The organism is Methanolobus vulcani (assembly GCF_900100715.1).
GTDB classification, from domain to species: Archaea; Halobacteriota; Methanosarcinia; order Methanosarcinales; family Methanosarcinaceae; genus Methanolobus; species Methanolobus vulcani.
Genome location: NZ_FNCA01000002.1, coordinates 282,943 through 398,285 on the forward strand (window position 1 = coordinate 282,943; position 115,343 = coordinate 398,285).

The 115,343-nt window shown below is 41.3% G+C and carries 115 protein-coding genes and 1 tRNA gene (2 of these 116 only partly in view); 62 read left to right on the plus strand and 54 right to left on the minus strand.

Features of this window, described 5'->3' with window-relative positions; translation table 11 throughout:
* The 3 genes from mtrE to BLP52_RS04030 all read right to left on the minus strand — a co-directional run.
* Positions 1-888: the 5' portion of a tetrahydromethanopterin S-methyltransferase subunit E gene (gene mtrE, locus BLP52_RS04020; protein WP_091708909.1), read on the minus strand. It extends 27 nt beyond the left edge of the window; 888 of the gene's 915 nt are visible here — the first part of the coding sequence; it begins with the start codon at positions 886-888; its stop codon lies off the left edge, out of view.
* Positions 889-1,142: 254 nt separating this feature from the next.
* The gene (locus tag BLP52_RS04025; RefSeq protein WP_091708911.1) at positions 1,143-1,529 is read right to left on the minus strand and encodes a DUF5402 family protein; all 387 of its coding nucleotides are present in this window, start codon (positions 1,527-1,529) and stop codon (positions 1,143-1,145) included.
* Positions 1,529-2,560, minus strand: a complete 1,032-nt coding sequence (locus BLP52_RS04030) for a peptidase U32 family protein (protein ID WP_091708913.1) — start codon at positions 2,558-2,560, stop codon at positions 1,529-1,531. The genes BLP52_RS04025 and BLP52_RS04030 overlap by 1 nt, the downstream gene beginning before the upstream one ends.
* A 90-nt stretch (positions 2,561-2,650) precedes the next feature.
* Here BLP52_RS04030 and BLP52_RS04035 point away from each other — a divergent pair, with 90 nt between their 5' ends.
* On the plus strand, positions 2,651-3,472 hold the full coding sequence (locus BLP52_RS04035) for a sugar phosphate isomerase/epimerase family protein (RefSeq protein ID WP_091708915.1): 822 nt from the start codon (positions 2,651-2,653) through the stop codon (positions 3,470-3,472).
* Between the two features lie 47 nt (positions 3,473-3,519).
* On the opposite strand, the gene BLP52_RS04040 is transcribed toward BLP52_RS04035, so the two are convergent.
* Entirely contained in the window at positions 3,520-3,930 is a 411-nt protein-coding gene (locus tag BLP52_RS04040; protein ID WP_091708916.1) for a universal stress protein, read from the minus strand.
* Between the two features lie 116 nt (positions 3,931-4,046).
* Here BLP52_RS04040 and BLP52_RS04045 point away from each other — a divergent pair, with 116 nt between their 5' ends.
* Positions 4,047-4,517, plus strand: coding sequence for a DUF5806 family protein (locus BLP52_RS04045; RefSeq protein WP_091708918.1), 471 nt, complete (start codon positions 4,047-4,049; stop codon positions 4,515-4,517).
* Between the two features lie 38 nt (positions 4,518-4,555).
* On the opposite strand, the gene BLP52_RS04050 is transcribed toward BLP52_RS04045, so the two are convergent.
* The gene (locus BLP52_RS04050; protein ID WP_091708920.1) at positions 4,556-4,828 is read right to left on the minus strand and encodes a hypothetical protein; all 273 of its coding nucleotides are present in this window, start codon (positions 4,826-4,828) and stop codon (positions 4,556-4,558) included.
* A 186-nt stretch (positions 4,829-5,014) separates the two neighbouring features.
* Between BLP52_RS04050 and BLP52_RS04055 the strand changes: the two genes are divergently transcribed.
* Entirely contained in the window at positions 5,015-5,335 is a 321-nt protein-coding gene (locus BLP52_RS04055) for a DUF6951 family protein (protein ID WP_091708922.1), read from the plus strand.
* A 133-nt stretch (positions 5,336-5,468) separates the two neighbouring features.
* On the opposite strand, the gene BLP52_RS04060 is transcribed toward BLP52_RS04055, so the two are convergent.
* A complete protein-coding gene (locus BLP52_RS04060; RefSeq protein ID WP_091708924.1) occupies positions 5,469-5,735 on the minus strand; it encodes a DUF2769 domain-containing protein in 267 nt (88 codons plus the stop codon).
* 245 nt (positions 5,736-5,980) lie between these two features.
* Here BLP52_RS04060 and BLP52_RS04065 point away from each other — a divergent pair, with 245 nt between their 5' ends.
* Complete coding sequence (locus BLP52_RS04065; protein WP_091709192.1) at positions 5,981-6,265, plus strand: signal recognition particle protein Srp19; 285 nt, start codon at positions 5,981-5,983, stop codon at positions 6,263-6,265.
* Positions 6,266-6,345: 80 nt separating this feature from the next.
* On the opposite strand, the gene BLP52_RS04070 is transcribed toward BLP52_RS04065, so the two are convergent.
* The 3 genes from BLP52_RS04070 to BLP52_RS04080 form a co-directional block, all read right to left on the minus strand.
* Positions 6,346-6,528 carry a preprotein translocase subunit Sec61beta gene (locus BLP52_RS04070; RefSeq protein ID WP_091708926.1) on the minus strand — a complete coding sequence of 61 codons (183 nt, stop codon included), beginning with the start codon at positions 6,526-6,528 and terminating at the stop codon, positions 6,346-6,348.
* Between the two features lie 126 nt (positions 6,529-6,654).
* Positions 6,655-7,674 carry an S-methyl-5-thioribose-1-phosphate isomerase gene (locus BLP52_RS04075; protein WP_091708927.1) on the minus strand — a complete coding sequence of 340 codons (1,020 nt, stop codon included), beginning with the start codon at positions 7,672-7,674 and terminating at the stop codon, positions 6,655-6,657.
* A 66-nt stretch (positions 7,675-7,740) separates the two neighbouring features.
* Positions 7,741-8,595, minus strand: a complete 855-nt coding sequence (locus BLP52_RS04080; RefSeq protein WP_238380711.1) for a TIGR02391 family protein — start codon at positions 8,593-8,595, stop codon at positions 7,741-7,743.
* Between the two features lie 89 nt (positions 8,596-8,684).
* On the opposite strand from BLP52_RS04080, the gene BLP52_RS04085 reads away from it, so the two are divergent.
* Both BLP52_RS04085 and BLP52_RS04090 read left to right on the plus strand, forming a co-directional pair.
* Positions 8,685-10,529 (plus strand): HD domain-containing protein, encoded by a 1,845-nt coding sequence (locus BLP52_RS04085; protein WP_091708929.1) that lies wholly within the window; start codon positions 8,685-8,687, stop codon positions 10,527-10,529.
* Complete coding sequence (locus BLP52_RS04090) at positions 10,529-11,281, plus strand: tRNA (adenine-N1)-methyltransferase (RefSeq protein WP_091708931.1); 753 nt, start codon at positions 10,529-10,531, stop codon at positions 11,279-11,281. The genes BLP52_RS04085 and BLP52_RS04090 overlap by 1 nt, the downstream gene beginning before the upstream one ends.
* A gap of 61 nt (positions 11,282-11,342) precedes the next feature.
* Here the strand turns inward: BLP52_RS04090 and radB are convergent, their stop codons facing one another.
* On the minus strand, positions 11,343-12,008 hold the full coding sequence (gene radB / locus BLP52_RS04095; protein ID WP_091708933.1) for a DNA repair and recombination protein RadB: 666 nt from the start codon (positions 12,006-12,008) through the stop codon (positions 11,343-11,345).
* 425 nt (positions 12,009-12,433) lie between these two features.
* Between radB and BLP52_RS04100 the strand changes: the two genes are divergently transcribed.
* The 6 genes from BLP52_RS04100 (at position 12,434) to BLP52_RS04125 (ending at position 21,756) form a co-directional block, all read left to right on the plus strand.
* A complete protein-coding gene (locus BLP52_RS04100; protein ID WP_091709195.1) occupies positions 12,434-12,685 on the plus strand; it encodes a glutaredoxin family protein in 252 nt (83 codons plus the stop codon).
* Between the two features lie 26 nt (positions 12,686-12,711).
* Positions 12,712-15,111, plus strand: coding sequence for an anaerobic ribonucleoside-triphosphate reductase (gene nrdD / locus BLP52_RS04105; RefSeq protein ID WP_091708935.1), 2,400 nt, complete (start codon positions 12,712-12,714; stop codon positions 15,109-15,111).
* An 8-nt stretch (positions 15,112-15,119) separates the two neighbouring features.
* On the plus strand, positions 15,120-15,908 hold the full coding sequence (locus BLP52_RS04110) for an anaerobic ribonucleoside-triphosphate reductase activating protein (protein ID WP_091708936.1): 789 nt from the start codon (positions 15,120-15,122) through the stop codon (positions 15,906-15,908).
* Between the two features lie 66 nt (positions 15,909-15,974).
* A complete protein-coding gene (locus tag BLP52_RS04115; RefSeq protein WP_091708938.1) occupies positions 15,975-16,838 on the plus strand; it encodes a DUF4349 domain-containing protein in 864 nt (287 codons plus the stop codon).
* A 137-nt stretch (positions 16,839-16,975) separates the two neighbouring features.
* The gene (gene thiL, locus BLP52_RS04120) at positions 16,976-17,968 is read left to right on the plus strand and encodes a thiamine-phosphate kinase (RefSeq protein ID WP_091708940.1); all 993 of its coding nucleotides are present in this window, start codon (positions 16,976-16,978) and stop codon (positions 17,966-17,968) included.
* Between the two features lie 167 nt (positions 17,969-18,135).
* Positions 18,136-21,756, plus strand: coding sequence for an S-layer protein domain-containing protein (locus BLP52_RS04125; protein WP_238380712.1), 3,621 nt, complete (start codon positions 18,136-18,138; stop codon positions 21,754-21,756).
* 52 nt (positions 21,757-21,808) lie between these two features.
* On the opposite strand, the gene BLP52_RS04130 is transcribed toward BLP52_RS04125, so the two are convergent.
* Complete coding sequence (locus BLP52_RS04130; RefSeq protein ID WP_091708943.1) at positions 21,809-22,330, minus strand: helix-turn-helix domain-containing protein; 522 nt, start codon at positions 22,328-22,330, stop codon at positions 21,809-21,811.
* 149 nt (positions 22,331-22,479) lie between these two features.
* On the opposite strand from BLP52_RS04130, the gene BLP52_RS04135 reads away from it, so the two are divergent.
* From BLP52_RS04135 to BLP52_RS04145, 3 genes are all read left to right on the plus strand, one after another.
* Complete coding sequence (locus BLP52_RS04135; RefSeq protein WP_238380713.1) at positions 22,480-23,508, plus strand: ABC transporter substrate-binding protein; 1,029 nt, start codon at positions 22,480-22,482, stop codon at positions 23,506-23,508.
* Between the two features lie 94 nt (positions 23,509-23,602).
* Entirely contained in the window at positions 23,603-24,430 is an 828-nt protein-coding gene (locus BLP52_RS04140; protein WP_091708944.1) for an ABC transporter permease, read from the plus strand.
* Complete coding sequence (locus BLP52_RS04145; RefSeq protein ID WP_091708946.1) at positions 24,431-25,189, plus strand: ABC transporter ATP-binding protein; 759 nt, start codon at positions 24,431-24,433, stop codon at positions 25,187-25,189.
* 8 nt (positions 25,190-25,197) lie between these two features.
* Here the strand turns inward: BLP52_RS04145 and BLP52_RS04150 are convergent, their stop codons facing one another.
* A complete protein-coding gene (locus BLP52_RS04150) occupies positions 25,198-25,629 on the minus strand; it encodes a bactofilin family protein (RefSeq protein WP_091708948.1) in 432 nt (143 codons plus the stop codon).
* 292 nt (positions 25,630-25,921) lie between these two features.
* On the opposite strand from BLP52_RS04150, the gene BLP52_RS04155 reads away from it, so the two are divergent.
* On the plus strand, positions 25,922-27,919 hold the full coding sequence (locus BLP52_RS04155) for a PAS domain-containing sensor histidine kinase (protein ID WP_091708949.1): 1,998 nt from the start codon (positions 25,922-25,924) through the stop codon (positions 27,917-27,919).
* On the opposite strand, the gene BLP52_RS04160 is transcribed toward BLP52_RS04155, so the two are convergent.
* From BLP52_RS04160 to BLP52_RS04180, 5 genes are all read right to left on the minus strand, one after another.
* Positions 27,920-28,624 (minus strand): prenyltransferase/squalene oxidase repeat-containing protein, encoded by a 705-nt coding sequence (locus tag BLP52_RS04160; protein WP_091708951.1) that lies wholly within the window; start codon positions 28,622-28,624, stop codon positions 27,920-27,922.
* 23 nt (positions 28,625-28,647) lie between these two features.
* Positions 28,648-30,462 (minus strand): anaerobic ribonucleoside-triphosphate reductase, encoded by a 1,815-nt coding sequence (gene nrdD / locus BLP52_RS04165; RefSeq protein WP_091708953.1) that lies wholly within the window; start codon positions 30,460-30,462, stop codon positions 28,648-28,650.
* A gap of 105 nt (positions 30,463-30,567) precedes the next feature.
* Positions 30,568-31,401, minus strand: coding sequence for an Mrp/NBP35 family ATP-binding protein (locus BLP52_RS04170; RefSeq protein WP_091708955.1), 834 nt, complete (start codon positions 31,399-31,401; stop codon positions 30,568-30,570).
* Positions 31,402-31,459: 58 nt separating this feature from the next.
* Entirely contained in the window at positions 31,460-31,765 is a 306-nt protein-coding gene (locus BLP52_RS04175) for a DUF134 domain-containing protein (protein ID WP_091708956.1), read from the minus strand.
* Positions 31,766-31,854: 89 nt separating this feature from the next.
* Positions 31,855-32,655 carry an undecaprenyl-diphosphate phosphatase gene (locus BLP52_RS04180; protein ID WP_091708958.1) on the minus strand — a complete coding sequence of 267 codons (801 nt, stop codon included), beginning with the start codon at positions 32,653-32,655 and terminating at the stop codon, positions 31,855-31,857.
* A gap of 182 nt (positions 32,656-32,837) precedes the next feature.
* On the opposite strand from BLP52_RS04180, the gene BLP52_RS04185 reads away from it, so the two are divergent.
* Genes BLP52_RS04185 through BLP52_RS04200 form a run of 4 tightly spaced genes read left to right on the plus strand, consistent with a single transcriptional unit; the run spans position 32,838 to position 35,460 of the window.
* Positions 32,838-33,200: a NifB/NifX family molybdenum-iron cluster-binding protein gene (locus BLP52_RS04185; RefSeq protein WP_091708959.1), complete on the plus strand. Its 363-nt coding sequence runs from the start codon at positions 32,838-32,840 to the stop codon at positions 33,198-33,200.
* Positions 33,201-33,255: 55 nt separating this feature from the next.
* Positions 33,256-33,648, plus strand: coding sequence for a NifB/NifX family molybdenum-iron cluster-binding protein (locus BLP52_RS04190; protein WP_338011365.1), 393 nt, complete (start codon positions 33,256-33,258; stop codon positions 33,646-33,648).
* 22 nt (positions 33,649-33,670) lie between these two features.
* Complete coding sequence (locus BLP52_RS04195) at positions 33,671-34,555, plus strand: ATP-binding protein (protein WP_091708961.1); 885 nt, start codon at positions 33,671-33,673, stop codon at positions 34,553-34,555.
* The gene (locus BLP52_RS04200) at positions 34,549-35,460 is read left to right on the plus strand and encodes an ATP-binding protein (RefSeq protein WP_338011366.1); all 912 of its coding nucleotides are present in this window, start codon (positions 34,549-34,551) and stop codon (positions 35,458-35,460) included. Before BLP52_RS04195 ends, BLP52_RS04200 begins: the two co-directional genes overlap by 7 nt.
* A gap of 68 nt (positions 35,461-35,528) precedes the next feature.
* On the opposite strand, the gene BLP52_RS04205 is transcribed toward BLP52_RS04200, so the two are convergent.
* Together BLP52_RS04205 and BLP52_RS04210 are read right to left on the minus strand one after the other, a co-directional pair.
* Entirely contained in the window at positions 35,529-36,977 is a 1,449-nt protein-coding gene (locus BLP52_RS04205) for a PGF-pre-PGF domain-containing protein (RefSeq protein WP_091708962.1), read from the minus strand.
* Positions 36,977-43,006: an Ig-like domain-containing protein gene (locus tag BLP52_RS04210; RefSeq protein ID WP_091708964.1), complete on the minus strand. Its 6,030-nt coding sequence runs from the start codon at positions 43,004-43,006 to the stop codon at positions 36,977-36,979. Before BLP52_RS04210 ends, BLP52_RS04205 begins: the two co-directional genes overlap by 1 nt.
* Before the next feature lie 263 nt (positions 43,007-43,269).
* On the opposite strand from BLP52_RS04210, the gene BLP52_RS04215 reads away from it, so the two are divergent.
* Entirely contained in the window at positions 43,270-43,455 is a 186-nt protein-coding gene (locus BLP52_RS04215; protein WP_091708966.1) for a hypothetical protein, read from the plus strand.
* 36 nt (positions 43,456-43,491) lie between these two features.
* Here the strand turns inward: BLP52_RS04215 and BLP52_RS04220 are convergent, their stop codons facing one another.
* Positions 43,492-44,901 carry an MBL fold metallo-hydrolase gene (locus BLP52_RS04220; protein WP_091708968.1) on the minus strand — a complete coding sequence of 470 codons (1,410 nt, stop codon included), beginning with the start codon at positions 44,899-44,901 and terminating at the stop codon, positions 43,492-43,494.
* A 180-nt stretch (positions 44,902-45,081) separates the two neighbouring features.
* Here BLP52_RS04220 and BLP52_RS04225 point away from each other — a divergent pair, with 180 nt between their 5' ends.
* The 4 genes from BLP52_RS04225 to BLP52_RS04240 all read left to right on the plus strand — a co-directional run bounded on the left by BLP52_RS04225 (position 45,082) and on the right by BLP52_RS04240 (position 48,196).
* Entirely contained in the window at positions 45,082-45,504 is a 423-nt protein-coding gene (locus BLP52_RS04225; RefSeq protein WP_091708969.1) for a metal-dependent transcriptional regulator, read from the plus strand.
* Positions 45,505-45,639: 135 nt separating this feature from the next.
* Positions 45,640-46,620: a metal ABC transporter solute-binding protein, Zn/Mn family gene (locus BLP52_RS04230; RefSeq protein ID WP_091708971.1), complete on the plus strand. Its 981-nt coding sequence runs from the start codon at positions 45,640-45,642 to the stop codon at positions 46,618-46,620.
* Positions 46,621-47,370 (plus strand): metal ABC transporter ATP-binding protein, encoded by a 750-nt coding sequence (locus tag BLP52_RS04235; RefSeq protein WP_091708972.1) that lies wholly within the window; start codon positions 46,621-46,623, stop codon positions 47,368-47,370.
* Positions 47,371-47,380: 10 nt separating this feature from the next.
* Positions 47,381-48,196: a metal ABC transporter permease gene (locus BLP52_RS04240; RefSeq protein WP_091708974.1), complete on the plus strand. Its 816-nt coding sequence runs from the start codon at positions 47,381-47,383 to the stop codon at positions 48,194-48,196.
* A 7-nt stretch (positions 48,197-48,203) separates the two neighbouring features.
* Here BLP52_RS04240 and BLP52_RS04245 read toward each other — a convergent pair whose 3' ends face one another.
* Together BLP52_RS04245 and BLP52_RS04250 are read right to left on the minus strand one after the other, a co-directional pair.
* The gene (locus BLP52_RS04245; protein ID WP_091709202.1) at positions 48,204-48,866 is read right to left on the minus strand and encodes a TfuA-related McrA-glycine thioamidation protein; all 663 of its coding nucleotides are present in this window, start codon (positions 48,864-48,866) and stop codon (positions 48,204-48,206) included.
* Positions 48,863-50,140, minus strand: a complete 1,278-nt coding sequence (locus BLP52_RS04250; protein WP_091708976.1) for a YcaO-related McrA-glycine thioamidation protein — start codon at positions 50,138-50,140, stop codon at positions 48,863-48,865. The genes BLP52_RS04245 and BLP52_RS04250 overlap by 4 nt, the downstream gene beginning before the upstream one ends.
* A gap of 329 nt (positions 50,141-50,469) precedes the next feature.
* Here BLP52_RS04250 and BLP52_RS14300 point away from each other — a divergent pair, with 329 nt between their 5' ends.
* From BLP52_RS14300 to BLP52_RS04260, 3 genes are all read left to right on the plus strand, one after another.
* Positions 50,470-50,610 carry a hypothetical protein gene (locus BLP52_RS14300; protein ID WP_154717787.1) on the plus strand — a complete coding sequence of 47 codons (141 nt, stop codon included), beginning with the start codon at positions 50,470-50,472 and terminating at the stop codon, positions 50,608-50,610.
* A gap of 40 nt (positions 50,611-50,650) precedes the next feature.
* On the plus strand, positions 50,651-51,829 hold the full coding sequence (locus BLP52_RS04255; RefSeq protein WP_091708977.1) for a cysteine desulfurase: 1,179 nt from the start codon (positions 50,651-50,653) through the stop codon (positions 51,827-51,829).
* A 259-nt stretch (positions 51,830-52,088) separates the two neighbouring features.
* Positions 52,089-53,201: an ORC1-type DNA replication protein gene (locus tag BLP52_RS04260; protein ID WP_202905721.1), complete on the plus strand. Its 1,113-nt coding sequence runs from the start codon at positions 52,089-52,091 to the stop codon at positions 53,199-53,201.
* A gap of 6 nt (positions 53,202-53,207) precedes the next feature.
* On the opposite strand, the gene BLP52_RS04265 is transcribed toward BLP52_RS04260, so the two are convergent.
* The 3 genes from BLP52_RS04265 to BLP52_RS14505 all read right to left on the minus strand — a co-directional run bounded on the left by BLP52_RS04265 (position 53,208) and on the right by BLP52_RS14505 (position 55,978).
* A complete protein-coding gene (locus tag BLP52_RS04265; protein ID WP_091708979.1) occupies positions 53,208-53,738 on the minus strand; it encodes a hypothetical protein in 531 nt (176 codons plus the stop codon).
* A 229-nt stretch (positions 53,739-53,967) separates the two neighbouring features.
* A complete protein-coding gene (gene thsA / locus BLP52_RS04270; protein ID WP_202905722.1) occupies positions 53,968-55,611 on the minus strand; it encodes a thermosome subunit alpha in 1,644 nt (547 codons plus the stop codon).
* Positions 55,612-55,804: 193 nt separating this feature from the next.
* Positions 55,805-55,978: a DUF5350 domain-containing protein gene (locus tag BLP52_RS14505; protein ID WP_162272934.1), complete on the minus strand. Its 174-nt coding sequence runs from the start codon at positions 55,976-55,978 to the stop codon at positions 55,805-55,807.
* Between the two features lie 199 nt (positions 55,979-56,177).
* Here BLP52_RS14505 and BLP52_RS04275 point away from each other — a divergent pair, with 199 nt between their 5' ends.
* Positions 56,178-56,888 carry a YkgJ family cysteine cluster protein gene (locus tag BLP52_RS04275; protein WP_091708980.1) on the plus strand — a complete coding sequence of 237 codons (711 nt, stop codon included), beginning with the start codon at positions 56,178-56,180 and terminating at the stop codon, positions 56,886-56,888.
* Between the two features lie 14 nt (positions 56,889-56,902).
* Here BLP52_RS04275 and BLP52_RS04280 read toward each other — a convergent pair whose 3' ends face one another.
* The 6 genes from BLP52_RS04280 to BLP52_RS04305 all read right to left on the minus strand — a co-directional run bounded on the left by BLP52_RS04280 (position 56,903) and on the right by BLP52_RS04305 (position 62,745).
* Positions 56,903-58,009, minus strand: a complete 1,107-nt coding sequence (locus tag BLP52_RS04280) for a TIGR04013 family B12-binding domain/radical SAM domain-containing protein (RefSeq protein WP_091708982.1) — start codon at positions 58,007-58,009, stop codon at positions 56,903-56,905.
* Between the two features lie 20 nt (positions 58,010-58,029).
* The gene (locus BLP52_RS04285) at positions 58,030-58,443 is read right to left on the minus strand and encodes a phosphomevalonate dehydratase small subunit (protein ID WP_091708983.1); all 414 of its coding nucleotides are present in this window, start codon (positions 58,441-58,443) and stop codon (positions 58,030-58,032) included.
* A complete protein-coding gene (locus BLP52_RS04290; protein WP_091708985.1) occupies positions 58,424-59,608 on the minus strand; it encodes a phosphomevalonate dehydratase large subunit in 1,185 nt (394 codons plus the stop codon). The genes BLP52_RS04285 and BLP52_RS04290 overlap by 20 nt, the downstream gene beginning before the upstream one ends.
* 30 nt (positions 59,609-59,638) lie before the next feature.
* Positions 59,639-60,898 carry an anhydromevalonate phosphate decarboxylase gene (locus BLP52_RS04295; RefSeq protein ID WP_091708987.1) on the minus strand — a complete coding sequence of 420 codons (1,260 nt, stop codon included), beginning with the start codon at positions 60,896-60,898 and terminating at the stop codon, positions 59,639-59,641.
* A gap of 127 nt (positions 60,899-61,025) precedes the next feature.
* Positions 61,026-61,484, minus strand: coding sequence for a CPCC family cysteine-rich protein (locus BLP52_RS04300; RefSeq protein ID WP_091709206.1), 459 nt, complete (start codon positions 61,482-61,484; stop codon positions 61,026-61,028).
* Positions 61,485-61,881: 397 nt separating this feature from the next.
* Positions 61,882-62,745, minus strand: a complete 864-nt coding sequence (locus tag BLP52_RS04305) for an ABC transporter ATP-binding protein (RefSeq protein ID WP_238380714.1) — start codon at positions 62,743-62,745, stop codon at positions 61,882-61,884.
* Positions 62,746-62,900: 155 nt separating this feature from the next.
* On the opposite strand from BLP52_RS04305, the gene BLP52_RS04310 reads away from it, so the two are divergent.
* Both BLP52_RS04310 and BLP52_RS04315 read left to right on the plus strand, forming a co-directional pair.
* Entirely contained in the window at positions 62,901-63,872 is a 972-nt protein-coding gene (locus BLP52_RS04310; protein WP_091708989.1) for a sensor histidine kinase, read from the plus strand.
* Between the two features lie 144 nt (positions 63,873-64,016).
* Complete coding sequence (locus BLP52_RS04315; RefSeq protein WP_091708991.1) at positions 64,017-64,487, plus strand: hypothetical protein; 471 nt, start codon at positions 64,017-64,019, stop codon at positions 64,485-64,487.
* A gap of 62 nt (positions 64,488-64,549) precedes the next feature.
* On the opposite strand, the gene ygiD is transcribed toward BLP52_RS04315, so the two are convergent.
* Both ygiD and BLP52_RS04325 read right to left on the minus strand, forming a co-directional pair.
* On the minus strand, positions 64,550-65,365 hold the full coding sequence (gene ygiD, locus BLP52_RS04320) for a 4,5-DOPA-extradiol-dioxygenase (RefSeq protein WP_202905723.1): 816 nt from the start codon (positions 65,363-65,365) through the stop codon (positions 64,550-64,552).
* A gap of 70 nt (positions 65,366-65,435) precedes the next feature.
* Positions 65,436-65,831, minus strand: a complete 396-nt coding sequence (locus BLP52_RS04325; RefSeq protein WP_091709212.1) for a cupredoxin domain-containing protein — start codon at positions 65,829-65,831, stop codon at positions 65,436-65,438.
* A 308-nt stretch (positions 65,832-66,139) separates the two neighbouring features.
* On the opposite strand from BLP52_RS04325, the gene BLP52_RS04330 reads away from it, so the two are divergent.
* The 3 genes from BLP52_RS04330 to BLP52_RS04340 all read left to right on the plus strand — a co-directional run bounded on the left by BLP52_RS04330 (position 66,140) and on the right by BLP52_RS04340 (position 67,768).
* Positions 66,140-66,952 carry a Rossmann-fold NAD(P)-binding domain-containing protein gene (locus tag BLP52_RS04330; protein ID WP_091708993.1) on the plus strand — a complete coding sequence of 271 codons (813 nt, stop codon included), beginning with the start codon at positions 66,140-66,142 and terminating at the stop codon, positions 66,950-66,952.
* 277 nt (positions 66,953-67,229) lie between these two features.
* Positions 67,230-67,427 carry a CxxC-x17-CxxC domain-containing protein gene (locus BLP52_RS04335; RefSeq protein WP_091708994.1) on the plus strand — a complete coding sequence of 66 codons (198 nt, stop codon included), beginning with the start codon at positions 67,230-67,232 and terminating at the stop codon, positions 67,425-67,427.
* A 143-nt stretch (positions 67,428-67,570) separates the two neighbouring features.
* Positions 67,571-67,768 carry a hypothetical protein gene (locus tag BLP52_RS04340; protein WP_091708996.1) on the plus strand — a complete coding sequence of 66 codons (198 nt, stop codon included), beginning with the start codon at positions 67,571-67,573 and terminating at the stop codon, positions 67,766-67,768.
* Between the two features lie 26 nt (positions 67,769-67,794).
* On the opposite strand, the gene BLP52_RS04345 is transcribed toward BLP52_RS04340, so the two are convergent.
* From BLP52_RS04345 to BLP52_RS04355, 3 genes are all read right to left on the minus strand, one after another.
* Positions 67,795-67,998: a YwbE family protein gene (locus BLP52_RS04345; RefSeq protein ID WP_091708997.1), complete on the minus strand. Its 204-nt coding sequence runs from the start codon at positions 67,996-67,998 to the stop codon at positions 67,795-67,797.
* 84 nt (positions 67,999-68,082) lie between these two features.
* Entirely contained in the window at positions 68,083-68,391 is a 309-nt protein-coding gene (locus tag BLP52_RS04350) for a nucleotidyltransferase family protein (RefSeq protein ID WP_091709000.1), read from the minus strand.
* Positions 68,375-68,749, minus strand: a complete 375-nt coding sequence (locus BLP52_RS04355) for a DUF3795 domain-containing protein (protein ID WP_238380715.1) — start codon at positions 68,747-68,749, stop codon at positions 68,375-68,377. Before BLP52_RS04355 ends, BLP52_RS04350 begins: the two co-directional genes overlap by 17 nt.
* A gap of 86 nt (positions 68,750-68,835) precedes the next feature.
* Between BLP52_RS04355 and BLP52_RS04360 the strand changes: the two genes are divergently transcribed.
* Positions 68,836-69,618 (plus strand): DNA-3-methyladenine glycosylase I, encoded by a 783-nt coding sequence (locus BLP52_RS04360; RefSeq protein ID WP_091709002.1) that lies wholly within the window; start codon positions 68,836-68,838, stop codon positions 69,616-69,618.
* A gap of 10 nt (positions 69,619-69,628) precedes the next feature.
* On the opposite strand, the gene BLP52_RS04365 is transcribed toward BLP52_RS04360, so the two are convergent.
* Both BLP52_RS04365 and BLP52_RS04370 read right to left on the minus strand, forming a co-directional pair.
* Entirely contained in the window at positions 69,629-69,811 is a 183-nt protein-coding gene (locus BLP52_RS04365) for a hypothetical protein (protein ID WP_091709004.1), read from the minus strand.
* 109 nt (positions 69,812-69,920) lie between these two features.
* Positions 69,921-69,994: transfer RNA gene (locus BLP52_RS04370), tRNA-Thr, on the minus strand.
* Between the two features lie 99 nt (positions 69,995-70,093).
* Between BLP52_RS04370 and BLP52_RS04375 the strand changes: the two genes are divergently transcribed.
* The 9 genes from BLP52_RS04375 to hisC all read left to right on the plus strand — a co-directional run bounded on the left by BLP52_RS04375 (position 70,094) and on the right by hisC (position 78,090).
* Positions 70,094-70,654, plus strand: a complete 561-nt coding sequence (locus BLP52_RS04375; protein WP_091709006.1) for an aldolase — start codon at positions 70,094-70,096, stop codon at positions 70,652-70,654.
* Positions 70,655-70,755: 101 nt separating this feature from the next.
* On the plus strand, positions 70,756-71,367 hold the full coding sequence (gene pgsA, locus BLP52_RS04380) for an archaetidylinositol phosphate synthase (protein WP_091709008.1): 612 nt from the start codon (positions 70,756-70,758) through the stop codon (positions 71,365-71,367).
* Between the two features lie 69 nt (positions 71,368-71,436).
* Positions 71,437-71,886 (plus strand): archease, encoded by a 450-nt coding sequence (locus tag BLP52_RS04385; protein WP_238380716.1) that lies wholly within the window; start codon positions 71,437-71,439, stop codon positions 71,884-71,886.
* 129 nt (positions 71,887-72,015) lie between these two features.
* A complete protein-coding gene (locus BLP52_RS04390; RefSeq protein WP_091709010.1) occupies positions 72,016-73,482 on the plus strand; it encodes an RtcB family protein in 1,467 nt (488 codons plus the stop codon).
* A gap of 389 nt (positions 73,483-73,871) precedes the next feature.
* Positions 73,872-74,345, plus strand: coding sequence for a PUA domain-containing protein (locus tag BLP52_RS04395; RefSeq protein WP_091709012.1), 474 nt, complete (start codon positions 73,872-73,874; stop codon positions 74,343-74,345).
* A 141-nt stretch (positions 74,346-74,486) separates the two neighbouring features.
* A complete protein-coding gene (locus BLP52_RS04400; protein WP_091709013.1) occupies positions 74,487-75,317 on the plus strand; it encodes an acyltransferase in 831 nt (276 codons plus the stop codon).
* A gap of 44 nt (positions 75,318-75,361) precedes the next feature.
* Positions 75,362-75,703 (plus strand): hypothetical protein, encoded by a 342-nt coding sequence (locus BLP52_RS04405; protein ID WP_091709015.1) that lies wholly within the window; start codon positions 75,362-75,364, stop codon positions 75,701-75,703.
* Positions 75,704-75,893: 190 nt separating this feature from the next.
* On the plus strand, positions 75,894-77,000 hold the full coding sequence (locus tag BLP52_RS04410; protein ID WP_091709217.1) for an acetylornithine transaminase: 1,107 nt from the start codon (positions 75,894-75,896) through the stop codon (positions 76,998-77,000).
* Complete coding sequence (hisC, locus tag BLP52_RS04415; protein WP_091709017.1) at positions 76,987-78,090, plus strand: histidinol-phosphate transaminase; 1,104 nt, start codon at positions 76,987-76,989, stop codon at positions 78,088-78,090. Before BLP52_RS04410 ends, hisC begins: the two co-directional genes overlap by 14 nt.
* Positions 78,091-78,100: 10 nt before the next feature.
* Here hisC and BLP52_RS04420 read toward each other — a convergent pair whose 3' ends face one another.
* From BLP52_RS04420 to BLP52_RS04440, 5 genes are all read right to left on the minus strand, one after another.
* On the minus strand, positions 78,101-78,460 hold the full coding sequence (locus BLP52_RS04420; protein WP_091709019.1) for a dihydroneopterin aldolase family protein: 360 nt from the start codon (positions 78,458-78,460) through the stop codon (positions 78,101-78,103).
* Entirely contained in the window at positions 78,435-79,142 is a 708-nt protein-coding gene (locus BLP52_RS04425) for an archaetidylserine synthase (RefSeq protein ID WP_162272935.1), read from the minus strand. Before BLP52_RS04425 ends, BLP52_RS04420 begins: the two co-directional genes overlap by 26 nt.
* Positions 79,143-79,147: 5 nt before the next feature.
* Complete coding sequence (locus tag BLP52_RS04430) at positions 79,148-79,756, minus strand: phosphatidylserine decarboxylase (RefSeq protein ID WP_091709022.1); 609 nt, start codon at positions 79,754-79,756, stop codon at positions 79,148-79,150.
* Positions 79,757-80,572 carry an archaeosortase A gene (gene artA, locus BLP52_RS04435; RefSeq protein ID WP_091709023.1) on the minus strand — a complete coding sequence of 272 codons (816 nt, stop codon included), beginning with the start codon at positions 80,570-80,572 and terminating at the stop codon, positions 79,757-79,759.
* A gap of 115 nt (positions 80,573-80,687) precedes the next feature.
* A complete protein-coding gene (locus BLP52_RS04440; protein WP_091709025.1) occupies positions 80,688-82,931 on the minus strand; it encodes an amino acid permease in 2,244 nt (747 codons plus the stop codon).
* A 159-nt stretch (positions 82,932-83,090) separates the two neighbouring features.
* On the opposite strand from BLP52_RS04440, the gene BLP52_RS04445 reads away from it, so the two are divergent.
* The 4 genes from BLP52_RS04445 (at position 83,091) to priL (ending at position 85,704) form a co-directional block, all read left to right on the plus strand.
* The gene (locus tag BLP52_RS04445) at positions 83,091-83,507 is read left to right on the plus strand and encodes an NUDIX domain-containing protein (RefSeq protein ID WP_091709218.1); all 417 of its coding nucleotides are present in this window, start codon (positions 83,091-83,093) and stop codon (positions 83,505-83,507) included.
* Positions 83,485-83,796 carry a transcription factor S gene (locus BLP52_RS04450; RefSeq protein ID WP_091709027.1) on the plus strand — a complete coding sequence of 104 codons (312 nt, stop codon included), beginning with the start codon at positions 83,485-83,487 and terminating at the stop codon, positions 83,794-83,796. Before BLP52_RS04445 ends, BLP52_RS04450 begins: the two co-directional genes overlap by 23 nt.
* A gap of 102 nt (positions 83,797-83,898) precedes the next feature.
* A complete protein-coding gene (locus tag BLP52_RS04455) occupies positions 83,899-84,636 on the plus strand; it encodes a DNA polymerase sliding clamp (RefSeq protein WP_091709028.1) in 738 nt (245 codons plus the stop codon).
* A gap of 3 nt (positions 84,637-84,639) precedes the next feature.
* On the plus strand, positions 84,640-85,704 hold the full coding sequence (gene priL / locus BLP52_RS04460; protein ID WP_091709030.1) for a DNA primase regulatory subunit PriL: 1,065 nt from the start codon (positions 84,640-84,642) through the stop codon (positions 85,702-85,704).
* 67 nt (positions 85,705-85,771) lie between these two features.
* Here the strand turns inward: priL and BLP52_RS14670 are convergent, their stop codons facing one another.
* The 3 genes from BLP52_RS14670 to BLP52_RS04475 all read right to left on the minus strand — a co-directional run bounded on the left by BLP52_RS14670 (position 85,772) and on the right by BLP52_RS04475 (position 89,109).
* Positions 85,772-86,347 carry a PEF-CTERM sorting domain-containing protein gene (locus BLP52_RS14670; RefSeq protein ID WP_091709032.1) on the minus strand — a complete coding sequence of 192 codons (576 nt, stop codon included), beginning with the start codon at positions 86,345-86,347 and terminating at the stop codon, positions 85,772-85,774.
* 202 nt (positions 86,348-86,549) lie between these two features.
* A complete protein-coding gene (locus tag BLP52_RS04470) occupies positions 86,550-87,521 on the minus strand; it encodes a PEF-CTERM sorting domain-containing protein (protein ID WP_091709033.1) in 972 nt (323 codons plus the stop codon).
* A 271-nt stretch (positions 87,522-87,792) separates the two neighbouring features.
* Entirely contained in the window at positions 87,793-89,109 is a 1,317-nt protein-coding gene (locus BLP52_RS04475; protein ID WP_091709035.1) for a cobyrinic acid a,c-diamide synthase CobB, read from the minus strand.
* 89 nt (positions 89,110-89,198) lie between these two features.
* On the opposite strand from BLP52_RS04475, the gene moaA reads away from it, so the two are divergent.
* Positions 89,199-90,113: a GTP 3',8-cyclase MoaA gene (gene moaA, locus BLP52_RS04480; protein WP_091709037.1), complete on the plus strand. Its 915-nt coding sequence runs from the start codon at positions 89,199-89,201 to the stop codon at positions 90,111-90,113.
* Between the two features lie 13 nt (positions 90,114-90,126).
* The gene (locus tag BLP52_RS14565; RefSeq protein WP_202905724.1) at positions 90,127-90,276 is read left to right on the plus strand and encodes a hypothetical protein; all 150 of its coding nucleotides are present in this window, start codon (positions 90,127-90,129) and stop codon (positions 90,274-90,276) included.
* A 72-nt stretch (positions 90,277-90,348) separates the two neighbouring features.
* Here BLP52_RS14565 and surE read toward each other — a convergent pair whose 3' ends face one another.
* The 3 genes from surE to BLP52_RS04495 form a co-directional block, all read right to left on the minus strand.
* Complete coding sequence (gene surE, locus BLP52_RS04485) at positions 90,349-91,137, minus strand: 5'/3'-nucleotidase SurE (protein WP_394328625.1); 789 nt, start codon at positions 91,135-91,137, stop codon at positions 90,349-90,351.
* Positions 91,138-91,302: 165 nt separating this feature from the next.
* Positions 91,303-91,779 (minus strand): hypothetical protein, encoded by a 477-nt coding sequence (locus BLP52_RS04490; RefSeq protein ID WP_238380717.1) that lies wholly within the window; start codon positions 91,777-91,779, stop codon positions 91,303-91,305.
* A gap of 34 nt (positions 91,780-91,813) precedes the next feature.
* The gene (locus BLP52_RS04495) at positions 91,814-92,089 is read right to left on the minus strand and encodes a hypothetical protein (protein ID WP_238380718.1); all 276 of its coding nucleotides are present in this window, start codon (positions 92,087-92,089) and stop codon (positions 91,814-91,816) included.
* Between the two features lie 310 nt (positions 92,090-92,399).
* Between BLP52_RS04495 and alaS the strand changes: the two genes are divergently transcribed.
* The 4 genes from alaS (at position 92,400) to BLP52_RS04515 (ending at position 98,140) form a co-directional block, all read left to right on the plus strand.
* Positions 92,400-95,174, plus strand: coding sequence for an alanine--tRNA ligase (gene alaS, locus BLP52_RS04500; protein WP_091709040.1), 2,775 nt, complete (start codon positions 92,400-92,402; stop codon positions 95,172-95,174).
* Between the two features lie 36 nt (positions 95,175-95,210).
* Positions 95,211-96,551 carry a gas vesicle protein GvpD P-loop domain-containing protein gene (gene gvpD / locus BLP52_RS04505; protein ID WP_091709042.1) on the plus strand — a complete coding sequence of 447 codons (1,341 nt, stop codon included), beginning with the start codon at positions 95,211-95,213 and terminating at the stop codon, positions 96,549-96,551.
* Between the two features lie 95 nt (positions 96,552-96,646).
* The gene (locus tag BLP52_RS04510; RefSeq protein ID WP_091709044.1) at positions 96,647-97,702 is read left to right on the plus strand and encodes a response regulator; all 1,056 of its coding nucleotides are present in this window, start codon (positions 96,647-96,649) and stop codon (positions 97,700-97,702) included.
* A 63-nt stretch (positions 97,703-97,765) separates the two neighbouring features.
* Positions 97,766-98,140 (plus strand): response regulator transcription factor, encoded by a 375-nt coding sequence (locus BLP52_RS04515; RefSeq protein WP_091709046.1) that lies wholly within the window; start codon positions 97,766-97,768, stop codon positions 98,138-98,140.
* Here BLP52_RS04515 and BLP52_RS04520 read toward each other — a convergent pair.
* Entirely contained in the window at positions 98,134-99,156 is a 1,023-nt protein-coding gene (locus BLP52_RS04520; RefSeq protein WP_091709047.1) for a methyltransferase domain-containing protein, read from the minus strand. The genes BLP52_RS04515 and BLP52_RS04520 overlap by 7 nt on opposite strands.
* Positions 99,157-99,310: 154 nt before the next feature.
* Here BLP52_RS04520 and BLP52_RS04525 point away from each other — a divergent pair, with 154 nt between their 5' ends.
* From BLP52_RS04525 to flaJ, 6 genes are all read left to right on the plus strand, one after another.
* Positions 99,311-100,669, plus strand: a complete 1,359-nt coding sequence (locus tag BLP52_RS04525; protein ID WP_091709049.1) for a FlaD/FlaE family flagellar protein — start codon at positions 99,311-99,313, stop codon at positions 100,667-100,669.
* Positions 100,659-101,090: an archaellum stator protein ArlF gene (locus BLP52_RS04530; RefSeq protein WP_091709050.1), complete on the plus strand. Its 432-nt coding sequence runs from the start codon at positions 100,659-100,661 to the stop codon at positions 101,088-101,090. Before BLP52_RS04525 ends, BLP52_RS04530 begins: the two co-directional genes overlap by 11 nt.
* 76 nt (positions 101,091-101,166) lie before the next feature.
* Positions 101,167-101,673, plus strand: coding sequence for a flagellar protein G (locus BLP52_RS04535; RefSeq protein WP_091709052.1), 507 nt, complete (start codon positions 101,167-101,169; stop codon positions 101,671-101,673).
* A gap of 13 nt (positions 101,674-101,686) precedes the next feature.
* Entirely contained in the window at positions 101,687-102,382 is a 696-nt protein-coding gene (locus BLP52_RS04540; RefSeq protein WP_091709054.1) for an archaellum protein ArlH, read from the plus strand.
* Positions 102,383-102,401: 19 nt separating this feature from the next.
* Positions 102,402-105,920: a type II/IV secretion system ATPase subunit gene (locus tag BLP52_RS14675; protein WP_238380719.1), complete on the plus strand. Its 3,519-nt coding sequence runs from the start codon at positions 102,402-102,404 to the stop codon at positions 105,918-105,920.
* 9 nt (positions 105,921-105,929) lie between these two features.
* Positions 105,930-107,585 (plus strand): archaellar assembly protein FlaJ, encoded by a 1,656-nt coding sequence (flaJ, locus tag BLP52_RS04555; protein ID WP_091709056.1) that lies wholly within the window; start codon positions 105,930-105,932, stop codon positions 107,583-107,585.
* 55 nt (positions 107,586-107,640) lie between these two features.
* Here flaJ and BLP52_RS04560 read toward each other — a convergent pair whose 3' ends face one another.
* The 4 genes from BLP52_RS04560 to BLP52_RS04575 all read right to left on the minus strand — a co-directional run bounded on the left by BLP52_RS04560 (position 107,641) and on the right by BLP52_RS04575 (position 112,595).
* The gene (locus tag BLP52_RS04560) at positions 107,641-108,639 is read right to left on the minus strand and encodes an isocitrate/isopropylmalate family dehydrogenase (protein ID WP_091709058.1); all 999 of its coding nucleotides are present in this window, start codon (positions 108,637-108,639) and stop codon (positions 107,641-107,643) included.
* 33 nt (positions 108,640-108,672) lie between these two features.
* On the minus strand, positions 108,673-109,533 hold the full coding sequence (locus tag BLP52_RS04565) for a DUF7714 family protein (protein ID WP_091709060.1): 861 nt from the start codon (positions 109,531-109,533) through the stop codon (positions 108,673-108,675).
* A gap of 8 nt (positions 109,534-109,541) precedes the next feature.
* Positions 109,542-110,033 carry a LeuD/DmdB family oxidoreductase small subunit gene (locus BLP52_RS04570; protein ID WP_202905729.1) on the minus strand — a complete coding sequence of 164 codons (492 nt, stop codon included), beginning with the start codon at positions 110,031-110,033 and terminating at the stop codon, positions 109,542-109,544.
* 90 nt (positions 110,034-110,123) lie between these two features.
* Positions 110,124-112,595, minus strand: a complete 2,472-nt coding sequence (locus BLP52_RS04575) for an oligosaccharyl transferase, archaeosortase A system-associated (protein ID WP_091709064.1) — start codon at positions 112,593-112,595, stop codon at positions 110,124-110,126.
* A gap of 177 nt (positions 112,596-112,772) precedes the next feature.
* Between BLP52_RS04575 and asnB the strand changes: the two genes are divergently transcribed.
* Both asnB and BLP52_RS04585 read left to right on the plus strand, forming a co-directional pair.
* Entirely contained in the window at positions 112,773-114,659 is a 1,887-nt protein-coding gene (asnB, locus tag BLP52_RS04580) for an asparagine synthase (glutamine-hydrolyzing) (RefSeq protein WP_091709065.1), read from the plus strand.
* Positions 114,660-114,690: 31 nt separating this feature from the next.
* A protein-coding gene (locus tag BLP52_RS04585) for an oligosaccharide flippase family protein (RefSeq protein WP_091709067.1) crosses the window boundary here: on the plus strand, positions 114,691-115,343 show its start. It continues 796 nt past the right edge of the window; only the first 653 of its 1,449 coding nucleotides appear in the window; its start codon is at positions 114,691-114,693; the stop codon falls past the right edge of the window.

Below are 115,343 nucleotides of genomic sequence, written 5' to 3' on the forward strand. Positions count from 1 at the left end.
GTCTTCCTTGTATGTTCCAAATGCAGCGCGAGCAGCAACTTCCATGTTCCTGTTCCACAATATAAGAATAAGTACAATAATTACACCTGCAAGGACTGAAACCCAGCCGATTGCATCTCCTCTGCTTGGGTCAAAAACAGCTGTGACCCAACCACTGAGGAATACGGTCATTCCAAAAGCAAGACCTGTTACAGGTCCACCGAACTTTGCACAGAACCATGAGTTGTCGATACCGTTTCTAAGACCGGACTCTGCTTTTCTCACGATGTTACCGGAGTTTGCAGCGTTAAGGCCTGATCCAAACTCGACAGCCTGGAATTCACGCTCTGCACCGTAGTGTACATCACCAGTTGATGAGCCGATAGCACCGACAGTGATTCCCCAAATGAATGCCAGAAGTGGCAGTGGGAATGGGTGTGCCAATACAGCTACCATAAGATATGATACCACAAGGATACAGAATGTTGTGATAAATGAATATCCCATGATTACGGGTGTGTGGCTTCTAATTATATCTAAATAAATTGGTTGTTTAAAACGTTTCTGACTTGCTGATCTACCTAAATATGATGTTACTGAATATGTACCATGTATTGCTGCAGCGACAATTGCTCCAATAGCCAATGCCAGAGCAGCAGATGCACCAGTGGTCATCAATACGGATGCGGTGGTTCCACCGATTGCACACATAAGTGCGTTTGATGGTGGTTCACCAGAAACAGCTTTGTTATAGATCCTGTGTGGATACATCATCTGGGGCGCAAGTTGCACTTGAGAGTTTGGGTTACTCTGTGACCCTACATCTGATTCAAGGTCTTCAGAGGCACCTGCAATAGTTGCGGCTGCTCCCATAAGTGCCAGTACGCCCATACCTGTGAGCGGTTCCATTCACATTTCCTCCTTTTTGTGTTGTATAATTAAGCGTAAATCGTGCCAAAATTACAATATTCCAACTTCGAATATTTTATCATAATTAATATGGCGTAGACTAACGTCAGGTGGTTTGCATTATATTAAATACTTCTTAAACCTTTCGAATGGAACAAGCCAGAATACGGGTCGTTCATTTTTGGAGCTCAAAAAATACCGCTAGCAACCAACGGTATAAATATATATTTCAAAAAATATTGAAAAACAGGATTTTATTCCCTGCGTGAGAAGTTAAGTATATATATATCTGGTCTCGGCTGTTTGCCGGTACCTCGTGCGAAGTCCAGATAGCATCTGTTGCAAAGCACTCTACTGTTAAGTGATGCCACCTCTGCCGTACCAGGCACAAGTCTTGCAAAAAGGAATGAAGGTTCTACTTCAAGATTCTCGGAAGTTATTCTCAGATATTCATTAATATGTTCCTCAAATATCTCCAGATCATCAAACTGCAGTCCTCTGCTATTGATAGTTAACCCTTTGCATCCGCATGGAAGGGCAAAAGCATCCATCTCTATAAGGAAGACAGGCTTTGCAAGCATGTTCCTTAATTTATTCTCAAGTTCACCACGGTTCTTTGCCAGTGTATCTATAATAGTCATTATTGCCCACCTTTGCTCTTAAGGGGTTTTAGTATATTCTCGCATCCCTCTGCGGTATATACTTTGATTATCTTCTCTGCCAGTTTTTTACAGTATCCGCATTTGTTGCAAACTTTACTGCACTGCTTCCACTGGTTAATGGCACCATCGAGTTCCTTGTTTGGTATGTAGAAAAGGTCACGTATATCTCTTGGACAATCAAGCAGGTCCATAAGATTCCCATCATAGGATTCATTTGCATAGGCCTGGACATTGTTCAGTATCCAGTTAGGGAAGTGTGTCCTTCCTCCAATCTTGAAAATGTCTGTAATGTGCTTGTACTCTTTCAGGTCTTCAGGTCTTATCCAGGGGGACTTGATAAGTTGCTGAGGGTCACTGATCCTGAGTGATAGGCACTTGTAGTAATAATAGTCATCCAGAACATTCAGTTTTGGTCCCGGACCATTGGCATGTGAAAAGAAATTGAAGTGTGCATACCTGAAAGGACATTGGTAAAGGCATCCTTCATTTACAAGAAGTTTCAGGTCACAGGACACTGCATCTCTTATTGCTTCAAGCTTTTCAAAATCCCGGTTAATGACAGGATCTATTACTATAGTGTCCGCACCAAGTTGTTCATAGAACTCAGCCTTTTGCGGTGAATCCACAAAGGAAAGGACTGAGACAACAACTTCCATGCCGTAATCTTTTGACAGCATCTCTATAAAATAAGGCTCAGCAACAGTTACTGCATCTACGCCAATGTTATGAAGCTGTGTGAAATACCAGTTTACCCTATTATATCCTTCAGGGGTTAGGTGCTGGCCGCCCATACATGAACTGTTCAGAACCACTTCCATCTTCACATTTTCTTCATGGACACGCGCTGTCTGCTCAGCAATTTCTTCAAGTCCTGGTGAACTGAGATTAGTTCTCCCGGTGCCTACATAGTCAGGTGTACCTGCCATGTAGATACCATATATATCTTTAGAACCAGTAAGCAGCTCCTCAAGCGCTTCAAGGTGTCCTACGTGTGGCGCATACAGTTTCATTGCTTTGCTGGTACTCTTTAATTTAGATAAGCATTTTGGTTCCCTGTAAAAAGCAAAAACCTTATCAATTACTAAAATGACCAATAATCCATGATCCTTGGTGCCTCATCGTTTGCAGGAAGTTTTTCCGATATTGCTTCTGAATTGCAGTCAGTTGAACTGTACATGCCCAAACTTGGTGTGTATAAAGATTCTATTTTACAGAGAGATATTCTTGAATCATTGCTCGATGAGCTTTCAACAGTTGATCTGGATACCTCAATTCACGCACCTTATTTTGCAGATGTCCCAACTTATCCAAAGGATGTGGTGGTTGATGTTGCATCAATGGGCGAAAAGGAATTCCGTCTGATACGTGAATCCATTGAACTGGCATCCCGGCTGGGATCACGCGCAATAGTATTACATCCGGGGAGGTTTGAATGTGGGGATGACCACGAGTCATGTTTCAGTAAGATGGTGGCCAATCTGAAAATTCTGGCATCAGATGCTGAAGATTCAGGAGTGGTGCTCGGTCTTGAGAATAAGGAAGGAACTTCTACTGGCAATATGTGTTGTGATGCCACAGAACTTGTGCGCGCAGTCAAGGCTGTAAATTCTGAAAATCTTGGTGCTACTTTTGATATCGGTCATGCAAACCTTACCTGTGGCGGTGACAGCAACAAGCTGAGACAGTTTGCAAAAATCATGGCTCCATATGTGATTCATGTACATGTGCACGACAATGGAGGAGTCTGGACCGATGAATATGATGGTGACCAACATCTTGCTCCAGGAGCAGGTACTATAGATTATACTGTCCTGAAGGAATTGAAGAACAGGAATTATAAGGGAATATTCAATATGGAGGTTTTCTCCATGGACGATGTGCGCACTGGAAAGGCAACAATAAGAAAAGCCCTAAATGATTAACTTCCCCGTACAACTAATGAAAATATGAATCTTCTGAAATCACAGGCTTATGCAGTATAATTAGGCGGCACCACAAGTACAAGCACATCAGATATCTGAAGCACCTTTTCAGTAACTGATCCTACTATCTTTTTAAGACCATTCTTTCCCTGCGTACCGATGACTATACGGTCTACACCTTCATTTCTGGCGATCTCAACTATTTTTTCAGGAGCACTGCCGTCCTCTATTATAGTATCGATCCTATCTTCGTCACATCCGGCTTCTGTGAGGATGTCTGTGATGGTGGAAATTACACTGTCCGCTCCTTTCTTCTGCCATGTCTTTCTGGAAAAACCCTTGTCTGGAACCACATGAAGAACTATAAGTCTGTAATCATGATTCTGGGCTATCTTTGCAGCTACCTTTGCGGCATTTGATGAATACATCGAGCCATCGGTTGGGATAAGTAATTTCATTCAAAAGCTGAATTGTGCAGGTTATAATTAAATATGTTGGAACCATTTTGTAATACAGTGGCTGCAATACTTTCTATTTGTAGGCTTCAGCTATATTCTGGCATGGGTGAATGACGATGAACAAGTATCAGAAATTCAAAAAAATGGATAACAAAAGTTATTCCGATGTAACTCGTTTTTTAAAAGAAACTACTCATCTGACAGCACGTGAATGGGTGATCTCCAGGATGTGCGCAGACTTCAAGAATCTCTCCAATCACTCGGAAATGACATGGATAGGTGAAAACCTCCCTGAACTTGTTCCATTCATGGATGAACAGTATTCCAGGCAGGAAGTCTCAAACGCACGTGCCTCATTCAAGAAAAAAGTCCAGCGCAGTGGCACAACATTCTTTTACGCATATTATGCCGGTCTCATAACTCAGGAAGAAATGCTGCAGATCATCCATCAGATGGTAAAAGATATCAAAAAACTAATGGATACTGAAGGCAGTGAAGTCCCGGAGGAGCATGCAACTGAGGTTCAGATGCTTGTTGCCGAGGTACTGAGAAATATTAACGAATCTCTGGATGAAGATTATTACTGAGAAAAATCAAAAATGTCAGGGCTAATAACTATAAGGTATCAGGGTTCGATACCATTTCTGTCACAGTAGTTGAGATATCCCAGAAGCATTCTCATTTCGACCTGTCTGATGTATCTTGCCTGTACCTTGGATACATGCAGGGTATTTTCTCCCATTTTTAATTTTATGTCAGAGTCCTTTGGCATGCTCATATCAGCAGGAACGATGGCTGGTCCTCCACAGGTGGTACAAAGTCTGTAGTCTTTCTTTGATTTGCGGATAAAATCCTCAACTTCGTTCTCAACTTTTATTTCTCTTGGTACATCTATCATGGATACAAGGCAGTATTTAGTATACTTAAGTCTATCCACTATTTCAATGCAATATTGATTTTGAACTATTATCGGTCCGTTCATTATTTCATTAAGTGGTAGCATATTTTGCTTCTGAACTTTCCGGAAGTTGAAATTCTATATTTTATTATCGAATGAAAGGTTCAATTATAAAATGGTGATAAATTGGCTGAATTTACTGTAAAATCCACAATTTGTGATTTTGTTCATAAAGTAAGTGGAGTCAAAGATGGAAAAATGATTATTGTTGATATTGATACTCCCTGTGAGAAAATCAAAAAGCTCTCTCATATGGAAGTTCCTATGATGGAAATTCTGGACATAAAAAACAATTATGTTATTGATCAGGCACATGAAGCAGGATGCTCTGCCAATTGTCTTGTTCCCTGCGCTGTCATCAATCTCTGCAGAATGGAAGCAGGCTTCCTTGCAAAATCCCTGGTTAAAAAATCAGGCGGTATAAGCATTGAATTTAATGAGGTTTGAATAACCTGACTTGTTTCATACAGTGGAATTAGTAGGAAGAACATCTTACTATTGAATAATTTTGTATGATTGTGGCAAAAGATGAGTTATTCTAGGTTAGCTGCTTTCAGGATTTCCGTATATTTAAGTATGTCTAAAAACAGAAATACATCTTATTAAGCCCGTTCTCCTTGTATACTTCACAATCCTGGCATATGCAGCCTTTCTGTTCTTCAATACATTTACTTTTTCCAAAAGCACAGAATAATCCTTCCATATGTTCTGCTTTAGCTATGTCTCCTTTTAATATATTCATAGCACTTTCAGGTATTGCTTTCACTTTACATGCAAATGAATAACTCGGACATTTAATACATATGCACTTGCTTAAATTATCTTTATTTTTCTCCACATTCCCCATATTTGTCACCTCTTAATTGATTCTTGATTCATCTGCAGCATTTTCTATAATAACTCTATCTTCACTTCAGAATCTAGTCAGGTTCCCATTTCTCCACATTAAAAATCTGTATTTTTCGTACTTAACATTATTGCTTTTTTGAGTTAATTCTCTATTCAAATCTCCCTGCTTAATTTTGGCTTAACTGAACTCTCATTTTCAGGTCAAATTTAAATCGAATGAGTTGTATTGTAAAATCCATGATGATGAAAGACAGGGGTAAACTGGTCATCTGGCCTGCATACATCGATAAGACCAAATCAAGAAAGGATGGTCGTATCGTTTCCAGAAAGACCTCTGTACAATCCCCTACAATTACTGAGATTAATCAGGCAGCATCAAAGCTTGGGCTGAATCCTGAAGTTGAAGCAGACAAAGCCTATCCTCGTAGCTGGTGGGAAAATAAAGGCAGGGTACTTATCGATAATACTGCACCAAAAACTCATCACTGCAGAATGATATGCGCAGCTATCAAGGAAATGCGTTCCTGATAGTACCCACTATCTTTTCTTTATTTTTATTTGTAAAAAAAAGGATGTTAGTGTGGCAGTTGCGTTAGCAACATGCAGATTTATGGTAGTATTGGCCACATTCCAAAGTTTGCATCAAGTATAAGAATAGCAAGACCAATGACCACGCCAACGGCGACAACTGTTTTTGGGTCTACATGTATTGCTTTTTTGTCGGCTTCGTAGTATCTCATAAGACCGGCAGATGACATCAAGCCATTACCACTGGATTTCTTTTTTGCCATAATATCTCCATTTAGTATTAGTGATTTTTAGTGAGTAATATATAAACTTTATATTAACCATTTATGGTGGTTATTATTAATTTACCTGACCCTTTCATGTCATTAATGATTTAAAAGATTGTGCATTCATGCCAGAATTTCATCCAGCAGAAATGGTGGGTAGAATACTCCTCTCTCTGTGACCACTGCAGTCACATTTTCCATAGGTGTAGCATCAAAAGCAGGATTGTAAACTTTGACATCCGCAGGTGCGATCTGTACGTCTTTGAAGAAGCGAAGTTCGTTTGGATCCCTTTGCTCGATAGTGACCGTGTCCTCCCAGTTGTTCGGGTCAAATGTTGATATTGGTGCTGCAACAAAGAATGGAACTTCATGTTCTCTTGCAAGGACCGAGTGTGTATAGGTTCCTATCTTGTTGAACACTGCATCGCCTGTGATCCTGTCAGCCCCAACAATCACTTTGTCCACCATGCCTTTGCTCATGACATGGCCGGACATTGAATCAGAAATGAGTGTCACATCAATATTATCCTGCATGAGTTCCCATGTTGTGATCCTGCCACCCTGGTTAAGCGGTCTTGTCTCACAGGCGATAACCTTGATATCCTTGCCAGCTTCAACAGCAGAGCGAATAACTCCCAGTGCGGTTCCCCAATCAACACATGCCATCTTTCCGGCATTGCAGTGTGTCATGACCGTGTCGCCGTCCTCCAGTAGTTTTGCTCCATGCTTTCCGAGTTTCTTGTTAGTCGCAACATCCTCATCAGCGATATTCTTAGCTTCAGCCAGCACTACATCCTTGATTCCGTTAAGGTCATATGCGTCTGAGATTGCACTCATGGTCTTTTCAACACCCCATGCAAGGTTTACTGCTGTTGGTCTTGTTGCTATGATGGTTTTTGCAGCTACATTCAGGTCTCTTATGAGTGCATCCATATCATTTGCACTGCTCAGAGTTGCGGCAAGTGCGATACCATAGGCACCGGCAGCTCCAAGTGCCGGAGCTCCCCGCACACGCAGGGACTTTATTGCTTCACAAAGGGATGCAAGCGTTTTGCATTCAATTACCTTGTACTCCATCGGAAGAAGTGTCTGGTCTATCATTACAATTGAATTAGAGTCATTATTCCAGTCTATGGTTCTCATGGTATCTGCCTCTCTTAATGTCTGAACCGGGATAAAAATGTGAAGGTCGATATTTGTATTTTGATCTCAGTTTTTATCATAATTAGTTGGGACACAGTTGTCTAATTTTCGATGTAATAGAGAAATTAAGGAAAGGTAGTCAGCTGCATCATCTTCTCCATCCCAAAGAATCTTTGGTTCATGGGCCAATGGGTTTCTGATAGCTCCGAAACAACCTTTTAAAAGCATGGCAAAACCTTTGTGTTCAGATTTTTCCGTTTCTGTTCTTAGAGAATTTATTGCTAAGATTGGTCTTTCAATAGCAAACACTTTGTCAACAAGTGCTGCACCATCCAATTCTATACCTGACATGTCACGAATTCTTTGAGCTAATCCTTTGGTTGCTTCAAAAACAGCATGGAAATAGTTCTCTTGCAATAGCTCTGCCTTGCAATATTTTACAACCTCTGGATGTATCTTCCTTCCTTCAAACTTGCTTCGGATTGTTCTCAGTCTTTTTTCGGCTTCAGTTAATGTACGTGCATTTTTACATTTCCTGAAATTACCGTCTTCTCCATACTCAAAGCCTGAAAAAATTAGTATATTATTTACTTTCTCTCTATTTTCTTCGAATTCTTCTTTGCGACCAACAAATCTAACAGGATTCATTAATGATTTAATAAATCGAAATATATGATTTGCACATTTGTATTGTTTCTGTGATTCTGTAAATGCCCAGTAAAGGCGCTTCCACTTAGTACTTTTTTGTGGATTATCTTCAAAGTTTAATTCTTCAAGAATTCTGGTAATGTCGCTCCCTTTGCCACATTCTCCAAGTGATTTTGCAAGTGCTTCCAAATGGCTTTCAGAAAAAGGTGGAATTTGTTCCATTTTATCAGTTCTTTGTTTAAGTGTAGCGCTATTCAACTTTTTGAAGTCCACTATATAATTATTCCTAATTTAGTTTTAGTTAAATCGCAGTTAATTGTTTTGCCTTTCATTTATATACTCTCTCTTCATATTATCTGCCAATGCAAAAACCTATGATTATTCACGACCCGGTACACAAGACCATCATACTTGATGAGTTCGAGCAGATGGTTCTAAACACAAAACATGTTCAGAGACTGAGAAATATCCAGCAGCTCGGACTTGTTGATCATGTCTACCCTGGTGCCAATCATACTCGTTTTGAGCACAGTATCGGTACTATGCATATGGCATCTATTATAGGTCGTTCACTCTCACTTGAGGATGAGGATATTCGCAAAATTAGGCTTGCAGGACTTCTGCATGACGTGGGTCATTCTGCATTCTCGCATGCTGTGGAGAATGTACTCAAACGTAATCCTCAGTTGCAACCGGTGATTGAAGGAAAGAAATTCATAAAACACGAAGCTTTTTCCAGGGATATAATTTCCCGGATTCTACCTCAGGATAATTATATTGCAGGACACGTTGAATCTGAGTTTGGAATGGATGCATTCGACTTTTTTGCTGAAATATCTAAAATAGCAACCGGAGATTCACGTTCCATATCAAAACCATATCTTGCACAGGTCATTGCAGGTGATGTGGACGCAGACAGAATAGATTTCCTGCTGCGTGATTCGTATCATACAGGTGTGTCATTCGGACTTATTGATGTCGATCAGATTATCAGCAGTCTAATAATTAAGGACGAAAATATCGTTCTGGGAAGTACGGATGGTTCCAGCTATGGAAATGACATGGCCTTAACAGCTGCGGAATCAATGCTGATATCCCGGGCTCATCACTACACAGCAATCATACATAATCCAAAAACACAGGCTGCCAGAGTGATGTTGCTATATGCACTTGAAGATGCTCTTGACCAATTTAAAGACAAGTCGGGAACAGATGCGGCAAAAGATGAAATTGTCCGTTTTTTTACAGAATACAATGACAATGATCTGCTTAACTTCATAAGGTCGAATACATCTGAAAAATCATTGTCTTTGCTTGGCAATCTTCGTGAAGGCAGGTTGTATGAACCTGTTGCACGGCTCAGTCAGAAGATACTCAGGCCATCCACCAGGATGTCACTTTCAACAATTGCCCGGCATGGTGTGGCTACTAAGAGACTTGAAACAAGGCTTGCAAAGGAACTTGGCGACGTACTTGTTGATCTTACAGTAGCATCAGGTGTTCCAAAAAGCATGCGTGTTGCAATGGATGATGAAGATGGATTCTTCTATGATGAATCTGCATTAGCTAACGGTCTAGTGCGTGCAATATCACGCCAGCTCTCACTAACAGCATTTTCACATCCTGATGTTGTCCTGGATAAAGACTCATCTTCTGTGATTTCTGAACTTCGCAGGGTTGTTGATGACCTCTCACCAAGACTTCTTCATTATACCAGAGAGGACCAGTATCTTCCAATTGAGGGTATAATCCTGTTATTCTATGCGGTTCACAGCATTTTCGTTGATGAAAAACCGGGATTTGTTTCAATTCCCAGGCTAAGACATATAACATGGCTATATCGTACTATTCGTGAACTTGGTACTTTCCCAAAGCTTAAGAACCTCTTTGATTACTCATTCCACGAACGGTATGGTTTTCCATATTCTGAAAAGGTCTTTGAGGATATTCAGGTTCTGGTTGCTATGGGTATAGTTGATGAGGACCTTCGTTATTATGAAAAAGATGGAAGGTTCCGGCAGAGTTATGAATATGTTCTGACATGGGAAGGGGTTGAATATGCAGGGACACTTGCAGATGCATATCGTCCTGAATTTGAAGAAATGATGTCTCATCTTTCAATGGTCAAGCATTCTATCAAAAGGGATATAGTTACTATCCCGTCAAACAGGTATGTAGCTAAAAAACGATCCATAGGTGTAAAATAATGTTAACAGGCGAGTTGGTTTTGCTGAAGACGTCCCACAGGGACAGGGTCAAGGAATTCATTGCGAAAGTTTCCGATGATCAGTTGCACACGAATTTTGGGATCATAGATTTATCCTCACTTTCAGATAAGGAACCTGGTGATATTGTAGTCTCTCATATGGGTCATGAATTCACAATCCAGCGTCCTAAGATGCCAGATTTCTTCAGGCATGCAAAAAGAACTGGTGCTCCCATGATGCCAAAGGACATTGGCATGATAATTGCTTACACCGGTCTTAACAAAAATGATATTGTCCTTGATGCAGGTACAGGTTCCGGAATTCTTACAATGTACCTCGGTTCCATTGCAAAAAGAGTTGTCACTTATGAAGTGAATGAGGAATTCATGAAGGTAGCAGCTAAGAATGTGCAGAGTGCTGGCCTTGATAATGTGGAACTTCGCTGTGGTGACATTGTTGATGAGATTAAGTGCATCGATGAAAAGTTCGATGTCATAACTCTCGATACTCAAAACACTAAAGATGTCATTCCAAATGTCAGGAAAGTACTTTATCCGGGTGGCTTCATTGCAACGTATTCTCCTTTCTTTGAGCAGACAAAAGAAATACGTGATGCACTTGATGCTGAAGGTTTTGATGAGGTTATGACGATGGAATTCACTGAACGTGAGATCTCATTTTCTTCAAGGGGAACTCGTCCTTCTACGTCAAAAGTAGGGCACACAGGCTTTATAACAATAGCAAGAGCCTGAATTTTTATTTTTAAAATCTTTCTTTGTTTATCTATTCTGGCTCAGTTTTTGGAGTTTAAAATTATCTGACGCCTTCATTGGTGATGGTAAATTCACAGGTACCGCCTTCAGGAAGTGAGCGGTGTTTCCAGAGCTTTGCACGTCTTTTGCCATCTCCGGTCTTTTCAAGCTGGATTATGGTCTTTGATATGTGCTCGATCCCGCTGCCGCCTATTGGTCTAACGCCGCCTGCCATGTCGTTGTAGACCTGGTTTGTCATGACAGCAACTATTCTGTATTTGCGTGCAATGGCATGTACCAGTCCTATCTGGTTTGCAAGTTCTCTTCTTGTCCTTATGCCGGATTCTTCCTGGTCAAGTTCGAATCTGTAAAAAGCGGTTGCAGAGTCAATCAGTATCAGTCCGACTTTGTCTGATATGAGCTTCTCGATCTCTTTTACTGCTGCATATTGTTCTTCAAAATTATGAGGTTCAAAGATAATTATCTGCTGAGCTATCTCTTTAGCATTTTCTCCGGCAATCTGCCTGAACCTGTCAGGTGAGATGGCTTCGGTATCTATGTAGATAGCTTTTTTTCCTTTTTTGACACATTCCACTGCAAGCTGGAGACACAGATTTGTCTTTCCACTTCCCGGTTCTCCAAATATTTGTGTGACTACGCCTGCTTCAAATCCTCCTCCTAAAAGATCATCAATAGGCTTGCAGCCGGAACTTAGTTGTTCAGTTATCTTTACACCTCTTTGCCAGAATTATCTGCTATAATAGGGTTTATAATATACATCTTTTGGCACTGGTAGTGTGTTTTTCTTTTATCTTTTTTTCTTTTTTATTTTTCTGGTCTTCTTGTCATTTCCTCTTTGCTCTGAAAAAAATATAAGCTATCATATCAGTTTCATTGTTGTTATCATGTTAGTTTAATTTATGTTTCATATTTGATAACAAATATGGTGTGCTATACTCCACTGTATATTCAAACGCAGTTTGAAAAACCATTATTAAGCTAAAAACCATTTGTATAATTTACCTTCTGGAAACAGAGGTTTCAATAACTACAATGTCATTTGAATGCGTTTTTCAATTTGGCATTGTTGTTCCTCTCCAGAATAGGACTAATATAATAATTCATTTATATACAATCGAGGGACGCGAGAATATGGTTGAAGTGGTTATATATACAACACAGACTTGCCCGAAATGCGAGCAATTAAAAAAGGTACTTGAATCAAAAGGAGTTGCATTTGCAACAGCAGATATGTCTACTCCTGAAGCTTTGACCGAACTAAAATTTAATGGTGTTTTCACCATGACTGCTCCTGTACTCCAGATCGGCGATGAGTTTTTAACTCATAAGGAACTGTTCAGTGGTCCTGACGTGAACCTGGAAGCATTGGGCAGTATATTCTAAGTGCAATCAAACTAAAGGTGGGAATGATGGACGTATGTGCTACTAATATTAAGGACAAGGTCGAACTTGAAAATGCAGATTTGGGAACTGACATGCAGGTTCGCGCAGAGGAAGACGAGAGGACAGATACCAGTATGACAACACTCGCAAAACAACATGCTATACAGAAGACGCTCGATGGTCATGATATATCCATAATGCCAAAGGTACGTACCACCGCTGGCCATATGGTGGACTGGGATCGCAGTATAATTGTGAACCAGTTGTTAAAGGAAACAAAGCTTGCTGAGAGATTCCACGGCAAGCCCGGCATCGAAAAGGATGAGGCACTTGAAATTGCAAAGGATGTAGAGCGCCGTATCAGAAGCCTTGATCTTAAGTTCCTTTCAGGTCCGCTTATCAGAGAAATTGTCAACATGGAACTTCTTCAGAGGGGTCATGTTGAATGGAGAAACATCTCTACCAGAATAGGTACTCCTGTATACGATGCATGTGAGATCGATCTTGGAAGCGGGTTTGAGGCAAATGATAATGCAAACCTTCAGGAAAATGCTGAAACATCTCACAAGAAGAAGGCAGACAAGATATCAAAGGAACAGTATCTGCTACTGTTGCCTCCAAAGCTTGCTGATTTGCACCTTAATGGTGACCTTCACATTCATGATCTTGAATATCTTGGAACCCGTGCTTTCTGTCAGGACTGGGATCTGAGGTATTTCTTCTACTATGGTCTTATGCCAGATGGTTCAGGTGCCAAAGCAAGTGTAGCCGGCCCTGCAATGAAAGCTGAGGTTGCCATCCTCCATGCAGTGAAGGCTCTGGGAAGTGCCCAGACAAACTTTGCAGGTGGTCAGGGATTCTATAACTTCCTTACATTCCTTGCTCCATACCTTGAGGGCAAGAGTTACAGTGATATTAAGCAGCTCATGCAGATGTTCGTGTATGAGATGACCCAGATGATGGTAGCCCGTGGTGGACAGGTAGTATTCTCTTCAGTCCAGCTTTCTCCAGGTGTACCAAAGCTCTGGAAGGACAAGCCTGCTGTCTATAAGGGACGTGTCCACAATGGTGAGAATGGAACCCAGACACGTACCTATGACGAGTTTGAGCGTGAGGTCCGTCTTGCATTCAAGGCTCTTATGGACGTAATGATCGAAGGTGACAACTGGGGTAAGCCGTTCAACTTCCCAAAGCCTGAGATCTCAATTGAGCCTGACTTTATGGAAGAGGATGAATTCTTCAACAAGGCACATCCTGATCTTCCAGGTTATGAGGAACTTTATGACATGACATTCGAACTTGCAGCAAAGTTCGGAACTCCATATTTCGATAATCAGTTACCAGAATACAGAGGTGCAGGTGAGGGTATATCCTGTTATCAGTGCTGTGCATACCAGTTCTCAGCAAATGCTGATGCAGATGACAGTTTTGAGGACAAGCTTTTGTTCAAAGATGGAAAACATTTCTCAATGGGTTCCTGGCAGGTTGTCTCTCTAAACTGCCCAAGAGCGGCATACAGGGCGAATGGGGATGATTCTGCTCTGTTTGCCGACCTCAAACAACTGATGGATCAGTGTATACAGCTCTTCAAGACAAAGCGCAACTGGATGGAGAACATCATTGATAACAACAGGATGCCATTTGCAACACAGAGACCAAAGGACCCTGTTACAGGTGAGAAAGGATGCATTGCAGTGGATATAGATTCACTTGTATGCACCATCGGTGTTGTAGGTATCAATGAAATGGTTCAGTACCACACCGGTTCACAGTTGCATGAATCAAGAGATGCATTCAAGTTTGCTATCAGGGTAATGACCGAAATGGAAATGTATGCACACGAGCTCAGTCAGAAGCATGGTCTTGAGATCGCTCTTGCACGCACACCTGCTGAGACAACAGGTCAGAGATTCTCAGTATCTGATATGCTCCATGATGAGTACAGGGACTGTGTCCTTGAAGTTGTCAAGGGCGACAAGGAAGCTGCTCTTGCAAATCTCAGAAAGACCACAGATCTGCCTGTCTATTACACCAACGGTACACACGTACCACCGGGTGCCAACATCTCACTTATTGACAGGATAAACATCGAGCATGTGTTCTTCCCTATCGTTGATGGTGGAAATATCTGTCACATCTGGATGGGTGAAGGTTCACCAGATGCAAAGGGACTCAAAGAGTTTGCAATGAACATTGCAAGAAACACTCAGATAGGTTACTTCGCTTTTACCAAGGACATGACTGTATGTCTCAATGACTTCCATATGATGTCAGGTCTTAAGTGCACATGTGAGAACTGTGGTTCCACCAATGTAGAGCAGATGTCCAGGGTAACCGGATATGTCCAGGCAGTAGGTGGCTGGAACAATGGTAAGAGGCAGGAACTTGCAGACAGAATGCGCTACAGTTCCTCAGACATGATCTGAAGCTAAGTATGAGAGTAAATTATGGGAATACCATTCCCATATCAACTGTAGATTGGCACGGAAAGGTGTCGATCGTCTTCTTTTTACGAGGATGTCCTTACAGGTGTCCTTATTGCCAGAACCATGAGCTCGTTTTTGAAAGCAACATGGTGGAAGCTTCCGTACTTGAAGCAGAGATGAAGAAGTCCCGACCCTTTGTAAGCAGTGTGGTTTTCTCAGGTGGCGAACCCTTGATGCAGAAGGATGCTGTTATGCATCTTGCAGGGTATGCAAAGAAAATCGGCCTGCTTGTGGGTGTTCATACTAATGGCTATTATCCTCACGTAATGGCCGAACTTATAGAGAAAGGGCTTGTGGACAAATTCTTCATCGATGTCAAGGCTCCGCTGAATAAGACGGAAAAGTATGCAAAGGCAATTGGGTGTCTTGATTATACTGATATTCATATTGATCCGCAAAAAGTGGTTGAAAAAGTTTGTGAATCTATTAATCTGGTTCTTAAAAATGACATTGAACTTGAAATGAGAACTACTATTATCAGGGATTTTATGGGAAGTTTCGATGAAGTCTCAGAAATTGCAAGATCCATTAATGAACTTACTGGCAGTCGTGAACCAGTTTATGTTCTTCAGCAGGGCTTTGGAGAAAATGCGATGATGGAATCTCTCAGGGATATAAAGCCGTTAAGCAGGAATGAACTTGCTGAGCTTGCGGATGTTGCTCATGAGTTCCTTGACAATATCTATGTCAGGACAAAAGAGAAAGGCAACGAGAAGCTTAACTTCGAATCAATTTGAAGTTTAAACAATTTTTTAATACTTTCCTATCAATCATTTAATTATACTTTAAAAGGGTGTGATTAAATGAAAGCAAAATTCAGTAGCGTTGCGATACTAATTATTCTACTGGCAGCTACTTTTGTATCTGGCTGTGCGAGTAGCTACCAAGAATCCTCAACACAGTCATCAGATTACATGGCAGTTGAAGAATACGATAACTCATATGCAAGAAATGTAGTTATGGATGAGTCCGGATATGCTGATTATGGCGGGGCTTCAACTGCTTCTGTGGACCGCAAGACTATAACTACTGTTGATATGACCATACAGGTTAGCAATGCTGCAGAGGGCATTGACAAGATCTCAAAAATGGCAGTTGCCTCAGGTGGATATGTTTCCAGTTCTTCGATTTATGATTCTTATTATGGTTCCGACGAAAGTAAGGAAGGATATGTTATTGTCAGGGTTCCTGAGTCAGAATATTCATCTTTCCTTGAGGATGTGGGTGAACTTGGTGAAGTGACAAGTAAAAGTGTAAGTGCCCAGGATGTAACTGAAGAATATATTGATGTAAGTGCACGTCTGGACAATCTTGAAAGGCAGGAGTCCCGCCTTCAGGATATTCTGAATATGACTGAAACTGTTGAGGATGTCCTGGCAGTTGAAAAGGAACTGGAAAGAGTTCGTGGTGAGATCGAAAGCCTCACAGGAAGGTTGAATTATCTTGATGACAGAATCGAGTTTTCAACTATCAGTATCCGTGTAACAGAACCAAGGCCAATAACCCGTTCATGGGGCATCAGGGATGCAATATCTGAGTCTGTTAACGGTTTCATATCAATGATCAATGCATTGATAATCCTTATTGGTTATCTCCTGCCACTTGTGATCGTTCTGATATTCTTTGGCGGAGCTGGTCTGTTCATCAGAAGAAGGATTAGGAGATAGGTCTTTTAGCCGAACTTTTGTTTTAAGCTGGCATCCAACTGCCAGCAAATAATTCTTTTAAGTTTTAAGTATTAAGCTTTAGTAACAATGGTCCATGTCAAGTAATTATATATAGCACATTAAAATAGCAGATAACTATGAATGACCCTATTTCCGTATCCGAGCTTGGTGAACGTCCTCTCATAAGTCGTCTGTCAGGTATTTTCAGTTCAGTATATAACCCTGATGTTGCATTAGGTGCAGGACCCGATGACTGTGCTGTTGTTGATATTTCTGAAAATGAGTATATGGTAATAACAACGGACATGTTACACCGAAAGACTGATTTTCCTCTTTGCATGACTCCGTGGCAGATAGGCTGGATGTCTGCTGCAGTTAATTTCAGTGACGTTGCGTCAATGGGCGCCAGGCCAATAGGTTTTCTCTCAGCCATGGGTTTTTCTAAGGATACTGAGCTCTCATTTATTGATGAGATTTCAAGGGGAATGAACGATTGTGCCAAATTCTGTGGGACCTCTGTCATAGGTGGCGATATTGACACCCATGATGAGCTAACGATCACTGGCACAGCTCTTGGGAAAGTAAGTAAATCAGAACTTCTGACCAGAAGAGGTGCAAAGCCTGGTGATCTTATCTGCGTTACTGGTTTTGCAGGTTCTGCCGGAGCTGCACTACATGCCCTTGAAAATGATATTGATATTCCGGAGAGTCTTATGAATATGCTACTTGAACCTGTTCCACGGGTAAATGAAGCTCAGGAACTTGCCCGTACGGGTGCTGTAACAAGTATGATGGATACCAGTGACGGACTGGCAATGTCACTTCATGATCTTGGAGATCTTAATAAGGTAGGTTTTAGAATTGATGAGGGATCTCTTCCCATACAACAGGAAATTGTAGATTTTATAAGCGCAGAACGTTCCATTCTTTCTGATTTCGCACTTTATACAGGTGGTGATTTCGAACTGCTTTTCACAGTTTCCCCGGATATGCTGGAAGCAGCTCAAAGCGCATGTTATTTAAATGTTATAGGAGAAGTAGTTGACCGGGAAGTTGGTACTACACTTAGGTGCCATAGCGGAGAAAACCTGACGATTTTTCGAAAAGGTTATCTACAATTGGGGAATTAAGATTAGGCAGGATTAGTTTACGATATTTAATTATATATTTAATTTAAGGAAGGTTTAGAATGCGAAATAAATTCAAATTCATTTTATTCGGATTAACTTTACTAACATTATTATGTTATACGGCGACAGCTGCGCCGTCAATCACACCTACGCCGGCGGCAGCTACATTGGATACATTGACCGATAATCTGCCGCAAGCTTTTAGTGTTACTGTTTCTGAGAGTTCAGATATCGTATGGTATCTTGATGAGTCCCCTGTTCAATCCTCGGCTTTGAATCAGACCAGTGATTTATATTCAGCCAATCCCGGCTCCGCAGGTATTTACAACGTAACTGTCATTGCAACCAATTCAACAACATTGGCATCAAATCAGTACACATGGACCTGGAACCTGAATCAATCGCTTTCAATCGATTCATCAAGTCCCGGAAGCAATCCCGGAACTAATGTAGGTGACTCTCAAGCCTTCTCAGTTGATCTGAATCAGGTTGCGGACGTTAACTGGTACATAGATAATGTTCTTATGCAGACCAATTCTTCTGTCACGTCAGCAAGCTATACTAATAATACAGCTCCTGCAGATTCATACACTGTGAAAGCTACAGCATCCAATGTAAATGGAAGCAAAACAGAAACATGGACCTGGAAGGTCTCAACAGTACCGTCACCTACGATAACACTTTCAGACCCTTCTTCTTCTACTCCGTCTGATAATACAGGCGTTTCAAGAACTTTCACTGCCAATGTAGATCAGACTGTAAATCTGACATGGATCTTCAATGATGTTGCTCTGGGGCCTGTAAATAATTCGGTTACAACTTCTTCCTATACATTCAGTTCCGCACCCGAGGGTACTCACAACCTAACAGTGCTTGTGGAAAATGCTAATGGTGTTGACCAGAAGCAGTGGGATTGGACAGTAAGTAATGCCTCTCTAAGCATCACAGGCAGCAATCCTGGTTCTGATCCAGAAACAACTGTGGATACTACTCAGTTGTTCAATGTTACTACCAATCAGGCATGTGATGTTCAGTGGCTGGTGAATGGTACGGTTGTTCAGACCAATAGTTCCGTTACAACAGCTGATCTGTCAATTTTCAAATCCACTGCGGCTTCATATAATGTGACTGTTGTGGCTACAAATGTCAATGGTGTCGAGCAGAAAACATGGATATGGGATGTCCGCTCAAAAACCTACTTCTCAGGCGACAGAATATGGGATGCAGATGCAGGGCAGTCCACCACATATACATGGGATGCAAAGAGTTTCTCAGGATTCTTCTATGATCTTGAATCCGGTCTCAGTTCCGAGACAATGACAATAACCGGAATTAGCAGGACAATAGGAGATGAAAAACTTGTATATGAAACCAGGCCCGTTGAAACAGACTTCGAGCACAGTGGCTGGGGTAAATATCAGGTCATCGGTTTCATGGCTGAGAAATACTTTGCAGGATACACTTCGAATACAAGCATTACCGATGTTGACACTGTAAGTATGATGTCCAATGGTCAGCTTTCCAAGGTTCTTATGGACACTGATGATAAGGAAACTGTATATTCAGGCTCCTCCCTCGATTTGGAGGATGGTTACAAGCTCAACGTGGTTGAAGTCGACACGAATGGTGACAGGGTACTTCTGACTCTCACAAAAGATGGTGATGAGCTGGACAGCGATGTTGTATCGTCCAATGATGACTATGTATATAAGAAGGATCTTGGTGACAGTGACAATGTAGTTCTGATCGCTGTTCACTTTGCTGATATATTCAGCGGAACCGAATCAAATGCTGTGTTCGTTCAGGGTATATTCCAGGTATCAGATGCATACGATTCCGTCGAAAACGGGGACAACTATGGTAAGATGCAGGTCACAGCCATCAGTGATAACTTGATACAGATGAAGAATGATGGTTCTGTCTCACTTTCAGCAGGAAAGACCATAGATATCATGGGCAAGATCAAGTTCGAGGTCGCAGATGATAGTACTCTCAGGTTCGCTCCTTTCGTTGATATGACTGATCCGGGAACTTACGAACTCCGCGGTACTGTTGCAGAAGGCAATGAGCTTATTACATGGACCCCTCTTAACTTCGAAGGATTCTATTATGACATTGATGAAGGTATTCAGACAGAAACACTCCAGTTAACAAGTATTTCCGGCAGGACCATCCCAAGCGATGCACTAGTCTATACCAGTACGCCGGCAGCTGTGACCTTTTCACACAGTGCCTGGGGCAAATTCAATGTCATGGGATTTATGGCGGAGAAATACTTTGCAGGTTATCCTTCAGGAACATTCGGTTCAAGCAGTGCGGTTGATCTCTTGTCTTCAGGTCAGCTTTCTAAAGTTCTTATAGATAGTGATGACAAAACCTCAGTATACTCCGGTCAATCTCTCACACTTGAGAATGGTTACACCCTGGACATAGTAGAAGTCGACAGTGATGGTAACAAGGTCCTTGTACAATTGAACAAGGACGGAGATGAAGTTGACAGTGGCATTGCATCTGCAAACGACAACTACATCTATGAAATGGACCTGGGAGATTCAGACAATGTACCTGTCATTGTTGTGCATTTCAATGAGATCTTCAGAGGCTCTGAAAGCAATGCTGTGTTCATCCAGGGTATATTCCAGATATCAGATGATTACACAACCATTGAAGATGGAGATACCAATGATAAGATGGAGGTCACAAGTGTTGGCAGCAGTATTGTCATGAAGAACAGCAATTCAATATCACTTTCCCGGGGAAAAGAAATCTCACTGATGGGTGATGTAGTTATCAGAGTCGCTGACTCTGGCACAGTAAGGTATTATCCTGCTGTTGATGTGACAACATCTGCCAACGAAGCACTTTCTCTCAGTCTGAGTGATTCTACTATTACTGAAGGTGAAAGTATCAGCATCACTGTAACTTCACGTGGTGCATCGATCAGTGATGCGACTGTAAAAGTTGACGGTAGCAGTATTGGTAATACTGGTGATGACGGTACCCTTGATTATACTCCTTCAAGCACAGGAACACTTGATATAACCACTGAAAAGGATGGATATACATCAGGATCAACACAGCTTGAGGTAATATCAAAGGACGATGAGACCAGAAAGATGAGCATCGAGGTTTCACCTTCTGAAGTCTATGAAGGAAACACGATGACAATATACGTTCTGAAGGCTATCGGCGGCGATGCTATTTCAGGAGCAGAGATTACACTTGACGGCAAGTCTATTGGTACTACCGGCAGTGATGGTACAATATCTTATACTGCAACTGAACCCGGAGCACACAAACTCGTAGCCACCAAGTCCGGTATGAGTGATGCTGAACTTGATCTTAAGGTCAATGAACTTGCAGCTAAATTTGAGTTCAGCAATCTGGCAATAACTCCTCTTGAAATAAAACAAGGTCAGGATGCAACCATCAGTGTTGATGTTGCTAATACGGGCACTGCTGCAGGTGACTATACCGTGGACCTCAAGATCAATGATGTTGTTGTTGATTCACAACTTGTCAGTCTCTCTGTAGGTAATTCAACAACAATTCAGTTCAAGCACAAAGAGGACGAAATCGGAACCTACACTGTTAAGGTCGGTGGTCTTACAACAACATATGAGGTCTTTGAGAAATCAGGAACCATTCTTTATGTTCTGGGTGCAATTGGTCTTGCAGCCATTGGTGGAATCGCATATCTGTTCACAGCAGGTGGATGGACGGTAGAAATAGCACAGGCAAAAGCTGCAGAAGCAATAGAAACAATCAGAGAGTTGATCGGGAAATAACCGATAAACTCTTTTTACCTTTTTTTATTCAAAATCAAATCTTACTTAAAAATCAACTTATTTTCTTGGCCACAAGCTCTATCGCTTCAAACAGGCTATTTTTTGGCATAATTGTTGCAACAGGTATTCTAAGTATCTTTTCCACCGTGGGGCTGACTATGGGTGCACATACAAGGGCTTTCGCTCCATCTCTTTCGGCGCGCACAGCAGCAATAATGGCTTCTTCCATAGAAGTTGCAGAATACTCTCTGATAGTACAAAGGTTTCCGCATATCTTCCTTTTAGTTTCGCTGATATTATCCAGTACTGGTCTTGCAGCGATTACCGCAATGAATTCTCCTTTTTCAGAACCTTCCAGTCTTTTTACCGTTTTAATGATCTGCCTCAGTGTCTTGACATTAGGTTCTCTTTTTCCTGACATGATCTTATAGAGGGTACTGGCAGGTACCCCTGCCTGCTCGGCAAACTCTGCCATATTCATGTTCAGGTCTTCCTTTATAGTAGTAGAAAGGATTCTTCTGAAATCTTCATCAGATTCAAAAACAGCATCTATTATTTTTTCTACAGTGCTCATCTCCACACACCTATGTCATTAATATCCTATTAAGGTAAATACGTATTTCAGATTAATCTTTTTAGGATATAGTGCTTGCGAATTGTAGAAATATATATAATATATAGGCTCGTGCAAACAAATTATCTAACATAATTAAAGGTGGTAATGTGAATCACACAAAGACAATCAAATTAGCTTCTACTTTGTTTTTTGTATTGGCACTTGTCCTTGCTGTATTCGTATCAGGATGCACAGAGGACACTGCACAACAGAATGAAGAACAGGCAAATAATATTACTGAACTTACTTTTGGTTATCAGCCAAGTACACATCAGATAGCATACATGACTGCCAAAGAAAAAGGATGGTGGCTTGAAGACCTTAAACCTTATGGAATAGTAACTATTAACGACAATCTGTTCCCAACAGGTGCACCTGAAATGCAGTCCATGATAGGTGGAAAAATTGATGTGGCTTATGTAGGTGCAGCACCAGTAATTACCGCTCTTGCAAATAATGGTCTTGATGCAAAGATCGTAGCTGCTGTCCAGATCCAGGGTTCAGACCTTGTTCTTAGAACTGATCTTCCATATGAGAGTCCGGAAGATCTCAGGGGACTTAAGATCGCAACATTCCCTGCAGGAACCATTCAGGATACTTTGTTAAGGAACTGGCTGAAAGAAAATGGAATTGATCCTGAGAACGATGTGGAAATCTTGGGTATGGGTCCTGGAGATGCAATGACGGCTATCTCAGCAGGTCAGGTAGATGCAGTATTCCTTCCTCATCCATCACCAACCATGATAGAAAGTGAAGGTGTCGGCAGATCAGTAGTCTCATCAGGTGAAATGCTTCAGGATCATGCTTGCTGTGTGGTTGCTGTAAGTGGTGATCTGATAAGGAATCACCCTGATATTGTTAAGCAGATAGTTGAAACACATATACGTGCAACAGAATACAATGTTGAGCACCCTGATGAAGCAGCACAGATATTTGCTGATGACCAGGACTGGGACGTTGAGCTTGTAAAGAAGTCACTGACCGAGTGGGATGGTTCCTGGGTGGCAGATCCACACCTTATAGTCAACTCAACAGTGGATTATGCACAGGTCCAGTATGAACTTGGATACATAAGCAAACCTTTGACACAGGATGATATATTTGATATGAGCTTCTATGATGCTCTGAATCAATAATCATCTTTTTTTCTTTTTTGATACTAACTTAAATAATAAGTAGACATTTTTATCTTTGTCCGGAGCCTTATTATCTCCAAATATCGGAGGATCCATGGTAAAAAAACACATCCAAGCGTTAAAAGAGAAAAGTGTAGAGATTGTATCTATATTCTCTGCAATAGTTCTCTGGCAGATAATAGCCGTTTATGTTGTAGGAAATAAGTTCTATCTGCCAAGTTTCACGGATGTGGCCGGGGCATTGGTTGAAATTATTTCCAGGGATTCAAGTCTGGCCATAATGGGTCTGAACTTGCAGCTTCCAATGTTAGTGGTTGATTTTCTGTACAGCATGATGCATTTTAGTATAGGTCTTATTGCGGCTCTTGTTATAGGAATTCCAATAGGTATGATCATGGGTTGGTTCCGTACAATAGATCGTATTGCTGATCCTATTGTAGAGATTATACGTCCTATTCCACCTCTTGCATGGATTCCTTTTGCGATCATATGGATCGGTCTTAATCCATTTGCAGCAGGTTTTCTGATATTCATTGGTGCAGTTTTCCCTATCATGATCAATACTTTCACAGGTTTTAAAAGCGTATCAAGGGTGTATGTGGAAGCAGCAAAAGTACTGGGTTGTAACACCAACCGTGAACTAATACGTTACGTAGCCCTTCCTTCAGCTCTGCCTTCCATTGCAGCAGGTATCAGAATAGCAATGGGTGTAGGATGGATGTGTCTTGTTGCTGCTGAAATGTTTGGAGTAAGCAGGAACGGCCTTGGTTATCAGATGTGGCATTTTTACGATCTTCATAGAATGGAATTTGTGCTTGTTTATATGCTTATCCTGGGTTTTCTGGGACTTTTCATTGACAGGCTGCTAAGGTACTATATTGACGGCAAACTCCTTAAATGGCGCAAAGGTGTGGTGATCTGAATGGGCAGTGTAAAAGTAACGAATGTATCCCGTAAGTTCACAAAGGATGAAGACAAATCAACACTGGCGCTGGATAACGTAAGCCTTGAAGTTGATGACAAGGATTTTGTCTGTTTTATCGGTCCGTCAGGATGTGGTAAGACTACACTTTTGAGGATAATCTCAGGCCTCGATAAGCCTGATATTGGTGAGGTTTATCTGGATGGTACAAAGATCGATTCTCCAGGTCCTGACAGAGGCATGGTTTTTCAGGAATACTCACTTTTCCCGTGGAAAACGGTTATTGACAATATACTATTTGGTCCCCAGATGAGTGGTGTAAAAAAGAAAGATGCCATTGTCAGAGGAGAGAAATATCTTGAGCTTGTCGGGCTTCAGCAATTCAGGGACAGCTACCCATACGAACTATCAGGTGGTATGAAACAGAGGGTTGCTATTGCAAGGGCCCTTGCAAACGAACCATCGGTTCTGTTAATGGATGAGCCTTTTGGTGCACTGGATGCCCAGACACGTAACATACTCCAGCAGGAATTGCTTGAAATATGGCAGAAAAAGAGCATTACTATCCTTTTTGTAACACACAGTGTTGACGAAGCGGTTTTTCTTGCAGATAAGATTGTGATGATGAGTGCCCGTCCGGGAAAGATCAAGGAAATAATCAATGTGGATCTTCCAAGACCAAGGGACAGGACAAGTCCGGAAGCAAACAAGCTTCGTGACCATATACTGAAATCTCTTCTGAAAGAACAAGGGCATTAAGGATGCGTTCACTCAGAACGCACAATCACTTTTGTTCCTGACTCTATTTCTTTAATGCTGACCTTACCTATGAGTTCTATTGTGCTGCTGGCTTTTGCAAATCCTATCTTTGATCCGGGGCGTACATGCATATCATCCCCAGCGATTGCTGATCCCTCAATTTTCACAGAATCAAATATCTTAAGATCGCCATCCACTTCAACGTTCCCGTTTATCTCAGACCTGGCACCTATAATAGCTTCATCTGCTCTTACATTGCCTTTTACAAAAGTACCTTTTCCAAGTTTCAGCACACCTTTTACATTTATGTTTTTCCAGAAATTGGAACCCTGTCCGACTATAAGGTTCCCGTCTATGTTGATGTCCTTTTCAAAATAGCTGTTTTTTCGGGTAATGTAAGTGTTAGAGTCCTCATGATATTTTATTGGATTTTCACTCATCTAAGGTCACCATGTGTACTTCAATAGTTTTTTCTGATTATAAATGCTACTCTGGGTATAGGTTTTATTTGCATCTTTTCTGGGTTTTTCTTTTATCCCTTATATTTTATCCGATACCAGTAAATGTATGTGTGAATATGTGCAAAATAAGTTTCTCATTTTTATTAGGATTTATATACTTAAAGTTACAGATACTAACTATTATATATTATATATCTGATATAATTACTTACTATCTGAGACCAGCTGATGTAGTTTCCACAGTTTGTTTGTCGGATACAAAGGTGTATAGATGGTCGTAAACAAAGAAATGCTTGGTTTTGAGAATGACAACAATGGTCATTCATCCGACATAGACACATCCTTGTCATTATTGGTAAATGAAATCTCTTTTTCAGATATTGAGAATTCCCAGGCATTCTATGATATGGTCGACCAGCTTATGCTGATAGTTGGCGATGACAACTGCGTTATAATGGCCAACAAAAAGGCAAAGGACTACTTTGGCTTTGAAACATGTCCTTTAAATGAAGATTTCATCGAACTTTGTATCCCTGAACAGGAAAAGGAGTTTGCTACATCTTTCATCTCTTCTTTTTTCCAGGAAAGTCCAGAAGAAGCAGCATCGACATGTTCTACTGAGCTTTTGTTCAAAGATCCAGGTGGTTCAATATCAACTTTTCTTATCAACGTCAGTCTTTTAAAAGACAGGGATTCATCCAAAAAAGCAGTGATCATCTCGTGTGTGAATATCCAGGACAAGAACAATTTTGAGAATGAAATGCTAAGTGATATTGAAAAATTATTCAAACATCTTGATTCAGTTCCATATGCACTGGTCTTTTCTGATTACACCGGGAAGATCACATTCTGGAATCGTAATGCAACCAAACTTTTTGGTTTTACTAAAGATGAAATAATCGGGGAGTGCATCACTAAGATAATGCCAAAAAGGTATCGTAAGGCGCATGAAGGTTGGGATGAGATAATTTCCATTGGCAAATCCCCAATCGTCGGTAAGATCATTGAAGTTACCGGCCTGCGCAAAGATGATACCGAATTCCCTATAGAAATGGCAATTACAACTACCAGATATAAAGGCGATATTTTCCACGGCGCTATCATCAACGATATCTCGCAGAGGAAGATGAAAGAGAGGCTTACAAGCATTGCAAAGAACAAATATCGCATGATGTTCGAGAAATCCCCTCTCGGTATTTTCCACTTCGATGAGAATGGAGTTATAACTCAATGTAATGAGATCCTTGTAAGAATTCTTGGAGTTCCAGAGGAACAGGTCATCTCACAGATCATAGGATTTAACATAATCGATTCTTTCAGTGATGACCACAATCTCAAGAAAGCAATCAGGCATGTTCTTGCAGGTATCCCTGCAAAGTATGAGGATGATTTCCAATCTCCCTTCTCTGATAAGATCATTCCCATCAAAGCAGAGTTTAGTCCGGTGGTATCCGATGAAGGTAAATTCATGGGCGGTGTCTGCGTTGTAGAGGACTTCACAGAGCGCAAAGCAGCAGAAAGGGAGCTGAACCAATATGCTGAAGATCTTGCAAAGGCAAATGAAGAATTGAAATCCCTTGATCGCATGAAAGATGAGTTTATTTCTAATCTCAGGCACGAGTTAAAAACACCACTTATTCCTATCAAAGGGTACAGTGAACTCATGTATGAAGGAGCTATGGGGGAACTAACTCAGAAACAGAAAGATGCTGTTGAAAAAATGATGTTCAGTTCTGAAAGGCTCAGGAGATTGATCGATTCTTTACTATATGTCAGTATTACCGAAAGTGGCAATTTAGAATACACATTCTTACCTTTGAGGATAAGCGAGGTCATTGATTCTGCTTTGCATGACAGGGACCCTGAGATTAAACGTAAGAAGCATGTTGTGGAAAAGACTATTCCCAGTGACATTCCTTTGATAAATGGTGATCTGGATTATCTGGAAGAAGTTTTCATTAACATAATAGATAATTCTATCAAATTCATGCATGATGACGGTAAGATCACAATAACAGGTGTACTTCAGGAAGATAACAAGATACACATCAAGATGGCTGATGAGGGAATAGGTATTTCCGAAGAGAATCTGCCTAATATCTTCAACAGGTTCTATCAGGTTGACGGCTCATCAACACGTAAATATGGTGGTAACGGTCTTGGTCTGTACATCTGCAAAAAGATCATAGAAGCCCACAGTGGTTCTATATGGGCTGAAAGCAAGGAAGGTTCAGGCACAACGATCCATATACTTCTCCCGGCTAAGTGATCACTGGCTGCTCATATATTCATGCAGAGTGATAAGCGACAGGGAAGTGGTGTTGATATCTCCTCCATCTTTTCCCCATGAACCATTATCATTCATCTGGCCAAGAATCCATTCTACGGATTCGTTGACTTCATCCTTATGATCTGCAAGTATCAGCGACTGAATAACAAGGTTACTGGTTGCAGGTGTTTTCCAGGAATTGTTCTTTTCTTTTCGTGAGATTATCCATCTGGCTTTCTCTTCAATGAACTCGTCATAATCGTTTGTATTTCCAGTTTTTCCCTGTTTAATCAGGGCTGTGATTATAAGTGATGTTGTTCCGGGATGTTCCCATTTTTCCCCGTAATTTTCAATAAGCCACCTGCATCCTCCGCAGTTAAAGGATCCCAGGTCAGCGAGTGCTGCAAGAGCGTATGTACTGTCATACACATCCTCATTCCAGGAACCATTTTTTTCTTTTTCAAGAACCCATCTACCGGTTTCAGTAAACACAGTCCCGGTTAGCGCAAGAACCGATGCAGCACGTGAAGTATCTCTCAGGTCATTATTCCATGAGTCTCCTGTACGCAGGCCGATAAGTTGTTCTATGAACTTATTTTCCTCATTCCAGAGATAACTTGCCTGTGTCACGCGTGCAAGGTCCTTTACTTTCGTAATCTCCTGTGAATAAAGCCACTTGAACGATGCTTCACTCTTAAAAATCATAATGTTCCAGACGGCCTGCGGATTTATTTATCTTTCTGCATGCACTGCATCCTGTACCTGCGACGTTCCCTGTATTCCATGACTTTTCCGGGATTCCAGTTGTTTACATGTCCGTAGTAACCGGTGACTCTGGATATATGATCAACTATCTCTGCATGGCAATATGGACACTTTTCCTGTAGTCCTCTGGAGTTGTGACCATTTTCACATATGGAAAAATCCGGTGAGAAACAGAAGTATGCAAGTTCTGTCTCTGTTAGCCGGTTAATGAAATCAGAAAGCCCTTCAGGGTCAGGGAAACTTTCTCCCATCCAGATGTGGCAGATTGTACCGCCTGTAAAATATGGATGAAACTCTGCTTCCGTTGCTATGCGGTTGACAAGAGATGTCTCAGTTTTGTAAGGCACATGTGTAGAATTGGTGTAATATGGAATGTCATTGCTTCCCTGTAAGTTTGCTCTTTCCCCGTACTGCTCTTTATCCATCAATGCAAAACGGTAGGCAGTGCTCTCAGCAGGTGTCTGTTCAAGAGTGTACTTAATGTTGTCATCAATAGAAAACTCCTGTATCCTGTCTGCAATGTAGCGAATTATTTCGATACCTTCTTTCTTTCTCTCAAGGATTCCCTCGCCTGTAAGATTCATGAGACATTCGTTCAGTCCGACAACACCAAATGTCAGGTGTCTTTTCTCAAATTCATAGTAAGGCATTCCGTCATCAGTTGATTTCAGAAGCCATGGAAGTATTTTCCATTCATGGAGGGATTTTCTGATAATCTCATTTCCTTCAACAAGTGCCTGCCTGCTTATTTCCAGGACTTTGTCCAGTTCTGTAAAGAAACCATCTGTCCCTTTAGCCTTAAGGGCGACACCGGGGAGGTTCATTGAAACAACTTTATTGGAACCATTTCCCATTCCTCCGGCACTCCATATCCCTCCGGTATGTCTGGCAAAGAGCCGGCAGCACATTGCTTGTACGGTCTCGTCGGAAAGGTAGTCCGCTCTCAGATTCAGGAAATACGGGGCTCCGGTTGAGGCAGTTGCCTGCATTGTAAGTTTCCAGAGAGGATCATCAAGATCAAGGTCTTTGGTGATCGCAGTTGTCAGCAACGGGAATGTAAATGGGAATCCCTGGCCGTCACCTTCTGCGGCAATCTCCATAAAGGCTCTGTAAATCGTCCTTGCTTCTTCCTCGAATGAGGAATATGTATCATCAAGTTCCTTTCCGTCGAAGATTACTTTCTGGTCTGCAATGAGCGGCGGGCATGTGATCCTCAGTCCTACGTTGGTGAAAGCACTCTGGGCTCCGGGTCTGTTGGACTGGTTCATCTGGAACATGAATCCCTGTATCATCTGTCTGAGCTGTTCATCGGTGATGTCATCGTAATGGAGATGAGGTGCAAGCATCCAGTTCAGCATGTCTATCGCCTGCGCTCCAGCGAAGAATTGCTGTGAGTGCAGCATAAAGGACATTGAATGATAGAGTGCAGACTGAAAACGCTTTGCAGGAAGGCTGGTGGTGTCCGGGAACCTCAGTCCGTTCTTCAGGAATATCCTTGCATCGATTCCATTACAATATGGCTTGAAAGGATCATGCAGGTCATGGATGTGGATTAGTCCTTCTTTGTGTGCCCGGGCAATTTCAGGAGAATAAAGTTTTTCCAGAGCATATTGTTTCTTTATCTGGGATGCAATGTGCAGGTCAACAACAGACGGACTCAGGCGCGTGTTTGAGTTTTCCTTTAGCAGCCAGCTTCTGTCCAGCAGGACATCTTCTACAAGTTCTGTTGGGTTTATGAAGTCAAGTCTGTCGATATTCCCATGGCTCCCGGTTCCCATAGAGAAAAGTCTGTGTTTTTAGTATAAATAGTGAATGAGATGCTAATATTATGAATATAATCAAATAAAAAAAGGATTAGAGGAAGAATAAATCTTCCTGTAGTTTTATTTCTTGAAGTTCTCGACAGAATCAACAATAGAAGCGAATTCCTTGCCCCATAGCATTTCTTCGTTGATGTCGCTGTAGACTTTTCCGCTGTCCTCGATCTCTGCGATCTTTGGGTCCATTGGGAGTTCACCAAGAATAGGCACATTGAAATCTGTAGCCGCTTTCTCAACTCCGCCTCTGCCGAAGATATCTATCTTTTCGTCACAGTGTGGGCAGATGATTCCAGCCATGTTCTCAACGATTCCGATTACAGGGACTTTCAGGATCTCTGCAAATTTGATGGATTTCCTGACACTTACAAGAGCAACGTCCTGTGGTGTTGTTACAACAACTGCACCTTCCATCTTTTCGATGAGCTGTGCGATGCTCAGTGGTTCGTCACCGGTTCCTGGTGGCAGGTCAACGATAAGATAGTCAAGTTTACCCCATGAGACATCCTCAAGGAACTGTTTGATAGCTGCCATCTTTGCAGGTCCTCTCCATATGACGGGTGCATCCTTATCTTCTAGAAGAAGTGCCACAGACATCACAACAAGATTCTCAGTGACGCTGATAGGTACGATCCCGTTCTCATCGACCTCTGGCCTTGTATCCTCGATACCGAACATCTTAGGGATGCTTGGTCCGTGGATGTCCGCATCAAGGAGCCCGACCCGGTGTCCGCGCTCAGCAAGCCTTGCAGCCAGATTTGCAGCAACTGTACTTTTTCCAACTCCGCCTTTGCCGCTCATGACCATTATCTTCTTTTTAATGGCTCTCATGTTCCTGACAAGCTTTGGCTCCTCTGGCTTCTTTAAAAGGTCATCTGTACTCTGGATATTCTGTGTCATATGATCTCCTTTTTGATTTTGATATGAATTATACGGACAACAAATAACTACGTGGCAATTATTCCGTGTCCTGGGAAACTTTGCCAATTATCTCAATGGCTTTGCCTTCGATAAGTGCAGAAGCCACTTTTCTCCTTGCATTCTGAAGATCCTGCCAGAAAGCTCTCCTTGAAATGCCCATGCTTATGGCTGCATCTTCCTGTTGTAATCCTTCAAGGTCTGCAAGGCGCAGGGCTTCCAGCTCTTCAATGGCAAGGGATACGGTTTCAAGTTCTTTTAATGGCACTCCACGTGGCTTGAAATACAATACATCCGGGGAGCAGCCTATCCTTCTTGGTGATTTTGGTCTTCCTCTGCAAGTCATTGTTATGCACTCAATAATTGATTTCTTATTTATATCTTGTCAGAAAAAGATATATATTTAATCTCTTTTGTGAGATATTCTTATTCATCTTATCCGATAAAATATGCCAGAATGCTGAGAAGTCCCAGGGCAATACAGAACTTTGAGAAATCGATTTTCTTTGCCGCTTTTATGAAGAGATCAATAGTAAGTATTCCGGTAACAAACGCAAAGATCAAAGCAACTATTGAATTTGCGGTGATATCCAGCAGTCCCATGGCTTCCATTCCAACATTTGCAGCTAGGACCGCAGGTATGCTCATAAGGAAACTAAGTCTCAGTGCCTGTGCAGGTTCAATGTTTCGCAGAATCAGGGTTGAAACTGTGATTCCTGAACGGCTGACACCCGGCAGAGCTGAGAATCCCTGTGTTATACCAACAATTACTGAATCGACGATACCTGTCGTTTCCCTATGGATAGTTCTCTTTGAGGCAGACATCTGGAGCAGGCCGGTGAATATAAGCAATCCTCCAATGATCGCAGTTGCCAGCCTGCCGGAAAAATCATTGGCGTCCGTGGCAAAGAGTATTAATGGAAGTCCTATAATTCCTGTTATTGCAGTTGTTATCAATAAGAATGTGATGATGCTGCTTTTTTTCTCTTCGATATCCCTGCTTTTAACATAATGCGGGACATCTGAGATTATTTCGAGGATATCTTTCCTGAAATACACGATTGCAGAGAGCAGTGTCCCTGTGTGCAACCATATGGCTATGGGGAGTGCATCTGCAAGGGTCTTACCAAAAAAATTTAGCATCACAAGAGTGGTCATACCTTCACTGCTGATAGGTAGCCATTCCGCTAATCCTTGTACAATTCCAAGTACAATTGCTTCTAAAAATGTTAACATTCAGTGCCATTTAGCTTTATTTGTATATATAAGGGGTGGTCATATTGTGTCTGTCTTCTTCTTCTCTTTTTCTTCAACCTATCTCTCATTTGAGATTAAATATATAATGTTTGTCCGAAATCTATTTATATTTTATCTCTTATGTGTGTATTAGTCATTTATTTGTTTTCAGGAGTTCATCAATGAAAATATGTGTTACAGCAAAAGGTTCTGATCTGGATGCCTCTGTTGATCCTCATTTTGGCAGATGCAATAACTTTCTGGTAGTAGACTCTGAGACTATGGAATTTCAGTCCATTGGAAATGATCAGGGCTCTGCATCGGGAGGCGCAGGTGTCCAGGCAGCCCAGCAAGTTATCGGTAAAGGAATTAACGTACTGATAACCGGTAGTGTAGGTCCGAACGCATTCTCATTGCTGGAATCCGAGAACATTGAGATGAAGATGGTTTCCGGGGGTTCTGTTCAAGAAGCAATTGAAGCTTACAGATCAGGATCTCTGGAGAGTATCAATACGCCAAATTCTGCTGGCAAATCCGGAAAATAAGCAAGAGATTTTGGTTTTCAATATTTATTGATAAATTATCATATAAGAGGTGTGAATGATGAAATTATGTATACCTTCAATGGGACAAAACGGAATGGAAGATACAGTCGGTCAGCATTTTGGAAAAGTACCTTTCTATACATTGTACGACACTGAGACCAGGGAAGCCGCGGTAATATCAAATACAAGCGAGCACAATGGTGGAACAGGACTCCCTCCTGAGATTATGGCAAAGGAAAATGTTGATGCAATGCTCTGCGGCGGTCTTGGTAGAAAGGCTGTAGTGATGTTCGAACAGTATGGTATCGATGTATTTATCGGTGCAACAGGTAGCATCCAGGATGCTGTTGCTGCATGGGAAGCAAGCAAGCTTTCAAAGGCAACTCAGGATAATTCCTGTGCAGGCCACGGCCATGATCACGACCATGAGCATGGTCACTGCCATTAATACCATTTCGGGTGTATAGTTCATGAAAATAGCTATCGCAAGTGGTAAAGGTGGTACCGGGAAGACCACAGTGGCTGTGAATTTTGCCCTTGCGATAGGCGATGCCCAGCTTTTTGACTGCGATGTTGAAGAGCCAAATTGCAATCTTTTTCTTGGTTTGGACCTTGAAAAACAGGAAGATGTCAGCATCGCTGTCCCTGAGATTAATACTGAAAAATGCAGTCTTTGTGGAAGTTGTGTAGAATTCTGCCACTATAACGCAATAGCAAAACTTCCTCGAAGTGTCATGATCTTTCCCAAACTTTGTCATGGTTGTGGGGGATGCCATATAGTATGTCCTGAAAATGCCATCTCAGAGATCAAACGGCCAATAGGAATGATTGAAAAAGGAGTTGATCCCGGTTCAGGAATAAGTTTTTTCCAGGGAACACTTGGAATTGGTGAACCAATGGCAACTCCTGTTATAAGGCGGTTACAGGCACACATGGATGAAAACAAGGTTGCTGTCGTCGACTCTCCTCCGGGGACCGCATGTCCCGTAATAGCAACCGTTGGGGAAATGGATTACTGTGTGCTTGTAACCGAGCCTACTCCTTTCGGACTCAATGACCTTATTCTTGCCGTAAATGTAGTAAGGCAACTGGAGGTTCCCCTTGGTGTTATCATTAACAGACATGGCTCTGGAGATGATAGTGTAGAGGAATATTGTTATTCTGAGAATATTCCAATCCTGATGAAGATCCCATATGATCGGGAAATAGCAGTTCTCTATTCAGAAGGAATCCCTTTTGTGCAGCGTATGCCGCAGTGGAAAGAAAAATTCCGGTCACTTTATGAAAAGATTTGTTTCATTTCATCGGAAAACACATCGCAATACTCTTGTTCCGGAGTGAGAAATCAATGGTGAAACAGTTAACCGTGATAAGTGGAAAAGGTGGAACCGGCAAGACAACTTTTACTTCATCCTTTGCTGCCCTTGCAGAAAATGCAGTTATAGCCGACTGCGATGTTGATGCTGCTGATATGCATCTGATATTGCAACCTGAAATATCTGAGATTCATAATTTCTTTGGTCTGGATGTTGCCAGTATTAATAAGGAATTGTGTACAGCTTGCGGAATTTGTGTTTCTTCTTGCAGATTTGATGCAATAGATTCTAACCAAGTGGTAGATACATACAAATGCGAAGGCTGTGGTGTGTGCGAGCATGTCTGCCCGGAAGATGCTGTCAGTATGATTGCGAAGAAGGCAGGGGAATACTATTGTTCAAACACAAGATTTGGTCCACTTGTTCATGCAAAACTTGGAATTGGTGAAGAAGCAAGTGGTAAGCTTGTATCTGATGTACGTCGTCGTGCTTCTGAGCTCGCAGAACAAAGTGGCAAGGATCTGATTGTAATCGATGGTCCTCCTGGGACCGGATGTGCTGTCATAGCTGCTATCACAGGTACTGATCTGGTACTTGTGGTCACAGAACCCACAAAATCCGGTGTACACGATCTTGAAAGGGTTGTGCAGGTGGCACAGCATTTCAGGATTCCTGTTGCAGTCTGCATAAACAAATATGATATAAATAAGAGACTTTCCGTTTCTATATGTGAATATTGCAAAGACAATAATATTCCTGTTCTTGGAATGCTTCCCTATGATAATATTGTTATTGAAGCAATGATAGCAGGAAGTTCTGTAGTCGAATATTCTGGTGCTAAATTCTCAGAAGGGATCAGGTCAGTCTGGAATAGTCTTGTATCTATCCTTTTTCAGGAAGAAAAAGAAGATATCATTAGATTGATACAAAAAAGCGAAAAATAAAAAAGGCAGATCAAAAAAGAAAAGTATCCGGGAGCGGATCAATGCCCTCCGGAATAGTATGGTATATTTTATTCTTTCTTTCTCTTAATCAGGAATGCCAGTCCAAGCATTGGAACGAGGGCAACTGCTTCAAATCCTGGTATTCCCGAACCTTCTTCAGAAGTCGTCTCCTCTTTTTGCTCATCAGCAGTTGTTGTTGCTTCTGTGGTATCAGTCTCGACAACAGTTTCTGTGTCTGCAGCAGTGGTTGCTGTTTCTCCTGGTACGACTATGGCAAATGGAGAGAATCCCGGGGTCGATGAAGTGAAGTAGACATAGTCGTTGTCATCATCTGTTACCGCTGTCTCAAGTTCATCCCATTGTGTGGTATACCTCATCAATCTTATATTAACAGGATCAATGCCATTCTCATTCAGCCATGATTTCTCGACTGCAAAAGAGATCTGCGGATTGGCTATAGTGCTTGAGCTTGCCCATCCGGCCTTCCCGACCCAGATGTTCATGTATCTGTAAATATTACCATTTGGTTTGCTGTCTGAATATGCTGATTTGTCGTGCAGCACCTCAATTGTAACGTCAGTATATCCTGCATTTATCAGTGGCATGAAAGAGATTTCCTTTATGGGGTTCTGTTCTTCGGTGAACTCATAAAGTGATTCCACATCTTTCTGCACATATATCTTCTTAACATCCTTCATGGCAATGTTCTCATATTCTTCACCACTGGCTCCTCCACCGCCACCGCCTCCTCCGCTACTGCTTGATGATGTAGAAGAGGAGCTGGACTCAGGTCCGGTAACTGACGAAGTAGTGGTAACACTACCTCCGGGGATTGTTGATGTCACTGTAAGGGTAAAGGTGTTGCTGGATGCAGGGCTGTCAGCTGTAACTGTCCATGAACCTGAACTTGATGCAGTAGGTGCAATGGTTCCTAGGGTTGCAGGGTCCGTTCCGCTGCTAAGGCTCCATCCGCTTGGCAATGTCAGGTCAACCTTCACATTTGTAGCATCTGCAGCGCCTACCGATGCACTATTGGATACCACATAACTAATGACAACATCGTCTCCTGCAGATACTGATGAAACATCTGTGCTGGAATCGATTGTCAGTACAGGTCTGTCTTTTACAGTAATGGCAGTAGATGAGATCTTAGCGTTGCTGCTTCCATCATCACCAGATGCTGATATCGTAAAGGGCGATGCACTTGTTCCCGTGGAAGCTGCAGTAACAGTCCATGATATGGATTTGGTACCATCGCTTGTGAATTGTACCTGTTGTGTAGGGCTTGGCACTGTGAACTGCCCGGAATTGTCAGAAAGTGTCAAGTCCACTGTCAGTGTGCCTGAAACACTTGCAGCAGTTACAGTTGAAGTAATAGTTATGCTCTCATCCTTCACAACACTACTGTCGTAGTTGATACTTCCAATACTCAGGGAAGCAGTTGCAGAAGCAGTGGAAATTGTTCCCACTGCAATTAACATGGCCAGAAAAATCAATGCTATTCCTTTACTTCTCATCAATATCCACCTCCCATGGGGTCTCCTGCCATATCTCCACTGTCATACATGTTCATCTTGTCACTATTGACTCTATAGAAATTGATCTTAAGGATCTCTTCTCCTCCAGATTGTTTATTCACACTTACAAAAGCTGTGTATTCTCCAAAATCATAGTTTATATCTCCCATGTCTTCAGACTTAATCTCAAGGATTCCCTCACCGTCCACAAGTGTGGCATTGATCATTGCAGAGCTCATATTCCAAGTAACTGGCAGATCAGCAGCCATTCCTTCATCATATGTTCCTCCAAATGTCATCTTCAGGGATTTGAGTTCGGCATTACCTTCAACAGGTGTACCATCAAAGTCCCTTGCGGTGACGAATATCGTGATGCTGTCATTTACATCAAGCTCTGTTGCCGGTGCAAAAGATTTTAGCACTGCGGTATTCGTACTGTCATTGATCTTCAGAGTAGGGAAAGATATTGGCCAGCTATCCATATTGCCTGTACCTATTTCGGATGCAGTCCTCTCAGACATGTTCACTGTTACGATACTGTCACCAATTGACTCAGGTATGGAATCTCCATATCCCATTTCGGTAGTATATAGATCATAAATTGAATTCAGGTCCATATAGTTCTGCCAGTCTCTCAGTGTAGTAAGGTCAGCATCGTCATCGTATGTAGCTTCGGTAGGCATATTGATTCCGTTTGCAAGACAATCAATGAGTAATATGTGATATCGATCATCTGAGGTTATCTCTCCAACACCGGCCGGTGCTGAACCACTGTCAAACATACTGCCTGCTGATGCAATATCCATTCCCAGGTCTTCATCACTGAATGTTCCTGTATAGAAGATCGGATCATCTGATACCCATTCCGGTACAGGGTATACCTGGGTGACACTACCATTGAACAGGATGAACTTTCCTCCCCATGTGGATACTGATGCCACATAGTAGTCGTTGAATCCATTGATACTTTCTCCAATGCGATATTTGTCTGCATCACTGAAGTCACTTGCATTCACGACAAGCACACTGTCCTTTGTGTTAATGTAGGAGTTTGTCATCAGATCATACATGGTGCCTGCTTCGTCCTCATAACCAAAGATGTAATATTCCTGGTTATTGAAGTTCACCTGTGTCACAGCTCCTGAATAGGCTTTTGTTTCACCATTTGCGGTATTTCCATCTATCAGGGTTTCAGCAGCGTCCATTGTAAGGATCATCAGCGGATACCTGAGGGTCAGTGTAACATTGGCATCGGTCACATTTGTGACTTCGAAATCAAATCCTCCCATCCAATATGTATCACCTTCAGTAAATGACTGTGTCTCAGGCTGTGAATTCCAGCTATATCCTGGAACTGTCCACGGCCATCCTACATAGGACATTGCTACAGTCGCTGTTCCTCCGGATGAAGCTGTCAGAGTAAAATTCCACATATCATTATAGAATAGTGTGTTCTCACTCAGGTTCAGAACCACTGTGTCTCCTGTGTTATGTATCTGTGTGACATTATAATCCAGGTTGATGGTTGCACGACTTGAGTTGACAATTGAACCAGTTCCAATATCTCCTGCTACAAAGGTTGCTCCTCCGTCTGCAGAATAATTGAATGAACCTGTAGTACTGTTATAATACCATTCATCGAAAGGCCAGTTCAGGTTATACTTATCCTCGGGTCCGTAATTATAGGCAGAAACACCTTTTACAAACTCCACCTCATCTCCGTATGCAAGAAGCATATTATTTCCAGGTACACCATCGCCGCTATTATCATCACTCAGCTTGATGAGTCCTACCTGTCCTGGAGTTCCAAGTGCTCCTGCAACAATAAAGTTACGTAGGTCAAAGCGTGAAAGTTCCCAGAACATCTCTTCGTTTGCAACCGCATACTCGCTTCCAATGGTGACATTGTAGTGTATCATCCATGAACCGGTTGGTATGTTTACTTCTGATGAGTTAATCTCAAGAAGTGCCAGTCCGCCGGAGGTTGTGGTTGTATTAACGTTCTCCAGATTATAGACTACCTTGCTTTCATCTATCAGGTAATCTATCTTCACTTCCTTATTTGCCAGAGCTTGTCCTGACGGTGTTGTCACAAGGAATGGTATCTTTATTACAGAACCGTTGCTGAATGTTCCAAGGTTCATTCCATTCCAGCCTTTACTATATGTGCTGAATTCCAGCTGGTATGAAGAAGACTGGTACTTGTTGCTGAGCAGATATATCGGATTACCCCCAAACTGTATCGGTTCGCCTGCACTTGCATCTACATAACCTGCTGAGAAATTATAGGAGTTACTGACAAGAACTTTATCATACGTTCCGGATGTAATGGAATCTGCCATAAGTACGATATAATTGTCCTCATAGTATTCACCGTCTCCGTCAAGATCGATATTCTGCCATTCATCATCATGGAAATTGCTCATAAGGAATTTTCCAGACTTGCTCATTGCCATGATGCTCTGGTTTAGCATCACACCATTTTTCAGAGTGTTCTGTCCTTCAAGTTCAATAGTTCCGTCTGATCTGATCTCGGTGATGGTCCATGTCCTTCCAGTGTAGTCAGTGAATGATGAACCTACGGATTCATTGAATACCTGGGTTGCTGTATCGTCAGAAAGATTGCCTATCATATTAGAGTTATCTGTTACATTCTCATATTCAACGTAGATCGTGTCACGGACAGAATCCACAACCACCATTGAATAATATGGTACAAAACTATGGTTCCATGAATCATCACCCATGATCTCATAGCTACTTGTAACAGGCGATATATCATTTCCACCAATGATTCTGCCACTGATCTTTCCTGCACTGACATTACCAATACTTTGTAATTGGTTCTTTTTTGTCAGTATATCGGTTGTGGCATTGATCGATGTAACATTGGTGTAGTACTGAGCAGAACTGATACTTATTCTCATTGGGTTAGTAATAGTGACACTGGCAAGTTTAAGCTGGAACCAGAAATCAGTATATACTTCGTTGTTTTCCTCATCTGTGACCTTAAGTGTCATCATGTAGGCACCCTGCCCCCAGCCACTGGTGTTAATGGATACATTGATCTCATTTGGATCTATGCCGGCTTCTGTAGTAGTTATACCTGCCATCTGACTCTTTGTCTTGTAGCTGGTCATCCACATGCCTTCCTGCATGACATTCTCAACGGTCACGTTTGTAATGTTATGAGAACTGCTTCCCCACATCTGATCCTCAGATGCCTTTACAGTGACATTGATGAACCCACTTGTCGGGAACTCGTTTATCCAGTTGGAATCGACCCATGTTACAAACGCTGTGGTATGTACCCATGCGCTTCCTACCTCAGTGGTGTTCCCATCGGTTGCCTCGAATATGAATTCAAAGTTTCCTCCTCTGGAAACTCCAGGGTATTCATAGTATCCTGTTCCGTTGATACTTCCGATTTCAACCTCTGTATCATTGTACATGGTTGGCGGTGTCATCATGTCCCAATCTCCCATGGAAATTACTTTCTTAAGGGTGATGTTAACTTCTTTTGCATTGAAGCTGCTATCAAAGGCATTCAGTGTGAAGTTAATGGGTTGATCGATTCCGGCTTCCCATGAGGTGGAATATGGATTGAATATGAAATTGCTGACTTCGAACCATCCATTTCCATAGTCAATGATACCATCTTGTGTTGTCATTTTTATTCTGACACTGTAGAATCCTGACTTCAGACTATTGGATGCTGAGACAGTCAATGTGGCATCGCCATTGGAGTTAGTTGTAACCGAAGTTGCTGAATCTGTAATAGAAATACTTTCTCCTGTCATTGAATACTTCACATCTTTAACTTCCAGTGAAGCAGAAGATACATTGTTTCCACTTATGTCCTGTATATGTACTGAAAGCTCAATGGTGTCATCTGCTCCGAATACCTTGTACATATTGGAGTTGTCATCAAAGACCGGATTGGCTTTTATCTTATAGAGTTTCTCATCGAACCATCCGTCACCTATTACTGTTTTTGGAGTTCCGTCAACAGTAGCATTGACCCAGAATTTGACGTAATGGAAGCCCAGGTATGAGTCCGTAACATTGAATTTGAGGACTTTCTTATCACCTACAAAAGGCATATTGATGGTTGTCAGTACAGGGTCTTCCATGTATTCGGTCACGACCTCTGATGCACTATCACTCCAGGCCTCGATAAGTCCTACATCATTGATGTCAGATGCCGGTATTTCCAATCCTGTAGATGGATCGAATGCGGTGATCATTATCCTTGCCGTGGAGTTTGGAGCTACCGTAGGGCTGAACCATCCCATCTTGTTTACAGGTTCACCATGGACGAACATGTCCTGCACGGTAATACTTCTGCCTGCACTATTCCATTGGGAGATATTAACTCTTACAAGTGTGTCATATACTCCATTTTGTGATGGCGTTGTGAAGTTGATTACAGCAAATGTATTTCCAATTGTCTTTTCAACTTCATCCTGGATATCTGATGGTACACTCAAATATGTAAAGAATGTACTCGCATTCATCAGTGACCAGTCAGTGATGAATTCATCTCCATTGTTATTGGTGATGTTCAGCCTGAACTTTTCACTGTCAAGTTCGGTCATGGCCTCAAAATCAATATTTTCACCACTGCTGAGATTTGTTCCGGCTATTACCAAAAATCCCTCTTCTCCCGGTGCAAAACCGTCACTTTCCCCGTCATTCTTCGAAATTACTTTCAGAAATATCTCATACGCTTTGATGTTATAACTGGTATATGCTTTCTGGGTCTGGCTGTTTGTAACAGCTTCATATTCTACATAATATGTGTCTATCTCTTCACCAGCCGGAATTGTATAACTCGCAGTGTATGCACCTATATCACTATCGTATTCCAATTCCAGTTCATTGAGGTATGATGCATTGTTCTTACTCGTGATATCAGCAGTTACTGTAGCTGTAGAAAGTGGTTCTCCTGAACTGATATTTGTCAAGTAGACAACTGGTACTATTACCTCTCCACGGGCAAATGTGTGTTTTGGTGTGTTTTCGGTTGAGAGCATGTCACCGAACATGTTCATTGTGTTAACAACATATGATATGTGTCCAATATCTTCTGCTACCAGATGGTAGGTGCCCGCAACACTGGAAACTGTCATGGTTGTTGTGTTAAGCCCCATGGAGTTTGTTACAAGTTCTTTGCTGGATATGGATGTACCATTGTCCCTCAGGTTTTCAAGTGTAATGGTTCCTTCTATGGGTACACCACTGGCGTTTAGTGTGAGAACAGTAACATTAACACTTTGTCCGCCTGTGAAACTGGGTGTTATGGTCTTTGCCAGTGTAATTCCATTTTGTTTGTTAATGTTTATGAATTTATAGTCCACTCCGTTCAATTTAACTTTTGATCCTTCTATAAGGTTCCCGATCACACTTATGCCTGTACTATCCGTACCCAGACTCATATCGGGGTCATCATCTACGTAGGCAACTTCATCATCAGATACCAGAAAATAGTATGTGGTACTTCCCAAAAGGGCTGATCCACCTGTTTTACTCTGATTGAGGGAACCAGTTATTCCATGATCCGCAGATAATGATACACTGACGATGTCCCCTTCAGTGAATCTCACTTCTATGGTCTGAGGATCATTTTCTCCTACCACTGTCATATACAGATAAGGTGAAACGACACCAGTTTCGATGTCCACTGCAACCACAGTGTAACCACCTGAATCTGCAGGTACGGTCATTGTTGTTGAGAACGCACCTCCGGAAGCGGTGATTGTTTTATTTGATAATTGGTTTGCAGGATCAGTAAATTCGTAACCTGTGGGCCATATTATTATTTTTACTTCTCCAGTTTCATTACCGTCCTGAATTTCACCGGTAACCCTCATTGAGTCTCCGGCACCGTATGTTCTTCCGTCTATACTGAACTTCTGGATAGATGTAGCTGAAGCTAAAGGATTTATCAGCAATAATATCGCAGTAGTCAAAAGTACCAGGATGGCAATCCTGTTGTATTTTTTCAAATATTGTTTAGCACGATTCATTCTTTTGTCACATCCAACCCGTGATTAAAGAATTAGATTCACCAGAGTTATATCTAAATTATATTATAAAAGAGCTACGTATAATACTTTATTTAAATCTTACACTGGTTATGTTTTTGTAGTGACAATTATTTCTGACAGTATCTTCTTCTCATAATTGTACTAATGAATCTTTTCTATGAGTAAGTATCATCATAATAAATCGTGATATATAATCGGTAAACTTTTATTTGATATTGCCAGAGATATGTTTAGGTGAAATTATGGCCCACTCTGCAAATGGAAACATGGGCTCCTTTGCCCATATAGTACAATCCCTTCCTGATTATTCTGAGCTTATCATAGCTCTGTTGATACTCATACTGCTACTGATATCTATGGACGAGATCATGGATTTCATCTATATGGTAAGGGATATATTCACTTACAAAAGCATGCCTTTTAGCTGAAGCTAAAAAATAGGATATGCCTTTCAAGGAAGGCAATTATTTATTCTTAAAAGGTGCCCATGGAAGAACGCACATGGGGCATTCAGGTCCAAATCCTGCTGCTGCATATCCAGTCATACCACCTGCAGCATTCATTACTTTTTCAAAACCGTGTTGAAGGAGGAGGCTACACCCCATTCCTGACCTCTGTCCTGAACCGCATATTAATATCGTTTCAGCTTCAGTGTCCAGTTCAATGTATCTTTCTCTTAATTCATGTACGGGAATATTCACTGCCCCTTCAATGTGGAAATCTTCATACTCGGAAACTTCCCTGACATCCACTATCGTTGTTTTCTTTCCTTTTTGTATTCTGTCATTGAGCTCTGGTGCTGATATCTGGGGGATATGTTTTGCAGCAAATCCTTCAGTTACCCATCCGTACATTCCTTGTTCAAGGTATCCTTCAACTTTATCAAGTCCTACGCGGTGCAACTGCTGACACGCATCAAAGGCTTGTGAATAGTTGTCCGAAACAAGAAGTATGTTCTTATCAGGTGAAAGTAGCCATCCTGCATAGGTCGGGAAATTTGAATTGATATCTATGTTGTATGAATCCGGGATGTGTTGTCCTCCATATGACTCAAAACTGCGAACATCGAGGACTATTGCATCATTCATTCTATTCATGAAAGTATCATTGTTCAGAGCTTCAGGGATTTGCAGTTCTTTTAACAATTCGGGTCCTTTGCGGTTTACTTCTGTGCATCTGCTAAAATGATCTGGTGCCGAAGGCATGTTATTTGTAAGTGAGCCTATGAATTCCGGCATGTCATCTATGAGAAGAGCGTAGTTGTACTTTCTTTCATATCCCATTGTGCTGCTTCTTTTTGATGCCATGGACCTTCCACAAAGTGAGCCTGCACCATGTGCTGGATATATCTCACAGAATTCAGGTAGGTTGAGTAATTTTTCATGCAGTGTGTCATATAGTTTTGCAGCAAGTTCTTCAGCTCTTCCAGGGAACAGGTCAGGTCTGCCCACATCTCCCACAAACATCGTGTCACCACAAAATACGGCTACAGGTTCTTTTCCTCTAACTGTATCGACTACTATGTAGGATATATGTTCCGGAGTATGGCCAGGAGTTTCTATTATATTGAGTCTGATGTCTTCTATCTCAACAGAATCTCCTTCTGAAAGTGGAATATGTTCAAAATCACATTTTGCCTTTTCAGGTGCGTATATTGGTGCGCCTGTTCTTTTTGCGAGGTCTATGTGCCCTGAAATGAAATCTGCATGCAGGTGTGTTTCAAGGATGTGTGTGATTTTCACTCCCAGTTCTCTTGTAATGTCCAGGTAAATATCAATATCTCTTCTTGGATCAATTATTGCACAAGTTCTGTCGCCCGCTAGTATGTATGAGCTATGGGCTATTTTTTCGGTAAATATCTGTTGTATTATCACTTCTAACTCCCCTCTACTAATCTGGCATTTTCGCTTTAGTATTTTATGCTGTTTTTTGGTTTCTTTTTCCATTCGTTCTTCAGTCTACATTCGATCTTGTTTGGAGTATCTACAAAAATATGCTTGATTTTTGACTAACATTCAAAAAGCATATATATCTCTTCAATATAATGGGTTAGCATGCAGGAAATTACAGGTATGGAGCTATCTCCTAAAAAAGTGGAATATCTGAAATTCCTTCTTAGGAAGGGCGATCTGGTAAAGACCACGGATATCTCTACGGAGTTGAATGTTGATCCTTCCACTTCTACAAAGACCATAAACGATCTTTCTGAATATGGATATGTGGATCATATCCCCTATAGGGGTGTGCGTCTTACTGAAAAGGGAAGGGAATTCGCCGAATTCTTTGTGAACAGGCACAATATACTGAGCTTGATGCTGAGTCATTATGGTCTTTCATCAGAAGATGCCTGCACTGAAGTCTCTCGCTTTGAAGCATTTGTTTCAAAGGATGCCATAGATACGATCTGTGGTGCAATGGGGCATCCTACTGTTAGTGTTTGTGGGAAGATAATACATTCTTCTTGTAATTTGCATTAATTAGCTTACTGTGGTTTTGTTTTTTTACTGCTTGAAGCTAAAAAACTCAGTCGGATATTTGGTATGTATGCAAACATGTTGGTTATTATCCAAAAATAGTAGTGGATCAATGTTATTATTAGGTGGTGTATTGAAATGAAAAAAATATCAACGCTATTAACTGCATTCATTTTGATGGGTGTCGTTCTGACAGCCGGTTGTGTTGACGAACAAAGTTCTTCTGACAATGGTTCTAACAATATTATTGTAGGTGTGACCATTCTTCCTCAACAGGAATTTGTTGAAAAGATCGCAGGTGACAATGTACAAGTAGTAGTTATGGTTCCGCCGGGGGCAGATCCGCATTCTTATGAACCGACTCCAAGTCAGCTTACAGCTCTTAGCAAAGCAAAAATGTATGCTATGGTCGGTTCCGGGATAACGGTTGAAGATAACATGATGGGCAAGCTTACAGCCCTGAATCCTGATATGCTCGTTGTTGATTGTTCAAAAGGTATCTCTCTCATTGAAATGGAAGCTCACGATCATGGGGATGAAGTTCATGGAGCAGAAGCACAGATAAATGGGTCTGCTGATACTAACACTTCAGAAAGTGCCGTTTACCAGACAACATCAGTATCCGATCATGCAAATCTTGATCCTCATATATGGACGTCACCGGATAATGTTGAAGTAATGGTTGAGAATATTTACCAGGGACTTATACAAATAGATCCTGATAATCAGGCAACATATCTTGAGAACAAGAATGCATATCTTGCAGAGCTCAATGCACTTGACAAGCAGATACAGACCTCCCTTGAAGGTAAAGAAGGCAGCAGCTTTATGGTCTATCATCCTGCATGGGGATACTTTGCTAATCATTATGGATTAAATGAGGTATCTGTAGAAATAGAAGGTAAAGAACCAAGTGTAAAGGATATGCAGTCTGTTATTGACTTGGCAAATGAGAAAGGCATCAAGGTTATTTTCGTGCAGTCAGGTTTTAGTACTGTCAGTGCAGAAGCTATAGCAAGTGAGATTGGCGGAGAGGTAGTAGAAGTCGACCCGCTGGCAAAGGATTATATAGATAATCTTGCAAAAGTAGCAAAAGCGTTTGAAAAAGGACTGGCTTAAATGGAAAATGTGATCGATCTAAAGGATGTATGGGTAAGTTATGACAGTGTCAGGGTTCTTGAGTCAGTGAACCTGACAGTAAAGGACAAAGATTTCCTGGCTATCATCGGTCCCAACGGTGGAGGAAAAAGTACTCTGCTAAAGGTCATCCTTGGATTGATCAAACCTGATAAGGGCTCAGTTAGTTTATTGGGTGGCAGACCTGCAAAAACCAGAAGGTATGTGGGTTATGTCCCTCAATATCATTCTTCTAATCTTGATTTTCCCGTAACGGTATGGGATGTTGTTCTCATGGGACGTCTGAGCCATAAACATCCTTTGCAACGGTATAATGAAGAGGACCGCAATGCTGCCCTTGAAGCTCTTGGAACAGTCGGCATGCTTGATTTTAAGGACCGGCAGATCGGTGAACTGTCCGGTGGCCAGAAACAGAGGGTTTTCATTGCCCGTTCCCTTGTTACGAAACCGAAACTGTTAATACTGGATGAGCCGTCCACTGGTATAGATTCCAGAATGCAGAAGGAGTTCTATGAGCTTCTCAATAGGCTGAAATCAGAGATTGCCATTGTAATGGTTACTCATGATATCAGTGCGGTATCCGTTTATGTTGATAAGATCGGTTGTCTGAACAGAAAGTTCCATTATCACGATGATAAGGAAATAAGTCCGCATGATCTGGAAGTATCATATCAGTGTCCTGTAGAACTGATTGCACATGGTGTGCCACACAGGGTACTGAAAGAGCACTGAGGTGAAAACGATGCTTGAAATACTCCAGTATGACTTCATGAGGAATGCAATTCTAGCCGCTATTCTTGCAAGTATTGCATGTGGTATAATCGGTGTTTATGTGGTCGTGAAAAAAATAGTTTTCATCAGCGGTGGCATCACACATGCATCATTTGGTGGAATAGGCATTGGATATTTCCTTGGGATCAATCCGCTATTCGGTCTGATACCGTTCAGTCTTTTCTCTGCAATAGTAATGGGTCTTGTGAGCAAACGTACAAAAGTGGCTGAGGATACTGCAATAGGAATTTTGTGGTCTCTTGGAATGGCCATTGGTATTATTCTTATCTACTGGACTCCGGGTTATGCTCCGGATCTGATGACATATCTTTTTGGTAATATCCTTACAGTTCCGATGTCAGATATATATCTCATGCTGGGACTGGATGCAGTGATCATATTCGTTGTATATGCTTATTACAAACATTTCATGGCACTTTGTTTTGATGAGGAATTCACAAAGGTTTCAGGACTTTCAGCAGAGAAACTTTACCTGCTTCTGCTCTGTCTTATCGCACTTACAGTAGTACTTTTGATAAAAGTGGTCGGTATCATTCTGATCATTGCACTCCTGACAATGCCGGCATCACTTAGCAGGCATTATACTAACAACCTTGGTAAAATGATGTACCTTGCAATTATTTTTGGTTCATTTTTCAGTCTGGCGGGACTCTATCTGTCATATATCTTCGATGCACCATCCGGTGCCACGATAATCCTGGCGATGTCAACCGTCTATATACTTCATTTCCTTTATGACGGCCTTAAACCAAAAATAGCATCATGAAAATTGATCATTCTGAAATGATCTCTTTAATCTTTTCAAGGACAAGAATGGCATCTTCTCTTTTGATGTCACGTTCATTTTCTTTGCAGAACTGAAAGAGGCTTTCAGCCTTTTCTTCTGATATTATTCCTTCTTTTTCTGCTGTCCTTGAGATTCCAAAATAGCTTCTTTCCGTGTAGTGCGTATTTTTTGCAAGCCGGGTTATAAGTCTGCACTGCTCATCATCAATTATGCCTGCTAAGTTCGCAGCTTTCAATGTTTCACGTATATTGACCATAGGGCTTGAAACCGGCTCGAATGTGTCCGGGTTTGTAGCAACAGCAACCTCATCATCGTCCTCGATAACTCCATCCCTGTACCACTGGTAAATTGTTCCCACGCCTTCCATTCCATGAATATCAAGCTCAGAAGCCCTGAGAGCTCCCATACTACAGCCACCAATAACGATAACTCCCTCTTTGATCACATTTATTATCTCTTTATGGGCTGCGGCTGCCCTGCTAAAAAAGATACCATCTATTATGCCTATAATTTTGTACCCTTCGCTGGCAGCTTTGCCGATATCTCCTCTGGATATCGGCGCCCAGTATGTAGCATCAAGTATTTTTGATGCGTCTTCATGGCTGATGCTAGAACCTGCAAATACGAGGACTTCAGATCTAGTACTCATCTTCTGCGTCCTTTTCTCCATGGTCTGTCCTGTGGAGCCATTTTCTTTCTAGGGCCGGATTTCACTCTGTTACCAACTCTTTCTCTGTCAAGTGTGTACATCTCAAAGGTTGGAATTACTACTCTTACAACCGGAACAGCAACGCTTTCACGGGAAAGATCTACGACAACTGCAGAATCTGTTACCTTTTTGAGCTGTTCGATGATTACATCAATGCTTTCTGCAGGTGTGGTCTTTGACAGGTCCTTCAGTTCGGACATGGATATCTTTTCTCCATCCTCATACCAGTATTTGTTCATACGTTTGATCCTGTCGTATCCTATTTCCCTGACAAACTTCTCACGCTCAGTATCTTCTCTGGCACCGTGTATCTGTACGACCCTTGACTGTGCCGCTTCTGTGAGTGCTCTTCTTACTGCGATCTGTGGTTTGAGATGTGCTCCTGCACCCATTACAAGAAGTGCAGCATCCTTGAGCCTGGCATCATCGGTAGTTGCGACTACTGTTGTGATCTCAGTATCATGAGTTAAAGCCCAGAGCTTAACATCAACTTCGTTATCGGTGAACTTGCGGAGAATTTCATAATTCTCCCCGTCTTCTTCTGTCAGGATTATTTCTTTGCCAGGGTTCCTGTTAAATTCTGCAATGCTCAGGGCATCTCTTTCAATAACTTCTAGCAATCCGTGGAATATAGCTTCTTCAATGGTATTGCCTGCAGCAAGTCCATTAGTATTGCTTCGGAAAAGTTTTACTGTTCTTCCGGGTGCTTCATAAGGATGATACACTGAATTAGCAGGTATAAAGGTCTCTTCATTTTTCAAAAGGTCCCATCCCTGTATCCATTCGATTAACGCTTTTGGGTCGTAACTTTCCGCTATAAGCAGGGATGACGGGTCTATTGCATGATTTTCCTTCGTAAGATCATAGTAACTTTCGATCACGTGAATTGATTGCACATCATCCTTCACATTTTCATTCACACCACTTTTTTCAGCAAGACAGCGCTCAAAACCTTCCATCATTGCTGATATCCTTGCCTGCGTCTCAGTGTTTCCTTTTCCGGAATAAACTGAGATAGCACCATCTGCAGCACTTGGTCTGATCGAGGAAAAAACAGGTATGCCAAGTCTGTCCAGATCAGTAATACTGGCTATTCTGGTAACGCCTATACTCTTGAGATTATCCTTTGTTCTTTCAAGGGTGCTGTTTTCATCAAGAACCCGCTGGGTACCATCTATGAAGCTGAGTGATCTGTCAATGTTTATCTCTGGCATGATTAGCGAGAGTCTCTGCATGTATTATATCTTTTACGACAAGACTATATTGCTCCTTGAGTCATGCTGGCTGTTAACAGACATATAAAATCAATAGTGTGCAGTTCCCATTTATTAATTATTTAGAATTGTATAGTTTTGTAGCCGATTGTCTCCTATTTTTGTATAGTGTGTTTTAAAATCTAAATGACAATGTTTTTATATCATGTGCAACAACAGGTACATTTAGCACGCAAAAAGTGTATAAATATTGTTGGGATGTGTATATAAATTCTTAGTATGCCGAGTTCCAACAAGGCAAAACTAAAATGAGAGACAGGAGGTAAAATATGAGAGACACGAAAAAGTACAGAAAAGCTGATACTTCCAGAGACTGCCATGCAGTAGTAGATGGGATATCAAAAGACAAACTCACTGCTGAGGAAATGGAGCTTTATCGCTTCATGGTAGGCGGTGTGCAGGCAAAATAGCCTGCAAAACTATTTTTATTTTCTCTGCATAGTGCTCCCTATGTATGATGTTCTCAGTGTCAGGGAAGATTTTCCCGTATTGAAAGAAGTTATCTATCTTGACAACGCAGCCACTACCCAGACTCCGGTTCAGGCTGTTTATGCAATGCAGGACTATTTTTTCAAGTATGCGGCAAACCATGGACGTGGTGCTCACAGGCTTGCAAGAGAAACTACTAATCACTATGAAGATGCTAGGGAATCAGTGGCATCTTTTCTTAATATGGATGCTGAAAGAACGATCTTCACAAAAAATGCTACAGAAAGTATCAATATCGTTTCCAGAGGTTTTCCATGGAAAAAAGGGGACCATGTTATCGTAACTCTTGTGGAGCATCATTCCAATTTGCTTCCATGGATACGCCTGAAGGAAATAGGTGTTGAAGTAACTGTTATTGATGTTGACATATCCGGTGTTGTTGATCCGGAAAATATTCGCGGTTCTATCAAAGACAACACCAGGCTTATAGCTGTGAACCATGTTTCAAATGTATTTGGTTCTATACAGGACGTTGAAGGGATAGCTAAAATCGCAAAACAGGCAGGTGTGAAGATACTTGTGGATGGTTCACAATCCGCAGGAAACCTGTCAATTGATATAAAATCTTTTGACCCTGATTTCTTTGTCTGTCCGGGACATAAGGGCTTGCTTGGTCCGCAGGGAACAGGTGTCCTTTACGTAAAGGAGCCTGAAGAGATCGAACCATTATTCCTTGGTGGCGGAATGGTTAGCTCTGTTACAAAGGAAACTTTCAAGATGGAATCAAGTCCTGCAAAATTCGAGGCAGGAACTCCTAATATTCCCGGAGTTATCGGCCTTGGGCGGTCAGTAGAATATGTTGCAGAACTGGGGGTAGATTCCATACAAAAACATGAACTTGATCTTTCAAGAAAAGCTGCATCTCTTCTTGCTGATATTGAAGGCGTTGAGGTCTATGGTCCAAAAAAGCGTGCAGGAGTTGTCCCATTCAATGTCATTGGTATGAATGCACACGATGTTGCAATGATACTTGACCAGACCAAAGGGATATGTGTCAGAAGTGGTTATCACTGCGCAATGCCAGGAGTGTCCAGTCTTGGTGTCAATGGTACTGTGAGGGCATCATTTGGATTGTACAATACAGAAGATGAACTTGAATCCCTTGTAAAAACGGTTTCAGATATTACTGCACTTGTATGATGTGTAATATTATACATTCTAATATTGTGCTACTATCTGGTAATTCCTTGCTGTATCTTATTTATAGCGGGATAAAAGCAAAAAGTTATTATGCGGAAATAATTATATTAGTCTTGCAAACTGAATTCTGAAACACATAAAGTCATTTATTATTAAACATGGTAGTTAATAACAGGCAATCAATGTTAACAACTAATGACGGCAACTAACAATGGTTATGAGTAATGAGGGCTAATTATCTGGCAAGAGGGGAGTTCAATTGAGCAAAGATATGCTTTTGTGGGATGAGACTATTTTCAGCAATGGTGAGGTACTTGAATTTGATTACCTGCCGGAGTATTTTGCACATAGAGATTCCCAGATGCAGGCGCTCCGTTTTAGCCTGAAACCTGCTCTTAGGGGTATGCGTCCGGTTAATTGTCTTGTAAAAGGTCCTCCCGGTACTGGAAAAACCACTGCTGTGATGAAGATTTTCAATGAGGTAAAAGAGCATACTGATAATGTTGCTTTTGTGAAGGTAAATTGTCAGATGGATTCCACCAGATTTGCTGTTGTTTCTAGAATCTATGAACAACTGGTTCATATCACTCCTCCCTCATCCGGAATCTCATTCAGGAGACTTTTTGAGAAAGTTATTAAGTACTTGCTTGATTCAAACAAGACACTTGTTGTAGCTTTGGATGATATCAATTATCTTTTTCCGGAAGGACATGCAGATGAGGTCATGTACTCACTTTTAAGAGCACATGAGCAGTATCCGGGAGCAAGGATATCCGTAATAGCAATAATCAGTGATGTCGGTATTCCTTACAGTTTTGATCCACGTGTAGGCTCAGTATTTCTCCCGGAGGAAATTGCATTTCCAAGATATGAGATATCTGAGATTGCTGACATAATCTCTAATCGTGTGAAACATGCCTTTTTCAAGGATGTTGTTTCTGATGAAGCACTGGATATGGTTGTCACTTATGTGGAAAGGACAGGTGACTTGAGAATTGGTATTGATCTTTTGAAACGTTCAGGTCTTAATGCAGAGAGGCGGGCAAGTAAGACTATATCTGTTGAAGATGTTGACAAGGCATATGAAGCTTCAAGGCTACTGCACCTGTGTCGTAATATCAAATCACTTTCTGATCATGAGAAAACGTTGCTTGGATTGATAGCAAAAGATAACAGTCTTCCAACCGGCGAGCTTTACAAATCATTCCATGAGATTACCGGACTTGGTTACACTCGTTTCTACGAGATAATCGAAAAAATGCATGTTTCCAAACTTATTGATGCCGATTTTTCAGGCAAGGGTATGCGTGGAAGAACAAGGTATGTAGCACCTGCTTACGATTCAGAAGATATACTCAAATGTCTTGAGTGATTTCTTCTATTCTATGTCGTTATCTCCGAAATATTCAATCCAGATTTCTGATAGCACATCGCCGTATCCCCAGCCGATATTCCGAGCACCTAGTCTGACCCGATACAGTTCATCTTTCAGGCGGGAAATGTCGTGTCCCTGCTTTTCAACAATGAGAGTCCATTTTATAGCATTTTCATAGAAATGTTCCATTGAGATATAGTCTCGTTCTTCAAGATCTCCAATTGTTTCGGTGATTTTCTGTCCTTCCATTATTGTATGCACATAAACATCCGCAAGAACCATTGCATCATCTGTAGCTTTTTCAAGATACCTGAGAATTCTCTTTGTTTCTTTAAAGTCCCAATATCTCATTGTTCTGATATTGAAACTCAGGGCATGGGTTATTTTCTTCTTGTATTTCTCAACATCAATCTCTTGGCTATCTGCAAGTACTGACCTGACAAAGAGCTTATTGTCATCAGATAGTTCCATCATGTCCTTCACCAGAGCTATTAGCTCTGCTTTTTCCAGAGAATTAAGTCTTCTCTTTGCCATAATCATGTCTCAGGATCCTATTATCATGTTCCAAACTATTACTTGAAACTAGCAATATGATTCTATCAATCTGCTATGTAAATAAGATAGACTATGCAAAAACAATCAGTTAAAATTAATATTACTACAAAATAAGCAGTTGTCTAGTAACTTAAAAAAGCAGTTTTGCGCAGAATTCAAAAGAACCTGCGCAAATGAGTTTGTTTGTTTATTCCTGTTCTCAGGGTATTTACATGTCCATTCCGCCCATTCCTGGTGGGAGGTTTGGAACCATGTCTTCTGCACCAGGGCCTGCTGGTCCCTGCTTGGATGCAATGATATCGTCAATCCTGAGGATCATGACCGCGGATTCTGCTGCTGAGTTGATAGCCTGTGTCTTTATTCTGAGTGGCTCTACTACACCAGCTTCCCACATGTCGATTACCTGTCCTTCGTAGACGTTGAGACCTGCTGTCTTTACGCCCTTCTCGTGGTGTGCACGGAGCTCCATGAGCATGTCTATTGGGTCAAGACCTGCATTCTCTGCAAGGGTTCTTGGAATAACTTCAAGTGCCTCTGCGAATGCTTTGACTGCAAGCTGCTCTCTTCCGCTGAGTGTTGCTGCGTATTCCTGGAGTCTGAGTGCGACCTCTACTTCAGGTGATCCGCCGCCAGCTACGAGCTTCTCATCTTCAATTGCTACACCGACTACTCTGAGGGAGTCGTTGAGTGCTCTCTCGATGTTGTCGATTACGTGCTCTGTTCCGCCACGGAGGAGGATTGAAACTGCCTTTGGATTGTCACAGCCTGTTACGAAGGTCATTGGGTCGCCGCCGATCTTCTTCTCTTCTACAAGGTCTGCCTTACCCATGTCATCTTCTGTTATTTCGTCAACGTTTGTGATGAGCTTTGCACCGGTTGCTCTTGCGAGTTTCTGCATGTCACTCTTCTTTACACGTCTGATTGCGAATACGCCTGCCTTTGCAAGGTAGTGCTGTGCCATGTCATCGATTCCTTTCTGACAGAATACGACATTTGCACCACTGCTGGTTACCTTGTCAACAAGTTCCTTGATCATCTTTTCTTCCTGGTCAAGGAATGACTGGAGCATCTCAGGGGATGTGATTGAGATCTCAGCATCGACTTCTGTGTCTTTGAGTTCGATTGCTGTGTTGATGAGTGCGATCTTTGCGTTTGCTACCTTCTTTGGCATGTTGGTGTGTACACGTTCCTTGTCAATGATCATGCCTTTGATGAGCTCAGTGTCCTCAATACGTGCACCGACCTTCTTCTCTACCTTAATGTTGTCCATGTCGACCTTGTTGTCTTCATCGGCAATGCTTATGATAGCGTCAACTGTGACGTTTGTAAGGACTTCCTTTGTTGCTTCTGCACCCTTTCCGGTCATTGCTGTTCCGGAGATGTTGATGAGAATGTCCCTGTTCTCTCTGGTGACTGATTTTGCGAGTGTCTTGATGATCTCGCCTGCTTTCTCTGAAGCCATTCTGTAACCGGATGCGATGATTGTTGGGTGTACATCCTGCTCGATAAGTTCTTCTGCCTTCTTGAGGAGTTCACCGGCAATTACAGCAGCTGTTGTTGTTCCGTCTCCGACTTCATCGTCCTGGGTCTTGGAAACTTCAACGATCATCTTTGCTGCAGGGTGCTCAATGTCCATCTCTTTAAGGATGGTTGCACCATCGTTTGTGATTACTACATCTCCGAGACTGTCTACAAGCATCTTGTCCATACCTTTTGGACCAAGTGTTGTTCTGACAGCTTCAGCGACTGCTTTAGCAGCCATGATGTTGTTGCTCTGTGCTTCTCTGCCTCTGGTTCTCTGGCTTCCTTCTCTTAATATGAAAATTGGCTGTCCAGCCATCTGTCCTGCCATAATTGTCTATCCTCCTATGTTATGAAATTAGAATGACATTTATTCTCAAGTCGTTTTTTAATGTTTGTAGTTCTATATAAGCATATCGGATTGGCTGAGTTCTTCACGAAGAAAGAATAAGCTACTCACAATTGAAAAAAAGATGTCAAATTAATGAAAATAAAGAAAAAAAGATTGGTGTAAGTGAGGGACCTCACCTTACAATTGATTTAGGAGATCTGTTAAGGAATCTTCTCTTAGCACCAGATGATGAGTATCTCTGTGCTGGTCCTGGATGAGCTTTTCCTTCCCTGCACTTTGGTACCTTGATTGTTCTTCCTTTGCGTCCTTTTACCTTTGACCATTCAATGCTGCCTGTTTTACCCATGATAAAATCCTCTTGAATTGTTATTTAAAATTATTTGTAAATGGATTGTTAATTTTAAGTTATTTTATGTTTAACCTAGATATATAGTTCTAGTCGTTGAGTTTACTTCTAGACGTAATGCTTAGTATTAAAGCTTACGGGAATATGAGAGCAAAATTACTTGTAGACAGCAGAGATTATGCATCCATATTAGCAGGAGTTGATCAAAATAATCCCGGCAATCGAGAAACAGCTGGAAGCAGTAAAAGACGAGCTTCAGGGCGTGCATGAATACTCCAATGAAGAGCTCATATCTATTATACAGGAAGTTGGCTTTGAATGTGATTTCTGTGCCCGCTGCTGTACAAGGCAGTTCAATGACCATGTTTTCCTTTTAAATGAAGATGCCATCAGGATGCAACAGATAGACCCTGATTGCATGGAACCTGCACCATATTTTGAGCTATGCGATCAGCAGGGCCGTTTCTACGTATCCGGCTATGCGCTAAAAGCAAAAGAAGATGGTTCATGCATCTTCCTTAATGAAGAAAAGCGATGCAAGATCTATGATCAGCGTCCCACGATCTGCAGTCTTTATCCTTATATGCTTCACCGCGAACCAGACGAGAACGGCAATGTAGACTGGAGGCAGATAAGCGGCCTTAACCAACACGGCTGCTATCACACAGAAATTAGTGATGAAGAAGCCAGTGAGATTGCAGACCGGATAAAATCATATGAAACCAGCTACCTCTCCCAGCTCATTGAGTTCTTCAAAAAAGCAGAGGAACATTTCACCAAAAACAAATTGAAACACGTTCAGGGTGTCTACGACAGGGAAATGAGGAAATTCAACAAAGGCGGAGAAATTACAGTATTTGTCTATTATAATGGTGAGTTCATAAAGCACAGGTTCAAAGGCCCGGAATAAAAAGTATTATAGTATTATTCCCATGTACCGGTAGCTTGGCCTGTAAGTGCCAGCTTTCCCATCACTTTTTTGTAACGCTTACTTACAGGTGATGTTTTCACATCCGCAAAAGGAGTTCCTGGAAGTGGTGTCAGGTAATGTGAATGCACATTGCCGCCTTTTTTGCAGATCCATTGGATAAGTTCCAGACTCATATCCTGCTCTTCTTCAGTCTCATCTGGAAAACCCACCATAAAATCCACAACAGGTGTAATTCCATGTTCAAAACAGAGTTCAAGACTCTGGACGACATCATCAACAGTGTGTCCTCTGAGAATCTCTCTCAGGATTCTGTTACTTCCTGACTGAGCCCCAAGGCTCACTTTTGAGTTTGTGCAATACTTTGTGATTAGTTCCAGTGACTCATTGGTAATGAATTCCGGCCTGACCTCTGAAGGAAAAGTCCCGAAAAAGATATCCTTTGGACCTGTATCTTTAAGTGCCGAAAGAAGTTTTTCGACTTTGTCAAAACGTGGATGTATGCCATCACTTCCATATGCCATTGAGTTTGAAGAGGTGAATCTCAGGTCCCGGTAATATTTTGCATATTTCACGATAGACTCAATACTTCTATGTCTCATCTTATTCCCGAAAAGACGCGGTGTCTGGCAGTATCTGCACCTGAAAGGACATCCTCTGCTGATCTCAAGAGGTGACATTACAATTTTCGGGTCAAAACACGGATACTTATCAAGGTCAACAGGTTCCCTTTTTTCAGTGATTACAGTTTTTCCGGAATCATCCCTGTAGGCAATTCCTTTCACTGTGGAAACATCTCTTCCTGATTTGATTGTCTCAATAAGTTCAGGTAAAGTTTCCTCACCTTCGCCGATAACCACATAATCAAAATAGTCAAGTGTCTCCTCCGGTGCGCCAGAAGGATGAGGACCACCTGCAATAAATATAGATTCGGTGTCTGCTTTTTTGACTTCTTTAAAAATAGAATCTTTCTGCCTGGTGGCGAAGCTGTATATCATTACTCCATCGTGAGGCTTTTTGACCTTCAAAGCCTCCGGCACAAGAGGTGCCAATGCAGCAAGACTGTACGTGTTCTTTTTATTCCAGCGAAAGCAGACATCCATGAATTTCTCTCAAATCTTAATTATTCATTTCTTAGTTCAACAAAAGCTTCTGTGCTGTTGACAACAACCATGTCACCATTTTTCAGAATCTTGTAAGGGTCCTTCTCAAGCCTGTCAACAAGAGGTACTTCTGATATTATTGCACCCACAGCCACAATTGGCTCAGATTCAAGGTTGATCATTGCAGCAGGAGCCACGCCATTCTTGAAAAGCTGATAGATGACATACGAGCCAACAGTGGAACCTTTCCCGTGTGGGAAAACAAGGACTTTTCCGGCAATTGACTGCCCGTAAAGTTGGTGCTGAGGTTCTACTACTTCTCCGGTCTCAGGCTCAACATTTCCAAGGAACGAAATTGCATCATTTGTAAGAAGCACTTCGCCTTCTGCAACACCTCTGGAAATAGTTCTGCATTTAATTTTCATCGACAACACCTGCCTCTTTGATGCAGTCCTCAATCCTCGCATACTTTGCCGCCACTTTACACATGCTTGGAACATAGGCAAGAGCCTTTCCAGAGTTCACGGTTATGGACTCGTACTTGTTAGTGGCAGGTGAGACTACCATGCAGGTGTCGCACACAACTTTTGCCCCGCTTTTCTCGATTCTCTGCACAAGGTCGGGATGCCTTTCAGCAACTTCTCTTGCAGTGCAGACCCACATTTCCTTTTGGAGTTTCTTCCCTTCAACAAGTCCTGCTATTTCTTCCAGTTCCTCAACAGAACAGTGTGGGCATCCAACGGTGATTATCTCACTGGATTGTATGTCCTTATTAGTTTCATAGACCTCGTCAATCTGTGTTCTCTCAACAGGAATGACTTCATCAGGTCTTGCAAATTTGTTCCTGACAGCCTCTGGAGTTACGTCTTCTATATGATAGAGTGCCACGGCACCGGACGCTGCAAGTGCTGCACCGAGGGATTTCATCTCGTTCTTTGAAGGCTTGTTTTTCATGTAGAATATTGGAACCCTGCTTCCGATTGTCTTGCCTGCAACGTAACCAAGAGCACCAAAGTCAGAGCCTGAAAGTTCGCAATCAACTTCCACAGTCACCACCGGTTCTCTCATTTCGTCAAGGTGGTATCCGTAGTTTGCAGTCTTGCCAACAAGTGCTGCGGAGAGTGCTGAAGGACCTCCTTCACGGTTTGTCCTTGCACCGATTACTGAATTAGCATAAGATACGGCTGATGATTCACTCCATGCGATGTGGTCGTCAAGTGTGACGTTAAATCCTTCAAGATAATATGGTGTACATGTGCACTTTGTCTGGATGCCAAGTTTTGCGTAAGCCTCAATGATCTCCTGCTGCTTCTTTGCAAATACAGGGTCGATGCCCATTTCATCCCAGCGGACTATGTCCATTCCTGCAGGATTGAGGATTGAAGGGATCTTCACTTTTCCTTCAAGGTCGGATATCCACTCAAGGCCTGCGTCTCCAATTGTCTTATATGATACTCCGGCTATCTGTGCGCTCTTTACAGGAATAAGTTTGTCAGCACCGTAGATATCTCCAAGTGCAACCAGTATCTCGATTGCTTTCTGGAGACTACGGCCGTATTCTCCATCAAGCGTTTTTTCTTCTTCAGGTGTAAGATACATTCTTTTTCACCATGTTGTAATTTTCACTCTTCACTCTGGCATCTTTGCACGTTCAAAGTTCTGTGCTTCTTTCAGAACCTTTGTAGCGTCAATTCCCATTTTGGTGGTGGTTCCATCAGGTGCACCGCGTGGGTCAAGTGAACTTCCTCTCACATTTGGTATTATCATAACGTCCATGTCACCCTTCACCCTGGTGGCAATGGCAAATTCAACATCTTGCAGGTCAAAGATGTCGATATCATCATCAACTACAACCACATGCTTCAGGCTTGTGTGAGCTGCGAAAGCTGCCATGATGGCGTTCTTTCCGTCACCTTCTGTCTGTTTCTCAATCTGAACCACTGCATGCAGGTAACAGCACCCGCCTTCTGTGAGTACCACGTTCTTTACGGTTGTGACTTCGCTGACAGCGTTGAATATCCTTGGTTCGTATGGAACTCCCATCATGAGCAGGTGTTCAGGACCTGCCGGGAGGATTCCGTGGTAGATAGGGTCTTTGCGGTGCAGTATTCTTGTGATGTGTATGACCGGTTCCTGTCTCACAAGGTCGTAGGTTCCTGTTATGTCCACGAATGGTCCTTCATCGACTCTTTCAACCGGGTCGATGTAACCTTCAAGGACGATCTCTGCATGAGGGACTTTGATTCCGTTTGAGCATTCGAAAAGTTCTACAGGTCTGCCACGTAGGGCTGCAGCATAGTTGAATTCCTTGCCTGCCGGTACACGTGTGGTTGATGCGAAAGTAACTGTAGGGTCAGCACCAAGAACGATTGCAATAGGGAGTTTTTCACCTTTGTCAGATGCTTTCTTATGCATGACGTAGCTGTGTCTTGGAGCTACAAGACGTGCTGCAAGTCTTGTTTTATCGACTACAAGGAGCCTGTGGATAGCTGCATTCATGACGCCTTCATACTCAGTTACAACAACTCCGGCTGTAAGATATGGTCCTGCATCCTTTTCGAAGTGTGTCATTATGGGGAGTTTTGTGAGGTCAACTTCATCCTCGATGACTTCCATTGTTGGTGAGTTTTTTACGATAACGACCTCGCCATCTGGTGATACTTCAGAGAGTTTCTTGATTATCTTATCCTTGTCCACACCGAACATTGTTGCAAGTTCATCCCTTGAACCGAGCACGTTCATGATGGCTTTGTTGCCGTCAATGTCATGGAACAGCACCGGTCCGGGTGTCTTCTTTGCAATACGCGGTGCTTCGAACACCTTTGAAACAGGCTCTGTTACCTCAACGAGTTTCCCGTTCTTCCTGAGCTGGTCGATAAATTCCCTCATGGTATCATCCGTGTAAAAGTTGTAAGTAATATATTATTAGTGAGTTGTCTCATTTAGGGCTAGAATATGAGCCAATTATATTTGAATGCATATACTAAAAGAGGATTGTGTGCAGTTTTGTTTTGTTTCAATTGCTTTTCTCTTTGTTCTTTCGTATTTTTTCTAAAAGAATTACATGATACTCTCTAAAGCAATTATCGATTTTTTCTATTATCTCATTACGAGGAGCATTCTCATCTAATAATTGATAAAATAATTTGATAAGCTCATTTTTGATTTCTATGTAAGGAGTTTCATGACATCTAGATTTTTCCCCATCATAACACAGATTTTTCTGAAAATTATCTCTAGCTTCAGTTAAACTAAAAGATTCGTTAGGTCCTCCAAGAACTTCATCTGCATTTATATCATCCTGTCCATCATCTTCCCATTTACATAAAATACATATGTCATAACCACCGCGTTCATTTAGAGTTGGAAAACCACAGCATGGGCATGTATAATCTAGAGTAGTTTCCGGTAACTTTATTTTTTCATTTTCGAGATATTGATTGAACTTAATTCTTCTTTGTTTAAAATCTTCCATGAGGAAAAAATACAAGAGTATTACATAATACTTTTTGATGTATGTGCTCAGTAGGAATCCTGCCATTATGATTTCTCGCAGGTTACGAATAACTCGAATAATCCCGAAGGGTCCGGCGAAGCCGGCGCTTTACCATAAGAAAAGCAAAAAAATCTGCATGTAATATTAGAATACTTTATTTGCAGGCTTTCATAAAATTATGTATACAGATCTGAAAATCTAAGGGATATTCTTTTGTATAGCATCATTGGAATGTGCCGCCTTCGGCGGATGGTTGCTTTGTTTTTAGATTGCCAATTTTTTGTGGAAACTAAATTGGGCAAAGACTGTATCAGTCACATACACAGGATTTCTACAGAGCCGATGTATGAACTAATTAAAAAGAAATAGTCCTCTTTCAGCACCATGCATGATAATATCCCTTATCCTTTCCAACCTCAACAGGAATACCAAATAACTCCGTCAGTTTCTCAGCAGTAAGAATATCCTCAATATCTCCGTCTGCAAAAATCCTGCCGTCCTTCAGGAGAACCGCACGGTTGATTTCAGGAACAATATCCTCAAGGTCGTGGGTTACAAGGATTATGCTCTTTCCGGCAGCTGCGATCTTGCTCACAGTTTCCCTGAACACATGCTTGCTTTTCAGGTCAAGGCTGTTTGTCGGTTCATCCAGAACAAGAATCATAGGGTCGTGGACAAGCGCCCTTCCGATGAGGACTCTTCTTGCTTCACCGGTTGAAAGGTGGGATATGTTCTTGCTGGCAAGGTGTCTTATCTCAAGGAAATCAATGATATCTGCTGTTCTTTTCAGCATGTAAGGTTCGATTTTCATGTTAGGATAGATACCAATGCTGCTGAAAAAACCGGAAAGGACCACTTCTACTACTGAGATGTCTCTCGTATAGTCAAGTTGCAGGTCACCAGATACAATTCCCATGAGATTTTTCAGGTCTGAGATTACCCACCTGTCCTTTTCCAAAATCCTGAAAACCATTCCTTCAGTATCTGCAATTGGGCGGTAGTCTCCGATAATAGTTTTGATGATAGATGACTTGCCGGAACCATTCGGTCCGATGAGTGCGATATTTTCACCTTTCTTAATGTTGAAACATAAGGAATCAAGGATAAGTCTGTCATTTTTCCTGACAACTATATTTTTCATCTCAACAAGAGATTCAGGCATACTATCGTTACTTTTCTCTGTGGTTTTTTGTTGCTCTGTCATCTGCTGGTCACATGTTTCCTTTATGCTTGGTTGCATCCGTTTATTTGCCTAAGAGTAATAATGTTTTTGTGGTGGTTAGGATGCATTGAAAATCACATTATATTAATCTGGAAAATGATTTATTTATATAATATATGCATGTATAAAAACATTGTATTTACGAACTTCTATAATTTGGAGAAGAACCCATTATGTTTTCAGGAAAGAGATTTGCAAATGTATCTATTTTATTTGCTGAAGCTATTCTTCTATTTCTTTCCCAAACAATAGCAGTCTCGGCCTTAGCGACTACTTCTCCTGAAAGCAACGCTTCTTTCTTTGACCAATACAGGACTGAACTTTTCATAATTATAATCGCACTCATCATCCAGTTCATTCTTATCTCTCTTCTTCTGATCAATCGCAGAATACTCAAGAATACCCAGTCTGACCTGATAGCTGCAAAAGAAAAAGCAGAAGATGCAGACCTTTTGAAATCACAGTTCTTATCCAACATGAGTCATGAGCTAAGAACGCCACTCAATGGAATACTGGGTTTCTCAGAACTTATCATCGTTTCTTGTCCTGATGAAAAATGCAGTCATTATGCCAGTCTTATCAAAAAAAGTGGAGAACGCTTACTCCTCATAATCGATGACATACTTGATACTTCCAAAATAGAAGCAGACCAGCTTGTAATACATAAAGAACGATTCAGCATCAATGATATGCTTGATGAAATCTATTCACTTTTCAAAGTCCAGTTTGAATCCAAAAAACCGTCTGTTGATCTCATTCTTGCAAAAGGCTTTGACAATGAGAACAGCATGCTTTACTGCGATGAACACCGTCTGAGGCAGATTTTTAATAATCTCATAGGTAATGCCATGAAATTTACAGAAAAGGGCAAAGTTGAATTTGGTTATAATATTGAAGATGATTTAATGATGTTCTACGTTTCTGATACAGGTATTGGTATTCCGGAAGACCACTACGAATGTGTTTTTGGAAGATTCAGGCAGGCGCATGATGCTTCCACAAGAAAATACAAAGGTACAGGTCTTGGAATGTCAATTTCAAAATCTCTCACAGAACTTCTGGGAGGCTCCATGACATTTGAATCAGAGGTTGGTGTAGGAACAACTTTCTATTTCTCGATTCCTTATATACAGGAAGCGGAATGAAATTACTCTGTATTTGATTTTTTAGATAAAAACAAAACAACAATCTTTATATATTTATTAATTTTTAAGTTAATTATCATCATCTATGGTTGTAATGATGGTACAAAAGTGGTCTCAATTCAATAGATTTTAAGGAGGGTTCTTATGGATGACGAAATTATCGGAATAGTTCCGAACATGAAGAAAAGTAAGATGCTGGGTATGTCCTATGATATGTTCACTTTGATTGCAACGCCTGATACTACCATCATGGCTAAAGTCACACGTGCAATGTTGAATCAGGTTATAAAAGATTCACGTGCACAAGCCAAAGCTGAAGGAAAAGGTTTCTTCGGACAATGGGGCGCCCAGATATCAGGTGCAAATAAGTACGCTGAAAGATACGCTGGGATGAGTGCACAGATGGCTCTGGCCGAGGATAAAGCAAACTTTGCAATCCCCAATTCAACTATCAGTTCAGTAAAGGTTAACAAAAAAACACGTACTGATGACGACGGAATAAATCAAACAACCTGGGAGACCATCATCCAGGCAGATTCTGGGAAAATCAAGTATAAGACGGATTATGATCCGAAAGGCCATTTGCAGGCCATATACGGTGACAGGGTAAAATAATCCGAATAATTCTTTTTTGAATGATTCTCTTTTTATTTTTCAGCCATTTCTGGCTGAATATTTTATCCTATCTTAAAGCATCTCATTGAAACTGATGAATGTTGGAATCCTTCATGTGTAAACTCAAGAACTTCACCTTCTTCCTGTAATGCAATTGCATAGATCATTGGAAGGTAGTGGTCCAGCGTGGGGACGCCAATTTTGGCTACTTCGCCCATGTTAAGGTATTGAATAAGGTCTCTGTGGTTACCGGACAGAATATTTTCTTTTACTTTCTCGTCAAGTTCAACCGCCCATTCATATGGTTCTGCATCGACATTCTGGAAATCAATAAGACTCAGATTATGAACAATATTACCACTGCCAATTATGAGCACACCCTTATTGCGAAACTCTTTGAGTTCTGATGCCAGATCATAGTGATGCTGCAGCATTTTAGGGTGCCATTCATTGAAAGAGTAGTTAATACTCATTTCAAAGACAGGAATGTCAGCTTCAGGATACATATGTTTGAGAACTGCCCATGAAGCGTGGTCAAGTCCCCATTGGTTGCTGCACTTTACAGGCACTTTTTTTACGGTCCTGCATGCAAGTTCAGCTTCTGTAGGTGCTCCGGGACTTGGATAACTCACTTCGTATAATTTCTGTGGAAAACCGTAGAAATCATAGATTGTTTTAGGATTTTCATTACAGGTGACAAATGTTCCATCGGTCATCCAGTGAGCTGATATAACCATGATAGCTTCAGGTCTTGGAAGTTCTTTCCCAAGTTTCACAAGGCTTTGGGTGTAACTATTGTCAAGGATGATGTTCATTGGAGAACCATGTCCAATGAAAAGGACAGGCATTTTCTCCTTCTCAGGTAACTTTTCACTCATTTCGTACTCTTTGTATGAGGTTGATGTCTATCGTGCCTATGCCAGCTTATGCAAACTTTATCTGCTGTTCTTATTCTACTATGACCATTCCTGTCATTGAATGATGGATCGAGCAGTGGTAGTTGTAGGTTCCGGTCTCGGTAAAGGTATGACTGAACGAATCGCCATTTTTGAGCGCATCAGATGCAAAATCCGCTCCGGCTACAGTGTGAGATACTGAATCAAAGTTTGTCCACTTTACCGTGTCACCTGATGAGATTGTGACTGATTGTGGATTGAAAGCGAAGTTCTGGATAGACACTTCCACAGTCATACTTTCTGTGGTCATGGCAGGTGTCCCATTAGTCGGACTTGTCGTAGTTTCGTTTGCTGGAGTCGCAGTCTGTCCACTGTTGCTATAACTGGTACATCCCATTGCCAGAGATGCAGCGACTAGAAGTATGAATATGATCAATTTTCTTTTCATTATTAACCCCCTTTCAATTGGGTGTCTTACCTTGATATAATTTCTCACAAAGTATTCCACTTTAATTATTTTCTGGACGACTATCAAATTCATCTGGAGCAGTAATAAATAAGACTCCTGACCCAACAGTTTCATCTGTTCTCCTTTTTATTATGTGATGTCTTTCCCACAAAAAGGATGTCGGTACTAAAAATACATAATCACATTCTTATTCAGGTTAGGTTTAATATAAGTTTAAATCCCCTTTTGTTATTGTGAACGACAATTATCATTCCTGTTTGGATCTTGGAATCAAGAGTTTTCGCTCCTTGCCTATAATAGAAGGTTATTACCTTGTGCTGGGTGGTGGAAAGATAGGAAGCGATTTTGCCAGATATGCCAAAGAGAAATCTTTTCCTTTTGTAGTGATAATTGATGTAGATGAGTCAGCTAAGGCCACTAACAGTTCAGTATCTGTTGACCGGGAAGAACTTTTCAGTCTGATTAAGGATTTCCATAAGTCAAAACCCATTTCACACAGCGTTTATTTTCATTGTATGGATGTGCGAAATGTTCCAGACATTCTTAAAATCGGCATTCCGGAGTTCATAATTCCTGCTGTGCCAACACATGCTGTTGTGAATATGGCAATTGACATGTTTGGTTCAGTTTCATCCGGAAATCTAATTTCTGCCGTTCAGATAGATGAAAACGATGAGAAAATGATTGCATACTTCAACGACATTCTCTCACTTTTGCCGGAGAACATTGTGGTGTTTAGTTCCCTTAAAGATGGAGTTGTCATGTTCTCATACGCAAAGATGGGAGAGATTTGTCCTGATAACTGCATGGGCCCAGCGGAATATTGCTATAATTTCAAGAGGGAAAAGCCTGAAACAATAACGGCTTATGCCAGGAAACTGATACCATCTTACAAGGGCTGGGTTTTTGAAAGCTTCCAGATGAAATCGGGAATTGGCGGAATCCGGGGAATTGATTTCAAAGAGCATATGCTCTCTTTAATGGAACATGTTAAGTCAGTTAATGAAAAAAGAGATTCATGTTCAATCGAAGATCGTGTTTTCTTTATTGCAACAACCTGTAATTGTCACGGAATAATGAATTTGCTTGAAGTACGATAAATTATTTTGTATTGGTTTTAATTGGTGGAGAGTACTCTTTAAATTGATAGCATCGGTTATTTATACCATTGAGTGATAGTAAGTATTAGTTCGATTGCTCAACGATTTTATAAAGGATTACTCTATTTTTGCGTGCTTCTTTTAACAATTGCTGACAGTAAGAAGTAGTCATATCGGAATGAGCGATTTGGTTTTAACAGGTATAAACTGTTCATGCGATAATTCTCAGTCTCGGTTCTGCTGTACGAACTATGTAAAAATTAAGGAGAAATACAAAATGGGATACAATAACAGAGGCGGAAACAGTAGAGGCGGCGGTGGCGGCTTTAGGTCAAACAATGGTCCAAGGGAAATGCACAAGGCAATATGTTCTGACTGCAAGCAGGAGACAGAAGTTCCTTTCAAGCCATCCGGTGACAGACCTGTATATTGCAGGGAATGTTTCCAGAACCACAGACCACCTAAAAGATACTAATTATTTTGTATAATTCAGTATATTTCAGACAGATACTATGTCTTCATAAATTTGATGCGATTCGTATCTGTCAACATAACTTTTTTGATCCTTGTTTTTTATACGATCACTTTCCGTAAGCAAAGCTAGGGAGGAATGCATGTATGAAATTAGAAAAAGTGTTATGCCCGGTATGCGGTTCTCATATTCTTGCAGGCATACCACTGGGACAAAACATTGTGTGTGTTTCAATTACTTCCGGCAAACCGGATGATTTTGGAGCTGCATATAAATCCAGTTCAAGGTGTACAAGCTGCAATAAAATGTTTGCATGCTATACTAAGAATGATGATCAAGAATAAAGATCTAAGACTAAATTAAGATTAGGTTACTCACTGGAGTGGATCTCTTTTACTCTTCCCACGCTGCCATCTTCCAGTTGGACTTTTATCCCGTGTGGGTGAGATGAAGACTTTGTTAGAATCCTTTTGACAACACCTCTGGTTATCTTACCGCTTTTCTGATCATTTTTCAGGACTATTCCAACGTCAAGTCCTATTTTGATATTCTTTCGTGAACTTCCGGGATTCATGATGGCAGGAGAGTTTGAGATTATATAAGATTGTTTGTCGATGAAAATTAAGAATGGACCAATGGTCTGGCTATAAATCCATTCTTATATTGGTATTATCTCGTTCAATATATCTTTACCAACTTTTTGTTTCAGGACGGGTTTGAGTACAAGTTCAACTTTAATTCCCAATGTGTCTGAAAGATAATCTTCAAGTTCAATAAAACCAAGCAATCCCGGCATTTCAATATAATCTACAAGCAAGTCGATATCACTTTTCTTGTTTTGTTCTTTTCTGACATAAGGGCCGAATACTGCAAGAGATCTAACGTTGAATTTTCTTTCCAGCTCCGGCAACAACTCATGAAGTTGCTCTATGTACATATCAATTCCAATATCATTTGTATTTTCCATAAGCATTCGTCCAGTTATCAGCAATCTTCAAAAACTCTTCATATCCATTTTCCCTGATAAACTCTATTGCCTGCCGATATTTTCCATATTTGTACCCATTTTTATCGTAGAATTCATTGATCACAGAACAGATTTCGATCTCAGAACAATCGGCACAGCTATCGTATCCTCTGCCGATACAGCAAACTTTTATTTTACATCTGGCTTTACTGAGGTCTCTTTCGCCGGTGTCATAGCCAAGCTTGCATCCCTTGCAGGTTCCGGTGTTGAAAGGTTTACAGGTTTTGCAGTATGCACCGCAGCAGCCAATTTCTTTAATGGACATGATTTTCGCTTTCAAAGCTATTGTAACATTCATTTAAAATAACACTTACTTTAAAACTAAGAATCACAAATAATAATCTTTTTCTATTTTTGCGATTCTTCTATTTTGAGTGGTGTTTAATGACTTCATACAATGATATATTTTCTAAAGCTGAGTCTAGCTTACAAGATTATTGTTTTCTTTCAGAAGAAGATTTCAAGAAGAATTTTGGTTATTACAAAACATATGAGAGTCAAGATTTAACTGATTCTCAATATTATGAAAGGTTAGTAGAAGTTATATTTTATTCAGGATTTAAGGCTGAAACAGTTGATAATAAAATGCCTGTTATTAAATCATATTTTTCAGATTTTCAATCTGTTGCAGAATACGATGAATCTATGGTTTTTAAGATAATGCAGGATGAACAGATGATACGGAATGAAAAGAAAATTTCAGCATGCATCAAAAACGCTAAAGTATTCAGTAATATAGTTGAAAAGCATGGATCTTTCAAAAAGTACATAGATACTTTCAAAACGGAACAGTCTTTTGAGAATTTAATGTTGTTCAAAGAGGAATTGCAGTATACTTTTTCGTTCTTGGGCGATATAACATCATATCACTTTATGACTGATATTGGCCTTCCTGTTTTGAAACCAGATCGGGTAATTACAAGGATTTTCAAAAGAATAGGTCTGATCGAGAGCGAAGAACAATTATTGAAAACCGTAATTCATGGAAGAAAATTCAGCCAGGCAACTGGCCATCCTATAAGATATATTGATATTGTTTTTGCGACTTATGGCCAAATGGGAAATGATGATTATTTTGGTTTGAAAGATGGCGGAATCTGTCTGGGTAAAAATCCGAAATGCAATATATGCGGAATCAGAGATTTTTGTAATTATAGTTTTAGATAAAGTGGATATTTTACTTAAACAACAACTTCACCACAGCCACAATTCCCAAAACAACCACAGCAAACACAATAAGAAGATACACAAAACTGAATGGCAGATGGAAAAAAGCTCCCATGAAATTAAGAATAGCTCTTACTAAGGCAAAAGCAGCTAGAATGACTACAATTACCAGAACAATCTCTTTAGCATCCAATGAACTGCACCTGCCATTCTATTAACACTTTTACTACTTTACGGTTTTGAAAATGTGTGTTATGAAATAGTTCCCAATAATGGGCTACAAATCAAAATCAGAGAAATGAAGCCTCAGGCGTGATTTGAACACGCGACCTAGTGATTACAAATCACTCGCTCTGCCGGGCTGAGCCACTGAGGCAACATGATGCGCATTCCACATCTTTTTATGGAAAGCATTCCCTTACATATCATAATAGCAGATAAATTTTATGGTAGCAGACTACCCGGAGATATACCTATGTGGCATGAAATTTCGAGGATTGGAAAAAAACTTGTGGCAAACGGGCTGGTAGAATCACATTTTGGAAACATCAGTGTAAGAATTGGTAACCGAATGCTCATCACACGCAGCGGTTGCGCGCTGGATGAGATAACAGAGGACAACGTCGTAGAGGTGCGCATTGACGCTTCATCCCCTCTGGATATGATCGCCTCATCCGAAGCCATAGTTCATCGTGCCATCTATAGCAAAACTCCTGCTCTTGCAATTGTTCATGCACATTGCCCATTTGCCGTGACACTCTCCTTACTGGCAGAGGGCAACAGTATCACCCCTGCTGACAGCGAGGGGCAATACTTCCTCGGAAAAGTGCCTATAGTCAAAGGCGGCATCGGCTCAGATGAGCTTGCAGACAACCTTGCCTCAGCACTTGCGCATAACAAAACCGCCATAATTTACAGCCATGGCACCTTTGCCACAGGAAAAGTACTGGATGAGGCCTATGTACTCACCACACAGGTTGAGCATTCATGCAAGATAAAATACTGGTACGACCTTGCCAAAAACAAAAGTGCATGAAATCTGGCCTTTTTGTCTTATAGTTAGCCTGAAATTATCCTTAAATATTATAAATCCCGGAAAACGTTAAATCATAAAAATACTCATTTGGTACAATATCTATGACATTCAATGCTCTAAGACCTGTAGCATCAAAAATATTGGAGCCAATGGCCGTTGCAATTGCAAAGATGGGTATTTCCCCAAACACGATTTCAATGATCTCACTTCTCTTTGCAGCTCTTGCAGGCATATTGTACTACAGGTCAGCCTTTGATCCCCTTCTGGTTCTTGTAGCAGGTTTACTGGTAGCATTGAACTCATTTTTAGATGCAATGGACGGTCTTGTGGCACGTTACATGAACGCATCAAGTGCACGCGGTGATTTTCTTGATCACGTAATTGACCGCTACTCAGACGTATTCATCATTTGCGGCATCTTCTTCGGAGGCTATGTGGAATGGCAGATAGGTGTTATAACCATCGTTGGTGTCCTCCTCACAAGCTACCTTGGAACTCAGGCGCAGGCACTGAATCTAGGACGTTACTACGGTGGAATCATTGGCAGGGCGGACAGGCTGGTCCTTATCATGTTATCTTCAGTGATCTATTATTTCTACCAGGCTGAAGTATTTGGATTCTCTTCTCTTGGTTGGATGATCCTTATTATCGGAGTTGGAAGCCACATCACAGCTTTCCAGCGTATAGCTCACGTCTGGAAACAACTGGAATGATTAAATCCGATAGGCCAACATTACAAATCCAGGGGGCTACTTTAATTATCTCAAGATCAATTAAGGTTCATGTCATCTGAGATGGATATCGATTACGAGTATCTGGAACACACTGCTGATGTAAGGTTTAGGGCTTACGGAAAAACCCTTGAGCAGGCATTTGAGAATGCAGCCCTTGCCATGCTTAATGTAATGGTTGAAACCGATTCCATAAATAATACCCTGTCAATTGATATCGAACTTACATCTTTTGACCTTGACAGTCTGCTCTTTGACTGGCTTTCCGAGATACTTTTCGTATTCGAGGTAGATGAAATGGTGTTTGGCCGTGTGGAAGTCAATAAGATTACCGTGGATGGCGATGATGAACAATGTTCACTTGAAGCAACTCTCTATGGAGAAACCATCGACCTCTCAGTTCATGTATTTGATACTGAGGTAAAGGCCGCCACTTATAACGACATGAGGATCGAGAAATCTGATGATGGCTGGACTATTCAGGCAACAGTAGATACGTGAGTAAAAGAAACTTCAACTCAATGCGTGTTAACTGGGTAGATCACTTTCTTATTATCAATATATTCATACGATTAGAGCGCATAGTCTTCATTATAGATGATTGAAGGAAGGAAGACAAGAGGAAATAAAATGTCAGATGAAAATGAAACATCAATTTTAGATATTCTCACTAAAGTAAATGATAATACATGGGAGGTGCCCGGAAATTACAAACCGGGAATGAATGTTCCGGGAAGGATATTCGTATCAAAACCTCTCCTTGATATTCTGGAACCTGAAACCATCGATCAGGTTGCAAACGTGGCATCTCTGCCAGGTATCCAGAAATATTCCATGGCAATGCCGGATGCACATCTTGGTTACGGATTTTCCATCGGTGGTGTAGCAGCTTTTGACAAGGAAAAAGGTGTGATTAGCCCCGGTGGTGTGGGTTTTGATATTAACTGCGGAGTCCGTCTTATCCGTTCAAATCTCATGGAGGATGATGTTCGTCCAAGACTCGCTGATCTTCTTGATTCACTATTCGAAGCAATTCCTTCCGGTGTTGGTTCTAAAAGCCGTATGAGACTTACCGATGAGGAACTGGATGATGTATTCATCCACGGAGTAAACTGGGCGGTGAAGAATGGTTATGGTATGAAGGGTGACCTAAGTCATTGCGAGAGCAATGGAATGATGCCCGGTGCTGATCCTTCAAAAGTAAGCATAAAGGCTCGCAAAAGAGGGCGACCGCAGATAGGAACTCTTGGAAGTGGAAACCATTTCCTTGAAGTGCAGTATGTGGATAAGGTCTATGATGAGGAAGCCGCAAAGGCTTTTGGTCTTAAGGAAGGGCAGATTACTTTTATGATCCACTGCGGTTCACGTGGAGCGGGTCATCAGATATGCACTGACCATCTCCAGAAGCTTACACAGGCTTCAAAGAAGTACAAAATTCCTCTCCCTGACAAGCAACTTGCATGTGCTCCTGCCAGTTCAGAGGAAGCTCAGGATTATTTCAAGGCCATGGTATGTGCGGCAAATTATGCATGGGTAAACCGTCAGATGATAATGCACTGGGCCCGCGAGGTCTTTGATGAGTTCTTCAAGGCTCAGCATGGAGACCTTGGACTTGATCTTGTGTACGATGTTGCTCACAATGTTGCAAAGCTTGAGAAACACATGATCGACGGAGAGGAAAAGGAAGTCTACGTCCACAGGAAAGGTGCTACAAGAGCATTCCCTGCAGGTCATCCTGAGATTCCGGAAGATTACAAGAACATAGGACAACCGGTTATTATTCCGGGAAGCATGGGCACTGCATCTTATGTGCTTAAAGGATGCCCTGCTGCAATGGAGCTTACCTTCGGCAGTGCCTGCCATGGTGCAGGAAGAGTTATGAGCCGAAGCAGTGCTAAGAAAGAGCTGCGTGGTGAAGAGATTCAGAATGAATTGAAGTCACAGGGAATTATCGTAAGAGCGACCCAGCCATCACTCATAGCCGAAGAAGCACCAGAGGTCTATAAATCCAGCAGTGATGTTGTGGACGTGGTACACAATCTTGGCATTGCCACAAAAGTTGCACGTGTACTTCCAATGGGAGTTGTCAAAGGTTGATCTGGCCTTTGGCTTAATTTTCCTTTTTTCCTTTTCTAAAATAGTGTCTGATTTAATAATGATATTTTGTTGAATTAATCTACTTTAAAAATCAGAGCTCACACTGGTCAGTTAAACAACATAGGAAAAGTCCTGCTCTTCAATTGAGCAACGAGGAAACGGGGACATGTTTGAGGGGATGAATGGTTTTGCTTGGTTACAGTTACTATACCTTTGAATACAGTTACAAGCAGTAGTTCCCGTTTCCTCAACTTATAATTGGTCATTATTATATATAAATCTGTTTGACATTATTTATATAGCAAATATGTTCCACTTCTTTAAATAAGAGATAATCTGTTATCAATCTAACCGCTATCATTTTAAAACTTATACTTTATTTAGCAACTATGAGCAATGCAGATAAAAATCTCATAAGGGTCAGGACAATGGCCGACATTCAGTTCGGTAAGGGTTGTGGCGAGATCCTTTTCCCCGATGGTGTTACATTCCTGCTTTCAAGGACAAAACGTGTAAGACAGGTCCAGTTCAACGGAAAGCATATGGCAACGGTCCGTGCAAAGGATGGAATGCTCACTCTCAGTATAGACGGAGCTGTTGCACTTCACCAGGGTCTTAAAAAGCCTGCATCAAGGGTTGTAATTTGTGATGATGCAGTTCCATTTGTTTCGAAGGGGAAAACCGCTTTTGCAAAACACGTAGTTGCAGTTGACCCGGAACTTAGGGCCGGGGACGAGGTTATTCTTGTAGATGAAAAGGATGAGATCCTTGCAACAGGACAATTATTACTATCACCTGCTGAAGCAATTCGAATGGACCGTGGTCCTGCAGTTGATGTAAGGCGTGGGATAGCACAATGTTAGAATAACTATTTATAAATCTATCTCTATTAAATACGATGAAAATAAAGTCATTAGTGCCTTTGATACAGTAATCCCTGACCGGAGAGTGAAAGCATAGAAGAGGAGATATTTAAGACATTTGTAATTCCAGACAATACCAGAATGGAAGAACGTACAATAGTCGTAGATGGGGATGTTATTGCAGGCAATCACTCTGAAATAAAGTACGGTATCATTGCACATTCAGCAATACTTGGTGAAAGGGTCAACGTCACAGGTGATCTGGTCACCACCGGAGACACAAGGATCGATATCTGGTCTGAGATTGGCGGTAACGTCAAAACAGATGAGAATGCCTATATCGGAGAATTCGTTACCATCGATGGGAAATTGGTGGTAAAAGGTGATCTCGATATTGGTAACGATGTGAAGATCAACGGTGGTTTTGAAGCCAAAGGCTGGATTGTTGTAAGGAATCCGGTACCGGTCATAGTTTATCTTTTCCTTTATATCAGCGAGCTTCTGAGGCTTGGAAAGGACGAGGAAGTTGAAAAGGCATTAGGGGAATTGTTTGAGGATGATGAGGAGTCCATAGGACTCAATTCCATGGTCATTCCCAACGGTTCCAAGATATCCATGGACTCCATAAGGGTTCCTTCAAATGCTATTATCGGAAGCAAGTGCAGACTTGTAGGGAATATACGTGCAACATCCCTCGATATGGCAAATGAGACCACACTCTATGGAAGCATACGTACCATTCAGGATGTAAAACTCGGAACAGATAATGTGATCCACGGAAATATAATTTCCAGGGGCAATGTTTACGTTGCTGCCGGAACCCATATTCTGGGGGAGATCAACTCGCAGTCAATAAAGATACATGAAAGTGCCCGTGTAGATGGTGTAATGCGTGCTCCGGGCGGTATCATCTTTGAGCGTGAGGAAGATGATGCTTTGAGTGACAACGAATTGATGCAACTGGATGTCTGAGTGACTTTTGGTATAGGGTTACACAAAAATATGAGGGGATGGCTATGAGTCTAAGTTCAACGTTCCATTTTCTGGACCTTGCAATACGTCTATGTATAGTGATTCTGGCGCTATTGACATCTTATCTCCTGATGAAGATCGATCCCGATGTCATACGCTCGCGAATTTATGTATCATTTAACAATCTGAAAAAATATTTTGTCTTTTTGACAGTAGGTTTTGTACTATATCTTTTTGAGGTACTTGTAACGATAAATTCAATACCTGGAAGCACACAGTATGATAATGTTAAAAGTTTGATGCTGCTTATTTTCCAGATATCAATGCTTGTTTTCCTTTATCATCTCTATGTGGCGATAAAGGTGCCTGACAGACGTATTCTTTAAGAAGTGACATTCGGCTGGCGTTAGGCTGACCAGGGTCACATTTATTTTTCGATTTGTTTTTTCTTGTAACGATAGTCAGATTTAAAAACGGTTCTAATAATTATAGTGAAAAGGTGTTAATTTGCAACAGGATTATACTTCATCATCATCTGAGTCTAAATCCATATTCGATAAGGACTCCAAATATGTAATGCAGACATACGGCCGTCAGCCAGTGGTTCTTGAAAGCGGCAAAGGTTCTCTGGTCTACGATATCGAAGGCCGGGAATATGTTGACTGTGTTGCCGGAATTGCGGTGAACAATATTGGTCACTGTCACCCACGTTTAACAGAAGCGATAAAAAAGCAGGCTGAGAAACTCATTCATGTTTCCAATCTCTATTACACAGAGCCCCAGGCAGAACTTGCCGAGCAACTGGTAAATGTCACCGGCATGGATCGTGTCTTCTTCTGCAACTCCGGTACAGAAGCGGTTGAAGCAGCAATGAAACTTGCAAGGGCAACAACCAAAAAGACAGATTTCATAGCAGTGGAACACTCCTTCCACGGCCGTACCATGGGTGCGCTGAGCCTGACATATAAGGACATTTACCGCGCTCCATTCAAGCCTCTTGTGCAGGAAGAAAAGTTTGTGCCTTTCAATGACGCACAGGCAATAGCCGATGCCATCACTCCAAATACAGCCGCTGTTATCGTTGAGCCAATACAAGGAGAAGGTGGCATAAACGTTCCTTCACCGGATTATCTGAAAGAGGTTCGCAAGATATGTGATGAGAATGAAGTTCTCCTTATCTTCGACGAGGTTCAGACCGGTTTTGGAAGGACAGGTACATGGTTCTGCAAAGAGCAGTTCGGTGTTGAGCCTGACATCATGACAATGGCCAAGGCAATAGGCGGGGGTTTCCCAATGGGTGCCATCGCTGCCCGTGAAGGTGTATCATTTAACCGTGGTGAACACGCAGCAACATTCGGAGGAAGTCCGCTTGCATGTGCCGCAGCACTTGCATCAATCGATGTGATCCGCGAAGAGAATCTCATTCAGCGCTCAAAGGAAATGGGAGAATACTTCCGCAATGAACTGAGCAAACTTACCACAGAAAGCTTTGTCGAAGTACGTGGTAAAGGTCTTATGATCGGTGTCCAGTTCGATCGCAAATGCGCTGACCTTGTGGATTATGGCCGCAAACATGGCGTTCTCCTTAACTGCACCTCAGAAACTGTACTGCGTATCGCTCCTCCATTGGTGATTACAAAAGAGCAGATCGACCGGGTGGTGGGCGTACTTGAGCAGGCCTGAACTAATCAAGGACGTTGTAAATTCAATTGCAGAATATGTTCCCGGAAAATCCATAGAGGAGATCGCAAAGAAATACGGCATCAACCCTAAGGAGATCATAAAACTGGGTTCCAATGAGAACGTTCTTGGTCCGTCTCCAAAGGCAGTTGAAGCTCTTGTATCGACCGCATCAAAAGTAAACATATATCCTTCAGCCGATGCTTGCGAGCTTGTGGAGGCTCTTTCAGTTTACACAGGTCTTCCGACAGGGAACATATGTGCTTCAGGTCCGGGCATGGATGGTTTGCTCGATAACCTCATGCGTGTGCTTATCGAACCAGGAGATGAGGTTGTAATTCCAACTCCAACATTCTCCTATTATGAGATCGCAGCACGTGCAAACGGCGCAAATGCTATTCATGTGGCTCCCGAAGAAGGACTGGAATTCGATGTAGCTGCTATAAAGGAAGTCATTACTGACAGGACAAAAGTTGTATTCCTCTGTTCCCCTAACAATCCAACAGGAATGCTCACTTCAGAAGAAGACGTTTGTTACCTTTTAGAATCTACAAATGGACTTGTGTTTGTAGATGAGGCATATGTTGAGTTTGCAGACAGTAATCTCTCAAAACTGTTACTTGAGTATGACAACCTCATAATCGGCAGGACATTTTCAAAGGCATTCGGGCTTGCAGGTCTGAGACTCGGATATGGATTGATGCCTGAATGGCTCAAATCCCAGTATATGAAGATCGCAACTCCTTTTAATGTAAGTTTTCCTGCTGTTATGGCAGGAGTGGCTGCACTCTCAGATTCAGAGTATTTGGGGAAGAGCATCTCAATGACTGTGGAAGGTCGCAAGTTCCTTTCAGATAATATTCCGTTCAAGGTCTATGAATCCCAGGCCAATTTTATCCTTGTGGATGTCTCACCCCTGATTGCAAGGGATGTATCCGAGTCTCTTATGAAAAAGGGTATTATTGTCAGGGATTGCAGGTCATTCAAAAACGCCGGTGAATCCCTGATACGTGTAACAGTAGGAACCAGGGAACAAAATGAAAAAGTAGTCTCAGCCTTTGAAGAAGCAACGGCCGGCTCAAATTTAATTTAATTAGCAATAATTAATATATCTTTTCTATTTTCATAAGCGGATAGTCAAGTTCTGTGTCAAATGCCAGGCTGACATCCACTTTTGCACTTTTAAACACTGCAGTGATTTTGACATCCAGCATGCGTCCTTCGAGTTCACAGTAGCCGTACTTGCCGTTAAGTTTGGAACTAATCATGTCTCTGTTGATAGAAACACTGATCTTCTCAACACAAGGTTGGACTGAAATACTTTCCTGTATTCCCTTTTCCAGACTATCAACTGTATCCAGATTAACCGGCGATCCTGTGAACTGGTGATAAAGAGCACCGAGTTTTATACCTGCTTCAAAAAGTACGTTGTCCCTGTCAGTTATCACTTCGTTTTCCTGCATAGTATGCCTCTTTGTTCTTCTTGATAATAGGTGAGATTATATAAATTGCCATGAGTCCTGAAAGCATTGATGCCATTAAGTGGGTATATTCGATGTTCACAAAGTATGAAATAATAGTCATGGCAAATATCAGTGTAAGTGGAACAAGTATGTTCTTATTTTTTGCTTTGAGGTATGTCACATTGCTGACCATGAGAAGTCCAAGTATGATGACCAGTACAGCCATTATGTAAGCATCAAAGAATCCATCGCCCATGAGCAGATATGATGATATGGCTATTCCACCGGCGGTTATCGGTAGGCCGCTGAATGAATTCATTCCCAGATGCATCGTGTTAAATCTCGCAAGTCTTAAAATGCCGCATATGAAATAGAATAACATTGCAGGAAGCAGAATATACTGTGCCTGTGTTTGAGCGGCAGATGAATATGTGATTATAACAGGGGCAGCACCAAATGAGATAACATCTGCAAGTGAGTCTAAGTTCCCTCCTATCTCGCTGGATGAGAATCTGCGGGCAATGTGGCCATCAGCGCCGTCAGCAATTGCGGCAATCAGTATGAGTAGCGGTGCCAGATAAGTAAAACCATCAAGTACAATTATAATGGCAATAACTCCACACAATGCATTCAGTAAAGTGACAAAATCAGGTAGTTTTAATGTATGGAGTATCTGGTTCACTTCCTTTATTTTATTCTGGCAATTACTGTTTCACCGGCAAACACGCGATCTCCTTTCTTTATCAGTATCTCAAAGTTTTCAGGAATTGTAACATCAACTCTTGATCCAAAGCGTATCATTCCAAAACGCTGCCCTTGTTTCAGGTGATCTCCTTCCTGAACATAGGAGACAATTCTGCGTGTGACGGTTCCTGCTATCTGTATTACTTCAACTATGCCATGTTCTGTTTCTATAAGTGTATGGCTTCTTTCGTTGCGGTGTGAGTCTTTGCAGAATGCAGGGATATATCCACCTTTTTTGTGTTCGATAGTGTGTATCTTTCCGGTAATTGGTAATCTGTTTACATGAACATTCTGGAAGTTCATAAAGATACAGATTTTTCTGTCCCTGATATCTACAATTCTGCCATCGGCAGGTGAGAGCATATGGCTGTCGTGTTCTTCTATTTTCCTTTCAGGGTCCCTGAAAAAGAATAAAAAGAAAATTGTTACTGAGAATGCAAGTACAGCAATCATTTCGGAATATGGTACTTTGTATAGCAGGTATGCACAGAAGCTTACCACACTTACAGTGATGGATGTTAATATCCAGGGAAAAGAACCTTTTGCAAGCATTTATTGGTTTCCTACTACTTTATAGAATAGCTTCTGAAAAAACCCGGTAACCAAAAACCAGATTCCTTCTATCAGGTCTACCAGTTCCGGAAGTATGCGCATGACAATGTAAGCGATTACAAATAATGCGATTCCTGATCCTATCTTTGCAATAGTGTGATGTGCTATTTCAAAACTTTCAGGACCAAACCACTGATATCCATAGGCTATAATTACAAAAACATCTCTTATTATATTTAAAATATATATGACGGGAACTGATACCATGAATGCTGTAGCAAGTCTTTTGATTGGCGCATTGACCGATGAGATCAAACCCATGAAAAGTGCTATACTCTCAATTGCTGTACATGCAAGGATTATCTCTACAGTGTATCCATTAAGTGTTATCTTATTCCAAGTTACAAGTTCAGCCGGAACATGAAGATATTGCAGGACCAGAAACACAGTATCTGTTACCTGTGATATTATCCATACGTTCAGAAATTCCATTTGTGCAAATGGGAAGTAGAACAGAGAACCAAGAGCAGTTGCACTTGTTGCCATTGTTGTGATGTCAGGTGATGGAATACTATCTTCCCTGTATTCTTTGAACATGGTGTATGCTATGATCAGGCAAACTATTCCCACAACTATTACCAGAGCTACATTGAAGTAATCTTTGATTTCCATATAATGTGCTGGTTGGTAGAACCAGTGTATGGAAAAGAATACCCATCCTGCCGCAGATAACATTCTGCGGGCCTTTACGTTTTTAGGAATTATTGATCCAAGCAGCATAAAAGCCACTGCAATCCATAGAACATTCTCGATCATCTAAGCACATCTTTAATAGGTATGGCTCCTATATATTGGATGTAGTCTATTAAGTTTTTGTTCCGTGCTTTTGTTTGAAACTGATCTTACAGAATTATAATTAATTTGTTTTTCTTCATGCAAGAGCGTTTTCTTCCCCAGAATCAAGAGCAAATAAGCACGATGAACCTGTATTTTCAACTGCTTTTCGAACAAAATCAAAGTCAATGTCTGGTTCCATGCTAAAAACATTAATCGAAGCACGTGGTGCATTGACAGTGCTGGATTCTATATCTCCAAGTAATATTTTTGTGTGGACATTTGGAATCCTTGCAAGTTCAGAAAGGTTTTCAAGATACTGTTCCGCTTTATAATTGTTGTACTGCTCTTTAACACAACTGATCATTTTAAGGGATGCTTTCCAGTTTTTCTTAAGTTTGTAAGCAATTAGAATAGCAAGATCTTGGTTTCCCAGGTCCATACTGATATCCCAATCCGGACTGCGGTCGTTAATCCAAAGGTTTACTGAGTTCTCTCTTCCGTAAACCGTTTCTGGATGAATTGCAAGCAACAATACTCCGATGTTGCGCTTTGAAGATTTTTGGATTATTTCCCGAAGTTTAGTTTCTCTTCCTTCAAAACTGCTCATATGTATAAAGAGCACTCTTGGCCGGAAAAATGATCCAGTGAGAGCTTCCATTCCGGCTATGAGGCTTTTATCAAATTCTTTTGTATCGATAAGCGTCCATGAGGAAAAAACTCCTCTATTACGGAAAGAATTTGTCAGATCAACAAGTCGTGAGGTGAATTTACTTTCTTCAACTTCTCCAGAAAGCCCAAGTATTTTGACAGAGCCTTTTGGATATGTAATGTCTTTTATGAGATTAAAAGCACCAGTCAATATGTTAGGATTTCTTACAGGTATTAGCAGGTTTGCTTTCCAGGTTCTTTCATTGGAAGGTGCTATTCGGTTACTTTGTTTTGCAGCCCATTCGGCTACAGCTACAAAAAGACCACTACGTACATCTCCAAAAGGTGCTTTAAGATGCTTTTTAAGAAGATATGCGTGGATTAACAAAACCACAATAAATGCAATTACAGTGAATGTCGGATTTACGATAACCATTACAAAGACGCATCCAATGGCACCAATTATGGATATTATCATTGGTATCTTGAACAGGGGTCTGAAACTAATCAGTTTCAGATTTTGCTCAATAAGTACAACAATATTGATCATTGCATATGTGATTAAAAAGAACATTGTTATTAGAGGTGCAATGGCATTTAGATCACGCAGCAGTAAAGCAAGAAATACAAGTGCACCGGTAAATATCATTGCATTTCTGGGTTCTCCTGAACCAGAACGTTTTGCAAACCAGTCACTTGCAGGAAGTATCTGATGGTTTGCAAGTGCCTGAAGGATTCTCGGGGCACCTACAATGGAAGACAGGGCAGAAGAAAAAGTAGCTCCCAGCAGACCGGCGACAATTAATTGTCCCCATACGGCTTTTTCTGCCATTATTGTATAATTGTTAAGGAGTTCATCTGTACTTGCAGAACTTGCAAGCCAGTAAGCTAGCAACAAGTATACTACAAGACTTAGGACTATGGCGGCAAGAGTCCCTAAAGGTATGCTCTTACGGGGATCTTTAAGTTCTCCTGACATATTTGCTCCTGCCATTATTCCTGTGGCTGCCGGGAAAAATACAGCAAAAACTCCCCAGAATCCTATTCCTGTAAATCCATTCTCAGGAGATCCTGAAAAAGATCCCCACCATGTAATTGATTCTTGCATGGATCCTGAGTAAGCAGCCCAAATTATGGAAGCGAAAGATGCGATGATAATGGCAAGTATTACATATTGTATTCTAAATGCCAGTGAAGCACTTATGTAGGCAACAATGAAAAGTATCGCAAAAGCTGCCAAATCAACAACTATGGGTGAATGATTTGGGAACATCCAGAGCCAGCCAGCGCGAAAACCAAATATGTACATTGCAACGGCAAGACTCTGGGAAATATACAGGGGAATCCCAATACTACCACCAACCTCAAGACCAAGAGATTGTGAGATTATTGAAAATGCTCCACCTGCTCCTATTCGTATATTAGTTGTAACGGATGATAGTGAAAGTGCTGTAGAGAGCGTAATCCCAAAAGCAATCAGTATTATCACCCAGGCACCTAAAAGGCCCGCATTACCAACAACCCATCCTTCCCTGAGATACATTATCACTCCCAGGATCGTCAACAAAGTTGGAATAAATACTCCTTCTACAGTTCCAAAGAGTTTTTTGCCAGGAACTATGCCTTTTTGCTCTTCAACTCTTTCCTGGAGATTCGCTTTCTGCCTTTCTTCATTATTTTCAGAATCCACCTACTAATCCCCTTATAAAGTTTTGACTTTCAATATTATAATATGTTGCCTGAAACATTCATGAAGCTATTGTGGATCAGCTAAGTTTTTGTGATTTAAGCGCATATTTAATATGGATTGCTTCCATAATTTCATTTTAAGCGTTGAATTTTGTTCCTTATGCCACCCAATACTCCAAAACTCACAGTTGATGCCGTAATCATCTTTAATGAAAAAATAGTTCTTATCCAGCGAAAAAATCCTCCTTTTCAGGGTAAATTTGCTCTTCCCGGAGGTTTTGTAGACATTGGTGAGACAACAGAAGAAGCTGTTGTGCGTGAGGTTCTTGAAGAAACAGGTCTTACAATAGAAATAGTTAAGTTACTTGGAGTATATTCTGAACCTTCGCGTGATCCCCGCGGGCACACGGTGAGTGTAGTGTACCTGACTATGGGGGATGGTGTACCAAGAGCAAATTCGGATGCCAGGGCGGTGCAATTGTTCAGCCTTTCGGATATACCGCAAATGGCATTTGACCATAACTTAATAATAGATAATGCGAGAAGTGATATTTATGGAATTTTGTCCCGAATGTAAAAGTATGATGTTCCCTTCAGGTGATTCATTTAAGTGCAGAAAATGTGGTTTTGTAAAGGGAAAGCAAAGTTCTGAGGCACTTGTGTCAAAAGAATCCAGGGAAAAAAGGGATGTCACTGTGCTTGAAGGCAATGTGGATCAGGGTCTTCCTACAACCACTGTAAGATGTGAGGAATGTGGTCACAACATCGCATATTGGTGGTTGCGTCAACTTAGATCCGCTGATGAATCAGAGACACGTTTCTTCAAATGTACAAAGTGTGGCTGTACCTGGCGTGAATACGACTAAAGATATCTGATACTTTTCTTAGTTTTGGATATTTAAAAGAAAACTTATATTACTTATTAGATATAATGACCTAAAAATTCAATATATTGGTGGCGAATCCAGATGTTCAAGGCAACTATTGATGCAGATATTTTAAAGACTGCAATTGAAACTCTTTCGGTTCTTGTTGATGAAGCACGTTTCAGGATATCTCCTGAGGGCATAGTTGTAAGGGCTGTAGACCCTGCAAATGTGGCCATGGTAAGTTTTGATCTTAGCTCAAGTGCTTTTGACGAGTTCAATGCTGATGATTCCGAGATAGGTATGGACCTGTCAAAGATCAATGATATTTTCAGTGTTGCGGGCAGGGATGAAAAAGTTGTCATGGAACTTGATGAGATGTCTCAGAAGATGTCACTCCACCTTGGTGGCCTTTCATATACCCTTGCCTTGCTTGACCCTTCAACCATCAGGGCAGAACCAAGGATCCCACAGTTAGAGTTGCCTGCTGAGGTTGTCCTTAATGGAAAGGACCTCCAAAGGGCTGTAAAAGCTGCCGAGAAGATCAGTGACCATATGCTTCTGGGCATTGATGAGGATGTATTCTACATGGAAGCTGAAGGTGACACCGACCGTGTTCGTCTTGACATGGCCCGTGACAGTCTTATTGACCTTAAATCAGGTGAGGCACGTTCACTTTTCTCACTGGATTACCTGTCTGATATAGTCAAACCTGCTTCACGTTCCAATGAAGTTACCGTTGAGCTTGGAAAGGACTTCCCTGTGAAGATCAGTTTCACCATTGCAAACGGAGCAGGTAAGGTAGGTTATCTTCTGGCCCCAAGGATCGAATCTGACTGATCTATGGATGAAAAAGACTTTGCACTATATCCTTACATTTCCGGGGCATCAGCACACGTAAAGAGCCTCGGGATATCCCTTGACCGCCTGGTTACTTCCAGAGCCATGGAATCAGCGCGAATCCGTGGCAAGGAACGTGTCATGCAGGCGATTGAAGGTGAGCTGTTCAAGCCTTCTCTTTCTGTATCAGATGAGCAGAAGATATTGCTGGAACTGCTTTCCTATCCTTTTTCAAGAATACTTGTTTCGTGTATCGATGATTCTTTCCTGATCCGCAGGTATTGTCTTGCAGAAGCTGTTGCCTCATACAAACTACTGAAAACTACAGGTTTTGACTTCCTTGAGGCTTTTGCATCCGATTTTTCAGTATATCCTGACAGAAGTGATTCAGGGTTTAAGCTGCATTTCACTTCATATATCAGAATGGCAAGTTCCCTTAAGGCTATTGAATGGAAACTTGTTAACAGAAAACTTCATCGTGGAAATGTGAATGTTTCAAAAGAGGAATTCTCCCGTCTTTTACAGGAGCTTATCAAGGAACGTGTTGAACACAATCTGCCTATGCCTGTGAATGAAGAGCTTGTACAGTCCTGTGAGCCTTATCTTGCAGACATACGGGAATTGCTTGAAGAAAGAAAGAGCACTTTCGGTGATTCTGAATTCGAATCGGTTGAAACCGATCTTTTCCCTCCATGCATTACACAAGCCATAGCTAATACCCAGGCAGGTGTGAACCTTGCTCATTCCATGAGGTTTGCCATGACTGCTTTCTTGTTGACTATAGGCATGACCGTGGATGACATTATGAATCTTTTCACCGCATCACCTGATTTTGATATTGAAAAGGCTCGGTATCAAATAGAGCACATTGCAGGTTCTTCAGGCACTCATTACAAACCGCCTTCATGTTCGACAATGCAGACCTACGGTAACTGCTATGCTCCTGATGATATGTGCAAGAAAATAAGTCATCCTCTTAATTATTACAGCCGCAAGGTCTGGTTCAGGAAAAGAGATGCTCAAAAGGCAACTGGAAACGCTGGTCCTGGGAAGACTTCAGAAGAATGATGTTTTATTTGATTTTATAAAAAAAGAATATGTGGGACATTATTTGTCCCGGTTGATGATTTTCAAATTATTCCTTTCTGCGCTGCATGAAGAATGCAAGTCCGATAATTGCTGCTACGGGTATTGCAATTGTTGGGAATTCAGGAATTTCTTCTGGGCATGGTTTGATTGTTGCTGTGAAACATCCGGTTACAGGTATTTCCATATTAACTGTGTAAACAGTGCCTGTTGCAGGTGCAGCAGGTAGGGTTATGTAATTTCCATTACTTTTAGTCAAAACCATGTTCCCTTCAAAATAATTGCCACCCATGCATGTTCCGTTTGCAAAAAGCTCTATCGTATTTTCATCAAGCATTGTTACCATGCATGTGTCAAGCACAACACCCGGACCACTGTTGATATCCTTAAATTCTTGAACTGTGATAACAGTTCCGGATTTGCATACTTTTGCATATACATCTAAATGAAATGATGTTGGGGCAACTTGCTGAATTGGTGCTGAAGCAACTTGTGGGACAATTTGGTATTCTCCAACTAAGTTAACACAATAACAACCATCTTCAAGTTCTGTCTGTGCGCTTGCTGCCTGTGTCATTGAGAGTAACAACGCTACAAGAATTATCATAATACTTAATTTTCTCATATAGTACCACCTAAATTATTTTCTAGTTTGTATTTATTGCAACAGATACATTTGCAATAATGTTTAACTGTAGTAGTGTACTTCCTGTACATAAATATTGCTAAATATATCAGCATTTTTCAATATGGTATGCAGACTATATTTGCACACAGATTACAAAAATAAAAAACAGACGCAGGAATGCCTGCGCATGTATTTAGGCCTAGTTCTTTCTGCGCTGTATCACTAATGCCAATCCTATAATAGTAGCAATAGGGAGGACTATCGTTGGAAACTCTGGTACTTCATTTTGCCCACATTCACCTATGTCCAGTGTAAAATCTCCAGTGAGATCATATTGTGAGTACCCACCTGTTGGAAGTGGTATTCTTACATATCCGGAACTCGATGATATACTGAAGTCACATGCTTTTATCAGCATCTCACCGTAGAATGGGTATCCCATATTGCAAGTCCCTGTTGCGGTTACTTTTATAATTCCTGTGTCTTCGTCCAGTATCGCTACTACATTCAGACTTCCTTCGTCAATTTCAGGGTAACTTCCTGTAGTATCTACGTTTGTTATCCTTATTATTCCACTATTGAAGTCTGCCTGTATGTTTGCTTTAAGCTTGAATATGCCTTGTATATCCTGTGAACAATAGGTTCCTTCTAAGGTTCCACAGTAGGTACCATCAGGTAGTTGCTCGCAGCATTGTTCCACATTCAGAGTAAAATCCCCAATAAGGTCATATTGTGTGTATTCACTTATTGAGAGTGGTACCCTTACGTATCCTGAATTGGATTTTATACTGAAGTCACATGGATCTATAATCATTTCTCCATAGAATGGATAGCCCATTCCACATTTTCCTGTGGCAACGACTTTAATGAATCCGTTTTTCTCAAAAGTTGCAATAACATTCAAGTTACTTTCATCAATTGAGGGATTGCTACCACTTGTATCTATATTTGTGATAGTTATCATCTGGCTTTGAAGGTCAGCTTTAAAGTCAGCTTTTAGAACAAACGTTGCCTCGTATAATGGATGCTCTTTTTTTACGTCAGGTGTGTATGTTCCACTTAACGTTCCGCAGTATGTTCCATCATTAGGAAGGCACTGTTTCGCACTCGTATTAGCAATTGATAATAAAAGTATCAATGCAAGTACAGTTATTAAATTTAATTTCTTCACTCTACCACCATTGGCTATTATATATTAACAAATTATTTATATCTCAATATACTTCTGTCATATCTTTGCAATGATAGTATTTTCATAACTCTTGTATAAATATTTACCGAAAATGTACAGTATATTGTTACTTTTATATCTTCTTCCCATTGAATTTCATGTATTATGATGCTGAAAAAGTACAAGAATCATTCACTCTTCTGCTTTAGTGAGATGTGAATATCAGGAATAAAATATAGAAAAAAAGAAATAATAAGCACTTTAGTGAAAATTATCTCTTGCTATATTCCCTGCATTTTTCAACAAAACTCTTCACAGGAAATGTTGCAGGATGTGCATGAGTATAACTTGCAAGTGAGTTGTGCTCGGTAAGTCCGTCCTTACCATTGACAATTCCTTTTCCTCTTTTCATCTCGTAAGCAAGTTTAGCATCGTTGTCACAGTAAGTTGCAGAGTAATGGAACTCATGTCCTCGAATAATTCCTTTGACAAAGTCACCGTTTGCGATTCCTTCAGTGTAGCCGAGTGCCTGGAGTTTTTTGGTCTGGACAGTTTCAGCAGGCAGCACATCAGCCATCTTGTATACTGTCCCATCTATCTCATAGGATGTGGACATATATTGCAAGCCGCCACATTCTCCATATATGGGCATACCTTCGGCTGAGAGGTCTTTGAGCACTTTTGTTGTTTTAGACTTCTCAAGCTCTGAAATGTAAAGCTCAGGGTAGCCTCCTCCAAAGTAGAATCCATCCACGTCCGGAAGCTCTCCTTTCATCGGGCTGAAAAACTCGATTTCTGCACCTGAATTTCTAAATGCATCGAACATGTCCTGATAGTAAAAACAGAATGCACTGTCGTATGCAATACCAATTTTCAGGTCAGCCTCGATTTCCTCTTCCTTTACAGGTGCTTCAAAGTCAGGTGCTGTTTTAGAAAGCTCGATTATAGCATCAAGGTCTATGTTCTCTTCAATGAAGGCAGCCAGGCTTTCAGTATCGAAATCCAGTTCATCTGCCATGTATAACCCAAGATGTCGGGAAGGCACAGTAACGTCCTTGTTACGTGGCAGTGTTCCGACAACCGGGATGTCAGGTATTGAATCTATGATCATCTGTGCATGTCTTGGACTTCCAACCTTGTTCAATATCACGCCAGCGATTTTAACATCCGGATCGAACTGGGAAAATCCCTTGACAATAGCTGCGGCACTTCTTGACATTCCATGTACATTCACGATCAATATTACGGGAATTCCAAGTGATTTGGCGACATGTGCGGAACTTGCTATCTCAGTAGCTCCCATTCCATCAAAGAGTCCCATAACTCCTTCTACGATGTTGATATCTGCTTTTTCAGAATGCTTTGAAAAGGTGTTTCTTACGCCATCAATTTGCATCATGAATGTATCGAGGTTCCTTGATGGCTTGCCGCAAATAGCAGTGTGATATGTAGGATCGATGTAATCTGGTCCGACCTTAAAAGGCTGAACTTCCATCTCTCTTTTTTTAAGGGCAGCCATAATGCCCATGGAAACTGTCGTTTTTCCAACTCCACTGTTGGTACCTGCAAGCAACACCGCATTTGTCATGGAGTTTATTGTGTATAGTTCGGATATATGTATTATTCCCTCGGGAGAGGATTCAAAACGATTAAATAAATAACGTATATCTAAGTACTATGTCTTCCCCGGAAACAACAGAACTTCTTACAGATTCTTATGGACGCACAGTCAGAAGTCTGAGGATGTCTGTAACTGACCGCTGCAATCTGAATTGCATCTACTGTCATAATGAAGGTCATATTGGTCATAACAAAGAAATGTCAGTGGATACTATTGTTAATATAGTGGAAGTAGGGTCTCGTTTTGGAATAAACAGGCTGAAGATCTCCGGTGGTGAACCACTTCTTAGAAAAGACCTTGAAGAAGCACTTATGCGTCTTCCGGAAATGCGGGATGTTTCCATGACTACCAATGCTGTTCTGCTTAAAGGCAGGGCATCGTCTCTTAAAGATGCAGGTCTTGACAGGGTCAATATAAGTCTTGACACTCTGAACCCTGATAAGTATCACACTATTACTAACTGCGGAAAGGGAATTTTTGATAAGGTTCTTGACGGGATACATGAGGCAGTGGATGTTGGCCTTACTCCGGTCAAACTCAATATGGTCCTTCTCAAAGACCTTAACGACAATGAGATCAAGGACATGCTGGAGTTTACACGCGAATATAACGGGGATGTGATCTTGCAATTGATCGAGCTTATGGACTTCCGGGATCTTCCGCAGTACAGGATAAATGCCAACGAAGTTGAACGCTCACTAATGTCCGTATCTTCTGATGTAAAGGTGCGTGAGCTACATAAAAGGAAAAAGTATATTATCAATGGTGCAGAAGTCGAATTTGTCAGACCGGTTGATAATACTGAATTCTGTGCTAATTGTAATCGTTTAAGAGTCACAGCAGGCGGAAAACTGAAGCCCTGTCTTCTGGTAAGTGATAATATGGTTGATGTCTCTGAAGCCAGTGTTGAAGAGTTACCCGATCTCTTCAGGCTTGCTGTCAGCAGGCGTGTGCCGTTCTGTAAAAGTTGAAGGAGTAGTAAAAATGGAAGTCGTACTTACAGTAGATGGAAAGGATATTGAGATCAATCATTTCGTGCAGTCCATACTTGGCAGCACTGTCATTGGAGCAGTCACAACACTTCATGGTGTTGAAGATGATTGCAGGGAAGTCGTAATAAAAGTAAAACAGTAGTTCCTGAAATAGTGTCAGGAACCATTTTGTCGTTTTTAAGTTTCTGTGTTTTTTGACCTTATCTCAATTATCTTATAACAGATGCTCTATTTCTGAGAAATCGATAGGTGATGTTGCGTCAAGTGATATGGGTGTCACTGAAACATTTCCATTGTTCATTATGGCATGAACGTCGGTGCCCTGTTCTTCTTCAACCAGCAAGTCTCCTGCAATCCAGTAATATGGTCTGCCTCTGGGATCATGTCTTTCTTCAACATCGGTCTTGAAGAACTTCCTGGCCAGACGTGTGATCTCAATGTCAGGATCATCTTCTGCATGGTGGGGTATGTTCACGTTAAGCAGGTCAACATTTTCGGGTAGTCCATGTTCCAGAACTTTCTTTGCAATCCTGTTTACAACTTTAATGGCAACATTATAGTCATGCTTGAAATTCCTGTTGTCATCAAATTTATCTCCTTCTTCCATGACCTGTATGGAAGCAGCAATTGCAGGGATCCCATAACTTGCACCTTCCAGTGCCGCACCTATCGTGCCTGATGTGGTAATAGTGTCAGTACTGATATTTTCTCCGATATTGAATCCTGAGAGGATAAGATCGGGCATTTGTTTCATGACTGCAAAAATTCCCAGTATCACAGAATCTGTAGGTGTGCCTGCAACTGCGTTGACATCTATTCCTTTGATCGTTGTCTGTGTTATCCTGAGCGGCTCAAAGATGGAGATGGATCTTCCAACACCACTTTGCTGAGTCATGGGTGCGGATACTGTCACATCTCCAAGGTCTGAAACACTTTTCCAGGCAGCATGTATGCCTGTGGAATAAACGCCATCGTCGTTGGTAACTAGTATCTTTTTTGACATGTCTTTATCAATTGCTTGGCAATGCCTTAAAACTAATCCCTTGATGCAGTCTGAATTAGGATTTTGTTCAATATCTTAAGAAACAGCTACAGATAAGAAAATCTTCTGTGGATCCTAATATAAATAAAAAAGGTAAGATTGGAGGTGATATGAACTTATGTTGATTCATACATTTGCGTAAATTTTGTCTTTTCTTTGTGATGTAGTGGCAAATCCTTCCTGTTCAGACATATCGGCAAGTGCCTTGACTTCTTCCAGAACTTCGATTTTATCACTCATCTCATCGAGGGTGAAGATCATTTTTTCAATGGCTTTGTTCTCTTCAGTACTCAGGCAGGGGCTATCCTTTACTATTTCCAGTAATATTGATGCATCATCTATTACCTGTGCCAGAATTGTCCGGTCCATGTATGATTTAGCGGTTTCAGAATCACCGCCTGACAGGGTTGAGTTGAATTCATTGAGCTGTTCCTCAAACAATCCAATATCGTAGTGTGCGCTTCTGAATATTTTTTTAACATAATCTTCCCTATAGACCTGTTTTGAGTTTTTCAATACTTTCAGAAGTTTTTTGTAGTTCATGTTTTTCACCCTGAGGCTGGATGCAGGTACCTTTCCCTCATCCCATGCAAATTTCGTCACGTAAGGTCCTGCTACTTATAATTGGAAAGCTAGTTTACTGGATCGTTGCCTCATTCCCAAGATTGTGTCTGATTGTTTCAACAGGCATTACTCTGTTAAAGTGTGCATCTGAGAACTGTCCGCCATTCACATCATATTCCCGTTCGATGTCAATTCCATAATCTTCGTCCATTTCCTCGATTATAGGATCGCACAGGTATACTTGCAGGCTGCCACTTTCATCCATGAATACGGATGGTCTGACTCCTGTATTGTTATATTCTTCAACTAGTCCTCTGAATACTAATGACATATAGCGCATTGATTCCATCGGTCATCACCAATAACTCATTTTTATGGTCATACATTTAAACGTAATGTATTGTTTTTTCATACTGTGTACAGAATATCTCCTATCTATGTTCATAAATTGCAAATTTTTGTGTTCGTGATTTGTCGATAAAAAGCAACAATAGAAATTATTCTATATGTATATTTATATTATCATTTATATACTGCATTATGTAGCACTCATGTTAAGCTATCTCTGATAAGAAACGTTTTTAATCATTGATGCGATAGTTGGAAGAATAAATCTGACTATATTACTTAACTAAAACAATCATCCAGTTGGAATATTTATGCTTGAAGACGAATATCAGCTTGATTATTTTTTAGAGAATGGATTCGTTCGCAAACAGTGCTCTAAATGTGGAAAACATTTCTGGACCCGTGATCTTGAAAGGGTCACGTGTGGAGATGCGCCATGCGATCCATACTCATTTATCGGTAATCCTGTATTTAAGAAACAGTTCGACCTTGCGGAAATGCGTGAGTATTATTTGAACTTCTTTGAAGAAAGAGGTCATACAAGGCTTGAAAGATACCCTGTTATCGCAAGGTGGAGAGATGACATCTATCTGACCATTGCATCAATAGCGGATTTTCAGCCATTTGTAACCTCCGGACAGGTGCCACCACCCGCAAATCCTTTGACAATCTCCCAGCCATGCATCCGTCTTTCTGACCTTGATGCAGTAGGCAGGAGTGGCCGCCACCTTACCACATTTGAAATGATGGCTCACCATGCCTTCAATAAAAAAGGTGAGGAGATCTACTGGAAAGATCACACAGTAGAATTATGTGATGAACTTTTCAATTCCCTTGGTGTAGATCCAATGGCAGTGACCTATAAAGAGGAACCATGGGCAGGCGGAGGAAATGCAGGTCCGTGTGTTGAGGCTCTTATTGGAGGTCTTGAAGTTGCAACTCTTGTGTTCATGGACCTTAAGCAGTCAAAGGATGGCGATATTTCCATCAAGGGTGAGAACTACAAGAAGATGGACAACTACATTGTGGACACAGGTTACGGTCTTGAAAGGTTTGTATGGGCCTCCAAAGGTTCCCCTACAATATATGACGCAGTCTTCCCGAACATTGTTAATGAGCTCATGGGCCTTGCTGGTGTTAACCATGAACTTGACAATTCTGAATATGCTAATATCCTTGCCCAGAACGCCCGCCTTGCAGGTCTTATGGACGTAAGTGAGAAGGCCAATCTCTTTGAGCTGAGAAAACAGGTTGCTTCCAGCATTGGTACAACCGTGGAGAAACTCTCATCCATCATGGAGCCAGTTGAGACTGTATACGCTATTACTGACCACACACGCTGTCTGACATTTATGCTTGCTGACGGTGTCATTCCTTCCAATGTAAAGGCAGGATATCTTGCAAGACTTGTACTGCGCAGGACTCTCAGGATGATGAAGGACATGGGAATTTCAGTACCATTGTCTGATATTGTAAGGATGCATATCAACAACCTGCCGGAGTATCCTGAATTTGAGGAGAAGTTTGATGTTATCCAGGACATCCTTGAGCACGAGGAGCGCAAGTTCGCAGAAACTCTCGAACGTGGAAAGCGCATGATACAGAAGTCCGCCAAGCACTACAAGGAATCTGGAGAGAACATGCCTCTTGAAAGCATTATCGAGATGTATGACAGTCACGGCATTCCACCTGAGATCTCAAAAGAAGCAGCATCCGAGGTCGGTGTGGCTGTGGATTTGCCTGATAACTTCTATTCACTTGTTGCCGAAGGGCACAGCAAGGCCGAAGCAAAAGAAGAAAAAGTCTTCCCATACGCAGAAAGAGTTGCCAAGCTTCCAAAGACCAAGAAACTGTTCTATGACGAACCTACCAGGATGAACTTTGAGGCAGTTGTCCTTGATGTATTTGACAATCATGTAGTACTTGACAGTACACTGTTCTATCCGGAAGGCGGTGGACAGCCTGCTGACCATGGTACTATGGTAATTGAGGATGTTGTTCACAATGTTATTGATGTACAGGGTGTCGATGGTGTTGTTGTTCACATAATCGAAGAATCTGAAGAGGAGTTCCACATTAAGAAGGGCGACATGATTCAGGGACATGTGGATGAAGAACGTCGTATGGCGCACGCATGTCACCACACTGCAACTCATATTGTCAATGATGCCGCACGTAAGGTACTTGGTGATCATGTGTGGCAGGCCGGTGCTCAGAAATTCGTGGACCGCGCGCGTCTTGACATCTCACACTACAAGCGCATTTCACAGGAAGAACTCAATCAGATAGAACTGATAGCCAACCGTACTGTCATGGAGAACCAGCGTGTTTCTGCGGAATGGATGGACAGGATCGATGCTGAGAAGAAATATGGTTTCGGACTGTATCAGGGAGGTGTCCCGCCTGGAAAGATCATCCGTGTGCTCAAGGTTGCCGATGACATTGAAGCATGTGCAGGTACTCACTGTACCAGTACCGGACTTGTCGGTCCTATCAAGATGCTCAAAACAGAACGTGTTCAGGACGGTGTTGAGCGTATTGAGTACGCAGCAGGTCTTGCAGCCGTCAGGGCAACACAGGAAATGGAATCCTATCTTGGCCAGGCAGCAGATGCGCTCCGTGTCAGGCCAGAACATCTTCCATCTACAATTGATCGTTTCTTCAATGAATGGAAAGAGTTCAAGAAAGAGAACCAGAGGCTCAAGGAAGACCTTGCACATGTTCATGTGCTCCAGATGGCTAATGAGGCTGTCAATATCGCAGACATGCGCCTTGTAGCAAAATGCATACCTAATGCAGACATTGATGAGCTTGTCAAGATTGCCGGTGAGCTGACAACAAGCAAAGATATGGTTGTTCTTCTGGCAAGTGACGCAGGTGGCGTCAAGATAGTAGGTGCCGCAGGTGAAGATGCACTTAAGGCCGGAGCCGACGCCGGGAAGATTGTCAGAACCATGTCCCAGGTAGTTGGTGGCGGTGGTGGCGGAAAGCCTGCTATGGCCCGTGGTGGTGGTGTTGATGTCACTAAGATCGATGATGCACTTGCCACAGGACAGAGTCTCCTTGATGAGCAATTAAATAATTAGATATGTATATATATCTGTAAATTGTAACACACCAGTATGATACCTGGTGAGGTCAAAGAGTTCTTTTCATCCCAGTATGGAAAGTCCCTTCTCGTAAAGGGGCAGCCCGGTACTGGGAAAACTACTTTTGTCTTTGGAGTTCTTGATGAGATATGCCCCGAAGGCAATTGTGTTTATATTTCACCACGCATTGACAAATCCTCTGATTATGGAAATTATCCCTGGATTGAAGGTGATTTCAACAATAATGAAGATTTCCTGCGTATGCTGGCATCCCGTATAAAAGTTATATGGGAATCAAGTGACACTAAACCGGTTATTGTTGTTGATTCAATAGATTCTCTGAGCATTGCGACAACACGTTCTTCTGATTGGGAAAGCAACAAGTTTGAGCTTGAGCGTTTGCTCTTTGATTTTTCACGCAAGGTCAATGCTGATCTGATAATGATTACCGAACAGGCTAGCGTTACATCTCTCGATTATCTTGTTGATGGTGTGCTGTTCCTTGAGATATCAGAGGTCTTTGGACGTGACATAAGAAAAATAAACCTGCTCAAGATACGTGGGGTTGAACTTTCACAATCAAGGTATCCATTTACACTTGATGGGGGCCATTTCAGAAGCTTTGAGCCTTTTACGGTTTCATATCCTGAACAGACGCAGATCCCTCATCCAATTTCTGATCCAGAGGAGAGCAGGATCTCGACCGGGATCCATGATTTTGACGAGATACTTACCGGTGGATATCAGAAAGGAAGTTTCAATCTCTTTGAGATCACAAGCGGTGTTGGTGATTCATTCTACAGTCTGCTGTTACCTACATTCATAAACCATCTCAAACTTGGTCGTGGTCTTCTCAGTATGCCTACGGAAGGTACCAGTGTCGAGACAGAAAAGCGCATGATATCTCCGTTTACAGGAGATGATCATTTCCATGGTCAGTTTGTGGGATTTGAAATTCGTGACCTTAAAGGCAGGATTCCTGCATACATAGAGCCGTTCTCAGGTAATGTCTATAAAGACATGGACATTTTCCACAAGGCTAAGAACGAGATTCTACGTCAGTATGGTTCACCTGTCCTGGACTATATAGGCCTTGACAGTATGGAATACAACTACGGATGGGAAAACATCGGCTCTATCATAGGGCAGATGGCATCCATCACAAAGACAACTGATAATGTTGTCCTTGCGGTTACGAAATATGGTCAGCGGATCACTGAATCAGTGGCGCATATGGCCACAACTCACTGGAAATTTGAAAATGTTGACAAGACCCTTGTTGTGTATGGTGTGGTGCCAAAAACCGGTATTTTCGCTGTTCAAATGGAATTTGTTTCAGGTTATCCGCAGGTTAGCCTCATTCCTATGAAATGAACAATTTACGTGCCGTAAGTACATTATCTTCCCAAACATTAATAAGAAAATAAAACTAATATTATTTACTAAACAAAATTAAAAGGTACTTGGCAATGAATCCTCAAACGCAGGAAATCCTTTCAACCCTCAGAACAGAGCTGTCCCGGAAAAATACATTGTTTCTTGCCCCTGTGGATAGTTTTATTGAGAGGCTTGTCTATTTTTTTGTATCGGACATACTGAAAGAAGAGTCTGAAAGGACTGTAGTGTGGTTATGCCTCAATTCTTCCAGGGATAAAATATTGTCAAGATTCGAAGATTTTGGATTTGACATCAATTATGAAGGAAGGATGTTCTTCATTGACATTGATGCACCGGGTAAGGAGCACCATGATGATACATTCTATTGCAGCTCCGTTGCGGATTATACAAAGATGGCATCCCATATCTCGAATATCTTTCAGAATCATCAGAACTCAGTGTTGATTATAGACAATATGAACGTGCTTGCAAGTGACACCATGCAGGTAGTGGAGAATTTTGTCCAGTTCATAGAAAAGAAAGTAGCAGAGAACGATGGCAGTATTGTCTCCATGCTTTCAAGGAATATCCTGCCTTCTGAGACAGAGGTTCTCATAACTTCATTCTTTGATGTGGTGTTCGATATCACCAACGTTGGAGAGATCCATACTGAAATAGGCATGAAGGACTTTGATTTCAGGTATTCGGTGGAGGAAGGTTCAATTGAATTTGAGCCCATGCAAAAGAAGATCAAGCGCGACAGGCTTAAGATCCTCATAGTTGATGATGAACCTGACATTCCGGAGCTTCTCAAGCTTTCTCTCATTAGCGAACCCTATGACTTCATTGTAGCTCACAACGGTGAAGATGCTATAGACATGACACTGAAAGAGCTTCCAGATCTTATTCTTCTGGATATCATGATGCCTGATATGGATGGCTATGAAGTGGTGGAGAATCTTAAAAAGAGCAAAGCTGCAAGTGATATTCCTGTAATTATGATCTCAGCCAAGACCGCTATTGAAGATAAGGTCAAAGGTATGGAACTTGGAATAGATGACTACATTTCTAAACCATTTGATAAGAGAGAGGTCAAGGCTAGAATTAAGATGGTAATGCGTCGTCTTGGATGGGTTGAAGAGGAATAATTATATATTCAAATGAATATTTGAATAATATATAAAATAATCATCTTAGGAGATTTATCATTAATGTGTCCCAAAATCATGGTTGTGGATGATGAGCCCGATACCATTGACCTCGTAAAATTGATACTGGAATCCGAGGATATAGAAGTCATCGGAGCAAAGAGTGGATTTGAATGCCTTGAATCAATTGAAGAGGAACAGCCGGATGCTATTTTACTTGATATCATGATGCCTGATATGAATGGATGGGAGACCTTCCATAAGATTAAAGAAAAAGAACCAGCTCTTCCAGTTGCCATGCTAACAGTAAAGAGTCAGGAATTTGACAAGATGCTTGGTCTGCATGTTCTTAAGGCAGATGACTACATCACAAAGCCTTTCAGCAGAAAAGAACTCATCCAGAGAACAAAAGAATTACTGGAAATGAAACTTCAGTGATCCAGCACTTCAAACAATATTGCCTTTTCATTTTTCACAAAGAGATGTGCCTTTCTTTCACCATCAAGGTCATTTTCCAATTCATTGCGTACATCCCAGTACCTTTCCGGTTCAATGGCTGCCCGGACAATAACTTTTCCGAATGAGTTCTTCTTAAGGAAAGAATTGATCTGTGAAAAGTCAGTATCAGTAACAAGCAGTTTCTTGTAACTGTTCTTAAAAAGGCTATTCTCAATTTCATTCTCTGAACTGAGAAGTGTTCTTTTATCATCAATATCAAAGATAGCAATATCATTTGATTCTTTCTTAAGCTCTGCCACAAGCTGTTCAAGCAGACCTGCTTTGGTTACACACTCTTCTGGTTCATACGCGTAAAGGGCCGTTTCCTCTACTTTGATCGCAGGTTCTATTTTTCCTGTTTTTCTGATGATGTTACTTCCCGGAAGTGCAACAGCAGAAACATCTGCTTTTTTCAATTCTCCAAAATAAAGGTTAAGGCGGTTAAGCTTTCCCTCCAGGGACATGTATTCTCTTTCACAATCAAAGGGTATTTTTTCAGGAGACAACTGTGGTGGTGCTTCAAAAGCAAAATTCGATGAAATGCCAGCATAAGCTTCCATTACTTCAGGGATGGAAGGACTGAGATTGTCAATGCTTCTCTTTTTTTCGGCAGGGGGTCTTGCAGGATCTGAAAAGACAACATCAAGCTGTGGTAATTTTTCAATTGCTTCGGAAGATAGTGCATCTCCCACAATAAATTCGATGTTATCAACACCCATTATCCTAGCATTCTTTTTTGCAAATGCTATTTTTTTAGGGTCAATTTCAATCGCATAGACAAAATCACAGTATTTAGCAAAAAATAGAGCCTGGCCACCAATGCCGCAACTGATGTCTGCTATTGTCTTACATTGCAATCTTTTAGCCCTGTATTCAGCCACAGGTTCAGGAGTTGCAAACCTTATACCATCCTTATCGGATATCATCTCTGTTTTAAATTGCTTTTTACGTGCCATAGACTCCTCCTACAAGTCAGGTAAATGATTTAAAATCATCTGAATTCACAATAAGCTTAACGCATGTTTTATTCATAATTTATATATATTATTAAGGGTATATTGTTCACCGTATAGATATATCTCTCATAAATTAAATAAAATCAGTGGAATTATGGCCGGATTTAGTGATAAAATCAAAAAAGTGACTTCTGTTCTTTCCAAAAAGGGCAAGAGTAAAGGAGGCGACTCTCCGTTTGGTAGTGGTGATGCTCCTCCTTTCATGCAGGGAGGGCCAGACCTTGGTTCTGTTCCTGATCTGGCTGCCGGTATGCCACCTGCACCAGGTGGTCCTCCTGGTATGGCACCAGGTGCACCCGGAGATTCTGCATTTCCTCCTGGTATGGCTCCTCCGGGAGCAGTTCCAGGTGGTCCGCCGGGCATGGCTCCTCAAGCTACTCCACAGGCAACTCCAATAGATAACGAGATGCTCGAGGAGAACCGCAAAAAGATCAAGGAAGTTGAGTCTAAAGTATCAAAGTCAGATGTAACTCTCAACATGGTCCAGAGGGACAATGAAGAGATCAGAAAAACGGTTGATAAGATTGACCAGAGTGTCCTTGAACTATTATCCCTGTATGAGATCGTTTCAAACCAGGTAAATCCGTTTGTAGGCGATGGTGCAGGTTCCAGAGATACAATAGAGAGATTTGAAAAGACAGAGAACCGTCTCACTGAAATGGGTGACATGATTGTTCTTCTGAAAAATGAATTTGATGCAACTGCTCAGAAACTAAGCATGCCAAAAGGTATCTCTGAAGAAGCAGCCACCAGGATGCAGGATCTTGAATCCAAAATGGATGCGTTTGCAGATGCCATGGTAATGATGCATGAAAGTCTTGAGCAATTAACCTCAAGAACAGACGAATTATTCACACGTACCGATTCTATTAATCAGAATTTGCTTGATCTTGCAGAAACTACATCTACTATTACTACCAGGCTTGATGACCTAGAAAGTCGTCCTGTTGCTACTTCAGGTAGTTCCAATGCTGTTCCTTCTAAAGCTGAAGAGAAGATTAGAACTAAAACCACAATACATGAAGATGAGAGCGAAGATGAAACAGAAGCAGAAAACGATATCGAAAATGCTCCTGTTACAAAGAAATCCTCACTACCTCTTGTAAGGCTGGAGTTCATAAAAGCAGATCCAACAAGTGTTGTTGTTCTTCTCAACTGGATAGAGTTCCTCATGGAAAGAGTTGGAAGGAACAACCTGATGGATGCACTTGATTATTATGTTGACATTGGCTGGATAAGTGAGGATGTTATGTCAGAGATCATGGCATACGCCCGTGGAATCGATTATTATGTTGAAAAGCCAACGTGGCGCCTTTTGCCAGAGGATCACACAAAATCCCTGCTCTTCATTGAAAGGCTCTCAGGACGCAAGATCGACAGGAATATGCTAAGTTCCATTGACAGAGAGATGGCAAAGGTAAAGCACGGTCTGGAGGAATTGTATGGGATTTGAGCTTTCCGTTGTTGCAGTGTTATTCTTCATCTCTGCTCTTGTAGTTGGTTCATATTCATATTCCATGCTTAACACTTCAAATGAGATTGTAAGTGATGCTTCCGGTGATCAGTATCAAATGCAGAATTCAAAACTTAAAACAAATCTTGAGGTGGAAAGTGCTGTTGCAGGGAACTACTCAGATACTTATAATCTGACTGTGACACTTTCAAACACCGGAAGTGAAACCATACGCTTTGACGAGCTCAACGTTCTTGTGGACGGCAATCTGGAATCTTATGTGTATAATGATGTTGCAGCAACCTGGACACCTGCTGAGACACGCAACATGACAGTTCCCTACCTTTCCGGTACAGGGGTCCATCGTGTAAAAGTCGTAACTCGCAACGGCGTTTCTGCTTATAGTTCATATATTGTCTGAACTGAATAACAATCTTATATACTATTAATTATATATTACTATTCTAATTCTATTTGCATCGGGCTGGCAGAAAAACATGAAAGACATGCTAAGAAAAGAGAGAAACGCCTTAGTGAAAGATACAGGTGCAGAAACCGCAGTAACTCACATGATATTCTTTATAGCCGCAATGGTTCTGGCTATCAGTGTAGTTGTTCTTATCTCCGGCAATGTCCAGTCCATGATCGCTTCATCCAGTGCAAGCAGCAAGTTAGTATCCCAACAGATGCGGACTGATATAACTATTGTGAATGATCCTGAGATCATCCCCTATGATGGTGTTTCCGGTAAATACACATTCTACGCAAAGAATACCGGTAAGACCGAACTGGCTCCTGAATATGTGACCGTACTTGTAGATGGTATATTGATAGAACCTGTGGATGTCAACGCTGCATTGACAGATGGTGATATTGTATGGAGACCAGGAGAAATCCTGACTTTGAATGTAACCACTAACCCTTCACCACTGGAAATAGGTGATCACAGAGTTCTTGTTGCGGCTGATAATGGCAAATCCGGTGCAATGAGTTTCAAAACGTAATAAGAGGCAAATAATGGCAAAGATCAATGCATTTGCGATTCCCAGGGATGACCTGAACGATAAATTGGGAGGAGGCTTTCCTGCCGGTTCACTTGTAGTACTTGAAGGTGGCAGTGGCGGAGGAAAAAGCACAATTTCCCAGCGTCTTTCATTCGGACTGAACGAAAACGATGTCAGTGTTACGTTTGTCTCGACACAAATGACAACAAAGGGCTTTATAAACCAGATGTATTCAATGGACTATCCAATAGCTCCATTCCTTTTGAATGGTCTGCTTTTATACATCCCTGTGATACCACTGGTTCAAGCTGCAAAATCCCGTTTTGATTTTATAGAGAGATTGATGGCTGCAGAAGAGCTTTTTGAAAAGAATGTGATAATTATCGACACTCTGTCTTCTCTTATCAAATACAGTGCAAACACTGAGAAAACCCTTGACTTAATATCGTTCTTCAAAAAACTGAATGGTATGGGCAAGGTCATCATTCTTACAATTGAACCAAACCAGCTGACAGAGGATATTGCTTCGATGTTCCGTTCTTCCTGTGATGTGTACATTACTCTCAAATCAAAGCCTCTTGGAAGTGAAGTCAAGAGGACCATTGTCGTGAACAAATTCACAGGTGCAAAGGGTCCGGTTGGACAGATGATCGGTTTCAGAATAGAGCCAAAGGTTGGTCTTGTAGTCGAGATCGCTTCAGTATCATAATCATAAAGGCAGTGGAAATATGGATGCAGAATTTCAGAAAGCAGTACAAAGGAACCCTCATCTGGGTGAATATGTAAAGAAATTCATGCGTGAGACTGGTGAAGATGAACCAACTTTCATGGTAAGTCTTGGAAAGGATATTGACAGGGCTAAAGTAAATATCATTCTTCCAGTTGGTGATCCTGTATTCATACACCTTTATGGTGGCGATGAACAGGGAGAGATCAACTACTATGGTGTAGAACCTGAACTTAATGATCTGGAAAAAAAGAAGTATAAAGCAACACTGGACATCATTCTTGAAAAATCTGCCAACGAACCTGTTCCTAACACCGAAGCAGAACTTAAGGACCTTATCACTAAATTGTTCAATGAATCTATAGACATAGGTTCAGGCGGGAATATGGCTGATGATGAGAGAGGAGGAAGGTTCGATATTCTCCAGAAGCTCATGCCCGTGCAGAAAAAAGTTCCTATGACCCAGGGTGAATACAACAAGATTCTCTATCACCTTGAAAGGGATATTATCGGCTCCGGCCCAATCGAACCAATTATCAGAGACCCCTATCTTGAAGATATCAGCAGTATAGGTGTAGACAATATATTTATTGTTCACAAGATCTTTGACACCATTAAAACGGATCTGACATTCGGGGACGACGAAGGTCTTGATAACTGGCTGCGTAGTATGAGTGAACGTATCGGTCGTCCCGTAAGTGACGCAAGACCGATTGCCGACGGTGCTCTTCCTGATGGTTCACGTATCAATATTATTTACAGTATAGATGTCAGTAAACGTGGCAGCAGTTTTACCATGCGTAAGTTCAGTGAAGTTCCTGTTAGTATCATCCAGCTAATTGGATGGGGTGCGCTGAGTGCAGAAATGGCAGCTTACATGTGGATGTGTCTTGAAAATGGTATGAGTATTTTCTTCAGTGGTGAAACCGCAAGTGGAAAGACCACAATGCTCAATGCATGCCTTGCTTTTGTTAACCCTAAAGCAAAGATCTTCTCTGCCGAAGATACAGCCGAAGTTCAGCCACCACAGCCTGTATGGCAGCAGTTGATCACCCGTGAGGAAGGTCCACCGGAATCAAGGGTAGATACCTTTGCTCTGCTAAAAGCAGCACTTAGGTCAAGACCAAACTACATTATCGTAGGTGAGATTCGAGGAGCCGAAGGTAACGTAGCTTTCCAGGGTATGCAATGCATTCGTGAAGGCTACATTGCTATGCCTGGCCATGGACCAATGCATATCATAGATCTCTACGATCAATACGCAGCCGATGCTCAAGAGCAAGATGGTAAAGATATAATAGATATCAGCGACCATAAATTACCTGTCTATGTATCAGGTATTGATGGCAAAGTTTCCAGATCCACCATCACCAATGTCTTGAGGATGGGCAAACAGCAGCTTATCAAGGTATACTTTGACACAGGTGAAGTGCTTGAAGTTACACCAAATCACCGATTCCTTCTTACAAATGATAAAGAGGTTGTTGCAGAAGAACTTCTTGATACTCAACAACTTCCAAACGTAATCCTCCCACCTCCAATTGCGTGGTATCAAAATGATTCACATGGATTCGATTTCCTTGAAGGGTGGAACATTCTCAAGGATGAGCTTTATGCGCAAAATATCGATGCCTATAAGAAAACCGCAGCCTATAAAAAAGATCGTAAAAAGTTCGCTGATTACTTTGCTTCACGTAACAAAACTATTCCCTTTGATGTGTATAGGCGTATAGTGGGCAATACTGGACTTCCGGATGAAGTATACGCAATCCGCAAAGGATCATCAGAGAAGATATCTGTTCCTCTCCAGCTGAATCATGAAATTCTTGTGTCCATTGCAAGATATCTTATGGGTCTGGATGTCCCAGTGGTATATCAGCAGTTTTTCAGGCATGTGATGGATATCACTCCACAACACATCGGGAAGCCATTCTGGAAACTTGGCCTTGATCAGTTAAGAGTTGTCTTCGAGGAGTTTTTGGAATTATCTTCAATTGAAAAACAATCATTGTCTGATGAGATCTGGTACTCAATCGGCAGACTGGCAGGAGATGATAGTCTCTATGTGACCAGAAAAAAGACCAAGTTCTCTGATTTCCGCTGGCAGGTCAAGAACAAGAATACAGATGAAGGTGTTAATTATGCAAAGCGTGCCATCCATGTGATTCCCCATGATGCTAACTCTGTCCAGACCGTACACAAGGATAATGCTTACACTACTCGGATATGCCGTGTGGACCGCTCGTTCGTGGATTGGCTCATAAAGAAAGGCTTCATACACGTAAATGAAGAATGTGTTTATTCAAAGGCTGTGCTTAAAAGGATTCCTATTGATAATATATCCAACCCTTATGCCTATGTTGCAGGTCTTCTGGATAGTGACTGTACTATTCGCTACACAAAGAACCGGTCATTTGAGATTAAGCTTGCTCTCAATGTAAACAGGGATGATGAAGGTCTTCTCTTTGACCAATTGCGCCTGGTACATTATTATGAGCATCAACTCTTCCCATGTATCAATTGTGTTGAGTTCCGCTATCACTCCGATTTTGATGAACACGTAAGACGTTATAGTCAGTTCTGCCATGAACTGGGTATCAATGTAAGGACAACTCGATATGATAAGATAAGGGGCATAGGTGCACGTGTAGAATTTTCCTCTGATAGAAAACAGGAGGTGTTCAGTACATGGGCTAGGAATGTGGCACCTTACATGTATCGTCAGGACAAAAAGCAGGCAATTGAATCAATGGTGGATATTGCACCTGGAGATCGCAGATCAGATATTACCGAATTTGATGGCTACAGTGCCTCCATCCATAAGAACTGTCTTCCACACTTGGCCCTGCTTGCAAGAATATTTGGTCATACTCTTGTCAGTGAAGGTCATGAGTGCTTCGAACAACGCCTCTTTGCTTTCAAGAAACTGGAGTTCTCACGTATCCTTCATATTGAGCATGGGTGCATTGATCACACCTATGATATTTCCATGGCCAATGGTTCCTATTACATAGGTGGAAAACAGATGATGGGTTATGTCTATGACACCGGTCACCCTGTACTTGCGACTTTCCACGCATCTGCGGTATCAAAGATGATCCAGCGTCTGACGGCAGACCCTATCAATGTACCTGTCACTTTCATTGACAACCTTAACATCGCAATGATCCTTTCGGCTGTTTACCGTAAAGGAAAGTTTCTCAGGCGTGCCCTTGCGATCGAGGAGATAGAAGGGTACTATGAGGAAATAGGCGGTGTTGCAACTAGGGCTGTTTTCCAGTGGGAACCGGATACTGATAATCACAAGTTCCGTGGTCTGAACAACAGTTACATCCTCGAGGATAAAATAGCTACAAAGCTTGGTTATGAAGATAAAAGGGCTATCTATCAGGACCTTTTCCTTCGGGCGAAGATTCTGGAAGAAATGAAATCAAGAGGAATTGAAGATTACTTTGACGTGCTTGAGATCATAGTCAATTTCTACAAGCATGGAATAGACGGTCTTCCATTTTCAGTATGAGGTGTTTTTGTGAGCTATGAGAAAGCATTCAAGAATCTTGGCATGGAGCCCAAGGTCTATCTCAAGAAATTTGCTTTACCTATCGTAGCTTTTGGATTTTTATTCTCAATCCTTCTTCTTGCATTACTTCCAACGATGTTTGTGGGAACTGCTAAGTATATCCCTTACTTGATACCTATTATTTGTATAGTATTTGCTTTCTCTTATCCTCTTTCGATCCTGTCTGCCAAAGCTTCCAGAATTGACAACAATATGCACTATTATATTACTCAGATGGGTTCTATTGCAACAGCAGAAACTCCCAGGATAGATATTGTACGTATTGTCTCAGAAAATGAGGATTATCAGGAGCTTGCAGAGGAAACAAAGAAAATATATGATCTTGTGACCGTGTGGCACTTAAGTCTGGCAGATGCATGTCGTTTCATTTCCAAAAGGACTCCTTCTATTATATTTGAGGATTTTCTGGATAGGTTTGCACATGCTCTCCAGTCTGGAGAAGATGTAAAGACTTTCCTTTTCGCAGAACAGAACGTTGTAATGAACGAGTATGAGGCTATGTACAACGGTGCACTCTATGTTGTTGAGATTATCAAGGAACTTTTTGTTTCCCTTGTAATGTCACTGATCTTCATGGCTTCATTTGCTGTAATTATGCCTGTGATAACTGGTATGAATGCGGAACTACTCATGGGTATAGTGGTAGTCATTTTCCTTGTCACTGATCTTGTAATGGTAATGTTCACAAAGAGCAAGATACCCAAAGACCCTGCGTGGAGTCAGTCTTCCAATATGACTGAGAACAAACTGAAACTATATCGTTCAATACCAGTATCAATTGCAGGATGCATTGTAGTTCTAATTGCTGTGGTACTCTACGGTAAAATTCAGACAAGTATTGCAGTTGCCATGGTACTAACTCCGCTGGTTTACACAGGTCATGTTTCAAGAAACATTGAGAAAAGCATCAGGAGAAAAGACGAAAATTTCCCTGCTTTTATCCGTTCCCTGGGAAGTTCTGCAGGTGCCAGAGGTGGTGTCATTGATGAGGCTCTGAAAGCTCTGAGAGCACACGATTTCGGACCGCTGACAACCGATGTGAACAATCTTTACAAAATGCTTGTGACCAGGATCAACAAGTTCAATTCCTGGGAATATTTTGCTTCAAATACCGGAAGCAATCTTATCCAGCGTTTTTCCGGGATGTTCGTTCAATCTACCAATCTGGGTGGTCAGCCAGAGGTCATAGGCGACATTATTGCTACAAATTTCCACAGGATAGTAACTCTCCGAAAGAAAAGGTCGCAGTCTGCCGGAAGTCTTGTGGGTGTATTATATGGTCTGACAGGTGGTATCGGTTTTACAATGTATATTTCCCTTGGTGTAGTCGGACTGATGCAGGATATGTTCTCAGCTGTGGAAATGCCTGCAGGTATGTCGATGGGGATGGTTCTCTATACTAATATTGGAAGCCTAACCACTCTTTCAAACATGGTTCTGGCAATCATGATCGGTCATTCATTGATGTCCGCTATCCTAATCCGTATTGTAGATGGCGGTCATATGTTCAGTGCTACAATTGATTTTGTGATCATGGTATGGATATCCGGTGCAAGTGCTGTGGTTACCATGGCGGCAGTGTCATCACTACTGGGTATTTCCTGAAACAGGATATAAAAAAGCATGGAAAATAAGACAAATGACAAACAATGTCAGAGTCCTATTTTACTCTTGTTTTGATGTGATTTGCTAAGAACTCGCCAACTTCAGATGTACTGCTCTTTCCACCAAGATCGGGAGTGCAAACCCCTAGATTAAGGGATGTATCAATTGCTTCTTCCAGAATTGCTGCTTCTGCCATATCTCCGTGCCATTCAAGAAGCATTTTGAGACTGAGGACTGCAGCAAGAGGGTTAGCAATGTTTCTTCCTGCAATGTCCGGTGCGCTTCCATGAACCGGCTCAAAGAATGCATATTTCTCACCGATATTGGCACTTGGAAGCAGGCCAAGTCCGCCTACAAGTGCACCTGACATATCACTGAGAATATCTCCGAACAGATTTGTGGTAACGATCACATCATAGTTCCAGGGATTTCTTATCAGGTTATATGCGAAGGAATCCACCAATTCATCACTATGGTTAACTTCTGCATCCGTTGCAGACTGGCGACAAACATCAAGGAACAATTTGTCAGATTTCATAACATTGGACTTGTGGACAATTGTCAGTTTGTTGGTCCTGCTCCCGGCAAGTTTGCTTGCATAATCTGCAATTCTCTTTGACCCTTTTCTTGTGATCACTCTTTTTGTGGTGGAAACATCTTCACCGATCTCTTCGATTCCGGAATATAGTCCTTCTGTATTTTCTCTCACTATTATGTAATTGAAATCGGTCCTGTCATAAATTCCCTTTACTGAAGGGAGAGGGCGTATTGGCCGGACATTTGCATACATATCAAGTTCTTTGCGAATTGTCAGGAGAACGCTTTTGTAATTGGGGTCAGGGGGTGTTGTCACTGCACCAAAAAGGACACAATCACATTTCTTCAGTGTATCTATATCCTCATCTGTAATGGCGGCACCTGTGCGTTCCCACCTGCCATACCCGAGTTCAAGAGGAACTTTTTCCACGTCAAGTCCGAATGCGTCAAAAACTTCAATGGCTGCCGGAATTACTTCTTTCCCAACTCCGTCACCTTCTATAACTGCAAGTTTCATGTCAATTCCCTGATCATCTTATAATGTCTGTAATTATAAATTGTCCTTCTTAGCTGAAAGCCTTAGCTCTTGAACAAGATTCCTGATTGCCATGGTCACATCGAATTCCGATGCTCCCCAATGTACAACTGCTCCTCTTATGCCGGCAATCGTAACAATTCCGGAATTCTCAGCACGGCAGCATCTTGTAATGAATACTTTGCTGGGCTTGAATATGTCTGATTTGAAGGGACATATATTAATAAATGAATACTCTATTCCCGGGAATCTTGACTCAAAAAGACTCTTTGATATCTCACAACCTACAAGCAGAGCTCCATCTTCTTCAATAACGTCACAATCCAGACATTTGCCCTTAAGTCCGGACGATGAACATGGGAAAACTGTATTCTCTCCTTCAAATTGTCTCAGATCAGTAAGGTTCTCTGAGAATCTGATGGATAAATCTCCCCATACTCCACTCTGCTCTATCCTGCGGACAACACTTGCAAGCCATGAAGGCTCAGGAGGAAAAACATCCACTATCTCAATTTCAATTATCTCTGAAGGGTCTGGCTTGTGCACGAATGTCAGGTGTTTGTCTATGCCTGTGAATATTACAGTGTTGACTTTACCTTTACATATTTCAGTCGCTGTGTCTATGAGAAGCGCTCTGTCTTTGATATTTAGCTCCTTTTCATAGTGGACAATCTCCTCACCTGAAGCAAGTTCCTTAAGACTGGTGGCATCCCTGAGAAGTCCTTCTCCCTGATGTTCCACCTCAAAGAGAGAATAGTTTCCGTTTTCACAGTTTTCTACTATCAGGTACTTGGTGAGAAAGTAGATCCGCCTGTCTTCGCCGTCAGGTATTTCTTTGCTGTGCCCAACGTATTTGTATTCATCCGGAAATATCATTTGATACCTTAATGTTTGGCTTTCTGTGCTTTTCTGTGTGCCACAAGGCCACCATCAGTAAGTATCTCAAGCAGGAAGTCAGGAAGCTTGTTACCTTGGAATACTTTTCCATTGACCTGCACAGTTCCCTGAAGCAGATCGATCTCAACTTCGTCGCCTTCATTGCACTCAACATCAACCTCCATTAGTGGAAGTCCTACATTAATCGCATTCCTGAAAAAGATCCTTCCAAATGATCTGGCAACTACGCAGCCTATGCCAGCATATTTGAGTGCAAGTGCAGCCTGTTCCCTGGATGATCCGCAACCAAAGTTGTCAGCGGCAACAATGATATCGCCTTTCTGCACTTTCTTTGAAAACTCAGGAGCGATTCCTTCCATGGCATGATCTGCAAAGACCTGCATGTCTTTTGTGCGCAGGTATTTTCCGGGAATTATTACATCTGTATCGATATCGCTACCGAATATCCATGCTTTTCCCTTGATTATATTGTCCAATATATCACCTTATGGCTAGCTTCTGCATGATATTATTTGTAAGTGTCGGGAATGAAACAAAAAAGTAAAAAAAGAGATGAGAATGGGAATAGATTAAATTTCTAATGTGTTCCCATTCATAACGTCTGTTTCACTGACACTAACCTGCTGTGTAGTGTTTCCATAACTTATCACATATGATCCGGTTGGCATGGTGTCAAACTGTGTTCCTCCTTCAACTGGTCCTGTTGTTGAATAAGGGACTGTGAATGAGTAAGTTCCGTCTGATCCTGCAGTTGTGGTTTGTGTGTATGTGAATGTCCTCATCTGGTTGGTTTGTATGGTGTTAGTAATAGTCACAGTTTCATTGGCCGGAGCTGTTCCTGTGATTGTAGCACCTTTCACGTATTCGAAGATTTTGACAAAACCTGTTGTAGTATCAGTAGGGATATTCTCTCCCGTCCACATATTATAGACATTCTTATAGAGCTGTTCAAGGTTCACATAAGGTTCGTTACCTGGGTTGTATGCCTGAGATTCATGTACCATACGATAATGTATCAGTCCATTTCCATCAAGCAGATGAAGTCTCATTTCCATACTGTTCAAATACTTCATGCTTGGCACAGTAACAAGTCCTTGGTCTGAATTAACTTGTGAGTAATAGCCATCCTGGTCTCCATCCCATGCAGCCATTGCGCCGAATATGGTATAAGCCATTCTTCCATTGCTGACCATGTATCGACTTCCAAGAACATCGGCAATTGAATTTGCCTCCTCTTCGGATTGCGATGTGAAGTATGAAGCTGCACCCGGTACATCACCACCGCCTATTCCTGATTGGAACGGATTGGCATTTGGTATACGGTGTCCTATGTATGTAATCCAGTGTCCGTAGTCCCACCAGGACATTACCCCGTAAGCGGTTGAAGGGTATTGGAATGTTTCTCCATCTGCCGGAACAGGATAGATCCCAGTGAAGTTAACACCTGTGTCCGGTGTGTTATAGCGCATCCATGTAAGAGATTCTATCCATGCAGGTGCAGGTCCTCCCACTCCTGTATTTTGGGATAAAGATGTTTCCAGGGGTCCGACAGGATATATCAGGATAATGAATACCACTAGTATGGAAATGGCATGGGTTGCTTTGATATTCTTAAAGTCAAAGTCCTTGCCTTTTTCTTTTGCTTCTCTGTATTTTTCGGATAACTCTTTCCAGCCCACGGCATCCAGTACTTTAAATGCAAGGTAGGCAGACAGTAAAGCGGCATTGACTGTAAAATAATATGCAAAACGATTCTGCTGATACAGTGCCCAGACCATCATCAATGTCCAGACGACCATCCATATCTCTTCTTGCTTATGTTCACGATATGTCTGGTATAGTAGCACAGGAATGGCGAGGAATGTAATGTACCCCTCTATTCCAAAATTATCATAAAGTGGGGATAATGAAAATAGTCCTGTGGTTCTGTCAACAAAGAAAGGATAGGCTTCAGCAATTGTAAGTCCTCCTCCTGAGCGCATGAAATAACTGAACACAGTACTTATGATGACATATACACTGGGAATGAACATCTTAGAGATTACCAGCACAACTCCAAACAGTACAATAGGAGCTAAAATGTAGTACTTTTTCTCTATTTTACGCTGATTCATTATGCCGGATACAAGGCTAAAAACTATGAATCCTATAATTCCTGCCGGCAACCCTATCATGTATTGGCGTAAAGTCCCTCCAAGATCAGGGAGTGGCAAAACAAAAAGCCATGCGATAAAAAAGCTAAGCGAACCTATGATCGCAAGATACTCTGGATTTTCATTTCGCATGTGGTCAATAACATGTTGTATGGTAATGTAAACTCCAATGATCAGTGCGAAAAAAAGTGCCCCTTTCCATGCAAGGATATATAATCCCATAGATATTCCCGTAAGGACAATATATTTTATGGAAGGTTTCAGTTTATTGAAGTCCTTTGAGGTTATATCTTTAAAATATACCGGATGTTCTCTCATAGCCTTTAAGGACATTATCAGGAACATTGCTGTCACTGTGCTCATAAGAGTTTCAGCTACATGATGGTCAGTAAAACCTAACAAGGAGCGGTGAAGGAATGCTCCTGGGAGTATAGCTACTAAAAATGCAGATAACAGTCCTACATTCCTGTTGAATACCCATTTTCCTACATAATAGGTAGGGATAACTACAAGGGTTCCAAGAATTGCCGGGAAATATGCTCCGATAACTTCCATTTGATGTGTGGTGGGATTGCCAAGCGTTAGTATGTATATAAGACTTGCAAGTACCCAATCAAATAATGGGGCAAAGACCATTTTCTGACCTGTCGGAAACAGCGTAAATGCATCAAACCATAAGGTGTGCGGATAATTGTGCAATATCGCAGTTACAACTCTCATGTGGTACCATGGATCATTCCCTCCGAATCTTACAAAATTATCTGAAAGAATTACCGTTGCTTTGGACCCGGTTCTTATATAAAACGATACCATTAAGGATAATATTATTCCAAGTAAATAGGGTAAACCATTTTTTATCTTGTTTTGTTTTGTTTTTTCATCTTCCATGTTTTCCCCTCTATAAATAAACAATTTGAATAGTAATAAAAGACATTTTATGGATTTTTTGTTAATAAATTGGTACTATAATTAATATAGCTATTGTTAAAATAATATGACCCTATTATACAAATAGATTTAAGTCTGAATTTGATTACCATAATGTCTGATGGAGTGTAACATAGATTGTGCGGAATATGTGGATTTGCCGGTTTAGAGGATGAAAGACTTCTGGATGACATGTGTTCTGTTCTTCATCACCGTGGCCCTGATGATAGTGGTAAGTTCATCGACAAAGGTGTTGGTCTTGGTCATAGAAGATTAAGTATTATTGATCTTGCCGGTGGCCATCAGCCAGTTCATAATGAAGATGGGACAGTGTGGGTTGTTTATAATGGTGAGATCTACAACTTTCTCCAGTTGAAAACCTGTCTTGAATCAAAAGGGCATAGGTTCTATACATCATCTGATACAGAGGTTCTTGTACATCTTTATGAGGAATATGGAAATAGAATGGTTCATCATCTAAGAGGGATGTTCTCTTTTGCATTGTGGGACTCGAATAATAAAAAATTAGTTCTGGCACGCGATCGTCTGGGGATTAAACCGCTATATTATAGTTATTTAGAAAACAAACTTATTTTTGCTTCTGAAATAAAAGCATTGCTTCGATATGATGAAATAATTCCTTCTGTAAATGTTTCGGCTTTACATGATTATCTAACTTTCAGACACAATCTTGCTGATGAAACCATGTTCCAGGGGATATTTAAGCTACTTCCAGGACATGTATTGACATATTCCGATGGAAAGATTTTCATTGAACAGTACTGGGATATTCCTGCTCCTTCTAATGAAATGATGTCAGAAGGATATTATGTTGATAAATTAAAAGACCTGCTTGAAGAGTCGGTCAGGATACGTCTTATGAGTGAAGTACCACTGGGTGTATATCTTTCAGGGGGTATAGATTCAGGTATAATCACCGGAATGATGAGTAAAATGGTCGATGACCCGATTGAGACATTTTCTGTAGGTTTCGGCTCAGAGGGTGAGATCGGCGAATTAAGTCATGCACAGGAAGCAGCAGATCACTTCAGTACAAATCATCATGAGATTATTGTGGAACAGGGTGCATATAGGAATCATCTGAAAGATGTTATATGGCACAATGACGAGCCAGTAGCCGATCCTTCCGCTCTTGCTGTTTTTCTTCTTTCGAAGATGGCCAGCAAGCATGTGACTGTTGTGCTCAATGGAGCAGGAGGGGATGAGATATTTGGGGGTTATATCAGCTATAAGGTTGGAAAGCTGAATGAACATTATCAGAGAATAATGCCTGGTCCCATCCGCAGAGGTATTGTGTCACCTGTTATTAACTCGATCAGTCCTCATCTTCCAAGTAAATTCTATGTTGGTATGAAAAGTGCTTCTCATGAGATAACAGAACATGGGTTCCTATTCTCTAAATCTGTGTTCAGTGAGGAGGATAAGCATGAGCTTTACACTGACTCATTGAACAACAGGATATCTCATGACTCTTTTGAGAAAGCCACTGATATACTTTTCAATAATTCAACTGCAAATTTCGGTAATAAACAGAAAAGCCTTTTGTCTAAGATGATGTATGCCGATACCCGTGCTTATCTGGTGGATCATATACTGCTTGAAACTGATAAGTTGACAATGTCCAGTTCAATAGAAGCCAGAGTTCCTATCATTGATCATAATGTAGTGGAATTTGCATACAGTATTCCGGATGATTTGAAATTGAAGGGTATGACTGAAAAATATATTCTCAAGAAAGTCGGTGCAGATATATTGCCAAAAGCAACTCAACAAAGAAAAAAGCGTCCTTTCAGAATACCTATTGATACATGGTTTAAAGGGGAGCTGATGGAAATGGCAGAACAGGCTTTGGATGATTCTGTTATTGTGAAAGAGGGGTATTTCAGACCAGATGCCTTAAAGGATATTATCAAACGTCACAACAATTCAGAATTGCTTTATAATCATAAGCTCTATGCGTTACTTGTTTTTGAGATGTGGGCTAATCGATTTATACCATATTGACATCAACTTTCTCTTCTAAATAGGGATCACAATGAGTATTTTAAAAAGTTTAATGCATAGAATAATGTCTGTAGAGGCGGTAAGGCGACAGAGTTTAATCTCTTTAGTATGGAGCATTGCATTTACAGGCATTGGTTTTTTGAGTACTGTTTATTTTACAAGGATACTAGATGCAGGTGTTCTTGGTGGTTATTATCTCTTTTTAGCCTATTTCGGTGTTGTTTCCATTATCTGTGACAGTGGATTTACTGGTGCTGTTCAAAAACGTATCAGTGAAGGTGAAACTCCAAATGAGTTTTTTACAGCATTTTTTGTAATGCGCTCTGGTTTTGTAGCTGTAGTATTGCTAGTTTTATTGCTTTTGCAAGGATATTTTGTTGATTTAAGTAAAACCGGTGTTTTTAGATGGTTGATTCTAGGTCTTATTTTTTCAATGTTTCAAGTAAGTATACATGCTCCTTTGGGTGGGCGTGGAAAAATGGGTGTATATACCACTGCACAGTTTGTGAACAATATATCTAAAATATTTATTCAAGTGATTGCAGTATTTTTAGGTTACGGCGTTGCAGGACTTGTAGGTGGTTTTATTGCTGGAATGATTATTTCTGCATTGATTGAGTTAAAGTATTTCGATTTAAAATTTGTAAGATTTAATAAGAATCATATCCAAAGTCTTTCATCATT

What these genes read in the sequence shown, in the direction of transcription:
- BLP52_RS04025 (WP_091708911.1), bottom strand. Translation starts at nt 1,529, where the DNA reads ATGACTATTATAGATACACTGGCAAAGAACCGTGGTGAACTTGAGAAT.
- BLP52_RS04030 (WP_091708913.1), bottom strand. Translation starts at nt 2,560, where the DNA reads ATGAAACTGTATGCGCCACACGTAGGACACCTTGAAGCGCTTGAGGAG.
- BLP52_RS04035 (WP_091708915.1), top strand. Translation starts at nt 2,651, where the DNA reads ATGATCCTTGGTGCCTCATCGTTTGCAGGAAGTTTTTCCGATATTGCT.
- BLP52_RS04040 (WP_091708916.1), bottom strand. Translation starts at nt 3,930, where the DNA reads ATGAAATTACTTATCCCAACCGATGGCTCGATGTATTCATCAAATGCC.
- BLP52_RS04045 (WP_091708918.1), top strand. Translation starts at nt 4,047, where the DNA reads ATGAACAAGTATCAGAAATTCAAAAAAATGGATAACAAAAGTTATTCC.
- BLP52_RS04050 (WP_091708920.1), bottom strand. Translation starts at nt 4,828, where the DNA reads ATGATAGATGTACCAAGAGAAATAAAAGTTGAGAACGAAGTTGAGGAT.
- BLP52_RS04060 (WP_091708924.1), bottom strand. Translation starts at nt 5,735, where the DNA reads ATGGGGAATGTGGAGAAAAATAAAGATAATTTAAGCAAGTGCATATGT.
- BLP52_RS04065 (WP_091709192.1), top strand. Translation starts at nt 5,981, where the DNA reads ATGAAAGACAGGGGTAAACTGGTCATCTGGCCTGCATACATCGATAAG.
- BLP52_RS04070 (WP_091708926.1), bottom strand. Translation starts at nt 6,528, where the DNA reads ATGGCAAAAAAGAAATCCAGTGGTAATGGCTTGATGTCATCTGCCGGT.
- BLP52_RS04075 (WP_091708927.1), bottom strand. Translation starts at nt 7,674, where the DNA reads ATGAGAACCATAGACTGGAATAATGACTCTAATTCAATTGTAATGATA.
- BLP52_RS04085 (WP_091708929.1), top strand. Translation starts at nt 8,685, where the DNA reads ATGCAAAAACCTATGATTATTCACGACCCGGTACACAAGACCATCATA.
- BLP52_RS04090 (WP_091708931.1), top strand. Translation starts at nt 10,529, where the DNA reads ATGTTAACAGGCGAGTTGGTTTTGCTGAAGACGTCCCACAGGGACAGG.
- BLP52_RS04100 (WP_091709195.1), top strand. Translation starts at nt 12,434, where the DNA reads ATGGTTGAAGTGGTTATATATACAACACAGACTTGCCCGAAATGCGAG.
- nrdD (WP_091708935.1), top strand. Translation starts at nt 12,712, where the DNA reads ATGGACGTATGTGCTACTAATATTAAGGACAAGGTCGAACTTGAAAAT.
- BLP52_RS04110 (WP_091708936.1), top strand. Translation starts at nt 15,120, where the DNA reads ATGAGAGTAAATTATGGGAATACCATTCCCATATCAACTGTAGATTGG.
- BLP52_RS04115 (WP_091708938.1), top strand. Translation starts at nt 15,975, where the DNA reads ATGAAAGCAAAATTCAGTAGCGTTGCGATACTAATTATTCTACTGGCA.
- thiL (WP_091708940.1), top strand. Translation starts at nt 16,976, where the DNA reads ATGAATGACCCTATTTCCGTATCCGAGCTTGGTGAACGTCCTCTCATA.
- BLP52_RS04130 (WP_091708943.1), bottom strand. Translation starts at nt 22,330, where the DNA reads ATGAGCACTGTAGAAAAAATAATAGATGCTGTTTTTGAATCTGATGAA.
- BLP52_RS04140 (WP_091708944.1), top strand. Translation starts at nt 23,603, where the DNA reads ATGGTAAAAAAACACATCCAAGCGTTAAAAGAGAAAAGTGTAGAGATT.
- BLP52_RS04145 (WP_091708946.1), top strand. Translation starts at nt 24,431, where the DNA reads ATGGGCAGTGTAAAAGTAACGAATGTATCCCGTAAGTTCACAAAGGAT.
- BLP52_RS04150 (WP_091708948.1), bottom strand. Translation starts at nt 25,629, where the DNA reads ATGAGTGAAAATCCAATAAAATATCATGAGGACTCTAACACTTACATT.
- BLP52_RS04155 (WP_091708949.1), top strand. Translation starts at nt 25,922, where the DNA reads ATGGTCGTAAACAAAGAAATGCTTGGTTTTGAGAATGACAACAATGGT.
- BLP52_RS04160 (WP_091708951.1), bottom strand. Translation starts at nt 28,624, where the DNA reads ATGATTTTTAAGAGTGAAGCATCGTTCAAGTGGCTTTATTCACAGGAG.
- nrdD (WP_091708953.1), bottom strand. Translation starts at nt 30,462, where the DNA reads ATGGGAACCGGGAGCCATGGGAATATCGACAGACTTGACTTCATAAAC.
- BLP52_RS04170 (WP_091708955.1), bottom strand. Translation starts at nt 31,401, where the DNA reads ATGACACAGAATATCCAGAGTACAGATGACCTTTTAAAGAAGCCAGAG.
- BLP52_RS04175 (WP_091708956.1), bottom strand. Translation starts at nt 31,765, where the DNA reads ATGACTTGCAGAGGAAGACCAAAATCACCAAGAAGGATAGGCTGCTCC.
- BLP52_RS04180 (WP_091708958.1), bottom strand. Translation starts at nt 32,655, where the DNA reads ATGTTAACATTTTTAGAAGCAATTGTACTTGGAATTGTACAAGGATTA.
- BLP52_RS04185 (WP_091708959.1), top strand. Translation starts at nt 32,838, where the DNA reads ATGAAAATATGTGTTACAGCAAAAGGTTCTGATCTGGATGCCTCTGTT.
- BLP52_RS04190 (WP_338011365.1), top strand. Translation starts at nt 33,256, where the DNA reads ATGATGAAATTATGTATACCTTCAATGGGACAAAACGGAATGGAAGAT.
- BLP52_RS04195 (WP_091708961.1), top strand. Translation starts at nt 33,671, where the DNA reads ATGAAAATAGCTATCGCAAGTGGTAAAGGTGGTACCGGGAAGACCACA.
- BLP52_RS04200 (WP_338011366.1), top strand. Translation starts at nt 34,549, where the DNA reads ATGGTGAAACAGTTAACCGTGATAAGTGGAAAAGGTGGAACCGGCAAG.
- BLP52_RS04205 (WP_091708962.1), bottom strand. Translation starts at nt 36,977, where the DNA reads ATGAGAAGTAAAGGAATAGCATTGATTTTTCTGGCCATGTTAATTGCA.
- BLP52_RS04210 (WP_091708964.1), bottom strand. Translation starts at nt 43,006, where the DNA reads ATGAATCGTGCTAAACAATATTTGAAAAAATACAACAGGATTGCCATC.
- BLP52_RS04215 (WP_091708966.1), top strand. Translation starts at nt 43,270, where the DNA reads ATGGCCCACTCTGCAAATGGAAACATGGGCTCCTTTGCCCATATAGTA.
- BLP52_RS04225 (WP_091708969.1), top strand. Translation starts at nt 45,082, where the DNA reads ATGCAGGAAATTACAGGTATGGAGCTATCTCCTAAAAAAGTGGAATAT.
- BLP52_RS04230 (WP_091708971.1), top strand. Translation starts at nt 45,640, where the DNA reads ATGAAAAAAATATCAACGCTATTAACTGCATTCATTTTGATGGGTGTC.
- BLP52_RS04235 (WP_091708972.1), top strand. Translation starts at nt 46,621, where the DNA reads ATGGAAAATGTGATCGATCTAAAGGATGTATGGGTAAGTTATGACAGT.
- BLP52_RS04240 (WP_091708974.1), top strand. Translation starts at nt 47,381, where the DNA reads ATGCTTGAAATACTCCAGTATGACTTCATGAGGAATGCAATTCTAGCC.
- BLP52_RS04245 (WP_091709202.1), bottom strand. Translation starts at nt 48,866, where the DNA reads ATGAGTACTAGATCTGAAGTCCTCGTATTTGCAGGTTCTAGCATCAGC.
- BLP52_RS04250 (WP_091708976.1), bottom strand. Translation starts at nt 50,140, where the DNA reads ATGCCAGAGATAAACATTGACAGATCACTCAGCTTCATAGATGGTACC.
- BLP52_RS14300 (WP_154717787.1), top strand. Translation starts at nt 50,470, where the DNA reads ATGAGAGACACGAAAAAGTACAGAAAAGCTGATACTTCCAGAGACTGC.
- BLP52_RS04255 (WP_091708977.1), top strand. Translation starts at nt 50,651, where the DNA reads ATGTATGATGTTCTCAGTGTCAGGGAAGATTTTCCCGTATTGAAAGAA.
- BLP52_RS04265 (WP_091708979.1), bottom strand. Translation starts at nt 53,738, where the DNA reads ATGGCAAAGAGAAGACTTAATTCTCTGGAAAAAGCAGAGCTAATAGCT.
- thsA (WP_202905722.1), bottom strand. Translation starts at nt 55,611, where the DNA reads ATGGCAGGACAGATGGCTGGACAGCCAATTTTCATATTAAGAGAAGGA.
- BLP52_RS14505 (WP_162272934.1), bottom strand. Translation starts at nt 55,978, where the DNA reads ATGGGTAAAACAGGCAGCATTGAATGGTCAAAGGTAAAAGGACGCAAA.
- BLP52_RS04280 (WP_091708982.1), bottom strand. Translation starts at nt 58,009, where the DNA reads ATGGATGTCTGCTTTCGCTGGAATAAAAAGAACACGTACAGTCTTGCT.
- BLP52_RS04290 (WP_091708985.1), bottom strand. Translation starts at nt 59,608, where the DNA reads ATGTATCTTACACCTGAAGAAGAAAAAACGCTTGATGGAGAATACGGC.
- BLP52_RS04295 (WP_091708987.1), bottom strand. Translation starts at nt 60,898, where the DNA reads ATGAGGGAATTTATCGACCAGCTCAGGAAGAACGGGAAACTCGTTGAG.
- BLP52_RS04300 (WP_091709206.1), bottom strand. Translation starts at nt 61,484, where the DNA reads ATGGAAGATTTTAAACAAAGAAGAATTAAGTTCAATCAATATCTCGAA.
- BLP52_RS04305 (WP_238380714.1), bottom strand. Translation starts at nt 62,745, where the DNA reads ATGCAACCAAGCATAAAGGAAACATGTGACCAGCAGATGACAGAGCAA.
- BLP52_RS04310 (WP_091708989.1), top strand. Translation starts at nt 62,901, where the DNA reads ATGTTTTCAGGAAAGAGATTTGCAAATGTATCTATTTTATTTGCTGAA.
- BLP52_RS04315 (WP_091708991.1), top strand. Translation starts at nt 64,017, where the DNA reads ATGGATGACGAAATTATCGGAATAGTTCCGAACATGAAGAAAAGTAAG.
- ygiD (WP_202905723.1), bottom strand. Translation starts at nt 65,365, where the DNA reads ATGAGTGAAAAGTTACCTGAGAAGGAGAAAATGCCTGTCCTTTTCATT.
- BLP52_RS04325 (WP_091709212.1), bottom strand. Translation starts at nt 65,831, where the DNA reads ATGAAAAGAAAATTGATCATATTCATACTTCTAGTCGCTGCATCTCTG.
- BLP52_RS04335 (WP_091708994.1), top strand. Translation starts at nt 67,230, where the DNA reads ATGGGATACAATAACAGAGGCGGAAACAGTAGAGGCGGCGGTGGCGGC.
- BLP52_RS04340 (WP_091708996.1), top strand. Translation starts at nt 67,571, where the DNA reads ATGAAATTAGAAAAAGTGTTATGCCCGGTATGCGGTTCTCATATTCTT.
- BLP52_RS04345 (WP_091708997.1), bottom strand. Translation starts at nt 67,998, where the DNA reads ATGAATCCCGGAAGTTCACGAAAGAATATCAAAATAGGACTTGACGTT.
- BLP52_RS04350 (WP_091709000.1), bottom strand. Translation starts at nt 68,391, where the DNA reads ATGGAAAATACAAATGATATTGGAATTGATATGTACATAGAGCAACTT.
- BLP52_RS04355 (WP_238380715.1), bottom strand. Translation starts at nt 68,749, where the DNA reads ATGAATGTTACAATAGCTTTGAAAGCGAAAATCATGTCCATTAAAGAA.
- BLP52_RS04360 (WP_091709002.1), top strand. Translation starts at nt 68,836, where the DNA reads ATGACTTCATACAATGATATATTTTCTAAAGCTGAGTCTAGCTTACAA.
- BLP52_RS04375 (WP_091709006.1), top strand. Translation starts at nt 70,094, where the DNA reads ATGTGGCATGAAATTTCGAGGATTGGAAAAAAACTTGTGGCAAACGGG.
- pgsA (WP_091709008.1), top strand. Translation starts at nt 70,756, where the DNA reads ATGACATTCAATGCTCTAAGACCTGTAGCATCAAAAATATTGGAGCCA.
- BLP52_RS04385 (WP_238380716.1), top strand. Translation starts at nt 71,437, where the DNA reads ATGTCATCTGAGATGGATATCGATTACGAGTATCTGGAACACACTGCT.
- BLP52_RS04390 (WP_091709010.1), top strand. Translation starts at nt 72,016, where the DNA reads ATGTCAGATGAAAATGAAACATCAATTTTAGATATTCTCACTAAAGTA.
- BLP52_RS04395 (WP_091709012.1), top strand. Translation starts at nt 73,872, where the DNA reads ATGAGCAATGCAGATAAAAATCTCATAAGGGTCAGGACAATGGCCGAC.
- BLP52_RS04400 (WP_091709013.1), top strand. Translation starts at nt 74,487, where the DNA reads ATGGAAGAACGTACAATAGTCGTAGATGGGGATGTTATTGCAGGCAAT.
- BLP52_RS04405 (WP_091709015.1), top strand. Translation starts at nt 75,362, where the DNA reads ATGAGTCTAAGTTCAACGTTCCATTTTCTGGACCTTGCAATACGTCTA.
- BLP52_RS04410 (WP_091709217.1), top strand. Translation starts at nt 75,894, where the DNA reads ATGCAGACATACGGCCGTCAGCCAGTGGTTCTTGAAAGCGGCAAAGGT.
- BLP52_RS04420 (WP_091709019.1), bottom strand. Translation starts at nt 78,460, where the DNA reads ATGCAGGAAAACGAAGTGATAACTGACAGGGACAACGTACTTTTTGAA.
- BLP52_RS04430 (WP_091709022.1), bottom strand. Translation starts at nt 79,756, where the DNA reads ATGCTTGCAAAAGGTTCTTTTCCCTGGATATTAACATCCATCACTGTA.
- artA (WP_091709023.1), bottom strand. Translation starts at nt 80,572, where the DNA reads ATGATCGAGAATGTTCTATGGATTGCAGTGGCTTTTATGCTGCTTGGA.
- BLP52_RS04445 (WP_091709218.1), top strand. Translation starts at nt 83,091, where the DNA reads ATGCCACCCAATACTCCAAAACTCACAGTTGATGCCGTAATCATCTTT.
- BLP52_RS04450 (WP_091709027.1), top strand. Translation starts at nt 83,485, where the DNA reads ATGGAATTTTGTCCCGAATGTAAAAGTATGATGTTCCCTTCAGGTGAT.
- BLP52_RS04455 (WP_091709028.1), top strand. Translation starts at nt 83,899, where the DNA reads ATGTTCAAGGCAACTATTGATGCAGATATTTTAAAGACTGCAATTGAA.
- priL (WP_091709030.1), top strand. Translation starts at nt 84,640, where the DNA reads ATGGATGAAAAAGACTTTGCACTATATCCTTACATTTCCGGGGCATCA.
- BLP52_RS14670 (WP_091709032.1), bottom strand. Translation starts at nt 86,347, where the DNA reads ATGAGAAAATTAAGTATTATGATAATTCTTGTAGCGTTGTTACTCTCA.
- BLP52_RS04475 (WP_091709035.1), bottom strand. Translation starts at nt 89,109, where the DNA reads ATGACAAATGCGGTGTTGCTTGCAGGTACCAACAGTGGAGTTGGAAAA.
- moaA (WP_091709037.1), top strand. Translation starts at nt 89,199, where the DNA reads ATGTCTTCCCCGGAAACAACAGAACTTCTTACAGATTCTTATGGACGC.
- BLP52_RS14565 (WP_202905724.1), top strand. Translation starts at nt 90,127, where the DNA reads ATGGAAGTCGTACTTACAGTAGATGGAAAGGATATTGAGATCAATCAT.
- surE (WP_394328625.1), bottom strand. Translation starts at nt 91,137, where the DNA reads ATGTCAAAAAAGATACTAGTTACCAACGACGATGGCGTTTATTCCACA.
- BLP52_RS04495 (WP_238380718.1), bottom strand. Translation starts at nt 92,089, where the DNA reads ATGGAATCAATGCGCTATATGTCATTAGTATTCAGAGGACTAGTTGAA.
- alaS (WP_091709040.1), top strand. Translation starts at nt 92,400, where the DNA reads ATGCTTGAAGACGAATATCAGCTTGATTATTTTTTAGAGAATGGATTC.
- gvpD (WP_091709042.1), top strand. Translation starts at nt 95,211, where the DNA reads ATGATACCTGGTGAGGTCAAAGAGTTCTTTTCATCCCAGTATGGAAAG.
- BLP52_RS04510 (WP_091709044.1), top strand. Translation starts at nt 96,647, where the DNA reads ATGAATCCTCAAACGCAGGAAATCCTTTCAACCCTCAGAACAGAGCTG.
- BLP52_RS04515 (WP_091709046.1), top strand. Translation starts at nt 97,766, where the DNA reads ATGTGTCCCAAAATCATGGTTGTGGATGATGAGCCCGATACCATTGAC.
- BLP52_RS04520 (WP_091709047.1), bottom strand. Translation starts at nt 99,156, where the DNA reads ATGGCACGTAAAAAGCAATTTAAAACAGAGATGATATCCGATAAGGAT.
- BLP52_RS04525 (WP_091709049.1), top strand. Translation starts at nt 99,311, where the DNA reads ATGGCCGGATTTAGTGATAAAATCAAAAAAGTGACTTCTGTTCTTTCC.
- BLP52_RS04530 (WP_091709050.1), top strand. Translation starts at nt 100,659, where the DNA reads ATGGGATTTGAGCTTTCCGTTGTTGCAGTGTTATTCTTCATCTCTGCT.
- BLP52_RS04535 (WP_091709052.1), top strand. Translation starts at nt 101,167, where the DNA reads ATGAAAGACATGCTAAGAAAAGAGAGAAACGCCTTAGTGAAAGATACA.
- BLP52_RS04540 (WP_091709054.1), top strand. Translation starts at nt 101,687, where the DNA reads ATGGCAAAGATCAATGCATTTGCGATTCCCAGGGATGACCTGAACGAT.
- BLP52_RS14675 (WP_238380719.1), top strand. Translation starts at nt 102,402, where the DNA reads ATGGATGCAGAATTTCAGAAAGCAGTACAAAGGAACCCTCATCTGGGT.
- BLP52_RS04560 (WP_091709058.1), bottom strand. Translation starts at nt 108,639, where the DNA reads ATGAAACTTGCAGTTATAGAAGGTGACGGAGTTGGGAAAGAAGTAATT.
- BLP52_RS04565 (WP_091709060.1), bottom strand. Translation starts at nt 109,533, where the DNA reads ATGATATTTCCGGATGAATACAAATACGTTGGGCACAGCAAAGAAATA.
- BLP52_RS04575 (WP_091709064.1), bottom strand. Translation starts at nt 112,595, where the DNA reads ATGGAAGATGAAAAAACAAAACAAAACAAGATAAAAAATGGTTTACCC.